The sequence below is a fragment of the Desulfotomaculum defluvii genome (assembly GCF_054657375.1).
Genome location: NZ_BAAHYV010000007.1, coordinates 230,687 through 346,029, shown reverse-complemented (window position 1 = coordinate 346,029; position 115,343 = coordinate 230,687). Strand labels below are relative to the sequence as shown.

105 protein-coding genes, 1 tRNA gene, 2 riboswitches and 1 other annotated feature (2 of these 109 running past the window's edge) are annotated in these 115,343 nt (G+C 40.1%); of the genes, 24 read left to right on the top strand and 82 right to left on the bottom strand.

Annotated elements, in window-relative coordinates; genetic code table 11:
* The 10 genes from ACYQ03_RS08745 to terL form a co-directional block, all read right to left on the bottom strand.
* A protein-coding gene (locus tag ACYQ03_RS08745) for a major capsid protein (protein WP_459909273.1) crosses the window boundary here: on the bottom strand, positions 1-553 show its 5' portion. Its footprint begins 431 nt before the window's first position; only the first 553 of its 984 coding nucleotides appear in the window; the start codon lies at positions 551-553; its stop codon lies off the left edge, out of view.
* 21 nt (positions 554-574) lie between these two features.
* A complete protein-coding gene (locus ACYQ03_RS08740; RefSeq protein WP_459909271.1) occupies positions 575-1,153 on the bottom strand; it encodes a DUF4355 domain-containing protein in 579 nt (192 codons plus the stop codon).
* Between the two features lie 94 nt (positions 1,154-1,247).
* Positions 1,248-1,406, bottom strand: coding sequence for a hypothetical protein (locus tag ACYQ03_RS08735; protein WP_459909269.1), 159 nt, complete (start codon positions 1,404-1,406; stop codon positions 1,248-1,250).
* A 166-nt stretch (positions 1,407-1,572) separates the two neighbouring features.
* Positions 1,573-2,604, bottom strand: coding sequence for a phage portal protein (locus tag ACYQ03_RS08730; RefSeq protein ID WP_459909267.1), 1,032 nt, complete (start codon positions 2,602-2,604; stop codon positions 1,573-1,575).
* A gap of 48 nt (positions 2,605-2,652) precedes the next feature.
* The gene (istB, locus tag ACYQ03_RS08725) at positions 2,653-3,426 is read right to left on the bottom strand and encodes an IS21-like element helper ATPase IstB (RefSeq protein ID WP_459909266.1); all 774 of its coding nucleotides are present in this window, start codon (positions 3,424-3,426) and stop codon (positions 2,653-2,655) included.
* On the bottom strand, positions 3,423-4,892 hold the full coding sequence (istA, locus tag ACYQ03_RS08720; RefSeq protein WP_459909265.1) for an IS21 family transposase: 1,470 nt from the start codon (positions 4,890-4,892) through the stop codon (positions 3,423-3,425). The genes istB (ACYQ03_RS08725) and istA (ACYQ03_RS08720) overlap by 4 nt, the downstream gene beginning before the upstream one ends.
* A gap of 107 nt (positions 4,893-4,999) precedes the next feature.
* Positions 5,000-5,293, bottom strand: coding sequence for a phage portal protein (locus ACYQ03_RS08715; RefSeq protein WP_459909263.1), 294 nt, complete (start codon positions 5,291-5,293; stop codon positions 5,000-5,002).
* An 82-nt stretch (positions 5,294-5,375) separates the two neighbouring features.
* Positions 5,376-6,071, bottom strand: coding sequence for a hypothetical protein (locus tag ACYQ03_RS08710; protein WP_459909262.1), 696 nt, complete (start codon positions 6,069-6,071; stop codon positions 5,376-5,378).
* 78 nt (positions 6,072-6,149) lie between these two features.
* Positions 6,150-7,007, bottom strand: a complete 858-nt coding sequence (locus tag ACYQ03_RS08705; protein ID WP_459909260.1) for a hypothetical protein — start codon at positions 7,005-7,007, stop codon at positions 6,150-6,152.
* A 28-nt stretch (positions 7,008-7,035) separates the two neighbouring features.
* Entirely contained in the window at positions 7,036-8,241 is a 1,206-nt protein-coding gene (terL, locus tag ACYQ03_RS08700) for a phage terminase large subunit (protein WP_459910781.1), read from the bottom strand.
* Positions 8,242-8,452: 211 nt separating this feature from the next.
* On the opposite strand from terL, the gene ACYQ03_RS08695 reads away from it, so the two are divergent.
* Positions 8,453-9,781: an IS3 family transposase gene (locus ACYQ03_RS08695; protein WP_459906721.1), complete on the top strand. Its 1,329-nt coding sequence runs from the start codon at positions 8,453-8,455 to the stop codon at positions 9,779-9,781.
* Between the two features lie 72 nt (positions 9,782-9,853).
* Here ACYQ03_RS08695 and ACYQ03_RS08690 read toward each other — a convergent pair whose 3' ends face one another.
* From ACYQ03_RS08690 to ACYQ03_RS08675, 4 genes are all read right to left on the bottom strand, one after another.
* Positions 9,854-10,666, bottom strand: a complete 813-nt coding sequence (locus ACYQ03_RS08690; protein WP_459909258.1) for a virulence-related protein — start codon at positions 10,664-10,666, stop codon at positions 9,854-9,856.
* 101 nt (positions 10,667-10,767) lie between these two features.
* Entirely contained in the window at positions 10,768-11,451 is a 684-nt protein-coding gene (locus ACYQ03_RS08685; protein WP_459909256.1) for a class I SAM-dependent methyltransferase, read from the bottom strand.
* Positions 11,452-11,551: 100 nt separating this feature from the next.
* Positions 11,552-12,535: a DNA-methyltransferase gene (locus tag ACYQ03_RS08680; protein WP_459909254.1), complete on the bottom strand. Its 984-nt coding sequence runs from the start codon at positions 12,533-12,535 to the stop codon at positions 11,552-11,554.
* A gap of 46 nt (positions 12,536-12,581) precedes the next feature.
* Positions 12,582-12,794: a ParB N-terminal domain-containing protein gene (locus ACYQ03_RS08675; RefSeq protein ID WP_459909252.1), complete on the bottom strand. Its 213-nt coding sequence runs from the start codon at positions 12,792-12,794 to the stop codon at positions 12,582-12,584.
* Positions 12,795-12,998: 204 nt separating this feature from the next.
* On the opposite strand from ACYQ03_RS08675, the gene ACYQ03_RS08670 reads away from it, so the two are divergent.
* Positions 12,999-14,251 (top strand): IS3 family transposase gene (locus ACYQ03_RS08670; RefSeq protein ID WP_459908225.1). Its coding sequence is split into 2 segments (ribosomal slippage): positions 12,999-13,365 and positions 13,365-14,251, totalling 1,254 coding nucleotides; the frame shifts between segments, so codons are not numbered across the junction.
* A gap of 233 nt (positions 14,252-14,484) precedes the next feature.
* On the opposite strand, the gene istB (ACYQ03_RS08665) is transcribed toward ACYQ03_RS08670, so the two are convergent.
* The 6 genes from istB (ACYQ03_RS08665) to ACYQ03_RS08640 form a co-directional block, all read right to left on the bottom strand.
* Positions 14,485-15,231: an IS21-like element helper ATPase IstB gene (gene istB, locus ACYQ03_RS08665; protein WP_459906873.1), complete on the bottom strand. Its 747-nt coding sequence runs from the start codon at positions 15,229-15,231 to the stop codon at positions 14,485-14,487.
* Positions 15,231-16,778, bottom strand: coding sequence for an IS21 family transposase (gene istA, locus ACYQ03_RS08660; RefSeq protein WP_459906871.1), 1,548 nt, complete (start codon positions 16,776-16,778; stop codon positions 15,231-15,233). Before istA (ACYQ03_RS08660) ends, istB (ACYQ03_RS08665) begins: the two co-directional genes overlap by 1 nt.
* Before the next feature lie 400 nt (positions 16,779-17,178).
* Complete coding sequence (locus ACYQ03_RS08655; RefSeq protein ID WP_459909250.1) at positions 17,179-17,496, bottom strand: hypothetical protein; 318 nt, start codon at positions 17,494-17,496, stop codon at positions 17,179-17,181.
* Positions 17,497-17,558: 62 nt separating this feature from the next.
* Positions 17,559-17,762 (bottom strand): hypothetical protein, encoded by a 204-nt coding sequence (locus ACYQ03_RS08650; protein WP_459909248.1) that lies wholly within the window; start codon positions 17,760-17,762, stop codon positions 17,559-17,561.
* Positions 17,763-18,013: 251 nt separating this feature from the next.
* On the bottom strand, positions 18,014-20,149 hold the full coding sequence (locus tag ACYQ03_RS08645; RefSeq protein WP_459909246.1) for an AIPR family protein: 2,136 nt from the start codon (positions 20,147-20,149) through the stop codon (positions 18,014-18,016).
* Between the two features lie 288 nt (positions 20,150-20,437).
* Entirely contained in the window at positions 20,438-21,634 is a 1,197-nt protein-coding gene (locus tag ACYQ03_RS08640) for a hypothetical protein (protein WP_459909245.1), read from the bottom strand.
* A 241-nt stretch (positions 21,635-21,875) separates the two neighbouring features.
* On the opposite strand from ACYQ03_RS08640, the gene istA (ACYQ03_RS08635) reads away from it, so the two are divergent.
* A complete protein-coding gene (gene istA, locus ACYQ03_RS08635) occupies positions 21,876-23,333 on the top strand; it encodes an IS21 family transposase (RefSeq protein ID WP_459908595.1) in 1,458 nt (485 codons plus the stop codon).
* Entirely contained in the window at positions 23,330-24,112 is a 783-nt protein-coding gene (gene istB / locus ACYQ03_RS08630) for an IS21-like element helper ATPase IstB (protein WP_459908593.1), read from the top strand. The genes istA (ACYQ03_RS08635) and istB (ACYQ03_RS08630) overlap by 4 nt, the downstream gene beginning before the upstream one ends.
* A 335-nt stretch (positions 24,113-24,447) precedes the next feature.
* Here the strand turns inward: istB (ACYQ03_RS08630) and ACYQ03_RS08625 are convergent, their stop codons facing one another.
* Positions 24,448-25,533 carry a hypothetical protein gene (locus ACYQ03_RS08625; RefSeq protein WP_459909243.1) on the bottom strand — a complete coding sequence of 362 codons (1,086 nt, stop codon included), beginning with the start codon at positions 25,531-25,533 and terminating at the stop codon, positions 24,448-24,450.
* A gap of 274 nt (positions 25,534-25,807) precedes the next feature.
* Entirely contained in the window at positions 25,808-27,178 is a 1,371-nt protein-coding gene (rlmD, locus tag ACYQ03_RS08620) for a 23S rRNA (uracil(1939)-C(5))-methyltransferase RlmD (RefSeq protein WP_459909241.1), read from the bottom strand.
* 92 nt (positions 27,179-27,270) lie between these two features.
* On the opposite strand from rlmD, the gene ACYQ03_RS08615 reads away from it, so the two are divergent.
* Entirely contained in the window at positions 27,271-27,864 is a 594-nt protein-coding gene (locus ACYQ03_RS08615) for a hypothetical protein (protein WP_459909240.1), read from the top strand.
* 530 nt (positions 27,865-28,394) lie between these two features.
* Here ACYQ03_RS08615 and ACYQ03_RS08610 read toward each other — a convergent pair.
* The 12 genes from ACYQ03_RS08610 to ACYQ03_RS08555 all read right to left on the bottom strand — a co-directional run bounded on the left by ACYQ03_RS08610 (position 28,395) and on the right by ACYQ03_RS08555 (position 42,278).
* Complete coding sequence (locus ACYQ03_RS08610) at positions 28,395-29,975, bottom strand: methyl-accepting chemotaxis protein (RefSeq protein WP_459909239.1); 1,581 nt, start codon at positions 29,973-29,975, stop codon at positions 28,395-28,397.
* Positions 29,976-30,088: 113 nt separating this feature from the next.
* Positions 30,089-31,372: a molybdopterin-guanine dinucleotide biosynthesis protein B gene (gene mobB / locus ACYQ03_RS08605; protein ID WP_459909238.1), complete on the bottom strand. Its 1,284-nt coding sequence runs from the start codon at positions 31,370-31,372 to the stop codon at positions 30,089-30,091.
* Positions 31,359-31,790, bottom strand: coding sequence for an MOSC domain-containing protein (locus tag ACYQ03_RS08600; RefSeq protein WP_459909236.1), 432 nt, complete (start codon positions 31,788-31,790; stop codon positions 31,359-31,361). The genes mobB and ACYQ03_RS08600 overlap by 14 nt, the downstream gene beginning before the upstream one ends.
* The gene (moaC, locus tag ACYQ03_RS08595) at positions 31,778-32,272 is read right to left on the bottom strand and encodes a cyclic pyranopterin monophosphate synthase MoaC (protein WP_459909234.1); all 495 of its coding nucleotides are present in this window, start codon (positions 32,270-32,272) and stop codon (positions 31,778-31,780) included. The genes ACYQ03_RS08600 and moaC overlap by 13 nt, the downstream gene beginning before the upstream one ends.
* A gap of 6 nt (positions 32,273-32,278) precedes the next feature.
* A complete protein-coding gene (moaA, locus tag ACYQ03_RS08590; RefSeq protein WP_459909232.1) occupies positions 32,279-33,256 on the bottom strand; it encodes a GTP 3',8-cyclase MoaA in 978 nt (325 codons plus the stop codon).
* Positions 33,257-33,576: 320 nt separating this feature from the next.
* Positions 33,577-33,813 (bottom strand): MoaD/ThiS family protein, encoded by a 237-nt coding sequence (locus ACYQ03_RS08585; RefSeq protein ID WP_459909231.1) that lies wholly within the window; start codon positions 33,811-33,813, stop codon positions 33,577-33,579.
* Positions 33,814-33,888: 75 nt separating this feature from the next.
* Positions 33,889-34,176 carry a MoaD/ThiS family protein gene (locus ACYQ03_RS08580; protein ID WP_459909230.1) on the bottom strand — a complete coding sequence of 96 codons (288 nt, stop codon included), beginning with the start codon at positions 34,174-34,176 and terminating at the stop codon, positions 33,889-33,891.
* Between the two features lie 151 nt (positions 34,177-34,327).
* On the bottom strand, positions 34,328-36,055 hold the full coding sequence (locus tag ACYQ03_RS08575; RefSeq protein ID WP_459909229.1) for an aldehyde ferredoxin oxidoreductase family protein: 1,728 nt from the start codon (positions 36,053-36,055) through the stop codon (positions 34,328-34,330).
* A gap of 461 nt (positions 36,056-36,516) precedes the next feature.
* Positions 36,517-38,052 (bottom strand): sigma-54-dependent transcriptional regulator, encoded by a 1,536-nt coding sequence (locus ACYQ03_RS08570; protein ID WP_459909227.1) that lies wholly within the window; start codon positions 38,050-38,052, stop codon positions 36,517-36,519.
* Positions 38,052-39,725, bottom strand: a complete 1,674-nt coding sequence (locus tag ACYQ03_RS08565) for a GAF domain-containing sensor histidine kinase (RefSeq protein ID WP_459909225.1) — start codon at positions 39,723-39,725, stop codon at positions 38,052-38,054. The genes ACYQ03_RS08570 and ACYQ03_RS08565 overlap by 1 nt, the downstream gene beginning before the upstream one ends.
* 11 nt (positions 39,726-39,736) lie before the next feature.
* Positions 39,737-40,903: an iron-containing alcohol dehydrogenase gene (locus tag ACYQ03_RS08560; RefSeq protein ID WP_459909223.1), complete on the bottom strand. Its 1,167-nt coding sequence runs from the start codon at positions 40,901-40,903 to the stop codon at positions 39,737-39,739.
* Between the two features lie 208 nt (positions 40,904-41,111).
* Entirely contained in the window at positions 41,112-42,278 is a 1,167-nt protein-coding gene (locus ACYQ03_RS08555) for an iron-containing alcohol dehydrogenase (RefSeq protein WP_459909222.1), read from the bottom strand.
* Between the two features lie 465 nt (positions 42,279-42,743).
* Here ACYQ03_RS08555 and ACYQ03_RS08550 point away from each other — a divergent pair, with 465 nt between their 5' ends.
* The 5 genes from ACYQ03_RS08550 (at position 42,744) to ACYQ03_RS08530 (ending at position 48,083) form a co-directional block, all read left to right on the top strand.
* Positions 42,744-43,940: a CapA family protein gene (locus ACYQ03_RS08550; protein ID WP_459909220.1), complete on the top strand. Its 1,197-nt coding sequence runs from the start codon at positions 42,744-42,746 to the stop codon at positions 43,938-43,940.
* An 87-nt stretch (positions 43,941-44,027) separates the two neighbouring features.
* Positions 44,028-45,425 carry a sensor domain-containing diguanylate cyclase gene (locus ACYQ03_RS08545; protein ID WP_459909218.1) on the top strand — a complete coding sequence of 466 codons (1,398 nt, stop codon included), beginning with the start codon at positions 44,028-44,030 and terminating at the stop codon, positions 45,423-45,425.
* Between the two features lie 72 nt (positions 45,426-45,497).
* Positions 45,498-46,316, top strand: a complete 819-nt coding sequence (locus ACYQ03_RS08540) for a carbon-nitrogen hydrolase family protein (RefSeq protein WP_459909216.1) — start codon at positions 45,498-45,500, stop codon at positions 46,314-46,316.
* A gap of 36 nt (positions 46,317-46,352) precedes the next feature.
* Positions 46,353-47,090, top strand: coding sequence for an N-acetylmuramoyl-L-alanine amidase family protein (locus tag ACYQ03_RS08535; protein ID WP_459909215.1), 738 nt, complete (start codon positions 46,353-46,355; stop codon positions 47,088-47,090).
* 93 nt (positions 47,091-47,183) lie between these two features.
* A complete protein-coding gene (locus ACYQ03_RS08530) occupies positions 47,184-48,083 on the top strand; it encodes a selenium metabolism-associated LysR family transcriptional regulator (RefSeq protein ID WP_459909214.1) in 900 nt (299 codons plus the stop codon).
* A gap of 17 nt (positions 48,084-48,100) precedes the next feature.
* On the opposite strand, the gene ACYQ03_RS08525 is transcribed toward ACYQ03_RS08530, so the two are convergent.
* From ACYQ03_RS08525 to ACYQ03_RS08515, 3 genes are all read right to left on the bottom strand, one after another.
* Positions 48,101-48,325: a NifU family protein gene (locus ACYQ03_RS08525; RefSeq protein WP_459909213.1), complete on the bottom strand. Its 225-nt coding sequence runs from the start codon at positions 48,323-48,325 to the stop codon at positions 48,101-48,103.
* Positions 48,326-48,650: 325 nt separating this feature from the next.
* On the bottom strand, positions 48,651-49,739 hold the full coding sequence (locus tag ACYQ03_RS08520) for an anti-sigma factor family protein (RefSeq protein ID WP_459909211.1): 1,089 nt from the start codon (positions 49,737-49,739) through the stop codon (positions 48,651-48,653).
* 14 nt (positions 49,740-49,753) lie between these two features.
* The gene (locus tag ACYQ03_RS08515; protein ID WP_459909209.1) at positions 49,754-50,353 is read right to left on the bottom strand and encodes a sigma-70 family RNA polymerase sigma factor; all 600 of its coding nucleotides are present in this window, start codon (positions 50,351-50,353) and stop codon (positions 49,754-49,756) included.
* A gap of 348 nt (positions 50,354-50,701) precedes the next feature.
* Here ACYQ03_RS08515 and ACYQ03_RS08510 point away from each other — a divergent pair.
* Both ACYQ03_RS08510 and ACYQ03_RS08505 read left to right on the top strand, forming a co-directional pair.
* A tRNA-Leu gene (locus tag ACYQ03_RS08510) sits at positions 50,702-50,788 on the top strand.
* A gap of 89 nt (positions 50,789-50,877) precedes the next feature.
* Entirely contained in the window at positions 50,878-51,024 is a 147-nt protein-coding gene (locus tag ACYQ03_RS08505; RefSeq protein ID WP_459909208.1) for a hypothetical protein, read from the top strand.
* 96 nt (positions 51,025-51,120) lie between these two features.
* Here ACYQ03_RS08505 and ACYQ03_RS08500 read toward each other — a convergent pair whose 3' ends face one another.
* From ACYQ03_RS08500 to cshA, 3 genes are all read right to left on the bottom strand, one after another.
* Entirely contained in the window at positions 51,121-51,279 is a 159-nt protein-coding gene (locus tag ACYQ03_RS08500; protein WP_459909207.1) for a hypothetical protein, read from the bottom strand.
* Between the two features lie 253 nt (positions 51,280-51,532).
* The gene (locus ACYQ03_RS08495) at positions 51,533-53,230 is read right to left on the bottom strand and encodes a ribonuclease J (RefSeq protein ID WP_459909206.1); all 1,698 of its coding nucleotides are present in this window, start codon (positions 53,228-53,230) and stop codon (positions 51,533-51,535) included.
* Between the two features lie 119 nt (positions 53,231-53,349).
* On the bottom strand, positions 53,350-54,798 hold the full coding sequence (gene cshA / locus ACYQ03_RS08490) for a degradosome RNA helicase CshA (protein ID WP_459909204.1): 1,449 nt from the start codon (positions 54,796-54,798) through the stop codon (positions 53,350-53,352).
* Between the two features lie 204 nt (positions 54,799-55,002).
* On the opposite strand from cshA, the gene ACYQ03_RS08485 reads away from it, so the two are divergent.
* Positions 55,003-55,473 (top strand): HAD family hydrolase, encoded by a 471-nt coding sequence (locus tag ACYQ03_RS08485; RefSeq protein ID WP_459909202.1) that lies wholly within the window; start codon positions 55,003-55,005, stop codon positions 55,471-55,473.
* 455 nt (positions 55,474-55,928) lie between these two features.
* Here ACYQ03_RS08485 and ACYQ03_RS08480 read toward each other — a convergent pair whose 3' ends face one another.
* Positions 55,929-56,483: a YqaA family protein gene (locus ACYQ03_RS08480; protein ID WP_459909201.1), complete on the bottom strand. Its 555-nt coding sequence runs from the start codon at positions 56,481-56,483 to the stop codon at positions 55,929-55,931.
* Between the two features lie 239 nt (positions 56,484-56,722).
* A riboswitch (molybdenum cofactor riboswitch) is annotated at positions 56,723-56,842 on the top strand.
* Between the two features lie 183 nt (positions 56,843-57,025).
* Between ACYQ03_RS08480 and ACYQ03_RS08475 the strand changes: the two genes are divergently transcribed.
* Complete coding sequence (locus ACYQ03_RS08475; protein ID WP_459910780.1) at positions 57,026-57,847, top strand: ABC transporter substrate-binding protein; 822 nt, start codon at positions 57,026-57,028, stop codon at positions 57,845-57,847.
* Positions 57,848-57,941: 94 nt separating this feature from the next.
* On the opposite strand, the gene ACYQ03_RS08470 is transcribed toward ACYQ03_RS08475, so the two are convergent.
* Positions 57,942-59,192: a two-component system sensor histidine kinase NtrB gene (locus ACYQ03_RS08470; protein ID WP_459909200.1), complete on the bottom strand. Its 1,251-nt coding sequence runs from the start codon at positions 59,190-59,192 to the stop codon at positions 57,942-57,944.
* Positions 59,193-59,490: 298 nt separating this feature from the next.
* Positions 59,491-61,221: a [Fe-Fe] hydrogenase large subunit C-terminal domain-containing protein gene (locus ACYQ03_RS08465; RefSeq protein ID WP_459909199.1), complete on the bottom strand. Its 1,731-nt coding sequence runs from the start codon at positions 61,219-61,221 to the stop codon at positions 59,491-59,493.
* A gap of 309 nt (positions 61,222-61,530) precedes the next feature.
* Between ACYQ03_RS08465 and ACYQ03_RS08460 the strand changes: the two genes are divergently transcribed.
* Together ACYQ03_RS08460 and corA are read left to right on the top strand one after the other, a co-directional pair.
* The gene (locus ACYQ03_RS08460; RefSeq protein WP_459909198.1) at positions 61,531-62,235 is read left to right on the top strand and encodes a hypothetical protein; all 705 of its coding nucleotides are present in this window, start codon (positions 61,531-61,533) and stop codon (positions 62,233-62,235) included.
* 163 nt (positions 62,236-62,398) lie between these two features.
* A riboswitch (M-box (ykoK) riboswitch) is annotated at positions 62,399-62,570 on the top strand.
* A 180-nt stretch (positions 62,571-62,750) separates the two neighbouring features.
* Positions 62,751-63,719: a magnesium/cobalt transporter CorA gene (corA, locus tag ACYQ03_RS08455; protein ID WP_459909196.1), complete on the top strand. Its 969-nt coding sequence runs from the start codon at positions 62,751-62,753 to the stop codon at positions 63,717-63,719.
* Positions 63,720-63,844: 125 nt separating this feature from the next.
* Here corA and ACYQ03_RS08450 read toward each other — a convergent pair whose 3' ends face one another.
* A complete protein-coding gene (locus ACYQ03_RS08450) occupies positions 63,845-65,005 on the bottom strand; it encodes an anti-sigma-I factor RsgI family protein (RefSeq protein WP_459909194.1) in 1,161 nt (386 codons plus the stop codon).
* Positions 64,998-65,744: an RNA polymerase sigma-I factor gene (gene sigI, locus ACYQ03_RS08445; RefSeq protein ID WP_459909192.1), complete on the bottom strand. Its 747-nt coding sequence runs from the start codon at positions 65,742-65,744 to the stop codon at positions 64,998-65,000. The genes ACYQ03_RS08450 and sigI overlap by 8 nt, the downstream gene beginning before the upstream one ends.
* Before the next feature lie 313 nt (positions 65,745-66,057).
* On the opposite strand from sigI, the gene ACYQ03_RS08440 reads away from it, so the two are divergent.
* Positions 66,058-66,291: an SWIM zinc finger family protein gene (locus ACYQ03_RS08440; RefSeq protein WP_459909191.1), complete on the top strand. Its 234-nt coding sequence runs from the start codon at positions 66,058-66,060 to the stop codon at positions 66,289-66,291.
* A 41-nt stretch (positions 66,292-66,332) separates the two neighbouring features.
* On the opposite strand, the gene ACYQ03_RS08435 is transcribed toward ACYQ03_RS08440, so the two are convergent.
* From ACYQ03_RS08435 to ACYQ03_RS08350, 18 genes are all read right to left on the bottom strand, one after another.
* On the bottom strand, positions 66,333-67,256 hold the full coding sequence (locus tag ACYQ03_RS08435; protein ID WP_459909190.1) for an SGNH/GDSL hydrolase family protein: 924 nt from the start codon (positions 67,254-67,256) through the stop codon (positions 66,333-66,335).
* Positions 67,257-67,361: 105 nt separating this feature from the next.
* Positions 67,362-67,961, bottom strand: coding sequence for a DedA family protein (locus ACYQ03_RS08430; RefSeq protein ID WP_459909188.1), 600 nt, complete (start codon positions 67,959-67,961; stop codon positions 67,362-67,364).
* A 50-nt stretch (positions 67,962-68,011) separates the two neighbouring features.
* Entirely contained in the window at positions 68,012-68,938 is a 927-nt protein-coding gene (locus tag ACYQ03_RS08425) for a DMT family transporter (RefSeq protein WP_459909187.1), read from the bottom strand.
* Between the two features lie 265 nt (positions 68,939-69,203).
* Positions 69,204-70,955: a pyruvate kinase gene (gene pyk / locus ACYQ03_RS08420; protein ID WP_459909185.1), complete on the bottom strand. Its 1,752-nt coding sequence runs from the start codon at positions 70,953-70,955 to the stop codon at positions 69,204-69,206.
* A gap of 40 nt (positions 70,956-70,995) precedes the next feature.
* The gene (pfkA, locus tag ACYQ03_RS08415) at positions 70,996-71,958 is read right to left on the bottom strand and encodes a 6-phosphofructokinase (RefSeq protein ID WP_459909184.1); all 963 of its coding nucleotides are present in this window, start codon (positions 71,956-71,958) and stop codon (positions 70,996-70,998) included.
* A gap of 85 nt (positions 71,959-72,043) precedes the next feature.
* A complete protein-coding gene (locus tag ACYQ03_RS08410; protein ID WP_459909182.1) occupies positions 72,044-72,988 on the bottom strand; it encodes an acetyl-CoA carboxylase carboxyltransferase subunit alpha in 945 nt (314 codons plus the stop codon).
* Positions 72,989-72,998: 10 nt separating this feature from the next.
* Positions 72,999-73,865, bottom strand: coding sequence for an acetyl-CoA carboxylase, carboxyltransferase subunit beta (gene accD / locus ACYQ03_RS08405; RefSeq protein ID WP_459909180.1), 867 nt, complete (start codon positions 73,863-73,865; stop codon positions 72,999-73,001).
* A 28-nt stretch (positions 73,866-73,893) separates the two neighbouring features.
* The gene (locus ACYQ03_RS08400) at positions 73,894-74,085 is read right to left on the bottom strand and encodes a glutamate decarboxylase (protein WP_459909179.1); all 192 of its coding nucleotides are present in this window, start codon (positions 74,083-74,085) and stop codon (positions 73,894-73,896) included.
* Positions 74,086-74,251: 166 nt separating this feature from the next.
* On the bottom strand, positions 74,252-74,479 hold the full coding sequence (gene mtrB / locus ACYQ03_RS08395) for a trp RNA-binding attenuation protein MtrB (protein WP_459909178.1): 228 nt from the start codon (positions 74,477-74,479) through the stop codon (positions 74,252-74,254).
* Positions 74,480-74,568: 89 nt separating this feature from the next.
* Complete coding sequence (locus ACYQ03_RS08390) at positions 74,569-75,258, bottom strand: TrkA C-terminal domain-containing protein (protein ID WP_459909176.1); 690 nt, start codon at positions 75,256-75,258, stop codon at positions 74,569-74,571.
* Between the two features lie 204 nt (positions 75,259-75,462).
* A complete protein-coding gene (locus ACYQ03_RS08385) occupies positions 75,463-79,110 on the bottom strand; it encodes a DNA polymerase III subunit alpha (protein ID WP_459909175.1) in 3,648 nt (1,215 codons plus the stop codon).
* A gap of 231 nt (positions 79,111-79,341) precedes the next feature.
* On the bottom strand, positions 79,342-80,031 hold the full coding sequence (locus tag ACYQ03_RS08380) for a DUF2225 domain-containing protein (RefSeq protein ID WP_459909174.1): 690 nt from the start codon (positions 80,029-80,031) through the stop codon (positions 79,342-79,344).
* A 170-nt stretch (positions 80,032-80,201) separates the two neighbouring features.
* Positions 80,202-81,005, bottom strand: coding sequence for a C40 family peptidase (locus tag ACYQ03_RS08375; protein WP_459909172.1), 804 nt, complete (start codon positions 81,003-81,005; stop codon positions 80,202-80,204).
* 43 nt (positions 81,006-81,048) lie between these two features.
* Positions 81,049-81,360 carry a putative quinol monooxygenase gene (locus tag ACYQ03_RS08370; RefSeq protein ID WP_459909170.1) on the bottom strand — a complete coding sequence of 104 codons (312 nt, stop codon included), beginning with the start codon at positions 81,358-81,360 and terminating at the stop codon, positions 81,049-81,051.
* Between the two features lie 11 nt (positions 81,361-81,371).
* Positions 81,372-82,499, bottom strand: a complete 1,128-nt coding sequence (gene bshA / locus ACYQ03_RS08365; RefSeq protein ID WP_459909169.1) for an N-acetyl-alpha-D-glucosaminyl L-malate synthase BshA — start codon at positions 82,497-82,499, stop codon at positions 81,372-81,374.
* 2 nt (positions 82,500-82,501) lie between these two features.
* Entirely contained in the window at positions 82,502-83,218 is a 717-nt protein-coding gene (bshB1, locus tag ACYQ03_RS08360; RefSeq protein WP_459909168.1) for a bacillithiol biosynthesis deacetylase BshB1, read from the bottom strand.
* A gap of 181 nt (positions 83,219-83,399) precedes the next feature.
* Positions 83,400-85,013 carry a glycoside hydrolase family 57 protein gene (locus ACYQ03_RS08355; RefSeq protein WP_459909166.1) on the bottom strand — a complete coding sequence of 538 codons (1,614 nt, stop codon included), beginning with the start codon at positions 85,011-85,013 and terminating at the stop codon, positions 83,400-83,402.
* A 17-nt stretch (positions 85,014-85,030) separates the two neighbouring features.
* Complete coding sequence (locus ACYQ03_RS08350) at positions 85,031-85,771, bottom strand: DUF4912 domain-containing protein (protein WP_459909164.1); 741 nt, start codon at positions 85,769-85,771, stop codon at positions 85,031-85,033.
* A gap of 179 nt (positions 85,772-85,950) precedes the next feature.
* On the opposite strand from ACYQ03_RS08350, the gene ACYQ03_RS08345 reads away from it, so the two are divergent.
* Positions 85,951-86,628, top strand: a complete 678-nt coding sequence (locus ACYQ03_RS08345; RefSeq protein WP_459909163.1) for a CPBP family intramembrane glutamic endopeptidase — start codon at positions 85,951-85,953, stop codon at positions 86,626-86,628.
* 135 nt (positions 86,629-86,763) lie between these two features.
* On the opposite strand, the gene ACYQ03_RS08340 is transcribed toward ACYQ03_RS08345, so the two are convergent.
* Together ACYQ03_RS08340 and ACYQ03_RS08335 are read right to left on the bottom strand one after the other, a co-directional pair.
* The gene (locus ACYQ03_RS08340) at positions 86,764-87,363 is read right to left on the bottom strand and encodes a LysO family transporter (RefSeq protein ID WP_459909162.1); all 600 of its coding nucleotides are present in this window, start codon (positions 87,361-87,363) and stop codon (positions 86,764-86,766) included.
* A gap of 24 nt (positions 87,364-87,387) precedes the next feature.
* Positions 87,388-87,711 carry a LysO family transporter gene (locus ACYQ03_RS08335; protein WP_459909160.1) on the bottom strand — a complete coding sequence of 108 codons (324 nt, stop codon included), beginning with the start codon at positions 87,709-87,711 and terminating at the stop codon, positions 87,388-87,390.
* Positions 87,712-87,796: 85 nt separating this feature from the next.
* Between ACYQ03_RS08335 and ACYQ03_RS08330 the strand changes: the two genes are divergently transcribed.
* Genes ACYQ03_RS08330 through trmL form a run of 3 tightly spaced genes read left to right on the top strand, consistent with a single transcriptional unit; the run spans position 87,797 to position 89,305 of the window.
* Positions 87,797-88,219 carry a CoA-binding protein gene (locus ACYQ03_RS08330; protein ID WP_459909159.1) on the top strand — a complete coding sequence of 141 codons (423 nt, stop codon included), beginning with the start codon at positions 87,797-87,799 and terminating at the stop codon, positions 88,217-88,219.
* Positions 88,209-88,862 (top strand): endonuclease III, encoded by a 654-nt coding sequence (nth, locus tag ACYQ03_RS08325; RefSeq protein ID WP_459909157.1) that lies wholly within the window; start codon positions 88,209-88,211, stop codon positions 88,860-88,862. Before ACYQ03_RS08330 ends, nth begins: the two co-directional genes overlap by 11 nt.
* The gene (trmL, locus tag ACYQ03_RS08320; protein ID WP_459909156.1) at positions 88,847-89,305 is read left to right on the top strand and encodes a tRNA (uridine(34)/cytosine(34)/5-carboxymethylaminomethyluridine(34)-2'-O)-methyltransferase TrmL; all 459 of its coding nucleotides are present in this window, start codon (positions 88,847-88,849) and stop codon (positions 89,303-89,305) included. Before nth ends, trmL begins: the two co-directional genes overlap by 16 nt.
* Before the next feature lie 233 nt (positions 89,306-89,538).
* Here trmL and ACYQ03_RS08315 read toward each other — a convergent pair whose 3' ends face one another.
* The 10 genes from ACYQ03_RS08315 to gatC form a co-directional block, all read right to left on the bottom strand.
* On the bottom strand, positions 89,539-90,741 hold the full coding sequence (locus ACYQ03_RS08315; RefSeq protein WP_459909154.1) for an alanyl-tRNA editing protein: 1,203 nt from the start codon (positions 90,739-90,741) through the stop codon (positions 89,539-89,541).
* A 200-nt stretch (positions 90,742-90,941) separates the two neighbouring features.
* Positions 90,942-93,410, bottom strand: a complete 2,469-nt coding sequence (locus ACYQ03_RS08310) for a sugar phosphate nucleotidyltransferase (protein WP_459909152.1) — start codon at positions 93,408-93,410, stop codon at positions 90,942-90,944.
* A 76-nt stretch (positions 93,411-93,486) separates the two neighbouring features.
* Entirely contained in the window at positions 93,487-94,719 is a 1,233-nt protein-coding gene (locus tag ACYQ03_RS08305) for a glycosyltransferase family 4 protein (protein ID WP_459909151.1), read from the bottom strand.
* 198 nt (positions 94,720-94,917) lie between these two features.
* The gene (locus ACYQ03_RS08300) at positions 94,918-95,307 is read right to left on the bottom strand and encodes a carbohydrate-binding protein (protein ID WP_459909149.1); all 390 of its coding nucleotides are present in this window, start codon (positions 95,305-95,307) and stop codon (positions 94,918-94,920) included.
* A gap of 219 nt (positions 95,308-95,526) precedes the next feature.
* Complete coding sequence (locus tag ACYQ03_RS08295) at positions 95,527-96,027, bottom strand: 3-isopropylmalate dehydratase small subunit (RefSeq protein WP_459909148.1); 501 nt, start codon at positions 96,025-96,027, stop codon at positions 95,527-95,529.
* A gap of 9 nt (positions 96,028-96,036) precedes the next feature.
* Positions 96,037-97,293, bottom strand: a complete 1,257-nt coding sequence (locus tag ACYQ03_RS08290; RefSeq protein ID WP_459909146.1) for a 3-isopropylmalate dehydratase large subunit — start codon at positions 97,291-97,293, stop codon at positions 96,037-96,039.
* Position 97,294: 1 nt separating this feature from the next.
* Positions 97,295-98,428, bottom strand: a complete 1,134-nt coding sequence (gene nifV, locus ACYQ03_RS08285) for a homocitrate synthase (RefSeq protein ID WP_459909144.1) — start codon at positions 98,426-98,428, stop codon at positions 97,295-97,297.
* A 318-nt stretch (positions 98,429-98,746) separates the two neighbouring features.
* Complete coding sequence (gene gatB / locus ACYQ03_RS08280; protein WP_459909143.1) at positions 98,747-100,186, bottom strand: Asp-tRNA(Asn)/Glu-tRNA(Gln) amidotransferase subunit GatB; 1,440 nt, start codon at positions 100,184-100,186, stop codon at positions 98,747-98,749.
* Complete coding sequence (gene gatA / locus ACYQ03_RS08275) at positions 100,173-101,654, bottom strand: Asp-tRNA(Asn)/Glu-tRNA(Gln) amidotransferase subunit GatA (RefSeq protein ID WP_459909141.1); 1,482 nt, start codon at positions 101,652-101,654, stop codon at positions 100,173-100,175. Before gatA ends, gatB begins: the two co-directional genes overlap by 14 nt.
* An 18-nt stretch (positions 101,655-101,672) precedes the next feature.
* Complete coding sequence (gatC, locus tag ACYQ03_RS08270; RefSeq protein WP_459909140.1) at positions 101,673-101,954, bottom strand: Asp-tRNA(Asn)/Glu-tRNA(Gln) amidotransferase subunit GatC; 282 nt, start codon at positions 101,952-101,954, stop codon at positions 101,673-101,675.
* 176 nt (positions 101,955-102,130) lie between these two features.
* Between gatC and ACYQ03_RS08265 the strand changes: the two genes are divergently transcribed.
* Positions 102,131-102,592 carry a RidA family protein gene (locus tag ACYQ03_RS08265; protein WP_459909139.1) on the top strand — a complete coding sequence of 154 codons (462 nt, stop codon included), beginning with the start codon at positions 102,131-102,133 and terminating at the stop codon, positions 102,590-102,592.
* Positions 102,593-102,741: 149 nt separating this feature from the next.
* Here the strand turns inward: ACYQ03_RS08265 and ACYQ03_RS08260 are convergent, their stop codons facing one another.
* Positions 102,742-104,118 carry an S-layer homology domain-containing protein gene (locus tag ACYQ03_RS08260; protein WP_459909137.1) on the bottom strand — a complete coding sequence of 459 codons (1,377 nt, stop codon included), beginning with the start codon at positions 104,116-104,118 and terminating at the stop codon, positions 102,742-102,744.
* A 5-nt stretch (positions 104,119-104,123) separates the two neighbouring features.
* Positions 104,124-105,392 carry an outer membrane protein assembly factor BamB family protein gene (locus ACYQ03_RS08255; RefSeq protein WP_459909135.1) on the bottom strand — a complete coding sequence of 423 codons (1,269 nt, stop codon included), beginning with the start codon at positions 105,390-105,392 and terminating at the stop codon, positions 104,124-104,126.
* Between the two features lie 51 nt (positions 105,393-105,443).
* Positions 105,444-105,692 (top strand) — a binding site (T-box leader).
* A gap of 205 nt (positions 105,693-105,897) precedes the next feature.
* Here ACYQ03_RS08255 and ACYQ03_RS08250 point away from each other — a divergent pair.
* Together ACYQ03_RS08250 and ACYQ03_RS08245 are read left to right on the top strand one after the other, a co-directional pair.
* On the top strand, positions 105,898-106,878 hold the full coding sequence (locus tag ACYQ03_RS08250) for an ABC transporter substrate-binding protein (protein WP_459909134.1): 981 nt from the start codon (positions 105,898-105,900) through the stop codon (positions 106,876-106,878).
* 217 nt (positions 106,879-107,095) lie between these two features.
* Positions 107,096-108,571: an aminotransferase class I/II-fold pyridoxal phosphate-dependent enzyme gene (locus tag ACYQ03_RS08245; RefSeq protein WP_459909132.1), complete on the top strand. Its 1,476-nt coding sequence runs from the start codon at positions 107,096-107,098 to the stop codon at positions 108,569-108,571.
* 68 nt (positions 108,572-108,639) lie between these two features.
* Here the strand turns inward: ACYQ03_RS08245 and ligA are convergent, their stop codons facing one another.
* The 5 genes from ligA to hisF all read right to left on the bottom strand — a co-directional run.
* Positions 108,640-110,652 carry an NAD-dependent DNA ligase LigA gene (ligA, locus tag ACYQ03_RS08240; RefSeq protein ID WP_459909130.1) on the bottom strand — a complete coding sequence of 671 codons (2,013 nt, stop codon included), beginning with the start codon at positions 110,650-110,652 and terminating at the stop codon, positions 108,640-108,642.
* 22 nt (positions 110,653-110,674) lie between these two features.
* Positions 110,675-111,553 (bottom strand): lipid II flippase Amj family protein, encoded by an 879-nt coding sequence (locus ACYQ03_RS08235; RefSeq protein WP_459909128.1) that lies wholly within the window; start codon positions 111,551-111,553, stop codon positions 110,675-110,677.
* 29 nt (positions 111,554-111,582) lie between these two features.
* The gene (gene pcrA, locus ACYQ03_RS08230; RefSeq protein WP_459909127.1) at positions 111,583-113,775 is read right to left on the bottom strand and encodes a DNA helicase PcrA; all 2,193 of its coding nucleotides are present in this window, start codon (positions 113,773-113,775) and stop codon (positions 111,583-111,585) included.
* A gap of 505 nt (positions 113,776-114,280) precedes the next feature.
* Positions 114,281-114,961: a bifunctional phosphoribosyl-AMP cyclohydrolase/phosphoribosyl-ATP diphosphatase HisIE gene (gene hisIE / locus ACYQ03_RS08225; RefSeq protein ID WP_459909126.1), complete on the bottom strand. Its 681-nt coding sequence runs from the start codon at positions 114,959-114,961 to the stop codon at positions 114,281-114,283.
* Positions 114,962-115,155: 194 nt separating this feature from the next.
* Positions 115,156-115,343, bottom strand: the end of a protein-coding gene (hisF, locus tag ACYQ03_RS08220) for an imidazole glycerol phosphate synthase subunit HisF (RefSeq protein WP_459909125.1). 571 nt of this gene lie beyond the right edge of the window; only the last 188 of its 759 coding nucleotides appear in the window; the start codon falls outside the window, past its right edge; it ends in the stop codon at positions 115,156-115,158.

Sequence of the window (115,343 nt, the reverse complement as noted above, 5' to 3'; positions counted from 1 at the left end):
GGTTAGAAAGAAACTCATCCAATAAATCTAGGAACTCTTTATAATTTGTATCTACCGCTGCCGAAGTTGACAAATCAATCAATGCATTAGTATTAAACTCTGTGCTTGATCCAGTGATTGCTTTATTTAATCCATCAAAGGAATTAGCATCCACAGCAGAATCTCCGTTAATAATTGTGTCATGGAATAATGCCCTGGCTGCTTTTACTTTTTGCTGTACTTGAAGATTCACTTCGTCAATTAATCCACCTGTACTGGCAATTACCCTATCAATCTGAAAGGAACCACCAAAGGGTTTTAATTCTACAGTGTATCTGTCCTTGGTTACTTCTTGAGCAGTATATTCACTATTTATTGCTCTGAATGCCGCTGTTGGTTGAGTAATAAGCCGGGTATATCCATATGTAAGAGTGGCACCGTTAGTTCCAGGAGTTACCGCATCATCAAAAATAATATTGTCCAATATGTATGAACTCTTTCTGAATTCATCAATCACCCCTGCTTGAATTGCATCCTGTGTATTTAATTTGGCTTGTTCTAATGTTACTGACATAATATCATTCTCCTCTCAAATTTATTTATTTTGGTTTGCGTAGTAATCTTTTAAAGCATCATTTAAATCTTTAGGTTGTGTATTGCCATTATTGTTGGGTGGAGTATAGCCATCCACCTTAAGCCTTTCTTCTACCGCAGCCTGTACAGAAGAACCGAATACTCCTTCAAATTTGCTGATATTAGACAAGGTTGTTTCTTCATCTGCTGTAATAAATAAATCAACCAGCTTATTAATAGGAAGTTTCTTTTCAGAAGCTATGGTCAAAGCCTTATTTTTCAGTATTTCACGTTGTTTTTCTAGCTCCATCTTTTCAATTTTGGCGTTTAGTTCTCTAAGCTGTTTTTTTTCCTCGGTTTCTTCGGGATATAGCTCCTTGATCTTCTTATCAATTTCTTTTTGTAAATGGTTGTCTTGCCATGTTCTTAAGCCCTTATCTAAGTGCTTATCCTTTTCACTATCCAGCCACCGTTTGCCATCCTCGTTTTCTGTTAAATACTTCTGCACCCCTTCAACACTTATCAAGCCCTGAAGATATGCCTGTAATTCACCATTTCCTTTGTTTTCCTCGATATACTTTTTCACTTCTTCTAATGTCATAATAGACTTCTCCTTTCATTTGCCCCTCTGACTCACTGAACCAGAAACGCTATAAATTAAATTTGAGCAGTTTAATGTCTTACTCAGGACAGGATTATCTTCGTTCATACTTTGGGCAGATTACTTTAATACATCTGAAAGATTGCTTGCATTGATGCTTACATCTGGCACATTTTGGATGATATTGAATTTCTCCGGCATCGGTTAGCCAAAAACCCATATTCTGTTTTATAGAATCATTAATTCTTGCCACACAAATTCCACCTCCAATCCCCTATAAAAACGGGCAAATTAATTGCATAAAAAAATGCCCCTTAGCCCTTAATTTCCAAGGGGTAAGAGACATTTCTACAATTTTGCGAATTTGCCGTATAAGCTACTCAAATTTGTTGGGTGGTATAATGTGACCTAACCAAATTTTAGACCACTATTTCACCCAGATTTTTTGAGTTATTTATTTCTGAATTATCGCTGATTCCAGCCTTAAATTTCTGTACCTCTAATTTGGGATTTTCTACAAATGGCAGCAAGGCCAGTAAGGTTTCCTGAGAACAAACTTCCTTCAATTTAACAATCACATCTGCCAAGCCAACTAAATCAGTTGGCAAATTTCTAGTAAACTTAACTGCAATATCTCGGTAATCATAGGTCTTTCCTTCTTTTTTGGACAAAAAAATAAAGAGGTTCTTTAGCCTCTGTTTGATTACCTTTTCCATTATTGCTTCTTTCATTGATACTCTATTTTCCAAGTCCAAAAGTTTATTTCTTAATGCCAATGATGAGGTATTGGATGCCCAATTTTCATTGAAATTCACTTCATCCATAAGGTCATATATTTTTCTTTCAATATTATCTAACTCATTCTTTACAAAGGAATCATTAATTTCCTTGGTGAGCCAATACACCTTGGCCTGATTAGGGACTTGGATAATACCCATACTCTTCATGTTGGCTAAATCCTCTGGTTCAAGTTTGGCATTTTCTATGACAAGATAGGCATTCCGGTGATCAGCAATTTCATTTACTAAGTCTGAGTTTAAGGCATTATAGGCATCAAACAGAGATATTACATCCTGAAAGCCACTTTTCCTTTCTGTATTGGCAAGGCAAGTAATTACCGGCACCCTGCCAAATATGTGATTATGCTTGCCAATGAAATTGAGTTTAGTTTTGCCAGTGCCTAATTCATAATGAAGGATTTCTGTATCAGAATAAACATCAAGGTACTTTTTATCATCAAACTTTTTAGTAAACTGGTGTAAGGCCAGTACCACATTCCTTTCGACTGTTCCATCTTCCAGAACAAATGCATCCAGATGGGTTAGTATAGTTGCCGAAAATTCTCCGTCATTATTGATATAGTTTAATTCATAGGCTTCTCCATAGATTTCTGATTGCTTCCGCAAATTGATATTATGTTCTTTGTCCCAATGGCTAGTAATGTCAATCAAAAAGTTGACCACCGTGACAACCAAAAAATTGACCACCCTCGAGGCGGTTTATTGATTTAAATCTGGGTCTAGTTTTTCCTTGCTCTCTTTAAATCGGTAAGACTCACCCACAAACGGAAGTACATGGGCATGGTGCGTTAACCGATCTAGGAGAGCGATTGTTAGTGCATTATCCCCAAACACCTCCTCCCAACGTGAAAAATCTAAGTTTGTAGTTATGACCAGGCTTCCCTGTTCATAACGCTCAGAGCAGAATTGGAAGAGAAGGGGGCTACCGGTACCAAGGTTTATGTAGCCAAGCTCATCTAAAATAACAAGGTCATATTTATTCCAGATCTTAAGGTACCTCGGGAGGCGATACTCACTCTCTGCCTTTAAAAGTTCTTGAATAAGGTCATAAACCTTTATGAATCTTACCCTGTATCCCAGCTGAATAGCTGTAATCCCAATGGCTGTGGCAATGTGCGACTTACCAGTGCCAGATTGGCCTATGCAAATGACATTTTCTCGTTCTTTGATGAATTTGCATTCTGCCAAGGAGATAACCTTTGTCTTAGGAAGTTTAGGAATACTGGTGAAATCAAAGCTTTCCAGAGTTTTAATTTCACTAAATTTAGCTTGTTTCAGTCTTGTAGATAATCTTTTTTGAACCCGTATTTCAACTTCCTTAGCTAGACAAGCAGCTAAAAATGAAGTGGGTGTCTGGTTTTGTTCCATGGCATCCCGGGCCAGTTCTCGGAAAGAAGCTTTTAACCCTGGAAGCTTAAGTTGCTTGCAGTAGATATCCACCATGGCCTCCCGTGGATCTAAATGCTCACTCATGTTGTGGCACCCCCTATGAGGTAATTAAACTTAGAGGGGCTGTCAACGGGAATGTCCAGGTTGGGAAGTGTATTGGTGGCGACCCCTTTGACTGTATGTTTTATTCTTAATCCTTTAGATATCAACAACTGTCGTATGTGCTCAAGCCCTATGTAGCCTGATTTTAGACTATCTTCTACGGCAGTTAATACATCTTTGAAATTATACTCCATGTTTAGGAGAAGAATTTTAGCATATTCCCGATATCCTTCCGGAGAACGTTTACACAACATAACCCTTAGTTTTTGGTAAACTTCAGGAAGCTTTCTAACTACCAGGGCATTCTTGGCAGCCCTTGGCTTCCGTGCAATTACAGGTAGATAGTGTTCCAGTTCCATGACTTTTTCGCCACGTTTATAGGAACGGTTATGAATAGCTACTAATTTGTTACTGTCATAGACTTCTAGCTTATCCACAAATGCTTCTACCCGGAGTCTTTTGTGTCCACAATCCATGGGAACTGAGTAATAATTGCGTTCAAACTGGAACAGAAGTAAACTGTTAGCCTTAACTACGTTGGTTTTACAACATCTAAAAGGACTTGCTGGCAAAGGTCTTAATTCCAGGCGTTCCAATTCCCAATTTTTAGCGTTAGTTTGGCGTTGTTTTTCACACCAGCTTATTAATTTCTGATTTAGTTCTTCAAGGGAATTAACCCGTGGTAAGGGAACCATGGCATTACGCCTTACATATTTAACAAGGTTCTCTACGGTACCCTTCTGGTTAGCCCTACTAGGGGTGCAAAACTCACTGTCAAATAGGTAATGGGCTCTTAGGCTAGATAACATGGTGTGTTCAACCCTATATGGCCCTTTTAAAATCTTAGTAACTGCTGTCTTTGGGTTATCATACACAATGGTCTCGGGTACTCCACCTAGCCACTCAAAGGCAAGTCTATGACCTTCTAGAAATGCTTCTAATTTTTCAGTAGGAGAGGCCCAAACAAATGGAACTAAACTAGCTTTAAGTCTTAGACAGAAAAGGCAAACCTCGGTTAAGCGATCATTGATGTAGACCTTTGCTCTGCCCCAGTCTACCTGGGCTTGCTCACCCCAATCAGCTGTAAGTGGAACGAACACCTCTTTAGTTGTATTTCTTTCTAACTGGATGAAACGTCTTACCGATGATTCGCTGCCAGTAAAGTCAAACTCTTCGCAGAGTCGGTTAAAAATACGTCTGGCAGTATGCCGTTGTTTAGGAGGCTGGGTTTTATCGAATTCTAGCCATTCCCTAATGATATTTTTGTATGGGTCCATAACTGGACAAGGCTTGTTTTGGGATAGGTTGTATTTTGGTATGTCTGAGCTTTGAAGAGCTTTACGGACGGTCTGCCGTGCAACGTTAAGGTTACGGCTGATTTTACGTATTGACCAACCTTCAATAAAGTGCTTTTTTCTGATATACTCTATATCGACCATCTTGAGCATGTCCTTTCCTCCTGTATGTTGTTGTCTCGTCAACTTCAATCATACAGGATAGGGCTCTCGGGGTGGTCAATTTTTTTATTATCACTGGCCACCAAGGTGGTCAACTATTATGTTAGCACTACTAAATGGCTCATGTTCCTATCAATTTTATCTATGATTTCAGTATCATCTGTCTTGGAAACATAGTTCACTGGTTTGCCGAGCAAATAACCCGTTTCATTGTCCACGAATTTCCTTGGATAGTTAAATACTAACTTCATATTGCTTCTGCTATCCTGCATTTGATAGTTCTTGAGAATTGAATGCTTGCCTTCGTAGTAGTCTTTATATTGTTGCTTTGTTAGGGAGTTTTTGTTTAGTTCGTTAAGACATTCCTGTATGAGATTTTCGGTAATTTCCAAGTTACCACTTCCTTTCTAAAAATGGGCATAAAAATAACCCATACCTTAATAGGTACAGGCTATAAAAATATCACTAATGTAATTACTTAAATAACTCCAAACTTTCAATTACATTTGATCTAAATAGGGAGAAAGTTTTACCGTCTTTACCATATTGCCTGAAATGCCTACACCCTATAACTTTCCCTTTGCTTCCATCATTATATATGACTTCACCCAGTAATTTATTTTTTTCAATGTCAACTATGCTTAATTGTTTATTGATAACTGGAAGATTTGATTTTAGCTCAAGTTTAGATAACCTGTTAAAATATTTCACTGTTTTTTTACCATAAAGAATTATTAGCTTTGGTTGCATTCTATTAAGCAGAAACAGAAAATTTTTCATTCCTTTAGTCTTGATTTCCTTAGGTATTGGTCTTAGTTCATCAACAGACTTCGTTGGGTACGTAATAATATCTGTTTCAACAACTGAAAAACCGGTATTTTCGTTAATCCAATCAACAAAAGAATTAATACCCACTCTTGTCTTTGAGAATTCAGGTTTATTGTTATTAATGCGTTTTTGTTTATAGTAGTTTATAAAATTCTCATAACTCATTACTAACCTTACATAATCATCTAAGGTCATCTCATTTGAGCTGATCGGAGTAGCTGGATTTATCCCTACTAAAAATATGTTAGCTTTTTCAATACTGCCCTTACAAATAAACGGCCTATGGTATGCATAACCTGTAGACGATATACACATCTCCTTAAACTCATCATAACTAATCATTTATTTATCTCCCGTCATCCATATACTACAAGTATCCGTTATATAATCAAACTTAATTTATTTGTAGAAATCTGAGTTTTAAAATATTTCTTCAATCTTTCCGTTTGCATTTACAAACAAGGCAGTTACCCCAGTTTTTTCTTTTGCTAACCTGGGCAACTTACTCCACAAATTTCTATATTGTTTCATGTTTGGAAGAGCTATACTATATTTTGCTTTAGTATCATTCATCCTTTGTAGTATTTCACCTAATATCGCAAGAAAATAGTTTACTCGCATTGCATCCCTAGAACCGCATCCTTTAACTTCAATAATCCAACGATCCTTATCTTTATAAGCATCTATGTCAATTCCATGAATTTTGCCCATTGCTAGTTGGGTCTTCCAACCCTTAGATTCTAAGTGATCTTTAAGAATATCTTTAATATTATCCTCTTGTAATTCCCCGGTGGCATCCACTTCATTTTGATAATCTTTATTTGTTGAAATACTTCCATAGCCTAATGAATGATTATCGTCTGTGTAAATCGCCTTTGAATAATCTTTAGAAAACCATTCAAATAATTCACCAAATGTTACCCCTTGATTGGTTTCCTCTACAACAAAAACCTGGGTATCTAGCCTTAATAGATTTTCTGGATATTCTCTATAATTATTAAATTCACCAATCTTTGTTAATTTTCTTTGGCTTTCTACCGCTCTCAGATAATTATAACTACTATTTGAATGATCTCCGTTGCACCATTGATTAACTCTTGCTGACTGAACTGTTCCAGTACATAATTTCTGTGCAATTCTCTGAATATCTGATTGTCTTAAAAGAACCTCATTTAACTGGTTTTTCAAAACTATTTCATTGTAAGTTAATATAAGTGCAGCTAACCAAACAGCACCAAAAACATTATCCGTTATTTTTTCTTTTATAATTATACTCATCTATATCATTCGCCTTTCATAAATGATATCAAAACAATAAACTCCTATCATAAAACTTCAAACTCTTAACCCCTTCAACCAACTGAACAGCCCCATATAAACTGTCTGGGGCATCATCAAACTTAGCTGACTTGTTATAATCCTTTACCTGATTATTATACCTAATATTGGAAGAATTGAATAGGATATGTCCTTTCTTAATCTCAGGCTCCAGAGATATAATTCTTTCATGTTTCTGGCCTTTGCTTATTACCTCGTCAACAGGGGTATAAATTTTATTTGCCCAGAGCGACTCTTCAAATTTTTGCTTCATGTAACTTTGGGCTTGAGTAGTTTCAAAGCCAATTTTGCCAATGGGATATTGCTGTAATTTTTCAATGGCAACTTGGAATAAATCATCTGGTAGCAATTTATAAATACTGCCATCAATAACATATTTTTGCTTTGTCTTTGTGTGCTTAGCTAAAACTGTCAAAGCTGAATAGTCATTTCGCTTTCCTGCTTTTATTGCCGGATCAATATAGAGAACAATTTCCATATCCTCAAAGTCAGGAAGCCTGTCCCAATATTGAATATCCTGAAAAATATAATCATCAGTGCTACGTGGATCATTTTGCATTTCCTTGTAGAAGGATTTGTCTCCCATTGCTTGCTTCTTGCACATTAAATAATAGTAATCCAGATACTCTGACCAAAGTATTTCTGTGCCTTCCAGCATTTCTTCCTCATGGGCATAAAAAAAGGACTTGGCAGTTTCTATCCTATCCAAGTCCTGGAGATTATTATATTTTGATTCCCATTCACTCCAAAGGTCATCTCTTTCGGCAAAACTGATTACTGCTGATTTTTTAATACTTCTTACTCCAGGAATTTTTCCCTTCAGTAATTCAGCCATTATATCCTCTTCGTGCAAAACGGTGCCACAGATTAATATATTTGTATCCCTGGTTCCTATAGGAATTACAACATCTGTAAATGTATTCTTAACTTGCTCACGTTTGGCATCAGATTTAGCAGTATCATCTTTGAGTAGGTCATCTAATAAAACAAGTTGTGGCCTATGCTGCTTGAAGTGGATTCCTCTAAGGGAACCGTCTATTCCGCGAATCATTATGCAAGCATCTAGTCCACCCCTGCCCCTTATCCAAATTTCATTGTTATTCCAGCGGTTTCCTTTGTAGATACCGAAGTCTTCTATTAACAATGGATTGTTTTCTAATTCATCTTTAATCATATCCAAGAATGGTAATGCAATCTGCTCCGTTGCCGATATAATCAGGGTAAACTGGGATTTATTATAAAGTGTTGAATACAGCGGAAATAAAAAAGAGTTGATTGTGCTTTTGCCATGTAAAATGGACCCTATGGAATGAACACTTGAAAAAAAGTGTTTTACCCATAGGGTTCTTTTTTTGTACAATCATAGCAACAGGAGGAAGGATAAAGTGAGCAAAATTATATTTTCATCCGATGACATCAAAAAACTGGAGACAAACCCCTATGTTGCTAAGGTTTCTGAACGTTCCATCACATACACCAATGATTTTAAGCGTTTGTTCATTGACCAATACTTGAAGGGTAAGTTGCCTCGAGCTATATTTACGGATGCTGGATTCGATATTGATATTATTGGAGTAAAACGATATGAGCAGGCTGCTTACAGATGGATTAGGTCCTATAATGAAGATGGAATCTTAGGACTAAGAGATACTCGTACAGAAAATTCCGGTCGTCCACGGATTAATGAACTTTCACAAGAAGAAATTATTACCCGCCAGGAGGCAAAGATAAAGTTACTCGAGGAGCAAATAGAACTGCTAAAAAAGTTAGACAAAATCGAAAGGAGGATGGTAAACACAGGAAAAAGTCTCGCAACAAGTGATATATTTCAGTTAATTAGCGACACCATTTCAAAATATAAAATGAAGGGTATGGTATCGTATTTCTGTGATATGTTGGGGGTTTCACGGTCTGGGTATTACAATTACTTGTCGTCTGAAGAAACTCGACAGTTACAGGAAGAAAAAGACCTCCATGCAAGGGATATGATTCTTAACGCCTATTACAAGCATGGATACAAGAAAGGCTCACGTTCAATAAAAATGGTATTAGAACAGGAATTCGAATTGGTGTTTAATAGAAAACGGATACAAAGAATCATGCGTAAATATGATATTAAATGTCCAATCAGGAAGGCTAATCCTTACCGACGGATGGCAAAAGCCACAAAAGAACATAGGGTAGTTCCCAATCTTTTAAATAGACAATTCAAACAGCGTATTCCTGGAAAGGTACTTCTAACTGATATTACATATCTTCCATTTGGTGTATCTAAAATGGCCTATTTATCAACAATTAAAGATGCTTCTACAAATGAAATTCTTTCTTATCATGTATCTGAGCGCATCACCTTAGATATTGCCACAAAAACCATTGAAAACTTGATAAATCATAACAGTGAACTACTGCATTCTGAAGCATTTGTTCATTCCGATCAAGGATGCCATTATACCAGTCCAACGTTCCAGAGGCTTCTCAAGAAATATGGTTTAGGCCAATCTATGTCTAGGCGTGGCAACTGTTGGGACAACGCTCCACAAGAATCCTTCTTTGGTCACATGAAGGATGAAATTGATTATCGAACCTGTAATACGTTTCAAGAAGTAGAAAAACTAATTGACCACTATATCAATTACTATAACAACCATAGATATCAATGGGGATTAAAAAAGCTGGCCCCTGTACAATACAGGAACCAGCTTTTAGCAGCCTAATGCTCTTTTTTAAACTGTCCTTGACATAGGGTCCACTTTAATCGAAGCCCCTTGCTCTAATCCTTATATATTTTATTTACTAGCTACTACAATATCTTCCAATTTATTTGTATCACTTAATCCCTCCGGCTCAGCAATAACCTCACTCACCTTCTCCGGCTTCTTCCCACTTCTAAATGCTGAATTACCTTCCAACCTCTCCAATAATATCTTCCTTGCATCCTTATATTCATTACCAACCATGCCAAGCCTAATTAAAAATACTCTAAAGGTAAACTTATCGTTATCAGTATCCTTGGCTTTAGCTGAAGCATGTTTTAGAGCCTTAGCTTGCAGATTCAATAATGCTACAAACTGGGTATAAGCCGTTACCTTTTCGGCACTCAATTCGCCTTCGAAAAATTTAAAGGTAATGGTGCCATTGTTAAAATCATATTTAATCCCTGGGCAACGATCTTCTCCAATACCCCCTATGGCTGTTTTAAAATCCTCCAAGGTTTCCATTTTGGCTTCATTAATACCTGTGCAAAAATCATCTTCAACAATATTTACTGTAAGCCCTAATGATTTCTTTATAAGTGCCTGTTTACTGTAAATCATATTAACCAGATTCCTCAATGTAATTCCGGTATGCCCTTCCATCGGAACTGATACTTCAAAAGTTGTAGTTTCTGTAGGCTCTATAATTTCCTGCTCATTCCCCGAATTCAGTAACGATTCAAGTTCCACTTCATTTCCTTCAGAAGTTGTAATCTTTCCTGATCGGTCAACTGTGTAAGTTTCCACTGCTGTTTCAATTTCATAAGCAAAACTTGGCACTCCCAGGTACTTTGGCTCTACCCCAAAATGGTCTCCTAATAATTTGATAATTTCCTTTCTCTCCATAATAAAAACCCTCCATTCTTGAATTGATGTACCATCACATTAATCACTCTGTGTGGACATTAAATCAAGTTAAATGAAGAGATTAGATAATTTAATGATGATTATTTCCTTCCAAACAGGACTACAAAATTGAAATATTTGTAAATGCAGTCTACGTCTAAAAATCCTACTTCTTTTAGCCAGCAAACCTGATCTTCTAATGTAGACATTTTATCTAATTTTGTCCTTTCATAACCCGAAAGGATTTCTTCTTTTGATAAACCGCTGTTCTCAACTTTATGTTTCCAATCTCTTTTGTACAAGGATTCAATAAAGGAAGTTCCGCCAAGAACCTGATCTGCATTTATAAAAACCCCATTTTCATTTAAGATTGAATAAATATTATTATATAGCTGCTTTTTCTCTTCCTCTGTTAAATGATGTATTGAAAGTGAAGAAACAATCACATCATATTTTTGATTAAATTGATGTTTGGTATAGTCATCAATTATATAAGTAACATTGGGTTTATCTTTAAACCTTTCTTTTGCTACTTCTAGCATTTTCTCTGAGATATCAATTAATGTTAAGTTTGCATTCGGATATTTCTCTGAGATATAAAAAGATAATAATCCTGTTCCTGCTCCAATGTCTAATATATTAGGACTTTCAGAATTGGATTCGGCAATAGATACTGCAATTGAATAAAAATCTTCAAAACATGGTATAAATTTTTTCCTTTGGTTATCATATTGATTAGCATTTTCATTAAATTTAGCCTTTACATCACTGAATTTACTATCCATAGAACACCTCTTCAACTTTTTCCTAATAATAACAGGAACAAATTTAATATTCAATCTGATTAAAAGAATATCATTTAAAATTAGTCAAACTTTCCAATAACTACTGCTCCTGCTTTAAATCCGAGTACCTAATCCTTTCCCCACCCCTTAAAACAAAAACATCGGCATCACTGCCGACTTTATCAATGTACCTGTTTACAATAACATCACAATATTTTGGATCAAGTTCCACCGTGTAACAAATCCTCTCCGTCTCCTGGCAAGCGATCAATGTGCTACCACTACCGCCAAAGCTATCGAGAACCAAGTCACCTATTCTACTAGAATTCTTTATTGGATAGCAAATAAGGGGTACTGGCTTCATTGTTGGATGAAATTCATTTCTGAAAGGTCGATCAAACTTCCATAGAGTAGTTTGCTTTCTATCGCTATTCCAATAATGGCTACCAGTAGGTTTCCAACCAACTAGCACAGGTTCATGCTGCCAATGATAATCTTGTCTGCCCATGACCATAGCCTGTTTTGCCCAAATACAGCATTGGGATAATTTGAAACCTGAATCTATCATTGCCTTTCTAAAATTCAATCCTTCTGAATCAGCATGAAAGACATAAATGCTGGCTCCATCCTGAGCTACCTCATACATTCTGGAATAGGCATCAAAAAGGAAATCATAAAAGCTTTCATTGTCCATTTTATCATTTTCAATTTTCAAGGCATCTTTTGTCTTGCCAACATAGTCCACATTATATGGAGGGTCAGTGACAATTAAACTAGCTTTTTTCCCATCCATTAAAATAGCCATATCATTTTTATCCGTACTATCTCCGCACATTAGCCTGTGCTTCCCAAGTAACCAAATATCACCCTTTTGAGTAATTGGATCGTCTGGTAGTTCTGGTTCAAAATCATCATCCTCGGAGCTATCATTTTCTTCTTTTGGCAAATATTCATCCCAAAGTTTTTCTTCTTCGGAAAAATCAAAGCCGGTAAATTCTATATTGTAATCTTCTTCCTTTAAGTCACTAAGCAATTTTGCCAATGATTCAAAGTCCCACTCACCGGAAATTTTATTTAAAGCCACATTCAATGCTTTTTCCTTGGTTTTATCAATATCAATGACAATGCAATCAACCAGTATAGCCTAACTCCTTCAAGACCTTAGCCCTTTGATGGCCTCCGCAGATCGTCATATCACTATTTACAATTATCGGCTCAATATAGCCAAATTCAGTTATGCTTTTCTTTATCTTATCAAATTCAGCATCTCCAGGCTTTAAGTCCTTCCTTGGATTATATTCAGCAGGAATTAAATCTGATATATTTAACTTTTTAAACTCCATATAAATTCTCCTTTCAAAAAAAATAAGAGGTACCGAATTGGTATCTCTTCATCTATATTATCTAATTTTAAAATTACCCTTTGTCTAGTGAATATTATGATGGCTTAGAGCCACTAGTCCGATTGTTGAGAGCCACTATGTGAACTGAACCCCAATAGTTGGACACCATGATATAATCATTTTGTAGACGAAAGGAGTCCAAAGATGGGGATAAAGGGCCGTAAACTAAAACAGTATTCAGGGGATTTTAAGGTTAGTGCTGTTGAAGAAGTGCTTATCAATCATATGGGTCTACGAGAGACAGCTCGAAAATATGGTGTAACCCATAAGATGATTCAAACTTGGATGCGTTTGTATCTTGAAAAAGGTAAGAAGTCGCTTTACAGAGATATATCTAAACATAATGACCAGCTAGTTAGTGAAATTCCACCTCCACAAGACTCAGATCCTAAAGATATAGCTATATTAAGAAAATCAAAGAATTCCAAGGTTGACGAGTCTTCATTGCCTGATGAAGTCAAAAGAGAACTCAACAGGCTAAGAATGGAGAACGAATATCTAAAAAAGTTAAACGCCTTAGTCCGGAAAAAGGAAAAGTCACAGCCAAAGATAAAGCTCAAATAGTACACGAGCTAAGGCATAAATACAAAGTTACTGAGCTTATTAAAATAGCAGATATTCCAAGAAGCACTTATTATTATTGCACGAAAAACCAATGTAAACCGGATAAGTATGCAACGGTTCGGCCGTTAATAGTGCAGATCTTCAATGAAAATAAGGGTCGTTACGGTCACCGTAGAATAACTGCTGAGTTAAAAAAGAAAGGTATAACTATCAACCATAAAACTGTACTCAAGCTAATGAATGAATTAAATCTGCATTGTTTCGTACGAATAAAAAAATACAACTCGTACCGAGGTAATGTCGGAAAAGTTGCCCCCAACCTATTAAACCGAGAATTTGAAGCAACAAAACCCAATGAAAAGTGGGTTACCGATGTTACAGAGTTTCATCTCTATGGCCAGAAGCTATATCTATCCCCCATATTAGATCTCTATAATGGGGAAATTATCAGCTATGATATTTCTTACCATCCACGATTTCATCAAGTTATGACGATGTTAAACCGGGCTTTTGAAAGAATTCCCGATGGTACTGAACTAATCCTACACTCGGATCAAGGATGGCAATATCGCATGGCAGCTTACCAAGAAGCCTTAAAGAAAAAAGGAATCCGCCAGAGCATGTCACGCAAGGCTACCTGCCTAGATAATGCCGTAATGGAAAACTTCTTTGGCCACCTTAAATCTGAGTTACTTTATAACCAGGAATTTAATTCTGTAGAACACTTTGTCCAGGAACTCCATGCGTACCTAGACTACTATAATTCCAAAAGAATAAAGAAAAAACTTAATTACATGAGTCCGATAGAATACAGATTGCAGAAAACGGCTTAATGATGATGATTTTCCTTGGGAACTTGTTTTGTGTATAGAAGACTTATCCTCCAATTAAGGGGCCTCTTTTGGCATACTTAAATAACTGGAACAGTCAGTAAACCTGTTTGAGTTTAAACATAAATCTGTCTAACTTTTGGGGTACAGTTCAATGTGCATCAAATAGAGCCACGATGTTCATATGGGAGAGCCACCCCCATTTGGTGACGATGGCTCCCGCATTAATTGGTTAACTACTTATCTTTTAGCCCGTGTCGTTCACGCATCGAGATCTTACCATCAATAAATATGGAATACGAATCATGAACTATACGATCAAGAATGGCATCTGCCAGGGTATCTTCGCCAATCTTTTGGTGCCAGCCACCAGGTGCGAATTGTGAACAAAAGATGGTTGAGCCATTCCCATGCCTTGCCTCGATGATCTCAAGAAGATCACGTGCTTCGGCCCCCTTCAGTGGTACTAGAAGCCATTCGTCAAGGATGAGCAGGCTTACGTTTTTGTACTGTTTCATGGTCTTTTTAAATACGCCTTCTCCTCTAGCCACGACCAACTCATCGAGCAAATCTGGGAGACGGACATATTTAACGGTATAGTAATTACGGCAGGCGGCTACGCCTAATGCACAAGCAAGATATGACTTGCCATTACCAGATGCACCCATGACAATGACATTATGCTTGTCCTGAATATAATTACAGGTAGATAACCTAGTTAACTGGGCCTTATCAAGCTTTCTGTCGGCATGATATTCAATATCCTCGATGCAAGCGTTGGGAAACCTGAAATCAGCCTTCTTAATTAATCTCGCTAGTTTATTGTTCTTCCGTCTAGACCACTCCAAGTCCACAATAAGGCCAAAACGTTCCTCAAAGCTTAGCTCCTGGTAGGAATTATCCTTTAGCTGTTCCCTAAAGGAATCAGCCATTGCAGTCAAACGCATTTCATTTAATTTTGATACAGTAGTCTCGTTAATCATTACTGTTCACCCCCGTAGTATCCTGAACCTCTAGTAAAACCAAAGTTTGCTGTGGATTCATTACTAGGTGGGGTGGGATCTTCTTCTGTAGCAACTTTATCCTGACCCGTTTTCAGGATTGTTTGAACGCTCTTGTAACTGGGCTGTGGTGTATAAGTAAGAGCCTTTTTACAGGCAGCCTCTACACGGGTGACAGAATATTTATCCGCTAGTTTTAGCAGTGCCATGCAGGACTTATAGCCTTGTTGCTCTACCTTGTGTGCAGATAAGATCGCCCTAATGGTTGTAGCGGCATTAGGACCAACCCCTTCTGCCCAGGAAATAAACCTTTCAGCGTTCCAAGAGGTATAGTTTTTATGGTCGTCTGGCATATGGTCTACGATGGTACTATATTGTCCTACCCGCCCATGAAGCTTTACATGAGAAGCAATGCGGTGGTTGTTGAAGAAAACTTCTACTACATTTCTGGTTATGCGAACGTCGACTTTATGCTTGATATATTCATAGGGCACGGAATAATGCATTTTGTCCACAGATATGTGATAATTGAACTGCACAGTGGCTGTCTTCCAGATAGCTAATTCGTATGGGGTTGCAGGCAGTGGCATAAGAGCTGATTTCTCCTCTTCAAGAAATACGCTCAGCCTGCTCCCTGGTTTTTTCTGAAATGGCCTGATATTAAATTCAGCCAGCTTTTCTTGAATTGCATGATTCAACTCTCTTAAAGAGAAAAACTTCTGATTCCGTAAGGATGCTATGATCCATGTGGATATGTTACCCACAACACCTTCGGCATTTGGCTTATCTTTGGGCTTGCGAACACGGGCGGGGATAACCGCAGTACCGTAATACTCAGCCATTTCATGGTAAGTCTTGTTAATGGTAGGCGTATACCAAGAAGACTTTTCCACACCTGTTTTTAGGTTGTCAGGAACAAGAATTCTGGTCGCACCACCAAAGAAATTGTAGGCATTCACATGGGCTGCAATCCAGCATTCCTGATTCTGAGATAGAAATGCTTCTACATAGGCATACTGGCTGCAGGATAAAACCCCGACGAAAACATACGCTTTAATTGTTTCGCCCGTAATTCGGTCAACAATCTGGGCTGTTTGTCCAGCCCAATCCACTTCAAGTTGCTCCCCTGGCTTACGATCAATATGCATAGTGGCCTTTGTGGTATTGGCATATTTGCGATAATACCTGCAAAACTGGCTATACATGAGGGGAATCTCATTACTTAGCCTACACTGCTCACAATACTCATTCCACAAAAGGCTTAACGTCACTCCGCTCTTTGCCATCTCCCTGTGGATATACTCACAATCTGGAATTTTCCTCGAAGTGGGTAGGGCCTTTTCGGGAAACATTAAATCCTGAAGCTCGCTGTCCGATAGGTCTTTTTCAAACGGCCAGGATATTCCACATTCATCTGCTCGTTGAATAACAGCTGATGCGGTGTTACGTGAGCATTGGCAACTTGCTGCTATGCCACGCTGACTGATGCCTTGGCTATGGAGCCGAAGGATTTCACGGTACTTGATCATTTGCTGATCCTCCTAGATGTTATTTACACTGAAGAAGTGCAAATTCCATTATAGGGGGATTAAGAGGGCAGTGGCTCTCTTGAGTACCATGATGGCTCTATTTCATGCACATGGTGGCTCTCACAAATCGGAACGGTGGCTCTATCTCGTCATATTATTCAGGCAATCGTGAGAAAGCTATCTGTTAGCGTTATTTCATTTTCTTCTAGGTTTTCAGAGGATATTACCCCATCTGAAATACATGACCTTCCGAAGCTATACATTTTGATTTGTTTGGCCTTCATATGTGTTGACCCCCATATATTAAAAGAACTGAAAGGTTGCCTTCAGTTCAAGAACTTTCTTCGTGGATTACTCTCCCTTTCTTATTAAGACATAATCAGGTAGCCTTATCCCCATATTAACCTCTGTATTCACTTATTTGCTTAAATACCTCTACTTTGATTTTATTATCAATGTCTCGATTTCTAAATTTAGATTCATCAAGGTCTTTTGCACGTTGTATTATATGGGGAATGAAGTTGTTTTTATATATAGACAACAGATGTTGACCGATAGGGCTCATTTTAAAGCCATGGGCACCATCTAAGACTTCCAATACTAAGTATTCAATGTTTATATCTTCCTTGCTTTTTATTGATGCATTTAAAAGTAGACTACTAATAATTGAGTATAAATTTTTATTAATCCACCAATTAAGCATATCAAATTCATTCATTTCAATAACTCCCCGCATTCTTTGTGCCTATATAACCAAGGTAATTACAATAATATAGTGTTTTATTTAAATAATCCTTGCCAGTCAGATGGTTCACCTTTATCAATTTTCTTGATTAGTTTAATAAATTCCCCTCTGATATTTTTTGCAATGGTGCTTGCTTTAGCTTCACCAGTGCCTCTCTCATAGTAGCGTTCATTTATAAGCTCATCTAATTTATCAATAATGTATCGCACTTCAAATTCATATTCTTTTATTACTCCCATAGGACAGAACTCCTTCCAATTCTTTTGAACGTCTTCTCTCAAAGCAACTAATTCTTTGCATTAACAGTAATTTACAATTTACTTTTGTTTTTCATAATATCACATTCTTATTGTTTAATTTGTCGAATATAGAAGTTTGGTTCTGGATTTTATAACGAGTCAAATCAGAATTGATCATAAATACCCTAAAAAACTGAGGAAATATTCCCAGTCATATTATTTAATTAGTTAATCAAATACACACAAGAATATTATATTGAGTTACGAATATACCCATATATGCCTTGACCAGCGACAATATTACCACCCCAAGTTTTCATTAATCCATTTTTCATTGCGTACTTATGTAAATCTTCCAATCCCTTAATAATACGTTGCCTTGTATCTTTTTGATATAAAAACCTAGAACGATTAGTTGAGGATAAATACGAATCTTTCCATGCTCCACTTAACATCTCATTTACTATGTGTGTAAAAATAAACCAACTTACGCATAAAATATCATCAGAATTAAAATCTTCATCTTCAACTCTTCTTCTAATCTCTTTCAAATCAAAGGTTTCTTTTAAATATGCAAAAGATCCATTTTTGAGAAACCTATGCCCTATAATATGCAAGTCTGCCCTTAAAGCCTGATAGAGCATATATCCTAGTATTTCTACAAATAAGAATGACATACCAGATAATGCTAAACCCAATAAATAGTCATTATCTTTTAGTAATTCAGATGTGATTTCTTCGCTTGACATTTTAGTACTATATAAGTCTAGCCTTTTGCATGTTCTTTCTTTAAGCTCCCTTTGTGCAGGAGTAACACTGCGAGCAAATTGTCTTGCTAAAAATGATATTAGTAAGAGTGATTCACTTGGTGCCTCACTATTACTGAACTCCTTAGTTTTGTCGAATTTATAATCACACTCAGCACCATGCTTTAATGTCCTTTGTAGAAAACATATTTCGTAATAATCATTATTCTCAAATAATTGAGATTTCTGGTGTACAGCGATATCTGAAAAACCTATAAATGAAATCCATGTTTGAGCAACTTCCTCGTTATCAACTTTTTTAACTTTTGTTCTGGCGTCTTCCGGTTTTACTTTAAAATGAGACACTTTTCTATTTGATAATGTTCTCCATCGAGAAGGGTATGATTCAAATGCTTCCCAAGCTCCTTGCTTCCTTTCAAAAAACCATCCGATCTCAGCAAATAACTTCTCATAATAAATCTGTTCAGGACTGTTCGAAATTAAATTTCTAGCCTGCATTGGATTTTGAGTATTGGTAGCTTGTACCACCTTAGATATGTCTTTTACAACACTCTCCCTTAGTAAACGTACTAATATGAAGCACTTCTTTTCAAAATCCTTCTTATCTTGGTCTGATAACCCATAATAAGCCTCTGTTACAGAAACAACGGTTTGTAGACCATTTACAATTCCAGGTTCCAATATTTTAAATGAGTTTCTATTTGAAGAAGGGTTTGAAAAAGATGAACAAATAATTGTAACTCCATTATTAAGATACCTAAAATCTCTTCGAGATGATTGATGTTTTACTGAATCTTGTATTGATTGATTAACCTTAGACTTAGTTATATTGCACCTGACATTAGGTTCAAATATTTGATAACCATATTCCCTGTATGAGTTAACTAAGTCAATAGCAGGGCAATAGAAAACAGCACTATTAGTACCCTTAAGCCATTCCCCTTTATCTGGATGCAGTTCCATCCAATCTTTTTTATGCCCCTCTATATTAACCCAGTCCCTATTTTCTTTTCTCCATTTTTCAGTAATTATGTCTTTCACTGTAATTAGTTTAACAGTAAACTGGATAGGTACTTCATTAAAATTAGTAGGAACAGTGATTGACTTAGAAAATCCATCAAATTCATCTTTAGCAGCAACAGTCAATCCTTCACCTACTAGTATTAAATATAAATTTACAGTAATTGGACTTATTTCTTCTAGTGATAATTTTCTTGAGCTTACAGCATGATCCCATCGTTGACGAAAGTATTTAAGTTTTTTATTTTTAATTAACATGTCACTGCCGTGAATAAGAAAATTCTTAACTCTAACTAAATCTGATACTCCTTCATGCCCAAAAAGTTCTTTACTAATCTCTCCTATTTCCGTTAAATTGTGTGTTTTAATCTGAAAAATATCAAACGCTGTGGTTGAAGCAAACCAAAAATCTATACCACGATCACCTGCCCCATCAACAAACATACTTTCTTCCAGTTCATATCCCAACCATTTCGCAACTACTCTATTGAACGCTTGCTCAATCGTATTAATATCAGGGTTATTTAATTCATCAAGTACTGCAGATACAAAATTTGTTCTCAAATTACTTTCATGCACATTTATTTCGTTTAGAGTCATAATTAACTCCCCCCACTTTTACTCTTGCACAATTGATCGCTGATTCATTAGTCTCATTAGGCTGCTAGTTACTTAAAGATATACTTGAACATCAATAACTTTTTATATGTTTGTTAAATACTTCCTTTATTATAGACCATTTATTGAGTAATGGTAATAATAAAAGCACCTACCCCCAGGTATGTGCTTATGATTTAGAATAGATCAGATACTAATTAACTTCTGCGGAATCGATACGTTGTATTTGGTCTCAATCCATTCCCTTATTGATTACTAAAGAAAGGTAGTTTAGTGTAATAATCCCAACAATTCATTTTCTAATTTAGCTGCTAAATTGGGTAAATGTCTATTTGAGATACTTAAACAACATTGTTCTCTCTGATGACTATTAAGTAAAAGATTATTTATAAATTCTTCCTTTTCACAGACGTCTTCAATTGTGTTTTGAAATCGTATATATGCCTCACCTTTATAAAAAGCAACTCGCTTGATAGGATTTAGTTTTAATATATTTAACAAGCCTTGGTCGGCAGACCCAAATGAATGTGCATAAAATATGTTTTCATAATTTGTAAGTGAGTTTCTTATAGCCATTTCAGTTCCAATATTTCTAAGGTGCATTAAATCCCATGTCATATTTTTAAGATCGCCAATTAAATCACTTGAATTCGGTTGGACAAATCTAAAAAAATGTTCAACCGATTGATCGTTTTTCAAGAATAAACAACAAAGGACAAATTCGTATTCTAAATAACAATATAATTCGTTGTTAATAAATTCGACTAACATAGAAACCTTGTTAGTATAAGATTTTTTGTTAAATAATTTGATTAAACAAGTTTTGCATAACAAACAATAAATAACTAGATATCTATCAAATATTTCTGAGTCGGAATTTATTTTAAATTCATGCCAAGCTTTATCGGCTAAAATATAATCTTCAGAAGAAGGCTTTGAAAAGTTTTGTTCGTTTAACTGTTCTTTAGTCAATCTATCAAACATAAAAAAAGCAAGAATGGTCTGGTAGACCCTTATTGTATCAGATATTTTATTATTATATTTAGATTCCATCATGTAAGGCAAAATGGTAGTTTGAATAGCATTTTCTTTTATATATAAGAGAAATTTATAAAATTCATTATCAATAGCAGGTTTTTTTGAATTAATCAACTTGTTGATAAGACTGGCTATGTTAGAATCAAAGTTAATACAGTGTGCCAATTTAATTTGACTGTTTTCATTGTTATTTTTTAAATCTTCTAAGACACAATCATTTAGTACAATCATTTTTTTATAATTAGACAATCCAATGATTCGATATATCCCAAATGTTTTTTCTTCAAAGTAATTTTCAAAAGCAGTATTATTTGCATCAAAAAGGGCATACGTACAATTTTTTAATTTGCTATTTTTATATGCTGTAATCGGGTTTTGCGAAAAAAGAACGTTTCTTATTGAATCTTTTTCCTGTCTTTGTATAACCATAAAAGTCTCCTCATTGTATGCAAACGCATATTAATTATTTTCCATTAAATTAGTAACCCAATAAGAGTGCATCAATTGTTAATGGCCATGATAAAATCCTCATAAATGGACACGAAAAACCGACACTAATGGACATTCCAAAAATGTAAAATGCCCGTTACCTCGAATATCTCTGTTATCGCCAAACAACCGAGATATGAAAGAGAGGTAACGAGCAATAATGACTGGAGTGTGGGAAATCGTGAAAATTGTTGAATGTCGTGAAGCTGGACTTAACAAAACAGCAACGGCCAAAAAACTATCAATACATCGGGAAACAGTAGCTAAGTATTGGGATACTAATGATCCCAGCCAAGTCAAAACAGGCTTCAACAGGCCCTCAAAGTTAGACCCATACAAAGAGTATATCATAAACCGGTTACAGAAGTGGCCAGAATTATCAGCACAGAGAATCTTTGAAGAGATTCAAGTAAAAGGCTACCCTGGTTCGGAACGTAATGTTCGTCGTTATGTGGCAACAGTGCGGCCTAAAAAGGTTCGGGAATTTAAGCCATATGAAACAATGCCTGGCGAGCAGGCCCAAATTGATTGGGGTCATTGTGGTGAAATCATAGAAAATGGCCATCGTAAAAAACTCTATGTATTTGTTTTTTGCCTTGGCTGGTCTAGAGTTCGTTATGTCGAATTTATTACATCCCTAAATATGGCCGTTTTTAACGGTTGCCTTCATCGGGCACTGCAGTACGTAGTAGGGGTTCCCGGCACTATACTTTTTGATAATGCCAAAACAGTAGTATCTGAACGGGTTGGAACAATAGTCAAATTCAATGAAAATCTACTTCAGTTGGCTCTAAAATATGGATTTACACCAAAGGCCTGTTGGGTAAGTGACCCTGAGACTAAGGGCAAGGTAGAATCTAATGTTAAATATGTTAAACGTGGCTTCTTCTATGCTAGGGAATTTAATGGCCTGAGGAACTTAAATGATCAGGCTCAAACTTGGTTGAATACCATTGCTAATAAAAAAGTTCATGGAACCACGGGTTGTGTTCCCATGGAGCAATTGGTAGAAGAACAAGCTTATCTAAAACCCATTCCTAATATAGATACACCACTCCCAGTATATGAATCCCGTAAGGCCACCAAAACAAGCTTAATTTCGATTGATAATAACAAATACTCAGTACCTTCCTTTTTATCCCGGAAAACGGTAAATTACCAGCGTTATGAAGATCATATTGAAATCATTCACCAGAATAAAGTTATTGCAAAACATAGATTGAACCAGGGTAAAGGAAAGACTGTTATGGACGATGCCCATTACCCGGAACATAACAAGCAAAAAGCCCCAAGAAAATGTGCCTTACAAACTGAATTTGAGGCACTGGCGCTTGAAGCAGCCGCCTATTTACAAGGATTAAGTCGTTATCAACCGGGGCACCTAAGGAGGCAAATGGAAGAAATTATTCAACTAAGCAAGCAATATGATTCTGAGGCCATTAACCAAGCTATGAAAAGATCTTTATCCTTTAATGCCTTTGGCTACTCAACACTAAAACGAATTCTTAAAAAACAAGCGTTAGATCCTAAAAGTTTGCCTGATGCACCGGATAAGAAAAGGAAAAAGGAGCTTGACACATCTTATCAGGTGGATGTTGAAAAACGTGATATGAACTATTACGGGGGTGTGGTTTCATGATACGCAAAATGGCCGTAGTAGACCGATCTACACTGGATCAGAAATTAAAACGCTTAAAGCTTGGACATATCCGGGAAATTCTAAATGACGCTAACGAACTAGCTATGGAGGAGGAACCTAGTTATGTTGATTTTCTAGGGTACCTGATCAATTGTGAAATTGAGATGAGGGAAGAAACTCAAAAATCCAAAAGAATGAAAAAGGCAAGATTTCCACAAATCAAAACGCTGGACCAATTTGATTTTTCTTATCAAACATCAATTAATCAACAAAGTTTATATGATTTGGCAGAATTAGGCTTCATTGAGGCTAAGGAGAACATTATTTTTCTTGGGCCAAGTGGGGTCGGTAAATCACATTTATCCACAGCTTTAGGGGTGGCCGCAGTAACAGCAGGTTACACTGTCCGGTTCTATACTTTTACCGAACTTGTAGATGAGTTATACTCAGCCTTGGTAGATGGAGGACTCAGTAGAAGAATTGATTCCATACTCAAAAATGACCTCATTATTTTAGATGAACTTGGGTATGTTTCCATGGATGAAACGGCATCGGATCATATCTTTCAGTTTGTTGCCCAAGCCTATGAAAAAAGATCCCTAATATTAACCAGTAATCTAAATTTTGCGGAATGGGGAACCCTGTTTTCAAATACAAGTACAGCCGCCGCTGTTTTGGACAGGCTGTTACACCATGCCCATGTTTTTAATCTTAAAGGAGACAGTTACCGGATAAGGAACCGATTAATACCCCCGAGCAAAGATGAACCATCGGAATAGTTATAAGCCATTTTAATGTCCATAGTTGACGGTTTTTGATGGCCAAAAGTGTGGATTTTCAAATGGCCATTGACAATCAATTTGCCTTGGTGATGGATTTAGTCCATACGTATCCTTGATATGGCTTTGTAGTGTATACATTCTTATTGCAAAATCCAGATAGCAATTATCAAATTTATTATATTTTACCCTTGCCTTCTCCCTATGCTTACGAGCACTAAATATGCAAATTATACAATTCAAGAATCTACATTCTTAATAAAAAAGCATCCACCTCCCGGCAGTTGCTCTCTTGTAATAATGAATTCGTTTTTTAGTATCTCGTTAAACATAGTCTACCAGCTATTTTTTCTCGCAGTTATCTCCTGCATTAGAATCATACTACGAATTAGGTTATAGATTTTTTGAGGTATATGCATTACTGATATACTGTCTGATTGCCTGTATTCTTTAAATAAATGCATTATTTCATCAGGTATAACTTTTTCCGGGGATAGTTCAGTAATTAATGTTATTAGTTTATTTTCCATATCTTTGCTTAGACTAACGTTGTCAGTTTCCGTAGCATACCATCTAGACAATATTTTTCCGATATTAAATACTACTAACTCTCTACCCCCTAAACCATATTCAATTACTTCAATACGTGATTCAATTGAAGTGGCTAAATTTTCTACTGGCAGCCACCCTTTTGGTCGGTCTTCCTTTCCCGTAACAAAAGGTATCACATATTCTCTAAATTCTTTAATAATTTTTAAAAGTTCTTCTAATTTTTCCGTCTTCAATAGTACTATGGCACAAGCTTCAATGTTAAGTGCAATGGATTCAATTTGCATTGGGTCTTCCTGTACCATTTGACCTATTTCGCCAAAAATTAAATCCATATAATGTTTTAGATTTAGCCCTAAATAAGTTATATCAATCAGACTTAATAATCGTTCTCCTGAGATTTTATCATTATTAGGTATAGATAATTGTGGATAATGCTTTTTAAACTCAGATTCATTAATAATTAATTCTTGAATTAGATCCTGCCAAAATAGTATCCCAACTGGAAATTTCCCCTCAGAAACTCTCTGTTTAGAAAAAAGCCTAATATCTTTTTGCAGTTTTGCATCTGCAGGGGATGTAGTAGCAATATAATAAACAGCTAATTCGGGAACAAAGGTTTCGGCTTTTGTTATTTCTTCATTAACTAGATTAATATCAATATTTAAATTAGTAAGTTTACATTGTACTCCAACAAACTGTCCTAAGTCATCATCGCCATATACATCAACACCAGCCTGTGGTTGCCCTTGCCTTCCATGTCGAGTTAAGTTTGGACTACTCCATTTTATTTTTAAACAACTAAGGCATATATCTTCAAATTCATCCCAACTTTTAGGAATTGGTATTACCATACTTGAAAGTGTTGGCAAAGGAAGCACCCCTTTATATTTATGTATCCCTAATGCGGATAAATTAGATATTATTGAATACATCATGCATTTTTAATAGGTGATATTAGGATATAAATACAATGTTTTCTATTTATTTTTCTCCAATGTTTAGGATATTCCTTTAATAAACAAATCTTAACGCTAATAGATTTATCATTAAACAAAAAGTACCTACCCCGCAGTAAGTATTTTTTTGTATTCCCAACTTGATAAATGTTCATCTACCTAAATACCAAGCCACAAGCCCAAACCCCTACCTTCTTTCTATCCTTAACACGCATTCCACATGCCCCGTCCAGGGGAACATGTCCACTGGTTGAACCTGCATGGTCTGATAGCCCAGCTTATCCAGTGCCCCCAGGTCTCGGGCTAGGGTTGCGGGGTCGCAGGATACATAAACAATCCTAGGTACCTTGGCCTCACTGATGGCTGTTAATACTTCCCTTTCACAGCCCTTTCTGGGTGGGTCTAAAACCACCACCTGTGGTTTTATTTCCTTAGCAAGACTGGGTAATAATTTTTCTACAGCTCCCTGAAAAAATTTTACATTGGTAAGCCCATTTAATTGGGCATTTTCTTTAGCATCTTTCACTGATGCAGAAACGATTTCCATACCTACAACTTCACCAGCATAGCGAGCTAAATAGAGGGCAATCGTACCAATGCCGCAGTATGCATCGATGACCCTCTCATGTCCTTGCAATTGAGCAAATTCCATAGCTTTACGATATAATACTTCGGTCTGCAGAGGGTTAATCTGATAAAAGGAATTGGCAGAAATATTAAATCTCAGACCGTTTAATACATCCATGATATATCCTTTTCCGTAAAGTACTTCATTCTTCTGACCCAGCACAATACGCCCGGGATTACTATTGATGTTGCGAACCACTGAAGCAATTTTCGGCTGCCGGGTAGCTAAAGCCTGGGAGAATGACTTCGCTGTGAGCCATTTTTCCGGTGAGGTTATAAGTACAACCATACACTGCCCGGTATAAAATCCCCGACGAATCATGACATGCCTGAGTAGTCCTTTTTTCTCCCCCCAGTGATATGGTGTTAAGTTATATTCATTAATCAATTCTTCTAATATTACAATAATTTGATTGATCTCTTCCTGTACCAACAGACAGGATTGACTTGCTAATCCTGCAACCAGCTCATAGCTACCCTCTGCATAAAAGCCCAATTTTACCTTACCTTTTGTTTCTTTTACCTGCAGATGAACTTTATTACGGTAGTGCCAAGGGTTTTTCATACCTAGTGTTGGTAATACTGTTACCCCACTTAAACCACCAATTTTCTGTAGAGCACTTTCAACAACAGATCTTTTATGGGCCAGTTGCTCCTGATAATCTAAATGTTGAAGCTGGCAGCCGCCGCAATTCTGATAAGATTCACAGGTAGGCACTATGCGGGCTTCCGCTTGTTTTAATATTCTAACCAAAGTCCCTCTTACAAAGGACTTTTTTACTTGATTTATCCTAACCCGTACCTTCTCACCTATCAGAGCGCCCGGCACAAATATAGCTAGGTTTTGATACCTACCAACACCTTCACCAAAATGACCCAATCCATGGATTTCCACTTCTACTTCATCACCGACGGTTAAATTTGTTATCAAAAGTCTACACCTCTTGTTGATATCATGTAACCTTTTCTATTAATCTCCATAATATATTAGCAAAGGAATAATTTACCTTTGGGGTGGCTACTATGGCTCAGTATAAATTGGTTAGAAAAAAACGTCAACTACATGTTCCTGATCCATGTCATTGCTACCAGAATGACCATGTTGACCTGGTAGTCGAAGGTGCTGGAATTCGTTTGTGTCGTCTATCCAGCCTTAGTGTTCCCGCAGAGGTATCAGCTTATATTCCTAGGGTGGAAATCCGGCACCGAACCTATCAAAATGGTGAACTGGTAAGCGAAGATGAACGCATATACAATAGTATAACAGTGGTTCACGCTCCCAGACACCCACCGGAAAACCTTAACGGCTCCATCCCTCATAAAGGACCTTTCCCAAAGTGGCCTGGTGGCTACAACGATCCATCCTCTGAACTGGGTTCTGAGCAACCTCCAGTTCCAGGAGAGCAGCCAACGCCACCAGAGGTCCCGGTGGCCCCGGGTCCAGACCAACCGGGAGCATCTTATCCACCTGATATTCCTTCACAACCGGAGCCCCACCCCCCGCCGGTATCTCCTCAAAGGAAAAAGACTCCTCCCCTTTCTTCCTTACCTAGAATATTACCTCCGGGGGGCCGCGGGCCATTTATTACCATTAATAAGAGACCCTTCGGCAATTAAGGGTAACAACTTATTGAAATTAAAGAAGTCCCATTGGGATTTCTCTTTTTGTATAGTCACTATATCTTAATTTCACTTAATTAAAACCACTAACACTAATAGTCTAGAATTGATATTTATAGATTATTTAAAAAAGTAATACTATTTTAAATAATGGTTTTTTAGTTGTCGCCCTTGCGACAACCCCCTAGCTATGCTAACCTGTATTAAGGGAGTAAAATCATCGGGGGTGGTTATATGTCCGGGAAAGTGAAAAATAGTGCTAGCCTTTTTCGGTTATACGACCTGGTCTTTTTACAAAAAATTCGTGATAATAAACCTAGCAAAGAAAAACCAAAAAAACAGCTTATTGATAGCAAGAAATAATCAATATTGTATTAACAAAAGTACATTGTTTACTATTATAATACAATTATTATTTTACCCAGGCTAATGGACCTGGGTTTCTTTGTTTGTAAATAATTAACCCCAGGCAACACATAAAATATACTCCTTATGAAGATATTTTAAACTGTAACCTGGGGTATATATTATCTTTTAAATTGACCAACCAAATCCCTTAACTCATCAGATAATATGTTTAAGGAATTAGCAGTATTTGTAACTTCCTCCATAGCAGCAGTTTGTTCTTCGGTGGACGCTGCAACGTTTTGAATACCTGCAGACATTTGCTGTGTAGCTGAGGCAATGTGATGAATCTCTGAAGTTAACCTCTGCACAGAAATTATTATTTCTTGGAATGTATGGCTTACATCCTGAATCACCGCACTACCAGTTGTCACTTCTTGATTATCCTTATCAATTTTCTCCACAGCCAGTTGGGTTTCATTCTGTATGTCCTTGATTAATCTGGCAATATCTTTGGTAGCTGCGGCAGATTTCTCTGCTAATTTTCTGACCTCTTCTGCCACCACTGCAAAACCCCGTCCCTGTTCTCCTGCCCTAGCAGCCTCTATGGCAGCATTTAAAGCCAGTAGATTAGTTTGATCAGCAATACCTGTAATAATATTGACAATATTACCAATTTCCAAGGTCTTTTGGCTTAATTGATAAACAACCTGTGATACTTGACTGGTTGAATTAGTAATGGACTGGATTTGATAATTTACTTTATTTAGCCCTTCATTTCCTGCATTGGCATACTTGGCTGTGGTTTCTGATACTAAAGAAACCTCCTGCACATTGCTACTCAACTGTTCCACCGTTGCTGCTATTTCATTCATGGTAGTGGCAGTTTCCGTAGTACCGGCAGCGGTTTGCTGGGCTTGTTCATTAAGTCCTGTGGAAACAGCAGCTAAATTGTTGGCAGTTTCGGTCAGGTGGTTCAAAATATTATTAATGTTATTCTTCATTGTGTTAAAAGCCTGTGCCAGATGACCTATTTCATCTTCTCTGCGAATTTTTATATCCCCTATAGCCATATCCCCTTGGGCTAATTTGTTTGCACTTTCCTCAATCTCACTAAGTGGTACATTTATACTGCGGGCAATGTATAATACTGCCGCAATACTCAAACCTATTGCTAGCAGTATTGCCATAGTTAGCATGAGAATTGATTGATGACGGAGCTCGTTCCCTTCATCACTGGCCTTAACACTATTCTCCTGATTATATTTGACAATCTCTCTGGAGGAAACCATAGCAGCATCATAAAAAGTTAAGGACTCACCTTTGATAACTTTCAATGCTTCTTCTTTCTGACCACTGCGGCTTAATTCCAAAAGTTTATTACTGGTATCTATGTAGTTTTTTAGTTCAGATTTTAAAACAGTATATAAATTACGATCCTGATTACTGGCAATGGATTTTTCATAGGCAGCTAAGTTTTCGTTGATTGCCCTTTGGTTTTTCGCTATACTTTCTTCCATTTCTTTCATTTCGTTAACATTTTTAGCAAGGATATGTCTGAATTCACTGGCCCGGATATCTGAAATCATGGCATTAATTTCCTCAGCATGCTGAATTCCAGCCAACCAGTAATCGACTATTTCCTGTGATTTACTGTTAATTTTACTCATGATAAAACTTGCATACAAACCAAGACAGATAATTAGCCCAATTAATAAGCCATAAGAAACAAAGAGCCTCATCCTGACGGTCATTTTATTCATTGTTACTTCCCCCTAGCTGCAAATATAATTAGTCCTACTTATATAATTCGACATTTTTCTTGTTTTCTTTATATCAAAAACCTGGCCTTAGCCAGGTTTTCTCCGTAGAATTTTTATATTAATTGACCGCACTCAGGACAGTTTAGATCTCTTTTAACCTCTACATCCACAAAGGACATAGATAGTGCATCCATAGTAAGCATTCGCCCCACCAACAGGTCTTCTTTTCCTAGCAAGAACTTTACTGCCTCAGTGGCCTGGATAGAACCGATGATACCAGCCACCGATCCGAGAATACCTACCTCTGCGGTGCCTTTTACAGAACCCTTGGTGGGTTGCTGCCGAAAAATACAGCGAAAACAAGGTCCCTTGCCAGGCAAAATTGTCATTGCCTGACCTACCATCGAAAGAACACCACCATAAATAAAAGGTTTTTCCTTAGTAATGCAAGCCTTGTTTAAAACATAGCGGCTTTCTAGATTGTCTGTGGCATCCACCACGATATCATATTGATCCAGTAGTTCCAAAATATTTTCATCGTTGATACGGTAGGGATAAGTTATTATCTCCGTATCGGGATTGATCCAAGACAACTTTTCTCGGGCAGATTCTACCTTTAAACGTCCAATATCCGGGGTGGAGTGGACAATTTGTCTCTGCAGATTTGAATAATCGACCACATCTGCATCGGCTAAACCCAATCGACCGATGCCAGCAGCAGCCAAATAATAGATCACTGGGGAACCTAGACCACCAGTTCCTACCACTAGCACCGAAGAGTTTAGTAATTTAAGCTGCCCCTCTTCTCCCACCCCCGGCAGCATAATATTGCGGTTATAGCGCTCTTTCTGTTGAGCAGAAAGAGATGAGGGTGCAGTCTTTTTCTTAAGTTGTAGGAACTTGTTCTCTATAAGCTTGGCCACACCAGTGATATCATTTAGGTCAAAAAGAGGTATATCTAAATCTAAAGGTAAATCACTGATCACTGCTAACAGTTCCTCGGTGGGTAACACCAGTCCATTGGCAACCTCAGCCCGTGCCAATTCAATCTTTGGTTGGGAACCCCTTTTATAACCTTCAACAATAACTAAATCCAGCCCGGAAAAGTAGTGAAGTATTTCTGCTAAGGACATTTCTTGATCTAGATTCTTTATCAGCCCAAAACCAGTGGGTGTAGACAAGGCTACCATTTCAGCTCCGGCTTGTCTATGCCGCCAGGTATCTTTTCCTTCTATATCTAGTTCAAAGGTACCCCGGTGGTGCTTTACAGTACCTACCCTGTATCCTCTATTCTTTAACTGATGCAAGAGTTTTTCCAAAAAGGTAGTCTTGCCAGAGTTTGAACTACCCACCAGTGAAATAACAGGTGGCACATTTTTGGTATCACTGAATTTCAATGGTATCCCCTACCTTTACGGTACCTCCTTGAAGAACTCTAATAAAAATGCCTTCCTTAGGCATAACACAATCGCCTGCCTGATGATAAATGGCACAGCGAGTATGGCACTCTTTACCAATTTGCGTTACCTCACCTAGGGCATTTTCACCAATCTTTAATTTAGTTCCAATGGGTAATGATACTAGATCAATATCTTCAGTGGTTAAGTTTTCTGCAAAGTCCCCTGGTCCTACCTTTAAGCCCATTTGACGCATTTTTTCAATGCTTTCCAATGCCAATAAGCTAACCTGTCGATGCCATTCTCCAACATGTGCATCACCTTCGATGCCATGCTCAACTACCAGCATAGCTTCCCCGACGTTTTTCTTCCTCATGCCCTTTTTAGGGCTGGTGCAAACAGCTACTACTTTTCCCATTGTTGTTCTCCCTCCCGAATGAAGTCACCGCTTTTGCCACCACTTTTACTGACTAGGCGAATGTTTTGGATAACCATCCCTTTGTCCACGGCTTTGCACATATCATAAATGGTAAGTGCTGCCACACTTACTGCAGTAAGGGCTTCCATTTCTACACCTGTTTTACCACCAGTCTTCACAATACCCCGGATTTCCACCCGATTCGGAGGTGCTATTTTAAAGTCAATATTAACGCCTGTAATCATAATTGGATGGGCCATCGGAATTAAACCAGGTGTGCTTTTGGCTGCCATGATCCCAGCAACTCTAGCTACACCAAGGACATCTCCCTTGGCCATGCCACCCTGTTGTATTAATTTCAGAGTAGCCGGTGCCATGGAAACTTCCCCTCTTACCTCGGCCAGTCGCTGGGTTTCAGCTTTTTCGGTTATATCAACCATACGGGCATTTCCACTGGCATCAAAATGTGTGAGCTCTGACACGGTGCTTTATCCTCCAATCTGACTCATAACTCGTTGGTCTGTCCAACCCTCTTCCATATGGTGTTGGCTGGGTTTATATCGAATTGCCTTGGCAATAAGTCTTGCTAATTCTTGCCTATCGGCACCCTCCCTTAAGGGAGTTTTTAAATCAAATTCTTGTTGACCATAAAGACATGGGCGTAACTGCCCATTGGCAGTAAGTCGCAGCCGATTACAACCAGCGCAGAAATGTTCACTTATGGCAGTAATAAAACCAATGGTTCCCTTAGCCCCAGGTAGGCGGTAATATTTGGCTGGACCGCTTCCAGTCACCTTTACCTCAGTTTCCAGAGGGGCAAATTCTTGCTGTATACGCATTAAAACCTCATCAGCTGAGATAAAGTTGTCAACTGCCCAAGGATTGCACTCCCCTATAGGCATTAATTCAATAAAACGAACATGGATGGGCATATCTTTAGTAAGTCGGGCAAAATCTACAAATTCATGGTCATTGACACCCCGTACAGCCACAACATTTAATTTTACCGGATAAAGCTCCAAGGCCAAGGCTTTTTCAATACCATGCCAAACATCATCATAATTGCCGATCCGAGTGATATTTCTGAAGGTATCTGGGTTTAGGCTGTCCAAACTAAAGTTAACGCGATTTAATCCGGCCTGCTTTAAATCCTCTGCCATATCTGCAAAGAGTACACCGTTGGTGGTCAGAGAAATATCATCAATCCTTGGATTGGCTGAAATCTTTTTAAATAAGTCTACAATATTTTTTCTCACCAGGGGCTCTCCACCAGTGATGCGGACTTTTCGAATTCCAATATCGGAGGCAGCATCCACCACCCGGGCAAATTCCTCTAAACTTAGTATTTCCTGATGGGGGGTATTTTTCACCCCTTCTGGAGGCATACAGTAAACGCAGCGCAAGTTACAGCGGTCTGTTACGGAAATGCGCAGATAATTTATGTTTCTATTATATTTGTCAATCATTTCGTCCGCCCCCTATTAATCCAAACTATGCCACTTACTTGCTAATTAAATAAGTTTACTTAAAGGCATCTTGCTTTTAAATTTCCTAAAAAGATCTTCTGTTGGTAATTGGTGGTACTTTTTATTGAATCAAGGGGTAACCATTGTAACTATCAAACCACTGTTATTTCAGGTTTTTACCCTAAGACTTCCTCCGTGTTACAATTTTATATTTATTAAATCCATAATTATTAAATTATGGTCCAAAAGGGTATGCTTTCTTATACATAACGAACCTCTAAGCAGGGGTAGAAGTGTGTCTTACTCCTACCCATAAAAATTTAACCCCCGCCAACTGGTGGAAAAAGTGCTACCCGATCACCATCTTGCAAGATTGTGTCAAGGGTTTTGTGCAAGCCATTGATTAATATACTAAAAACTTCTTCCTCAGGGATATTAAGTTGTTTAACGATATCCCGAGCAGTAGTACTTTCATCAATATTTACAAGAATCTTTTCACCGTAACGAGTTCCTGTATGTTTTTCCAAGCCAGTATATGCCCTTATTTCAATCTGCATGCTTGGTCACCTCTTATTGTGATTATATCACATGTTCTTCGCAAAATATTGCCAATGCAATGACAATAATATAACCTAGGTTTCTTTCTTTTGAATAATACCAAGAAATACACGATAGGGTCCTGGAGTCCCCGGAGGTAAAAGTGCAACTCTATCTCCCGAAGAAATAGCATGGGATAAACCTTCTACCACACCGTTAATAAATACTGCTTCAACCTGTTTTTTGTCAATGCTTAATTTATCTATTATATCATAGCCAGTAATAGTATTACCTTCAAACTCAACTATGGTTGGAAATGGATGCCCTTTATCCAACAAAATCTTTTGCAAAGGCCCAAAAGCCCTTAATTCGATTTTCCCCATTTCACTCCCCCCTTAGACTATTATATAAAAGAATTATAAGAGATAAAAATATTTTAATTCTAACCTAAGGCATGTTGAAAACTCAACTTTCCGTTATGCTAATTAAAAGGAGCTAGGTATTAGCCCAGCTCCTTTTAGCAAGTTCGGCAGATTAGAAGTTAAATACCTCGTCAACCTCTTCTTCAGTGAAATCCCATGTTGTGTTGTGAGGAGGGCATTCTTCTTTGAAGAATTCTGGCAAACGGTCATCGGCTTTGGTAAAACCAGCCAGCTCGTTAAATTTACGTTCAGCACGTAGTACAGTTTTACCCAATTCTGTAACGTCATCTGCGGTCAAAGTTAAACCGTATTGAGCGTTAAGCATATCGATGATAGCCTGGAATGCATCTGGATTATCTAAAATGCAGAAGGCTACAAACAAGCAAAGGCCAGTACTATCAACAGCCGCAGTGGCGATTTGCAAGTTACGAGAGAGTTCTACCTGACCACCCTTGGCGAGGGGATCTACGAAACCACCGACTTTAAGGATGTTGGTAGCAACCGCATACCCTGCAGTGTGGTCCGCACCCATGGGAGTTGTGGCATAGGTTAAGCCAACGCCCTTAACCGCACGGGGATCATAAGCAGGAATTGCTTGTTTCTTAACAACGGGAACCCTAGCTACGCCGAAGGCTTGACCAGTAAAGGCAGCACCGCTACCGATAATACGGCCTAGAGGAGTTCCTTGGCCAATTTGTTTGATCAGATCGATTGAAGCTGCAGCATCTCCCCAAGGAATAATACCAGCTTCCATTGCTACACCTACAGTTACGGAAGTTTCAATACTGTCGATACCAATATCATCCATCAGACGGTCACACTCAGCAATGGCATCCAGATTATCAATGCAAGCATTGGCACCAAGAGCCCAAATGGTCTCATATTCAAAACCGCTGGTAAGATATTTACCTTCTTTATCATGATAATGTTGGGAGCAGCGAATAACACAACCAGCATGACAACCGTGAGATACTTTACCGCCACGGGCTTCAATAGTGGCACTCATGGTCTCACCACTGATGTTGTTAGCCCATTCGTTGCGACCGGCACGGAAGTTTTTGGTAGGCAGGCCACCAGCTTCATTCAGAATATTCACCAGTACGTTGGTACCAAAACCAGGTAAGCCTTGACCTGTAACTGGATGATCCATTAGTCCTTTAGCAAAGCGCTTAGCTGCAGCTTTAAAAGATTCAGGATCTGCAATAGGTACACCTTGGGCACCGGCGTCATCGATAACGATGGCCTTTACTTTTTTGGAGCCCATAACAGCACCTAAACCACCCCGACCAGCACTGCGGATATTGCCTTCGGGGTCTTTCACAGAAATGTTGGCAGAAGTTAGTTTCATTTCACCAGCGGGACCAATGATCATTACACCAACTTTTGCACCATATTTTTCACTTAAAACGCGGATTGCTTCGTAGTTGCCTTTGCCAATAATTTCTGCTGGAGCTTCTTCAACAAAAGCACCGTTTACTGTTACTTTAATTACATAGAATTTATCATCTTCAGGCATTCCTTCAACTACTACACCTGCAATACCCATTTTAGCTAACTTCTGAGCTGCGGTACCACCAGAGTTACTTTCTTTAATACCGCCAGTTAAGGGACTCTTACTTCCTACGGACAAACGACCAGAGTTTGCACAGTTGGTTCCACCCAATAAACCCGGGGCAAAAATCAGTTTGTTGTTGGGTCCTAGGGGATGACACTTGGGTTCTACTTCATCCAGTACAAAACTTGAAGTTAGGGCGCGGCCAGCCAAACCAATATACTTCTGAGGAAGTTCTTCAATTTTGGCTTCTTTGGTTGTCATGTTGACACGGAAAAGTTTGGTCATAATAAATATACCCCCCTGCTGGTATTTTTTGACATTCTGATGAATATAAAAAGGGATGCCCTAGGGCACCCCTTCCTTTGCACAATGGCAGGCACGACAATTACTCATCGCACCCCGTTTACTAATTCCCGGTGGGAGATTAATAAATCGGAAGCGTAAAATAGACTATAGATTTAAAATGCCAATTTTAAATTAAATCTGAATTTTTCTTATAGTTTGTTAGTTCGCCATCAAACTATTAATTCCTTCTTTCTTTTTTCTTTTTTTAAAAAAAATACTCTAGCCTAACTATTCTCAATTCGAACTAACGCAAAATACATACCAACTGCAGAACTGTAAAAAATGGGTAAAACGTCCTATTTTAGTACAGAGAATTGTTTCGCATAAGATCATTTGTGTCATAACAAAACACAAAAAACGACAGGGATTTCATTATGCAAGTACCCTGTCGTTTTTTGTCCTTAACTAATGATGTTTATATTATATTCTTTAGCCTTACGATACAGTGTATTGCGGCCAATACCTAAAGCTCTAGCACTCATGCTGACATTACCATTAAAAAAATCTAATGTTTCTTCAATAGCCCTGGCTTCTATCTCGTTAATTGACAAAGGAAACACTGTGGTAATACCTTTTTTTCCCATGGTACGATGTATAGCCCGGTAAAGAGTGTCAATCTTTCGATAAAGATCTACTAAAGTCTCCTCGTCCAGTTGATCTAAATCTTCATAGTTAGTATTTAAAATATCAGTTGTTACTTTATCTCCTTGCTTAGATAGATCCAATTTAACATTGTGATCTTGATTAAAAAATTTACCGTTTATTTTTCCAGATAAATGTTCGGGCAGAACAACTAGACTATCACATAAAGCTAGGGCTTGTTCAACCGAATTGGCCAATTCCCGGATATTACCAGGCCAGTGATAGTTCATCATCGCTTCGATGCAGGATGGTGAAAAGGTTGGAACAGGACCATCATTTTTTTCCCAAAAGCGATTTACAAAATGTTCGATAAGTTGAGGAATATCTTCCTTTCTCTCCCTTAAAGGTGGAAGAACTAAGCGAATTACATCTAAACGATAAAACAAATCCTCTCGGAATTGCTTTTGACTGACAGCCTCTTCTAAATCTACGTTTGTTGCTGCAATAATCCTCACATTGGTTTTGACGGGTTTTTCACCGCCTACTCTTAGAAATTCACCCGTTTCTAAAACCCGCAATAGTTTAACTTGAATGGCTAAGCTTGCTTCCCCTATTTCATCTAAAAAGAGGGTTCCGTTGTTGGCTAATTCAAAGATCCCTTTACGTTGTACGCTAGCTCCGGTGAAGGAACCTCTTTCATGACCAAAAAGTTCACTTTCCAGCAAATTCTCTGGAAGGGCACCGCAGTTGATAGCTAGAAAAGGTCTCTCGCTCCGCTGACTTGCAGCATGTACGAAACTAGCTAAGACTTCCTTACCAGTACCAGTTTCACCATGTATTAATACGTTAATATCCTTTGCCGCAATTCTTTCTGCAATGGACATTAGTTTTATCATCTGAGGTGTTCTGCCTACCTGAAAACCAATTTTCTCAGCGACTTGGCTCCAGCTATAGGAATCATTACCAGTTTGCTCAACCGTTTTCCCAAAGTGTATTGCCTTTTCAATTAACTTTTCTATCAAAGCAATGTCATCAAAGGGCTTTTCTATATAGTCAAAGGCACCATATTGTATGGCTTTTACTGCAGTTCGAGTGGTACTATAACCAGTCATAATAACAACTTCACATTGGGGTTGGACATTTTTAATATGCTGTAGAAGACTAAGGCCATCGGCATCAGGCAGCTTCATATCCACCATGGCTACGTCGTAATTTTCTTTAGCTATCAACTGATGGGCTTGGGCGCCTGAAGACGCAACACCAATCCGATAACCCTTAGACCCTAAGAGTCTGCTAAAAAAAGTCCCTACAGATTGCTCATCATCAATGATTAAGATACCAGGGTGATTCTTCATTAGGCCTCACCTCCTGTTTGCTTTAAAGGCAGCATAAATTTAAAAGTACTGCCTTCCCCTAGCTGACTCTCGACCTTAATGGTTCCCCCATGAGATTGGGCAATTCCTAAACTAACAGAAAGTCCCAGGCCAGTTCCTTTACTTGTTTCTTTACTGGTAAAGAAGGGGTTAAAAATTTTATTTAAACCTTCCGGCCCAATACCACATCCATTATCACGCACTATAAGAACAACCCATTCCATATCCTGATCAATTTCTACTGAAGTAGAAATCCAGATATTCTTTTCGCCTGTGTTTTCCTCCAATGCATCCCTAGCATTAAGCAGCAGATTAATCAAAACCTGTTGAAGTTGGTGCCCATTTGCTAGAATACAGGGAGTATCATAGTCTAGGTTTTGGATAATATTGATATTGTTACGATTTATTTGATAATGAATTAAGCTTAATACCTTTTCCACCTGTTGATTAATGTCAGTTTCAACCAAATTAAAATTACCTTGGCGGGAGTAGGAAAGTAGGTTTTGAATTATTTTCTTACAACGCATACCACAGCTAATTATATCATCTAACCATTCCGAACGATGGTCTGCTTTCCCCATATCTCTCTGCATCATTTGTGCAGTACCAATGATCACTGTCATGGGGCTATTAAGCTCGTGGGCGACACCTGCAGCCATCTCCCCAATTGCAGCCAGTTTTGCCGAATGCATTAACTGAGCTTCCATTTTTTCTTTTTCTGTAACATCCTTAACATGTAATATAACAGAATAGATTTCTCCATTTGTCTCTGTCATAGGGTAGTAAAAAGTGTCAAAAATAGCCCCCTCATTCTGAATTTGACGATAAGCACCCCGGCCTGTTTGATAAACCTCTTCAAGGGGACAGTTTTCACAGGGAGCATCCCTATGCCAGATAACACGGAAACATTTCAAATCATTCCGAGGATATTCAGGTAGGCCTAAAAACTTTTCATTCTGCAAATTATGTCTTAATACCTTATAATTTTTATCTATAAGAAAGATCGGGTCTGTTACTGCCTTAAAGGTTGCTTCCCATTCTTGCTTACCTTTGGAAATTTCTTTATACAAACGGGCATTCTCAATGCAAATAGCTAACTGATCTGCCATTTGTTCGATAAATTTCAGCTCAGATATACCGTAGGCCGATGCTTGTTTATCACCTACAATGAGAGCCCCAATCACTTGACTTCTTACCATCAATGGAACAATGGCTACAGACTTTAGTCCCAAACTTCCCACAGGATCATTTCCATTTACCAATGGACTAAATTCCTCTTGGTTACTATCCATATTAATCAGAAGACGTTCACACTGACTATAGGATTGCCAAAGCACAGAAGTGACTAAAATAGGTAGTCCGACACAGTCACTAACTGGTGTAGCAGCAGTCATAATAAGTTCATCATTTTCAGACAGGGCCAATCCTAAAAAACAGCATGGAACTGCCTGTGGGAGTTTATTATAAACCCGCTCTACTATATCAGCTAGAGACATATCTATGTTAATATCCTTAATTAACTGATGTAGAATTTCTAATCTATTGATCTGAATTTTTATTTGCTCATTGGATCGTTGCACTTCTAAATAATAATTTAATTTAGAAGAATTAACCCCTGTTAGATTTTGTATTACAGTTAATTTATCTTCAAACATAGTTACCTCCCTTAAAGGGCTCTACGGTATAAAGCTTCTATTTGCTCTGAACAACAATCCCTGGGATTGGTTACCAAGCATGTATCCTTTAGGGCATTGGCACTTAGTTTTGGTATATACTCTTCTTTCATACCCACCTGAGCTAATTTATTGGGTATACCTATATCTCGGAACAATTTACGTACAGCACAGATACCCTTATCTGCTGCTTTCCATTTATCAAAACCATCAGTTTGTACTCCCATGGCCTTGGCAATATTGGCAAACTTTTCACCACAGGAAATCAAATTAAATTCCATTACATATGGCAAAAGGATACCATTTGTTTCTCCATGGTGCAAGTCCAGCAGCCCGTCCACTTGATGAGTCATAGCGTGGGTGGCACCCAAAATGGCGTTGGAAAAAGCCAAGCCTGCCTGAAGACTTGCCATTGCCATGGCAGATTTAGCCTCAAGATTAGTTTTACTGGCAACTGATTCCCTAAGATTCAAAGAGATTAAACGAATGGCAGACAGGGCGTGAACATCCGTAAGGGGCGTTGCTGCCAGAGAAACATAGGCCTCAATAGCATGGCTCAATGCATCCACACCAGTGGCTGCGGTCAGTCTAGCACTTTTTGATTGCAATAAAACGGGATCCACAATGGCAATATCTGGCACCAATGATTTAGAGATAATGGCCATCTTAGATTTTCTTTCCCTATCTACAATCATGGAAAATTGTGAAACCTCTGAACCAGCCCCACCAGTACTGGCAACTATGACCATTGGAGGCAAGGGGCTGGTTATCTTATTTACACCCTCATAATCCTTTATTTGACCACCGTTGGTGGCTAAAATGGCAATGGCCTTTGCTACATCAATGGGACTACCTCCACCCACAGCGATAATACCATCACATTCGCTATTTAAATAGTGTTTGACCCCATTGGCAACTTCAGAATCCTTAGGGTTGGTAGTTACATCACACCAAATTTCAGTACCAATACCTACTTCTTGTATAAAACTTAAGGCTTTATTTACCCAACCAGTTTCCATCACACCATGATCACTAACCAAAAAAGCCTTCTTTATACCTAAACGGGCTGCACTTTCACCCACCTGACTTAAGGCCCCTAGTCCAAAAATTACTTCTGGTGCCACAAATTTACTTATTTGAAGCAAACCGTTTTTCAGCATGGGCAAAACACCCCCATTAGCTTTTAGTCATTAGCCTTTAGCCTTTAACTTTTATGCTAATAGCTAATGACTAATGGCTAATGACTATTATATAAACATTGTACATGTTCAGTTGCATCCCTGCAAACAAAAAATCAGGTGGACAATATATCCACCTGATAAACTATATTAATGGGGCTTAGATGGCATTGTTAATGGCAAGTTACTACTACAGAGCAGCTTTGAAAATACCAATGATATCTTTTAGAGTGGCTTTTCTGGGGTTAGTGAAGCTGCAAGCATCTTTCATAGCATTAGTAGCCATGATCTCGAGATCTTCTTCCTTAACGCCCAGCTCAGTTAAGCCGGAAGGAATTCCTACGTCGGCAGACAATTTTTGGATAGCAGACAGGGCCTTGTCGGCAGCTTCGCGAACAGACAGACCTTCTACATTTTCACCCATTGCAACTGCAATATCAACAAAACGTTCGGGAGAAGCGATCAGGTTAAAAGCTTCTACATGGGGTAACAGAATCGCATTGCATACGCCGTGAGGTAGATTATAGAAACCACCTAGTTGGTGAGCCATAGCGTGAACATAACCTAGGGAAGCGTTATTAAAGGCCATACCAGCGAGGAACTCAGCATAAGCCATTTTGTCACGGGCTTCCATATTTTCACCGTTTGCAACGGCAGCACGCAGATTCTGGGAAATCAACTTCATAGCCATTAAAGCCGCAGAGTCAGTCACAGGAGTAGCTGCGGTGGAAACATAAGCCTCAACAGCGTGGGTCAAAGCATCCATACCAGTGGCAGCTGTCAGTGCTGGGGGCATACCTACCATTAATAAGGGGTCATTAATAGCAACGTTGGGTGTGCAGCGCCAGTCAACAATTGCCATTTTTACATGGTTGCTAGTATTGGTAATAATGCAGAAACGAGTCATTTCAGAAGCGGTACCAGCGGTGGTGTTCACTGCTATAAAAGGTGGCATTGCCTTGGTGCTCTTGTTAATTCCTTCATAGTCACGGATGTGGCCACCATTAGTAGCAACGATACCAATACCCTTAGCACAGTCGTGGGAACTACCACCACCAAGAGATAGGATCATATCAGCACCGCACTCTTGATAAACTTTCAGACCATCATGAACATTCACATCGGTTGGGTTTGGTTCTGCGCCAGCATAAATAGCCACCTTGGTACCTTGAGCTTCTAACAGTGCTTTAATATCTTCAGCCATTCCACCGGGACGTCCTAGGAAAGCATCGGTAACAATCAAAACATTGGAGCCGCCCATAACTTTTACTTGATCAGGAATTTCCTTGTGAGCTCCTACACCCATGAGGTTAACTGTAGGGATAAAATAACCAAATACTTGTTCTCCAACTGCCATAATTGTGACTCCTCCTTAATGTGTTTATGTTAGGGGTATTTTCCCCTTTTTTCTTTAGCTGACTACTTATATAGCAATTCGCATGCCAAACCATTCAGTATTGAACAAATTTTCATGCAATAGAGTAAATTGGGACTTTTCACCCTATGTTGTATAGTCAGAAAGGCCTGACAACACTTGTTTTCGACTCAGTTCTACTTTTTCATATGTCTGAAAATTTGATATATTGCCACAGGCTTGAATTGTTTGATAATAAGGCCGTTTAAAGCAGTGATCTAAAACGATACATCTAACTCGTTGCATTATAGAACATTATTCCTATTCCGAACAGTTCACTCTCCGAACGACCCGTAAGTATCATCTTGTAACAAAAAAACAGAAAATACAGTAAAACATGAGAAGGAATAAAATGCCTATTGATGAAAATATTAAAAAGCTGCTAAAAAATAATAGGATGTGATTCTTGTGACCTATTGGATAAAGTTTTTTGGATTATCTTTAGCTTTATTGATAATCCTACTGGGTTGTGGACCTAACAACACTCCATCAACTTCCCCCAATACATCGCCAAAGATTCCTTCACCTGTACCTCAAAGCATTACAATTACAGCAGTGGGCGATTTCCTCATGCATATGCCTGTGATTAAATCTGCCCAGCTAGATGACGGTTCCTACGATTTTAAGCCGATTTTTACCGAAGTAAAGACACTTTTAAGTTCCGCTGATCTTACTATCGCCAACTTAGAAACACGATTAGCAGGAAAAGAAATGGGTTACTCTGGTTATCCAGTGTTTAACTGCCCAGAGGAATTGGCACTGAATATGAAAGAGTTGGGCATTGATGTAGTTGCAACAGCTAACAATCATAGTTTGGATCGTGGCTGGGTGGGAATTACCAAAACACTGGATCACTTAGAGTCAGCAGGTCTCCAGGTTCTAGGGACCTACCGCAATGCTGAAGATGCCCAAAGGGTCTTTATCACAAAGATTAAAGGAATTAATATAGGCATTATGAATTATACAGAAAATACAAACGGTATTCCCCTGCCCGAGGGACGAGAGTACGCAGTTAACTTACTCCAATCTGATAAAATTCTCAAGGATATTGGGCAACTTAGGTCTTCCGGAGCAGATATTATCATAGCCTACCTCCACTTTGGCACTGAATACCAACGACAACCTAATGAATACCAAAGAAAAGTTGCGGAAGAACTTTTCGTGCAAGGGGTAGATATTATTTTAGGTGACCATGTCCATGTTATTCAACCAATGGATCTTAATTATCACTCCAATGCTAGTCAGGATGAAAGAAAATTTGTTGCTTATTCTTTAGGAAATTTCATTTCCAATCAGAGCTGGCGTTACTCAAATTGTGGTCTAATTGCTAATATGGAGCTGGTAAAGGAATCGGAAAAAGTAACCCTTAAGAAGGTTGATTATGTGCCTGTATGGGTAGACACCTATCAATCAAATGGCCAAAAAAAATACCGGGTACTGCCGGTACAAAAAGCCATTAAAGATTTTGAAACAAAAAAGGATCCTCTACTAACCGAATTGGATTATAAAACCATGCAACAGGTCTGGCAAGATACCACCACCCTGATTACAGATGCGTGCCCGGCTATTTCCCCGAGGAACATTAATGAAGCAAGTAAAATATAGTAATATTAGCCTTACACAAAAGTAGACTGTAACATCCCTCTCATAATTACATAATATGGAAAAACTTTAATTAAGAGGGGTGATCCAATGTCTTTATCCAACCACACATTAGATAATCTACGCATGGCTAATTTAAAATTAAAGATTATTTTGATTGCTTTGGTCTGTTTTTCCTTATATTTCTGCGTTACTGTACTGGGCTTTAATCAAATTTACACCTCTCAAGTATTCTTACCACTTCATACTAACATTGAATTCTTCTGTGTCTTTGTTGCCCTTTGCACCTTTACAGTAACTTGGTATTCTTACTTAAACAACTGTTCCATTTACAGTTATTTTATAGGGCTGGGACTTTTAGCTGTGGGTCTCATAGATTTGTTTCATTTTTATTCCTACGAAGGAATGCCTCATATCTTTGCCGAAGCCTGCGCCAACCATGCAACATTGTATCATGTTATCGGTAGATTGCTAATGTCCATTATTTTTTTAGTTAGTGTTTTTTTATACAGAAAAGAATTTTGTTTCATTAAAACCCGTTGTCGGTTTTATTTTTTGGCAATAACCCTTGCTCTAGTTTTTTTAGTACTTATCACCGTGTCAATGAACTCCCCAATTTATCCTGTAATGTACGAACCAGGTATCGGTCTTACACAGGCTAAGATATTTTGTGAATACCTCATCATCACCATATTTGCTGCATCGATAATAGGCTATTCATTTTTATACCGAAAACATATGGATGTATATTTACAGCTTATAATCAGCACATTGATCATTTCACTCTTTAGTGAGTTATGTTTTATCTCATACGAAAATGTATATGACACTTCAAACCTTTTAGGCCATATCTTTCGTTTTGCCTCCTATGTACTAATTTACGTAGCCATCTTCTTAAATAACGTAAAAAAACCCTATATACAATTAGAAGCTGCCCGAGCGGCCTTAGAAAATGCCAACAACTCCTTAGAGGAGAACGTTCAAGAAAGAACCCGCGATCTGCAGGCAGCCAATGAGCGGTTGGCAAGGGCTGCTACCCATGATTACCTTACAGGTGCCATTAATCGGATGGAATTTGCTAATCTTTTTAATCAGTTAACAAAAGATGAAGGAAGCATTCATTCCGTTATTGCCCTTGACTTTGATTCTTTCAAAAAAATAAATGACACTTACGGCCATGCTATAGGAGACAAATGTTTAAAAACCTTTGTCCAGGCAGCTAAGAGTGTTATTCGCCCAACAGACACGGTGGCCCGTTTCGGTGGTGACGAGTTTATGCTGCTTCTCCCTCATACTCCAAGGGAAGGGGCTAAGGTTGTGGGAGAAAAAATTCGAGCACACTTGTCCAAAGTTGCCGACCCTCCCTTTACCATTTCAATGGGCATAGCTGAGTGGCCTAAGGATGGACGTAAAGAGAAGGATTTATTAACCTATGCTGATGAGTCACTCTACACCGCAAAAGAGAAGGGAAAAAACCAGATTGTATAGTAATATTTAAGGGCCAGCCAATACCTGCTGGCTCTTAGTATAAATTTTATAGTAATGTGAGGTTATGAAAAAATGCCCTCAACCTTCCGATTAGGTCTTTGCCAAATTAAAGTCGATACCCTTAAAGAAAAAAATTTATTATTGGCACAACAAGCTGTACAGGAAGCTGCTTCAAAGGGCTGCCAAATAGTAGCTCTTCCTGAAATGTTTAACTGTCCCTATGGCAACGAATTCTTTCCAAGTTATGCAGAACAATTTCCACATGGCGCAACGTTACAAGCCCTATCCTCTTTAGCAAAAGAACACAAAATTTATCTAGTAGGTGGCTCCATCCCTGAAAAAGATCAGGGCAGTCTATATAACACCTGTTTTATTTTTGGGCCGGAGGGCCAAATACTAGCCCGACACAGAAAAATACACCTCTTTGATATAGATATACCTGGTGGGATCACCTTTAAAGAATCAGATACTCTTTCCCCCGGCAACAGCATAACAGTTTTTGATACGCCCTTTTGTCGTGTCGGTGTTGCGATCTGTTATGACATACGTTTTCCAGAACTGGTGCGTTCAGTGGCCCTGAAGGGCGCTCAGTTATTGTTGTTACCTGGGGCATTCAACATGACCACAGGTCCAGCTCATTGGGAATTAACCATGCGGGCCAGGGCTTTGGATAATCAAATTTACGTAGCTGCTATATCACCAGCAAGAGATGAAAAAGCTGATTATGTGGCCTTTGGTCACTCCTTGGTTACCACCCCTTGGGGGGATGTTTTGGTTCAGGCTGATGAAAAACCTACAATCCTAACCGCTGACATAGACCTAAATTTCCTGACCCAAATCCGTCAACAACTGCCCTTATTAAAACACCGCAGGGAACAGGTTTATTTTTAAAAATGCATTGACAAAAATTGAAGTGAGGTGAAGAAAATGCCCAGAAAAATTATTGTTTTGGACCCGGGGCATGGCGGGCAAGATCCTGGTGCTGTCGGTAATGGACTACTTGAAAAGGATCTTACTCTGCAGATGGGGAAAAAAATTGCTCAAAGGTTGAGTATCTATGATATCACAGTAAGATTAACCCGAGAAAATGACACCTTTCTCTCACTGAATCAAAGAGCCGACTTTGCGAATAACCTTAAAGCCGATTACTTTTTATCAATCCATGTTAATGCTGGCGGTGGAACTGGTTTCGAAAGTTTCATTTATAATGGTGGTGTAAGTTACACTACCATTAGCCTCCGCTCAGTGTTACACAATACATTAATGAGTTTTTTGCGCAATTATAATGTTATTGACAGAGGTAAAAAAAGTGCTAATTTTGCTGTCATAAGAGAAACAAATATGCCGGCAGCCTTAATTGAAAACCTATTCATTGATTCAGAAAAGGATGCAGCTCTATTAAAAAACACAGAATTTATCACTGATCTATGTGAAAATATAGCCCATGGACTGGTAAAAGGCCTTAACTTAACCCAGATAATACCCACCCCAACTCCCCCACCAATTCCTAAACCTACCCAATCTCCTACTATTTGGGACCCCCAAGGAGAAATACAACAATTAATTGATGCAGGTGTTCTTGCTAATAATCACCCAGCTGACAAACCAATAACCTGGGGTGAATTCGCAACTGTCATGAATAGAGTATTAAAAATAGTTAAATAAAAAAGGCATAAATATAATTGATAGCAAATATAATTATTAATTATAATGTTAAAGGTATGAAAATAAATGGTATAATACTTTTGGTGATTATAAATGAACCTATCAACTTTACAAACCTTTATTGTAGTTGCAGAAAAAAAGAATTTATCATTGGCAGCCCAGGAAATCCACATTACTCAACCCGCCATTAGTAAACAGCTCAGTGTGCTGGAGTCTTATTTTGATACTGTTTTGGTGGAGCGAAAAGGAAGAGGGGTCAATCTCACACCAGCTGGTGAGGTATTTTACCGACATGCCCGGGAAATGTTAGAGCTAATGAACAAGGCAGAACGTGAACTCCGACAGATGTCCGGGGAAATTCGGGGTCGTCTGATTATATGGGCCAGTACCATACCCGGTCACTATATCTTACCTCCCATTATTGGCACCTTTAAGAAGGAATACCCCGATGTGCAAACTGTGCTGCAGATTGGCGATTCCAAGGAAGCCATCCGTAAATTATTGGAAGAGTCTGCCCACTTAGCCGCTGTGGGAAAGTTACCCAATAACAAACGCCTTGAGGGGATAAAATTTTTTGCCGATGAACTGATGGTCATAGTACCAATAGGTCACCCCTTGGCGGAATTGAACGAGGTAACCATTGAAAGACTGGCAAAAGAACCCTTAGTATGGCGGGAAATAGGATCGGGAACCCGATCAGTGGTAGAATCATTCTTGGCCGAAGGCGGTCTTTCTCCTGATAAATTAAATATTGCACTAGAGCTGGGCAGCACTGGTGCCATTGTAACAGCCGTTGAGGCAGGAGCAGGGATTTCTATTGTGTCTCGTTGGGCAATCCTCAAGGAACTGGCCCTTAATAAAATTTCCTCACTTAAAATTAAAGACTTACCGATGCAACGTGATCTTTACTTAGCATATCCCCGCCGCAAAAACAAAAGCCCTATGGTGGAAGCATTTATTAAATATGCCCTAAAACAAAATCCCCCTGCCTAGTGCAAGGGGATTTACTGCTATACAGATACAACTTCTTTTACTTCAGGAACAACTTGCTTGAGCGACCGCTCAATCCCATTTTTCAGGGTATAGGTTGCTCCGGGTCAACCACCACAGGCACCTTTTAGCTTAACACTTACAACACCAGTAGCTTCATTTACATCTACTAGCTCAACATCCCCGCCATCTCTTTGCAAAAAAGGACGTACTTTTTCAAGGGCCTCTTTAACCTTTTCACGCATATCTGTTTCACCCCCTTGTTTGCTGACATGTTTTAAATATCTCCATATTGGCTGATCTTTATGATTAATTAAAAACCATTTGCAAATGACCAACACTACATAACTTGTCCTTCTTTTTACCTAGCCGCCCTCCAGGATCAGGTCATTTCATCACAAAATTATTGTAAACTATTTTAATGTCATTTTACAAGAAATATTTGATTATATTTCCATTGTTTGCTTTACAAAATTAATTTTTTAGCTAAGTTGATCCTACCAGTCAGAAAATCCAAGTTTTAATACACAAAAACCGGAAAAAATTTTTTCCGGTTTGGTTTAGCATAGCTTACATTATAATTAGTGTTATTAAACTATAGGTACTTCGTTCTTCTATTTGTTTGATCACATTAATCTGTTCTATTAAGTCATTATTAATCTGCTCCAACTGTTGTGATAACATGTCATTGGGATTCTCAGTTAACTGCTGCTCCAATTCAGCTTGTTTTTGCTTCAGTATTATTAAGCATTCAGTGGCTTCTTTGTGTTGAGTACTCAAATCTTTTTCCAAAGGTAGAAAAGTTACAACTGCACCGACCTTTTGTAAAGAACTGCATATGGTACCATAGGAATTCCTTGCCACTTTAATTTCTAAAGTACCACCTTCATTGCTTCCAGCGTAAGTAGAATATATCAATGCTCCATTACTTTGCACAATCTGACTGATTACTTTTAAGGATTCTTCAACTTGATCAACATCCAATTTCAAAGTAGCACTGCTTGCAACTAACCCCTCACTGGGCCTAGGAACAAAACTCTCCACTTGTTTAATCACCGGATTTTGAGTGACCGGCTTAACAGGCACAGAAGTCACGGGTTTATTACTGACGGCAGTGTCTTTCCCTTTTTCCTCAGAATTCTCAATAATAGGGGAAGAAACACCTGTATCAGGTTTTTGATCCTTTTCCGATACAGGTTTATCGGTCTGCTGTGTCTTGTTTGTTTTGGTTATTTGAGGTTCTTGCTCTGTTATTATTATTTCTTTGTCATTGATTACTACAGGTAATATAGTATTACCCTCTTTTTGCCATAGAGAACTAATACCCAAGGTCATAACCATTACAGCAGCCACTGCAGCAGAACGATACCAATTACTCTTGGCAATACTTCTAACGTTAGATAGCCAGCCCTTTTGTTGTATTTGTTTTTTAGCGATCTCTATATCATCGATTTTTGCCATTAATTTTGCGTGGAAATCAACTGGTGGGGTCATTTCAGGAAGTTCCTGCAGTAATAGCATAGCTATCTTGAGTTCTTCGTACTCTGCTTTACATTTAGGACAGGAAGCCAAATGAACCCGAACTTCAGTACATTCGTCGGAATTAAGTACCTTATCCAAGTAAGGAGATAGCATATTTAAGGCATCCTTACATTGCACGGAACATCCCTCCTTTACTTAGCTAGACGTTTAGGTTGGGATATAAGTTCCATTTTCTTACTGATCTTTTCTTTTAATGCCTGCCTTGCACGGCTTAGCCGTGATTTTACTGTTCCTAGGGAACATCCGAGGATCTCAGCTATTTCTTCGTAGGCTAACTCTTGAATCTCACGCATAACCAATATTTCACGGTAGTCATCAGATAAGGTATTTAAGCAACTTTGAATCATTGCTTGTGTTTCGCTACGATCTAGCATTTCTTCAGGACCAGGATCATTACTACGAATCTCATATGTATTATTGTTGTTTTCATTCGAATTATCATCCAATGATACTGTTGGTCTGCGTTGCCTTTTACGTAGCTCGTCACGACAGACATTTACGGTGATATGATAGATCCAGGTGCTAAAACTAGAATCACCCCTGAAATTTGGCAATGCCTGATAGATTTTAATAAAAGCATCCTGAGCCAAATCTGAGGCATCTGCATGATTACCCATCAATCTGTAGGCAATGGTGTAAACTTTATTTTCATATAAACGAACGAGGTGTTCAAATGCTTCTCTATCACCTTTTTTGCTGCGTTCCACAAGTAATTGATCTTCCAGGGGCAAGGGTCCCCCTCCTCTTTTTGAAAGGTTTATTAATCTCTTCCAAATTATTTATAAGCATACACAAAGTTTCCAGTTAGCTAACTAAATGATAAAAACTTTATCTGCAGTTATCTTTCTACGTTAAACAGTTTAATCCTTTAGCTAAAATAAACCAACATTGGCACTTACTCTCTAATTAAATTCTTGGCTTATAAAAAGCAAATAACTCACTTATAATTTAGACTGGAGATCAGTTCTTTTTGTAACAAATATTTTTCATTTCTTGTTGCCATAATAGCAGAAAATATTTTTTTTTGCACTTGAATTTTTGGTTTTGGTCTCGTATAATTAAAAAGCAGTCAATTTTATGCCGAAGTGGCGGAACTGGCAGACGCACTGGACTCAAAATCCAGCGATGGCAACATCGTGCGGGTTCGACTCCCGCCTTCGGCACCATATAAAGGGTATCAGCTTGGTTAAGCTGATACCCTTTACTTATTGATAAATAAATTAATCTGCATGCAAACAGAAAATCTTGAAATAATATGCTTAACCTTAAAAGAAGGGAGGCTATTACTATCAAGGAGAAGTCTAAGGTAAAAGAGGAAGAAAAACGTGAGGCTGAACCTAGTTTTCGCCGTGATAATCAAATTAGAATTGAGCCTCTAGATGATAATGCAGGGGCAACTTAAGATTAGAAGATTTATGGTATGTATTGCTAGCATTAACTAAAGACTGTGCAGCAGGGTTACCCCCGTTGCACAGTAGCATTAATTTATAGAGCCTTCTTAATCCATTGAATAAAGAACTTTATATGCATGTTTTTCTATTTCTTTCGTTAAGTCCTTGGCAAAATCTGAATTTGTTTTTTTTCGGATTAACCGTGAGAAACCAATAATAATGTAAAGCGAATCAATTAGGTCAGGATTTATATCCTTGGTCTTCATAAAATCCCTCCTAAACTTTTTCTAGATTATACCAAATGATGTTAAGGTGTAGTGACGAATATAATTATTTTCAGAAAATTTTAATTATTTTGTAATTATTTAATTGCTGTACCCAGATAAATCTCGCTAAAGCCCCAAAAATTCCACCCATATAATATATAGAGATTTATAAATAGTCATCCTCATTGTTATTAAGCCAAAAGAAAAAACCACCTTTAGGGCGGTTTTTCGTGGATTAGTAGACCACATCTTGCTAGTCCATTTTCGTACTAGCAATGCTTTTATCCACTTCCATGATAATAGGCAAGATCATCGGTCGACGCCGGGTTTTTTCGAATAAAAACTTACCTAAATGAGATTTTATCTCTTGCTTAATATACGACCAACCACAGTTCCCCTTGCTAGTACACTTTTCCAGGGCACTAACCACTTTCAAGCGGGCTTCTTCCATTAATACCTCTGCCTCCCTAACATAAACAAAGCCCCGAGATACTATATCTGGTCCAGTCAATACCTGATGAGTCTGCTTATCCATGGTCAGCACAACAATTAATATACCCTCCTTGGCCATATCCCGACGATCCCGCAACACTATATTCCCTACGTCACCGACCCCAAGACCATCCACCAAAACCCTACCTGCAGGGACGCGTCCCGTTATTCTACCATTTTGGCTGGTAAAGGAAAAGACTTGGCCAATTTCTCCTACGAAAATATTCTCCTCGGGGATACCTAGCTGTTGCGCCAATTCCGCATGTTTCTTTAGCATCCTATATTCCCCGTGAACGGGAATGAAGTATTTGGGGCGTAGAAGGTTTAGCATTAATTTTAATTCCTCTTGGCTAGGGTGTCCAGATACATGAATATCTGAACTACCTTCGTAAATAACCTTAGCCTTTAGCTTAAAAAGTTGGTCAATGATCCGGGAAACCAGTTTCTCGTTACCTGGTATGGGAGTTGCAGAAATAATTACAGTATCCCCAGGGAGTACTTCAACCTGGCGGTGTTCACCAAAGGCCATCCTAGTTAAAGCAGACATGGGTTCACCCTGGCTTCCAGTGGTAAGAATAACCACCTGATTATTAGGAAGTCTGTCCACTTCATCTAATTCAATCAACATCCCCTCAGGAATGTTTAAGTAACCCAATTCATCGGCCACCGCCAACACATTAACCATACTACGACCGGCAACAGCTACCTGACGACCGTATTTATGGGCTGTTAAAATAGCCTGCTGTAGCCTATGAATATTTGAAGCAAAAGTAGCGATAATAATTCTCTCTTCTGCTGCCAGGAAATACTCATCGAAGGACCTACCCACCAAATGCTCTGATAAGGTATAACCTTCTCGCTCTACATTGGTACTATCAGACATTAGCAACAGCACACCTTGCTCCCCTAGGGTGGCAAATCTATGCAAATCAATTATATCCCCATCAACCGGGGTATGGTCTATCTTAAAATCTCCGGTATGCACTACAGTTCCCAAAGACGTGTGTATAGCAATAGCCATCGCATCTGGAATACTATGAGTAACCCGAATAAATTCTACCTGAAAGGGTCCAATTTCCACCATATCCCGGGGTTTTACGGGTCTTAGGTCTATATCCCTTTCCATATGATGTTCCTTTAATTTGCGTTCTACCAAACCCAGGGCAAGTCGAGAACCATACACTGGGACTTTGATTTGCTTCAGGAAATATGGTAGCCCTCCAATATGATCTTCATGACCATGGGTTAGCAGCACTGCCTGAACTTTTTCCTGGTTATCAACCAAATAGGTGTAGTCTGGCAGTACGAAATCGATGCCCATCATTTCCTCTTCAGGAAAGGCCAAACCACAATCAATAAGCAGAATATGGTCACCATATTTAACTGCTGTCATGTTCTTACCAATTTCACCAAGTCCCCCAAGGGGAATGACTTGTACCTCAGAATCTTTAGCCAACATTACTCCTCCCTAAATTCATTCCTATTATTTAATTGCCGCTCAGTCTAACTTTTCTCAATTATACTTCACCAATTTCACTAATGGCAATTTATTATGGATAAGGAGGTGACTATATTAACTTAGACAGTAGCCCTTTTCTTACTTCGCCTATTGCCCTTATTATCCCATTTTTTTCTAGTATCTGTTTTTACCCAGTTATCTTTAGGAAAGTTTTTCATACGAGGTTTAAATGGCTGTACTTTTTTCGTTCTCAATGGTCGTTCTTCTGTTAATTCCACAGGCGTACGGTCTGGTTCCTTTGTAATCATTTTTAAAGCAGCAGCCACAAGGGTTACTGAATCTTGGTCCGTTAACAAATCCTCTGCTAATATGCGATAAGATTCAACCCCCCCTTCATCAACAATTTGCAGTAATTTTTCTACCGCCACCCTTTTTTGTCCTTCAATGGCTTGCTTAATGGAAGGTATCGGTCGACGACTGATTTTGTGTTTAGTTATGTTCTCGATAAGTCTTAGAAGATTAATCTCCCTAGGAGTCACAAAACTTATTGCTTCACCTTTTTTACCCGCACGCCCTGTTCGCCCGATGCGATGAACATAACTCTCCGGATCCTGGGGAAGATCAAAATTATAGACATGGGTTACCCCACTGATATCCAACCCTCTTGCTGCCACATCTGTTGCCACTAAGATATCGATTACGCCATCCTTAAATTGACGTAATACACTCTCTCGTTTTGACTGAGTAAGATCACCATGAATACCCTCGGCGGCATAACCTCGTTTATTTAAGGCTTCGTAAAGTTCATCAACCCGGCGTTTTGTTCGACCAAAGACAATGGCTAACTCCGGAGATTGTACATCTAAAAGGGTACAGAGCACTTCAAATTTCTGCCTTTCCTGCACCTCCAAATAACTTTGGTCAATACTGGGAACGGTAACTTCTTTGGCTTTCACCGTAATAAATTCAGGGTTCTTTAAGAAACGCTGGGCCAAATTTTGAATAGGTTTTGAAATAGTAGCAGAAAAAAGCAGACTTTGACGTTCCTCCGGAATATGACGTAGTATTTCTTCAATATCTTCAATAAAACCCATATTTAACATTTCATCAGCTTCATCTAAAACTACAATTTGGATCTCTTGCAAACGGATGGTTTTTCTGTTCAAATGATCCATAAGACGGCCTGGAGTTCCTACAATTATATGGGGTTTCTTCTTAAGCGCCCTAATTTGGCGGTTAATATCCTGTCCCCCATAGATAGGGAGTGTACGTACCCCTTTAACTTGGCCGATTCTATTTAACTCTTCTGCCACTTGAACGGCCAATTCGCGGGTGGGAGTAATTACAATTCCCTGAATCTTTTCAGAGTGTTGTGCCGTCCTTTCCACCATCGGTATGCCAAAGGCTGCGGTCTTTCCGGTACCAGTGTGAGCCTGTCCAATTAGATCCTTTCCTTGTAGAGCAACGGGAATTGATTTTTCCTGAATTGGAGTTGCTTCTTCAAACCCCATAATCTTTAATGATTCACCAACAGATTTGCTTAGGCCGAATTCATAAAAACTTTTCAAAAATAACACTCCTTAGTTTTAAAAACTATTAATATATAAAATGATCAAATAACATTAGCAATATTCATTAGTATTCTTAATCCGACCAAAATAATAGGAAGTTTTCTGGCAGGAACTATAGAAGAAATTGAGAATGATTTTAGTTACACATAATTATTCTTGACTCAAAGGATATCTATAATACTATTTTTAGGGAGGCTTCATATGATTTCTGTAAACATACCCGGACTGGGAAACATTCAAATTAAATTTTTGGTTTTGGACTATAACGGGACCATAGCCTTTGATGGTATTCTGTTGGACGGGGTATTGGAGAATCTTAATAACCTAGCCAAACAGATAAAGGTATACATTATTACTGCAGATACCTTTGGTGAAGCTGTAGCTCAGTGTAAGGATCTGGAGGGTGAAATAATTATATTAAAAAACGAGCTAGGGGCTGAAGAAAAAGAAGCCTTTGTGACCTCTCTGGGTGCAGAGCATGTTGTTGCCATTGGCAACGGGGTTAATGATGGTTTAATGCTCAAAAAAGCAGCCATTGGTATTGCAGTTATTGGTCATGAGGGGGCTTCTGTAAAAACCCTAAACGTAGCCGATATCGTAATAAAGGATATCAATGAAGGTTTGGGACTGCTAAGCAATACCAAAAGATTAAAAGCAACCCTTAGGGGATAATAACAGGCGGCCTGATCCGCCTGTTATTTTATAAAGAATTGTTATATTTTTGGATGAAAACTATATTATGAAAATAATCTTTACCGTCAGCCTTTAGCTTTAGGTGCCTTAGGGTATAGGACCCATGGCTCGTTTATTTTCATCATTGTTTTGTAATACAAAAATATTCAGCACTGTATTATAATATTTTTTCATACTTTTTATTACTTAATTTGTAGTAAAATAATGTTGGGGAGAACGGGGGTGGTCCCCCCTGTGGGCTGCAAACCCATGAGCCAGTCTGCGGTCCAGATTGGAGTCCGGTTCAATTCCGACTTCTCCCCTCCATTAAATCCATAGAAATAAAGCTCTAACATCAAAAATCCTGCATTTTTTTCAGGATTTTTATTGTTTTCTTATGCCTGTTGGTAAAAAGAAAACATTCAGACCTGAGACAAGAAAAACTCTGGGTTATTTTATTTACTATATCTTTTGTATAACCAGACCACAACTGCAATCACAACGCAAATACCGATAGTGATTAATCCAAAATAGTTTTCCAACAAACTTATAGCTTTTTCCCCAATGGCAATAATCACCAGTGCCTCAATAAAGAATCTTGCCGCTCTACTTACGGCTGAAGCAAAGATAAAAGTCACTTTGTTGATACGGAATACACCAGCCGAGATGGTAAAGATTTTATAGGGAAAGGGTGAAAAGCCTGCTATGGCAACAGCCCAACCACCATAACGCCGAAATAACCTTTGGATTTTCTGAATTTGCTCCTGTGAAACCCATCTTTCCAACAAAGGTCTGCCAGCATATGAGCCAATCAAATAGCCAAACATTCCCCCAAAAACCGAAGCCACAGAAACGATGGTGGCTAACCACAGTGCTTGCTCCGGGTTGGCCAGAGCCATTGGGATCAACATAACATCGGGCGGTATTGGAAAAAATGAAGACTCTATAAATGACAAAAAACCTAGCCCAACACTACCGTAATTATCAAAAAAATCCAATATATCGTCCATTATTCACCAACCACAGATTCTATTTTGAGTTCTCTCACTAACAATTAGACCCTTAAAGCAACCTTGTCCAGTACAAAGTTGTTTTAAAGGGCCTATTCATTATCTTACCGATGGAGCCATCCACTGTCAATAGTGTACTATCCCCGCCCCACGCCAATAGATTCCATAAATTATTAATCCTTAAGAGGATTTTTTTTCTTTCCGTAGAATAAGTAAATAATATAATTGTTAGGCATAGAAACTAAATAGTGCTCCGAGCTTATGAACCTAAGAATATTTTTCATGGTTCATAAGCCGTTAGGGTTTGTCTGGAAACGGGCAGGCCTCCCGGTGTGGAAAGGAGGATTTAAATTATTCAGGGCGGTTAAACCGTGTACTGTTCTTCCATACCAGTACGCGGTTTTTTTATGTTTAATGGGAGGTGAAACATCAAACAATAATACTTCTATATAACAACTGAATTTTTTTAAATTACATTATTGGAGGTTTTACCATTGACAAAACGATCAACAAAATTACTCCCTCTACTATTAACAATAATAATGCTAGTGTTTGCCGGCTGTGCCCAACAACAAGCACCCCAAGAAGAGGCCAAGCAGAACACCCCTCAACCAGCAGTAAAAGATGTTATATTAGCCACTACCACCAGTACCCAAGACAGTGGCCTGCTGGATATACTGAAGCCCGAATTTGAAAAGAAAACTGGCTATAATCTAAAAATTATTGCCGTGGGCACTGGTGCTGCCCTGCAAATGGGCGAAAAGGGTGAAGCAGATGTACTACTGACCCACGCTGCCAAATCCGAACAACCACTAGTAGATAACGGAGTGGCCATCAACTATAGCCTGGTTATGCACAACGACTTTATCATTGTCGGACCTGAAAGTGATCCGGCGGGTATTAAAAATGCAAAAACAACCGTTGAAGCAATTAAAATGATCTCAGAGAAGAATGCTATCTTTGTATCCAGGGGCGATGATTCCGGTACTCACAAAAAGGAACTGAGTCTTTGGCAAGAAGCAAAAATAGAACCCAAAGGTCAGACATGGTATCAAGAATCCGGTACCGGTATGGGGGCAACTCTAAATATTGCCTCTGAAAAGCAAGGTTACACTCTAACAGACAGGGCAACCTATCTTGCTCAAAAGGACAATGTGAAATTAGCCATTCTCTTACAGGGAGACAAGTCCTTATTAAATATCTACCACGTTATGAATGTAAACCCAGAGAAGTTTGATAAGGTAAATGCTGAGGGCGGAAAAGCCTTTGTAGACTTTATGGTGGCTAAAGAGACCCAAGAAATAATTGCTAAATTTGGTCAAGACCAATATGGTGAACCCTTATTCTTTGCAGATGCTGAATAAACAATACCCCCTACTGCATGTTGCATGTAGGGGGTATTATTTATTATCAAGATACCTTCATACCTATCACTACTGAGTAAGCTAAATTAGGGATTTAGCATACCTCTGCACTAAACACTTCATCATAGGGAAACTTGATGATAAAAACTGTACCTTGGGGACCTGTTTTTACATCTACTGAAGCATTGTGCCTCTCGGCTATACTATAACAAATTGCCAGTCCCAAACCAGTGCCACTATCCTTTGTGGTATAAAAGGGTGTTCCCAGTTTTTCCATGATTTCCGGCTTTATACCTTCCCCTTCATCACGAAACATTAGGATAACGTGAGGCTGGCGAAAGTATGTACGGATTGTAATACTTCCACCGCTTTGCATGGCTTCCAAACCATTTCTGGTTATATTAAGTAGAACCTGTATAATTTCATTCTCATCCAGTGGTAAGTCTGGTACCGTATCAAGAACTGCGTATACTTGTTTTTCTTCCTTAATGGCCTGGGCTTGCATTAATGGCAAGACCTTGGTGATGATAGAATTAAGGTTATGCTTCTCAACTTTTTCAGGTTTATTTCTAGCCAATGTGAGAAATTCTGTTATGATGGAGTTTGCCCGATCCAACTCTTCAATCATAAGTGCAAATTGATCTTTGAAGTTCTCACAACTTTCTTTTTTCGTTTGAAACAGCTGTAGAAAACCTCTTACTGTAGTTAAAGGATTGCGAATTTCATGTCCAATTCCTGCTGCCACCTGGCCAATCAGATTGAAACGCTCAAGTTTCTTGATTTCCTTTTCCATCTGTTTTGCTTCTGTAATATCTCTATAAGATAACAACATACATTGTTCTCTGGACACATTTACTACCACACCAGAACCCTGGAGGATTATCTCTTTTCCTGAGCTGGTACGTAATCTGGCTTCCCTATCATAATATTCGCTCTCTTTGGATAATTCTGTAAAAAATTCATTCCGTTGTTCCATATCGATCCACATATTAAAATCAGTAAAAGAGCGTCCAATGATCTCCTTACGAGAGATACCAAAAACTTGTTCTACACTATTGTTTACATCAATTAATAAATAATCATTTAGTCTAACAATAGCTTGTATATTGGGATTGGCATGAAATACTTTACAAAATCTTTCTTCTAACAACCTAAGAGATTCCTGTGCCATTATTAGTTGCTTATTTTTGTATAGAAGAAAAACAGTAAAGATAATACCGAAGATGCTACTTAATAAAACTGTCCAAACTAATCCCTTATTAATTTTATAGAATCCCTCCAGATCATTTATGCCTAGGTGCCTTTCCATTTCATCATTTACTACCTTAATCTTATTATCCGACATACTGGGTTCCCCATGACATGGATACGGAGAAAAGAATATGCTAATAATCAAGGAACAAAATAATATGCTTAGTAATAATCTTTTTTTCATCATTGGTATCCTCAGCTCCAAAATTGCCCTACATATCTTTCCTCAAAATAGCTAAGAATTAAACTTATACGTTATACTGAAATTTTCCTTCGAAGAAAAAAGGTAATTATTGTCGAATGCTTCATCTAATCAAATTCTAAGCTTTTACATCAATTGAACCCATACTTACCCATAAACAAAAACAGCCCTCAACAAGAGCTGTTTTTGTTTATTCATAGTTTCTACCAATGTTGGCCATGGCTGAACCAATACTAAGAAGTTGATCATAGGTAGAGACAATTTGTTCCAAGGAGCTTGTTACAATCTTTATGGCTTTTTCCTGCTCCAGTATCATTGCACTATCTTCCCGTATACTGGTTAAGACGTTGGCAATATCCGCAAGGGCGATAGTGGCTTGCTCGGATTGTATCTTTGTTTCTGCCGCAATCTTCTTTATTATCTCTAAATCGCTACTAATATCATTAGCATTAGCATCTCCATAATCCTGACAGGTGGGACATTGATACTGAGATGCAATATTTAAAACCTTTTTGGCTAATTCCATTGTATCCTTAGCAGTGTTATTGGTTTCCTTAATTAAAGCTTCCAAGTATTGATTTCGAACATTCATCTTGGAGGTTGTTCCTTTAAGGGTCAAGGTAGAAAAGTTAATAGACTCCATAGATAACATCAGCTGATTACTCATTTCCATCAGACTAGAGGTCAAGGCTGGAACCTGCCGCAGAAGAAAGGGCAGACACATTTCCTTTTCAGCCATACCCTGTAAACAGGCAACAGCTTTTTCCCAGCAAGTATCGTAACCACAAGCACTACAATTAATAAGATCCCTAGAACTTACTTTTCCAGTTTCTTTAAGAGTTTGCCAAACTTGCTCATCGGTAAAAGTCTGTTTAATTACTGGTCTTGCTTGGAAAGTCCTTTTGAAATTCAGTTTCTCTTGTACCTCAATAATTTTTTTATTGAAGGAATAGTTGTTGTTTTGGTTAACGGTTTTGGAAATTTGATGGGCTCTTACCACATAAGGTTTTTCACTGACCATTCCAGGTCCCATTACACACCCTTCACATACAAGCATATCAACGAATTTAGGTGTAAACTCTCCTTTGTCGATGGACTTTAATACCTCTATGCAACGAAGAGCTCCTTCTATCACTACAATTTCCATACTGGAAACATCCTCTTCAATGCCCGATGTTTTCAAAAGGCCACCGCTGATGGGAAAAGTCCTTGCAATATCAGGTTTTGGGTTTTCCCAGGGTTCTTCAGTAAGTTGCTGCCAGTCAATTTCTTCCTGTGTATACCACTGGTTAAGTTGTTTAAAGGTAATTACCGCATCTACATAACTTCCTGTATTAACATCAATAGACTCGTATTTTTTAGATAGGCAGGGACCAATAAATACAACCTTGTAATTTGGATAAACAGCTTTAACAATTTTGGCCTGAATCAACATCGGTGAATCGATGGGAGATAGATTTTCAATCAAATTGGGAAAATGCTTCTCAACCAATTGAACAACAGCTGGACAAGGGGTTGAAATAAGTGTTTTTTCAGTCTCCTTTAAGAGTTTAGTTTGTTCCTTTGCACATATTCCTGCTCCATAGGCCACTTCCTGAACACTTGAGAAACCGACTGTTTTAAGGGAGGCTACCAGTTTACCCGCCGATACATCAAAGGATGCTGCATAGGAAGGGGCAACAATGGCAGCCACAGGCTGCTCCTCTGCTATCCATTTTTGAATAAGAGGTGTGTCATCCTGTACCTGTTTGGCACCAATGGAACAAGCTAAAACACACTGACCACACCCAAGACATCCATCCTCAATAATTTCCGGGAGACCCCTGTTGATTGAAATTGTCTTTACAGGGCACGCTCTAACACAGGCATAACATTTTCGGCAATTTTCGTGATCAGTCTTTATTAAAACGATAATGATCACCCCCGGAATAATAATGTATACAGTATTTTAACATTATGTTAATTACCTCTCAAGAAAAACAAACTAGATGAATTCAATTTAAATACATTTTTATATTTTATGCAATTATAATGCCACTAGACCAAGCTAACCCCATGAGATAGATTTACTATACATATTACAATCAAACTTGGTATTTCTATTTTGTATTTTGCTTTTGTGTTCCCCTTTAATGTTCCTTTTGGGAACAGATGTATAACTTTTTGACAGAAGCCATTATATGATTAGAAAATGATATAATTAATTGTATATCATTTAGGAGGTTGCACATTGGCACTTTATTTAGATATTGATATTGATTACTTTGTTTACCCGATTTTAAAAGAAGCTGTATCAAATCAGCGCCCTAACTTGGGAAGAAATTATAAACTTGATGATCCTAATCAACTAATATCTATTATAAATGACAAGGCTATTAGTTTAGGTGAAAAACGGTATCTATTCACAAATCACATGCAAAGCCACCTAAGGTGGTGGTTAAATGGCAAAACTAACAATACAGTAATTCATATTGATGCCCATAGTGATTTATACGGCCATAATCATCCTGATTTATCAAAATTGAAAATGCTTGGCTGTCAAAATTTTTTGTGGCACTCCATTCGAGAAAGTTTAGTTTCCGAAATTTATTGGGTCTTTCCAGATAATGCTGTGGATTTATCAAAAGAGAACCTTTTAAAAGATATGTTTACTGAGAAACAGTTAAAAAATTACTATTTTATGGACAATATTCTGAACGTAGAATTAATCTGTATATTACCTGGAAATCACCCCAAAACCATACTTTATCATTTGCTAAAGGCAGAAGATTTACCTATATTTGACAAAACAGTGGAAATTACTACTGTGGCGACCTCCCCGGAGTTTATACCCCCTATGGCCGATTCCCTAGTAGGCATTGTTGGTGAATGGCTTAAGATAAGTTCTATCACAATCGAGAATATTTTAGAACAACATAAAAAGATGAACCTCTAATAGCTAAAACAAAAGATATTTATGACTAGAATACGTTAGGAAAAGAAAATCGTAGCTAAACCGATATAATAAATATTTATTCCTAAAAACAAGTCAAAACGGCTATAATTTTCCCTAAGTAGTTGACACAATAACTACTATGTCCTATAGTTAATTAAGCAAATATTTTCTTCGTTAGGTGAGGCTTCTACATAGACAGATGCCACTACCCGGAAATGTCGAGAGACTCTAACGGGTTAACAGGTACTACCGGCTTAAGGTTTTACCTAATGTGGCTGGGACAATTTATTGCCCTAGCTATGTACGTGCTAAAACTTGTACGAGTGGGGAAGGCTATGGCACCCTTAAGGGGGTTCTATTTACCTTCTGTTTTGTACTGAAGGTTTTTTTATTTCCAATAGGAGGTGGTAAGGATGGATGACCCATATCCCAAGATAATAACTCTAAAGTATTTTTTCGTTCTTACCATATTAGTATTTTTGGGGTAAGATACATCTTCTATTGGGGGTGAATCTATGATCAAGACCTACATGTATGATCATGGCACCGATAAAATGCGTCATGATATTAGTTTGGATAACCTGCACCCGTTTTTGGCCAACAAGAAGAACTTTTTATGGGTGGATCTATACAACTTCTCGGAAGAAGAAATTAAATACGTTGCAAATGCCTTTGATTTCCACGAACTGACCATTGAAGACTGCATGCATTACAGCCCAAGGGCAAAGCTTGATAAATATGACGATTATTATTTCCTAATGATGCATGCCATTCGCTATAACGAAGAACGAGACGAAGAGATTATGTTAGTTCAGCTAAACATCTTTTTAGGTGAAAATTATGTTGTAACGGTTCATAAAAACACCTTGCCAAGCCTAGGACGTATGGCAAAGATCTGTCATTTTGACTGTCAACTGTCTAATAAGGGAAGAGATTTCTTCCTTTACTCAATTATCGATGGACTGGTGGATGAATACTTCCCTGTTCTGGATCGGATTGGTGATCGTATTGAGGACTTGGAAGATGAAATTTACGAAAAGCCTAGCAGAGAAACCACCGATGAGTTCCTTGCTTTAAAAAGAACTATATTAACAATGCGTAGGGCTATTACACCCCAGCGACGCATTTTTTATAGTATTAGCAGCAGTTCCTTTACTGTTAGCGAAGATAATCAGCCCTACTACCTCGACCTAAAGGACCATTTGGAACGGATTTCCGATACCATTGATGGTTATAAGGATTTAACCGATGGTGCCTTGGCCACCTATTCATCCATCATTAGTGCACGAACTAACGAAACAATGAGAGTCTTAACAGTGATATCAACAATTTTCATGCCTTTAACCTTTGTAACCGGTTTCTTTGGTATGAACGTTCCTTTGCCAGATCAGAATTCTTTATGGTCTACCGTAAGCATCACTTTAGGACTTATTCTAGTATCCCTATGGATGATTGTTCTCTTCCGCCAAAAGAAATGGATGTAAATGTAAAACACCTCTGCCAATTGTATGGCGGAGGTGTTATTTATGAGGGCCATAGCTCCTAGCACACGACCTGTTACCAAGTCTTCCTTGGGCTGATGGCTAAGTCAATTATATTAGTCGACTTTTCATTCTTTAGTTTTCGAGTTCCCTTTAGTTTGACCTTTGTCCTTATCTTTATCCTTAGCTTCTGTCTGCTGCCCCTGGGATTGTTGCTTGTTTAATTGGGGCTTTTGCATTTTTTCTTGGTCTATATTACTATCTATATGGCTTTGGCGACGGTCGTCCCGTCGCTTATCACCATCATCTTCCTTTATTTGATCTACATCTTTTTCATCATCGTCATTATCTCCATCATCATCCTGTGAATTGATTCCCTTATTGGCAGGATGGCTTGGTATCACTCTCCAATTTGCTGGGGATTTATCTTTCTTTAATTGTCCTGGTGGTAGGCTTTTGTTGGGTTTTTCTTCCAGAGTAGGATTTTCTTTATCTTGGAATACCTGTGGTTCTGGGCTTTCCTTAACTTCAAATTCAACTTTTGCCTTGGTTCTTGGATGAGGTAGATATTGTTGAATTTCAATCCCTTTTTCCTTTTCCAGTTCTCCCAAGCCCTTGGTCTTTAATTCTTCCACACTAATTCCATTGCCCTTCTGGGTACTGCCCTGGTATATTAAAAAGCGACCTACCGAAAGACCCTTCTCTTCAGCTAATCGATGTTGTTGTTCGGTAGCTTTCTCTATAACCACTTTAATCGGAGCGGGCAATTCTGCCACTGATACTTGAACCGTTGTTTCTAGTTTAACCTGGTCTACTACAGTATGGTTTTTGCTGAAAGGAATGACAGTGGCCAGGACGACATTATTATTTGTATTTAGATAATTGCATTTAACTGCCTCTTCCACCAATACTTCTACTGCCTGGTAAATTTCCCTATCTTTTATACTAACTTTTTCCAACAATTCCTTCCCATCTTCATTCAGGCCCTTAGCTTTAATAACATTTCCAGATTCATTTACAGCCAATTCTACACTGGGGTTTATATCCAATGCTACATAAGCAGCAGCAGGGCTAATAAAAAGCTTACTCCAAATACCAATAAGCATTACGATCAAAAGAGAGGCCACAGCCATGCCCTGAATTAGGGAGGGAAATTTTAGACCAGGGGTTTCTTGACCCAGTATATTACCCTTACCAGTAAGCAGCACCCTCATAAACTGTCCGTCTGATGTCATAAGTGTACCAATGGGTCCCTTCTTATGAACTAAAATCCCCTTAACCTTACTCATTTGTTGCTTCCCTCCTTTCTTCTGACCAACCAGTTAATTTTAAATATGAATACAGGTAGATAAATCGGTCTCTGTGGTGTAACAAAAGTGCCATTGCAATTATGTAGCGCCGTGCTTTCTCGATAGTTTTTCGATGCAGACCTGAAACCAAAGCTAGTTCTTTAACAGGCAAACGTCCAGTACGAAGTAAATGCTCTATAAGTAAATCTTTTTCCACAAGGATATTAGCCACTGAAATTAGACTCTCTCTGGAATCCCTATGTTTTGGTGAAGCATCAACTAGTTCATTGACACTGATACCGTATTTAGATAGTTCCCTTTGAAATTCTAGAACTTCCTCTTGACGTTCTTGCATTTCTGCCTCGCGCATATATATTTCCCAAGCCTGGGCAGTTTCATTGTGTACTGATACATTTTCAGTCACTTGATACTCTAAAGGCTGATGTCTATGACGAGACTCCTTGCGAAAATAATCATATAGTCGACTCTTTATAACTAACCTTGCAAAACCTAGAAAAGGAATTTTTTTCTCTTCTTCAAACCGATCAATGGCTTCGTTAAAAGCCATAAAACCAACGCTTAATTCGTCATCCCTACCCCATTCAAGGGAACGACTACAATATTTTACACAGACGTTTTGAATAAAAGGTTTTGCAAATGCTAATAAATCTTCCCTGGCCTTATTATCGCCATGTCTAGCCTGGTTCAGGTACAGTGCCGTATAATGTTCTAACGTCAAAATTGGTCACTCCTCCTGACCCAACTACTCCCCTCAATTATCCTTTTGTTTGATATTATAGATTACGATCCGGGTAATCTTTTTAAGTGGGTACAAGAAGAAGTTGGGTAATAAATAAAAAAACCTCTGCCTACTCTAAATTTGCAGAAGTTGTTCATTAACTATTTTACACTTGGTTGTAGGAATTAAGCAATAAAAATAAATGTATCCATAGATTCCAATTTATGTTATTTTATTTTATAAGAAATAAAAGGATTTACAAATTACTTTGCATAAATATATTATAGAACATACATGGAAAGGTGGATTTAACTTGAATAACGGTCAGGTTAAGGTTAAACTTTTTGAGCCCTATGCCATTGGAAATTTAGTGGTTTATGTAACAGGCCCAGATAGTGGCTCTGTGATAGAGGCTGACTGCAGATGGGAATTGACCACCACTGTGAATAGCTGTGACTGCTGTACCTTTCGTTGGCGCTCTCATCAAGACAATTCTTTTAAATGTCGTCACATTTTAGCCCTACGTCAAGTACTAGGTTTGGAATAATATGAATTTTAAATCCCGGAGAAAATACTCCGGGATCTTCGTTATAGATGCAACCTACCTGCCAGTTGTTGGATAGCTGCCTCGCCAAGGATACTGTAACCCTCGTGGGTAGGATGGCCACCATCTAACAGATATCGGGGATCCCCTTGATCCTTGCTGGTAAGTAATAGTGGCGTGTAAAAATCCAAAGTAAAGATTTCCTTTTCCCTGGCATATTGGTAAATCCACTGACGAATCTGGCTTAAATTTTCATGATAGTCCTCGGCATCCCGACGGGTACCTTCATAAGATTGTAATAATTGTTCAATGTTTAATGGAGATGGTGATACTAATATGGGACAAATGCCCTGATGCAGTACACCTTCGACTACTTGTTGGATATTATGCCGAACCCTTTGCAATGGAACCTGCTGCCAGCTATCATTGTGTCCCCCAGCAAAGATTAAATAGGACGGTTTTTCAGTAATTACGTCTATCTGAAGTCGAGATAGCATCTGTCCAGTGGTCTCTCCGTTGATCCCTCGGTTTAGCATTTGATAGCCTGTTTTGTGGACCACTTTAGTCACCCAGGAAAAATCCGGTCCATCGGGGTAGCCATAGGTAATGCTATCGCCTAAACAAACAATTTTTTTTCGATTAATAATCTCCCGAAACGCTTGTACCCCTTCCATATCTGGCAGTACAAAGGTCAGTTCTTTTAAGTCAGTATGCAACGACATGTACTTCCTAGCCTCAGAAACCATTAGGTGTGCAATTTCCTCTACTAAAATTTCTGGCCCCCTGGTATTTACTACCGGCAGCATTAGGGTTTTTAAACCTTGTTCTACGGCTGATTTTAGGGCTTTAGATAGAACAGCCCTAATTTCCTGTTTAATGTTATCTTTTTTAGCAGCCTGCAGAACCTGATCAGGTTTAGGATAATATTGGCTAAGTAGTTGCAAATCTCCCTGAACTACACTAATCATTGCCCTTGCTCCGCCTCCCCAATTTACTAATAACTAGACTATTACAAACACTTTTACGAACTTCATTCCGAGCCAAAACCCGTCCTACTGATAAAATTAAATTATTTAAATTCTATTACGCTGCATATTTGGTAGATAATGTTTCAGTAAATAAGCTCCCACTAGAACTACTCCTAGCACCCAGAAATATTTAACCCCCGGGATATCTATAATCCTAGACCAGTTATGACCCAAGATTGCTCCTCCAACCAAAAAGGCCGTTAACCATATAACTGCATGAATGACATCATAGAATAGAAATTTAATTAATGGAATACCACTAATTCCTGCAATGTAAGGGGTTAAGTTGCCAACTGTTGGTATAAAACGTCCTCCGATAATAAAACCAGGAGCAGATTTGTTTAAGAGCTCCTGGGCTTTAGCAAACCTTTCTGGTGTAAGTTGCAGGTACCTTCCCCATTTGTTGAGGAAGGGTTCCCCTACAAAATGTCCCAGCATAAAAGCAGTAACTGAGCCTAATATGTAAGCTGTTAGGGACACAAGCCAAGCCACAAAAATATTGAATTCTCCTTGACGGCATAAAAAACCAGTCAAAGCAACTAACACACTACCTGGAAAAGGAAGTCCTAGAGCTTCTAGATAAACTCCTGCAAATAAACCAGTTAAACCTAGGCTGCTTAAAAGGTCTAAGATTTGATCTGTCACTTCCTTCCCTCCTCAGTTTATTATGGCTGTTCCCCCCCTTTAATATTTGTCTAATCTATGGTGGTAAACTTAGACTTTACTTTAGTTATCTTAAATTGATTGGTAAGATATACCCCTGCCATAACCATACAACCACCAAAGATTGTCATGAGGGATATCTTTTCATGCAGTATTAGCACACCGGTTAACGAAGCAAATAACGGATTTAAGTAAGTATATACAGACGTACGCACTGCACCAATTATCTCAACACCCGAATACCATATATAATAGGCGTACACAGAACAAAATATCGCTAGATATAGGGCAGCTATTACAGATGACCAGGATAATTCCATAATCTGTTTGGCCAAGGTTTCAGGGGCAAATACCCCAGGCAGCACTGCCAAAGGCAACAGAAGAAGTGTACCAAAAATATGAATATAGGCCATAGCTACGATAGGACTGTATTTGATTAAAATCTTTTTTCCATAAAGGGTAAATCCGGCCCAAACAATGGCATTTGATAATAGCATTAAATCTCCTTTAATAGTTTTAGCTTGGAGAAGTCCTGCCAAATCCCCCCCGGAAATTACCAATGATACTCCACTAAAGGCCAGTGCTATTCCCCAGATCATTGTTTTATTTATCTTTTCAACATGGAGTATTACACTAAAAATACCAACTATGATAGGGCTGGTGGCAATTATTAAAGCGGAATTAATGGTGGTTGTATATTGTAACCCTGTAAATTGAATATAAAAATAAGATGTTATCCCCATAAAACCTAAAATGAGGAAAGCTGGTAAATCTTTAGTTTCTATTTTTCGATCCGGACGTCGCAAGAGGATGACTGCGAAAATAAATGAGGCAATGATAAAACGCAATAAGACGAGATTTAATGGGTATAGCTCAGTCATACCGATCTTTGCAGCAGCAAAGGAAGTTCCCCAAAAAAACGAAACACTGATAAGTAAAATATGTATATATCGTTGCATTTAAATTCTCCAATTAGTTAGATTAAGCTGCCATCCTTAGACCTATTGCTAGGAACCTTAATGTTTACTTTGAATGCCAGTAAAAATCCAGAACTTATGACGAAAAGGTGACAGATATATGAATAATAAAAACCTCCAACTAAAGACCCCTGAGGAAAACATGTAGAAAAGCTGAAGTCTAAGGCTGATGCTGAGGCTAGGTAAATTTAAAATGAAGCATACCACCTCCACGGTGATATGCTTCATATGCAAAACATGTTGCAAACTATAATACCCTGGCAATACCACCATAAACCAGTCCTCGCTGGCTATCCACAGTAATTATTTCATCATCAGGTAAAACACTGGTTGCATTAGCCATACCGACAATCACAGGTATGCCAAATTCCAAACCTACAATGGCTGCATGGGATGTGAGGCCGCCTTCCTCAGTAATAATAGCCTTTGCCCTCTGCATAGCTGATACAAAATCTCGATCGGTGGCTATTGTAACCAGAATGTCTCCAGGCTGTACCTTTTCCTCTGCTTCCTGGGGCGTACGACAAATTCTCACCTTACCGGTGGCTGCCTTCTGGCCAATACCTGTACCTTGAGCCAATAAAGTGCCTACGGTATGTACTTTCATCATATTGGTGGTGCCGTGGACACCTACTGGTACACCAGCAGTAATGACTATTAGATCTCCTGCTGCAATGTGTCCGGAGGCTAGAGCAGCATCCACCGAGATATTAATCATTTCATCAGTACCATGCACATCTTCAATGAGCAGTGGTACCACACCCCAAACCAGGGCCAATTTCCTTAAAACACCAGATCTAGGTGTCACAGCTATCACTGGTACTTTGGGTCGGTACTTGGCAATCATCCTGGCAGTATGACCACTGGCAGTGGCAGTGACAATGGCACTAACACCTAAATCTCTGGCAACGGTACATACAGCATGACTAATGCCATCAGTAACTGTCCTTTGTAGAGCTGCACCCCTAATTTCAAGGAGATCGTCAAAATTTACCGCAAGTTCTGCCCGCTGAGCAATACGGGCCATGGTTTCTACAGCTTGAACAGGATATTTACCAGCAGCTGTCTCACCAGAAAGCATAATTGCATCACTACCATCAAATATAGCATTAGCCACATCACTGGCCTCTGCCCTGGTCGGCCTAGGGTTTTGTGTCATAGACTCCAACATTTGTGTAGCTGTTATGACCGGTTTTCCTGCTTTGTTACACATTTCAATCATGGTTTTTTGCAGTACAGGTACTTCTTCGGCGGGAATTTCAACTCCCAAGTCTCCTCTGGCCACCATAATTCCATCTGCTACATTGATGATATCGGCCAGATTATCTACACCCTCACGACTTTCAATCTTGGCAATAATATCAACATCGGCACCATTTTCCTCGATGATCTGACGTATTGCCAGAACATCCCCTGGCTTACGAATAAAAGATGCTGCTATAAAATCTACCCTCTGCTCCAACCCAAAACAGATATCAGCAATGTCTTTTTCAGTAATTGAAGGAAGGTTTACCGTGACCCCAGGTAGGTTGACACCCTTTTGATTGGACAACTGGCCGCCATTAATAACTTTACAGTGAACGTCGCTACCTTCAACCTCCTCTACGACCATCTCAATGATACCGTCTGCCACTGCTATTCTACTACCGGGCTTTACATCATTAGGCAAATCCAAGTAAGTGACAGAAACAATGGTATTGTCCCCGGAGACTTCCCTTGTGGTTAAGGTAAAGGGCTGGCCCTGTTGTAAAATGACCGGAGGGTTGGCAAATTTTTTTAAACGAATCTCAGGCCCCTTGGTATCAAGCATAATAGCAATATTTTTACCAACTTCACGGGCTGCCTGACGTATGGAGTCTATTCTTTTAGCATGATCTTCATGGGTACCGTGAGAAAAATTTAATCTTGCTACATTCATACCAGCAAGCATCATTTTTTTCAAAGTTTCAATATTTTCACTGGCAGGACCGATGGTACATACAATCTTAGTACGTCTCATCATTAACCTCCTCGCAATAGAATCTTGACAGTCCCAGTTTCTAGATTGATAGTATCCGGGCAAGATCATACATATCTTTATTTATGGTGACAGGTTTTCCAATGACATCATTTAAGTCTGTAGCTAAAATTTCACCAGCCTTGATACCTACCATTTTATTAGTTTCTCCAGCCATCAATAATTCTACTGCTTTGGCACCCAATCTAGACGCCAGAATACGATCGAAGGATGTAGGAGTACCACCCCTCTGCAAGTGTCCAAGAATGGTTACTTTGGTGTCAAAACCAATCTTTTGTTTGATTTCCTTCCCAATATCAAGTCCACTGGCAGCCCCTTCGGCAACTAGAATAATCGAATGTAGTTTACCTCTTTTAATACCACTGAGAAGTTTCTGACAAATATCATCAATATTAAATGGAATCTCAGGAATTATTATACTTTCAGCCCCACCAGCCAGGCCGGCTGCTAAAGCGATATTACCTGAATTTCTTCCCATCACTTCAATGACAAAGGTACGCTCATGGGAAGTGGCTGTATCTCTAATCTTATTTATAGCATCAACCACATTATTAACCGCTGTATCAAAACCAATGGTATAATCGGTACCTGAGATATCATTGTCAATGGTACCAGGAACTCCAATGATGGGTAGACCATATTCTTGATGTAATAGTCGAGCTCCTGTAAAGGAACCGTCACCGCCAATAACTACCAACCCCTGAATGCCAAAACGCTGTACATTTTCCATTACTTGAGCTCGGCCTTCCTTGGTCATAAATCGTTCTGAGCGGGCAGTATGTAAAACTGTACCTCCGCGACCGATAATATCTGCCACTGAACCAAGATTCATGGGACCCATATCAGCATCAATAAAACCGCTATAGCCCCGACGAATACCAATTATTTCAAGACCGTGGTAAATGGCCTTACGAACCACCGCACGTATACAAGAATTCATGCCTGATGCATCTCCGCCACTGGTTAAGACACCTATTCTTTGCATGCCACACCCCTCCTAAGTCCCAATATACACCTATAGCCTGCCGCAAAACGGCAGGCTTATGCTTATTTATAAAAATATATCTTTATTATCCGGTTTGTCCCATGGTGCGAAATTTTCTATAACGTGATTCGACTAATTCTTCCTGAGTTTTCTTTATTAATTCCTTTAAATTGTGCTCCAAAGACTTATCAACAATCTGATAGGTTGCCGTTAAGTCGCTGTGGGCACCACCCAAGGGTTCTGGAAGAATCTCATCAATAATACCCATCCTTAACAGATCCTGGGCAGTGATATTTAATGCTTCGGCCGCTTCTTTAGCCTTTGTACCGTCCTTCCAAAGGATACTGGCAGCAGCCTCTGGCGAACTTACAGAAAAAATGGTATGTTCCTGCATAAGTATTTTATTGGCCACACCCAAGGCCAATGCTCCCCCACTACCACCTTCTCCAATGACCACAGATATTATCGGAATTCTTAAAGCAGCCATTACCATTAGATTCTTGGCAATGGCTTCCCCTTGACCTCTTTCTTCTGCCCCCATACCACAGTAGGCACCTGCGGTATCAATAAAGCAGATAATCGGGCGAGAAAATTTTTCTGCTTGCTTCATTAATCGTAAGGCCTTGCGAAAGCCTTCTGGATGAGACATGCCAAAATTTCGTTGGACATTTTCTTTGGTATCATGACCCTTTAAGTGTCCTATGACCGTTACTGGAATGCCCTTATAACGGGCAATGCCACCGATTACAGCAGGATCATCACCATAAAGACGGTCACCATGCATCTCTAGAAAATCGTTAAAAAGAGCATTTATATAATCCCGAGAATTGGGACGAGCAGCATGCCTGGCTATTTGCACCTTTTGCCATGGGTCAAGATTGCTGTATATTTTTTCCTTCATATCTCTAGACTTTTTCTCAAGCAGGATAATTTCTTCTGAAAAATCAATGCCCTTTTCATTAGTAAATCTTTTAAGTTCTTCAATCTTGGCCTCTAACTCCAGTAAAGGCCTTTCAAAATCTAATGCCATACGGCCTCCTTTAATTCGTCCTATGAAGTGTAAGAATGTTAGCCAAGGTTTCTTTTAGCTGCGGACGATTCACAATCATATCCACCAGACCATGCTGGCGCATAAATTCGGCCCGTTGAAAACCCTCCGGCAATTTTTGGCGAATTGTTTGCTCTATAACCCTAGGACCAGTAAACCCAATTAATGCTCCTGGTTCTGCCAAAATAATATCTCCTAGGGAAGCAAAACTAGCTGTTACCCCACCAGTTGTAGGATCCGTAAGAACAGAGACATATAATAAACCTGCTTCATCCAATTTTGCCAGGGCTGCAGAGGTCTTTGCCATCTGCATCAGGGACAAAATCCCTTCCTGCATCCTAGCACCACCGGAGGAAGAAAACAAAATCACGGGCAAGTTTTTCTTAATGGCAGTTTCAATGGCCCTTGCAATCTTTTCGCCCACTACGGACCCCATACTTCCCATAATAAAATTGGCATCCATAACTCCAATGACAACTGGATTACCTCCGATAGTCCCTTCTCCTGTTACTACAGCCTCTTTCAAACCCGTGTTTTCTTGAGCAGTCTGCAGTTTTCCCTCGTAATCAGGGAAATTTAATGGATTTATTGTAGTTAACTCATTGTCAAATTCTTGAAAGGAACCCTCATCCAGTGTCATCCGAATACGTTCTTTAGCATTTAAACGAAAGTGAAAATTGCACTTATGACAAACTTTAAAGTTCTTATCTAACTCCTTGGTATAAAGAATTTCATTACATCGTTGACATTTAACCCATAGGCCTTCGGGAATATCTCGTCTTTCGTTTTCTTCAGTTCGTTCTTTTTTCTCGGGACGTACAGTCACATATTTAGGCTTACGAAATATTTCTAGGACCAAGACTCACCTCTCCCTTAGTTCCCTGTTGTTATATAGTATTTATAATTTCCAATGCCTCATCCAGCTCAGATTCTGGTACTAAGACTTCTACAGATCCATTATCATTGCCGCTCGGCAGTCCGATATTGCGTAATTTGACCAGTAGCCCCTCTCGTAGCAATGCCTGTTGTAACTTCTCAGCTTGTTTACGATTGGGCGCAATATAAACGACTGTCCACACTTATTAATGGCCCCCTTGAATATCATAATAGAATATCCATGGATATTCGTATAGTTGTTTCTATTAAACACACGGTTATTCCTCTTTTTTTGTGCTACAAAAATAAGTATATCCAGAGTTCTATCTCTGGATACTGTTTTCAAATACTAGTATAGCTTACCTCCTATTAGTCGTCTGTTCGAATCTTACCGTGCTTTGTCATAACTTCTGCTCGACCACGTATTTTAATAGCCGAAGTATGTTCAGTAAACTGGGCAATCATAACTTCACCTTTATCCAGTTTTTCCGAATGATGAAACTTTGTGACTCCACCTCTTGTTAATCCAATCAGGGTTACACCATTTTCCAGAGCTTTAACCACTATATATTCACCCGTAACTATATTATCAGACATGAGCATTCACCCCAACTAATTTCCTCTTTTTTACAATTGAACTTATCATATCATACCTAAAATTAAATGACAAGCACAGTAAACTGTGATTAAGCTTTACTAATTATATCTTCTCTTTTGCAATCCCAACACAACAGGAGATAAATATTTTTTAGTTTTCCATAGATAATCAACTTATCGCCTTCCAGTAGAATTTGATTACCTCGGGGAGAATGCAAAAACTCTCCTTTTCTATCAATCGCCAAAATAAAAAGTTCTTGATCCCTAATCTTACTTTCTACTATGCGTTTACCTACCAAAGGGTTATTCCTTTCCAAAACAACCTCCGCTACCCCGTACTCCCTGTCTAGATGTAGTACTTCCTCCACTGTTTTTTTCTGCAATGACCTGTGACGAGAAAGTTGTTTTTCAATTCCTTTATCCAGTCTAATCCTTATGCGTCGACTGGAAGCAATGCTTACAGCCAGCAGCAGTATCATAATGGCCGTACCTGCCTGAATCAATGTCAAAGGGTGACGCATCAGTTCAATTAAGGCAGTGACTATGGTGGCAGTTCCCAAATAACCTAATATCATCAATACCATAATCAAACGTCTTCGGACATGGTGTTTTACCACTTGTTCTGACTCAGACGTTGTGTAACCCACTGTTACCAGGGCAGAAAGGGCTTGGAAACGGGCAATATGCAAATCCATCCCTGTCATTTTAAGGGCTATTGCTGATATTTCCACAATAATAAAAAGGACGAGTATAAAAGACACCAAGAAAACCAGGTTCATTTTATAACCTCCTCTTTTTTGTAATGAGAAGATTATATCAGTAGGACAAGGTCTGACACAAGCTAGCCATCAGCCATCAGCTTTTTTTGCATTTCTACTTTGGGTCACCCTAAGGCCTTGGGCTTTTTGGGCAATGGTTCAGGGGATACGCACAAGTAAAAAAACCCTTAAAACAATACATGAAAAAAGGCTGACGGCTGAGGGCTAAATATCCAGTAAACTTTCCGGTACAGGATAAGTGTCAGGATCAAAGGACCCAGAGTAGTTCCTGACTACCCCATCTGTAGCTTTTGAGTTTTGTTTTGGTATTGCTAACGGTGACCGGGCACCTACGTTATACCTGTTGGCCGTTTCCCTAAGGTTCCTGTTGTCTCTGGCAACGGCCACAGGAACTATACTAGGGTTAGTCACACGAAGTATAATATTTTCTTCTTTTAAAAGTCGCTGTAAAGACAGCTTTAGCTCAGTGCCTAAAGAAACTCCTTTCTCCCATTGTACTTTATGCCTGTTTTCTGGATAAAAGAAAAAGACTGGCGTATTTCCAGGGTAGGCTGCTAGCAATTCCCCCAATTCCTTGGGTTGTCCACCTGGGTCTGCTATCCTTAACCATAACTCACAAGCAATCTTTTCTAAGGGTTGTATTTCTTCAAGCAGAACTTTTGTCTCTTCACCGTTATTACTAACCCTTCCCTTTAGCAAAAGCGGATCCCGCACATCTAATATGCTTAAATTTCGACGATATACTTCTGGGAAAACAACAACTTCACAACTCCCTGTTAAATCCTCAATGGTAATAAAGGCCATGGGATCTCCCTTACGGGATGTAATCCGTTTAATAGTAGAGATAATTCCTGTCAATAAAAGGGGCTGGCCATCTGGAAGTTCCCCCAGTTGAACTACCCGCTCTACCTCCAACTGATCCAATAGCCAGCTGTATTCGGCTAAAGGATGACCAGAAATATACAGACCTAGGGCCTCCTTTTCCATTTCCAGTTGTTGGCGTGCCGTTAATCTAGGAACCGCGGGCAACTTTATTTCCATCACTTGGGCAGGATTTTCTGCCATCAGGTCAAATAGGCTTACCTGTCCCCTCTCCCTATCCCGTTGGGAACGGGCAGCATGCTCCAGCCCCACCTCCAACCCAGCAATTAATTGAGATCTATAGCCAAAGGCATCAAGGGCTCCTGCCCTGATTAAGCTTTCCAATACTCGTCGGTTGGCAATGCGGGTGTCTAAACGCCCACAAAAATCAAAAAAGTTGCTAAAAGGCCCTTCCTTTTGGCGCACCCTGATAATTTCTTGAACTGCTCCCCAACCAACATTTTTTACCGCTGCCAAACCAAAACGGATGGCTCCATTGGTAGCAGTAAAATTTTCTCGGCTAAGATTAATATGGGGTGGTAACACCTGTATACCCATACGACGACATTCTTCGATATACAAAACCACTTTATCAGTATTATCCCGCACCGAGGTCAGTAAGGCAGCCATGTATTCTACTGGGTAGTTAGCCTTCAAATATGCTGTCTGGTAAGAAACAAGGGCATAGGCAGCAGAGTGAGATTTGTTAAAACCGTAACCAGCAAAGTACTCCATCAGGTCAAACATTTTTTCTGCTAGCTGCCGGTCATAGCCCCTGGCCACTGCTCCGGGAATGGGGTATTTTAATGGTTTTCCCTTCTCATCCACTGTGCTACCGTTTACAAACCAATCTCGGTGCATAGCCATAATCTTTCCTATCTTTTTGCCCATAGCCTTACGTAATGAATCTGCCTGACCCAAGGAGTACCCAGCCATAACTCTGGCTACCAGCATAACCTGTTCTTGATAAAGGATAACGCCGTAGGTTTCTTTTAAAATGGGCTCTAAATTACTATGAAAATAATCTACTTTGGTTTGCCCGTGTTTCCGCTGAATAAAATCCTCTACCATACCGCTGCCTAGGGGCCCTGGACGATAAAGGGCCACCAAAGCAACAATATCCTCAAAGGCATTGGGCTTAAGCTCTTTAAGAATATTGCGCATACCACTGCTTTCCAATTGGAATACGCCAATGCCTTCACCTCGGGTTAACATATCAAAGGTGACTTGATCATCTAAGGGAATTGCATTTATATCAAGTCTAATTCCTTTAATTTGCTCAATCAGATCCACAGCTTCGGCAATAACAGTCAAATTTCGCAGACCCAACAAGTCCATCTTAAGTAACCCCAGTTCCTCCACCGTAGTCATAGGGAATTGGGTAGTCACTAAACCGTCCGAGGTTTTGTTTAGAGGTAAATACTCAACCAAGGGTTCCTTGGAGATCACCACTCCGGCTGCGTGGGTGGAAGCATGTCGGGGCATTCCCTCTAATTCTACTGCAGTATCAATCAATCGTTTAACTTCTGGATCTTGATCATAGGCTGCCTTTAAATCTGGTGAATTGGCTAAGGCTTTGGCAATGGTAATATTAAGTTCCATTGGCACAAGTTTGGCTACTCGATCTACCTCACCATAGGGTATATCCAAAGCACGCCCGACATCCCGAATTGCTGCCCGAGCAGCCATGGTCCCAAAGGTAATTATTTGAGCTACCCGATCTGTACCATATTTTTGTACGATATAGTCAATGACTTCCCCCCGTCGTTCATAGTCAAAGTCAATATCTATATCAGGCATGGAGATACGCTCAGGGTTCAAAAAACGTTCAAATAATAGGCTATATTTCAGGGGGTCAATATTGGTGATTCCCAATGCGTAAGATACAATGCTACCGGCCGCGGAACCCCGCCCTGGGCCCACAGCAATACCCTTCTCCTTTGCATAATGGATGAAATCCCAAACAATCAAAAAATACTCATCATACCCCATTTGGCTAATAACACTTAATTCATAGTCTAGTCGCTCCTGAACCTGTCCACTACAATGTCCGTATCTTTTGTTAACACCTTCCAGACACTTTTCCCGCAAGTACTGAGCGCTACTAAATCCTTCGGGCACGGTAAAATAAGGTAAGTGATACGTGCCAAATTCCAAATTCACATTACAACGCTCAGCAATCCGTACTGTATTACTTAAAGCCTCCGGTATCTCCGCAAAGAGAAGGTTCATTTCATAGGGGCTTTTCAGGTACATTTCCTGGCTATCGAATTTCATACGTCCAGGTGTATTGATGCTTTTACCAGTCTGGATGCAAAGTAAAACATCTTGTATGTCTGCATGTTCTCTCTTAAGATAATGGACGTCGTTGGTTGCCACCAGCGGGATCTGTAATTCTTTGGCAATTTTGATTAATTCCCGGTTGACAACCTTTTGTTGCTGGTAACCGTGATCCTGCAACTCCAAAAAGAAATTATTTTTACCAAAGATCTCAGAATATTCTTTAGCCACTTGGCGAGCCTTTTCCGGTTGGCTGCCGAGAATTTTATCGGCAACTTCCCCAGCCAAACAACCACTAAGGGCAATGAGACCTTTGCTATAGCTTCTCATAAGTTCCTTATCTACCCTGGGTTTATAATAAAAGCCCTCAGTATAGCCAAGGGATACTAGTTTTAATAAATTTTTATAACCTTCCTGGTTTTCAGCCAAAAGCACCAAGTGGGCTGGCTGATCATCCAGTTTGGGAGTCCGGTCGATTCTGCGTCGTGGTGCCACATAAACTTCACAACCTAGGATGGGTTTAACTCCTTCTTTATGACAGGCCTTATAAAAGTCCACCGTTCCAAACATACAGCCATGATCAGTAATGGCCAGGGCATCCATACCATTTTCCTTAGCCTGCTTAGCTACCTGACTAATTCGCGTTGCTCCATCTAAAAGGCTGTATTCACTATGTAAGTGTAAGTGAACAAAGGGCGTATCCTTCACCACCGTAACCCCCTTATTTTTCCGTGTTTATTATGATGGAGGTATGTATAGTTTACACTCAATCTTACATCCACATTTATTTTAACATGCCTCACAATAAAATGTTCTTTGTAAATATTCGACTTACATTCTTTGAGCTTATTGCTTATTTTGATAAAAATACCCCACTTACATATCTAAAATATATATGTAAGCAGGGTAATTCTTATCGTCTATGCAATTATCTTTGAGGGCTTACCCCTTCCGCTTAATTTCTTCCCGAATAGTTTGCCAACGAGTTCGAGCCATCCTGCTAAAAATTGGGTAACTGTTGGCTGAAGGATGGATAGTAACAGAATGAAACCATTTGACAGCCTCACTAAAGTCACCACTGCGGTAAGACAAATCACCGATTAAATATAACATGCGTAATTCCTTTTTTTCGTCTGGGGAAGCCTCTCTTTCGTAAGCCCGTTTCATAAACTCTAATGCCCTAAGCAAGGCTTGGTCTTCATTTTTTTTGTCTCCTTTATAACGATAAAGCCAGCCCAATCTAAGGTATAAAGAACCCTTCTCAGAGTCCTTGGCATTTCTTAACTCCTGACAGACAATGACCTTATTAAAAGCCTTGATGGCTTGCTCTAGGGTTCTTATTCCGCCGTATTGGGCTCCGTCATTTTGCCACTTTGTTAGGAAGTTATTGATAATACTTTTTTCGTTATCTACAAGTGGTTTGCTTGTCTCCTTGGTGAAAGCAAAACCACAATGGCGACAGACCCTAGCATCATAATAAATCGGATTTATGCCTGTGTAATAGGCACAAAAATCAGTATCTTGCTTGTCTACTATTATATATTTGCTTTTAACTTCAGGATGTTTAAATTCTTGTCCACAATTCGGGCAAATAACTTTGGCCAAGAAAATCATTTCTTCATTAAGTTGCATACAATTCGCTCCCAATAATGAGATGATACCTTATTATATCAAATAACTAACCAATTGAGAAATTTTGTTATTATAAATTAATTTACACCATTGGTCATTAGCCTTTAGCTTTAGAGACTTTACTGTTAGTAATTTATTTTAGATTTGAACTAATAGCTAAAGGCTAATGGCTAAGTGATATATCTTTTAGCACCTAAAAATCTCCCCCTAAAATAGTGGTCATCAAAGGATGTAATTGTTACACCCTCCTTACTACGGGCATTGATAAATAAACCATCCCCTTGGTAAATACCCACATGGGAAGGTCCTGGATCGATGGTGGAAAAAAACACAAGGTCTCCCTCCTCCAAATCTTCTCTTTTCACTGGTTTGCCCACTTTAAACTGATCCTGACAATCTCTGGGTAGTTGGTACCCATTGATAAAATACGCCATATAGGTGAGACCTGAACAATCCACTCCCCGAATAGTCATTCCCCCCCAAAGGTAAGGGGCCCCGGAAAAAAGGCCAGCAGCCGAAATTATCCCTTTTTTTTGTCCACGTCCACCATATGGCATCATACTAGTTGCATCCTCAGACACAAATGCATACTTTTTATCAGGTAACACAACTTTCAGTCTTTGGTTTTCTTCCCCCACAACTGGTAATATACTTCCCATAAATAATGTACAAAAACTTTCATAAGTGCTAAAGGGTTTATGGCTTAACATAGTAGTAGGTTTGATAACCTGTATGACATCAGCATACTGGTTCCATTGGGACAAACAGAAGCAATCTACCTTGGCCCATCCGGGAGAACCATCGTGAGTTTGTATGTGAAGCCAATCTCCTTCAACACCCATTACAAGGGCTGGCCATCCCATCAACTGCTGAGTAACCAAGGGAACCCCTTCTTCGGGATGTTCCAAGACATCCGCCACCGCCACCGATGTAATAACTGTGGTTCCCACTTCAACCTCTCTAAGATCGGTCATAGAATCATCCCTCTGCCCTTTTACTTAAACAATATTCAGCTATTTATTTTGTTATGCTTTCAACAACATAATTTCCAAAGTCAGGTTGACCGTCCACCAATTGCATAAGTTGTAGGAATCCTGCGGTTGCTCCCGGGTCACTGCTTAATTTGACCATTGCTGCTTGTTGTGCTTCTTCATTCTCCCATATAGAGATAACCACAAACTTATTACTATTACCTTTAGATCTGGCCACATATCCATGTACCAGACCAGGTAGTTGTTGAAAAAGTTTCATGTGCTCATCAATAACTTCCTTAAGCTTATCGCCTTGTCCTTCCCTTGCTTCTAACATGCCAAATGTGATTACTTGCAAAGTGATCCCTCCTATAGATCTGTTTTTTGTTGTAAGACTAACTGGTAAATACCTTCATATTTTTCCACCCAATAATCCACATTAAACTTGGAAATTGCATGTTGCCTAGCATTATTCGATAGTTTTTGTCTAAAATTCCTATTTTCCAATAGCATAAGCGTATACTTTACCATTTCTTCCACATTTCCCACCTCTGTGAGAAAGCCCACTTGACCGTGCTCCACAACCTCAGGTATACCCCCCGCTCGGGAAGCCACCACAGGAACACCGCAGGCTAAAGCTTCCAGTGCTACTAAACCGAAACTCTCACAACTGGAGGGAAACAACAGGACATCAGCCAATGCCAAAACCGGCGCCACATTATCCACCTGACCAAGAAACAGGATTTCTCTGGTTAAATCCAAACTTTGAGCTAATTTCTGAGCAACAGGCATATCCGGTCCATCGCCGATAAGGACCAAACGAGTCTTTCTTTTTTGCCTCACTTGATTAAACACCTGGATAACATCTAGTACCCTTTTTAGGGGTCGAAAATTAGATATATGAATTAAGATCGCTTCATTTTCATCGGCAATAAGGTGACGTTCCATCCCTAGGGAAGGTCGAAAGACATTTGTATCTACAAAATTATAGAGAACTGGTAGTTCCCTAGTGTAATGAAAGGTTTTGCTAGTCTGTTCAAACAAATAATTAGACACAACAGTAACCAAGTTACTTACTTCCAGGCTATAGCGAGTTGTTTCATAAAATTCCTCATGTGCCCCTACCAGTGAAGTATCGGTTCCATGCAGGGTGGTAATAACCGGAATGTCTTTGCCAACAATCTGCCTTGCTAGATGAGCTCCCAGAGAGTGGGGCACTGCATAATGGGCATGCAGTAGATCTAATTGATATCCTCTTAATACTTCTACAGTTTTATTGACCTGACTAATAAAATAGGGAGGAACCGCAAAGAGGGGATGATGAAAGGCACCCACCTCATGGATAAAAATATTTCTTTGGTAATTTCTTAGACGAAAGGGATGACCTACGGTAATAAAATGGATTTGGTGCCCCCTACTGGCTAAACTCTTACCCAGTTCTGCAGCCACCACACCACTACCCCCATAGGTAGCATGGCATAGTATGCCAATCTTCATCCTCACACCCCCATGAAGTAAGTAGGGTTCTTCACTGCTAAAGGTGCCGTTGTAATAAAACCTTCACCGTAAGTACATCCTGTTATGGCACCATAAAAACGGTCCCGACTCTCAACAATGGCAAGCATACTGCCAGGACCAGTGTTCAAAAACGTTTCTGACTGCTGCAGGCTTTCTCCAAACTGCGTTTGATGAGCCATAATGGCAGCCCTTTTTTTCTCATAAAATTCACTAACATCCACAACAAATTGCGGCTCCACTGATCTAGACAAAAAATAATGCCAGATGTATTTGGCACGATGTGCCGATAAATGGTGAGAAAACCTTTTCAATCCTGCATCAAAGTTTGCTTCCTTGACTAATCTGGCAGCATTTACATGATCTGGATGACGATCCTCCCAATATGGACAAAGAATTAATTGTGGCCTGCTTTCACGTATTACTTCCACCAAGGCCTGAATGTTTTTTTTTATCAAGCTAACATCCCGGTCCGGCAGGCCCAAACATTTGCGCCATGCTACCCCCAATATTTGGGCAGCCCTTTGGGCTTCCAAGCGGCGCTCCTCTGTAGTTCCATTAGTTGACATTTCACCTGCTGTAAGATCAACAACTCCTACCTTAAGCCCTTGGTTAATAAATTTTGCCACCAGACCCCCTGTTCCTACCTCAATGTCATCTGGGTGTGCACCAACGGCTAAAACGTCAATTTTAATAATCACCAACTCCTTATGCCTAAGTTATTCGTTAATTGGTGAAAAATTCCTTGTACTGAAAAAGATATACAAAACAGCCCCTGGGAGGTGCGACAGCGGGGACGGTTCTCGCTGTCGCAAAAATTCCAAATAAAGAATGCGACAGCGAGAACCGTCCCCGCTGTCGCACTTTTATCCCGGTTAAAGTTTAGCAGACTGCGATATGCTGTCCCTGATTTCTGCTGCGCCAGGAACGGTAATCTATATCCGGGAAGATGTTATTTTGCCATTCCAGGTGAGATACAAAGCCATCATCGATCCTACAGTATTTAATTTCATTGTAAAGCCGTAAAAAGTTTGACAAATGCTGTTTCGTTCTCCGGATGGCATAAGAAACCATTGTACCAGTGGAAATAATAAAGGCCCAATCACTGCTTTGTGCTAATAATAGCTCTCTGGCAGCCTGGTTTAAAGCCCTACTCAGGTTGCCATCTGACTGAGGAAACATATTTGCTAATTCGGTCATTCGATCTGCTGCCATGTGAAGGTGCCTATAAATCCAATGATTTTTTTCATTTAACCAAACTTGATTATAACCGGCATTGCCCCAAGTGGAGGAACAAGGTATGGTTACCTGATTAACCTTATATTGTCTTAAGTAATCTGACGGGGTGATCAGTTTTATGGTTGGGTGGTTGGCCGCTTTTCTAATTAGAAACTCAAGCCAATTGGGACCTTCAAACCACCAGTGTCCAAATAGTTCTGCATCATAGGGTGCCACAATAATGGGCTGTCGTTCCATTAATGAGGAAAGATGATCAACTTGCTTCTCCCGATTAAAAAGAAAGTTCCCTGCATGGATTTCTGCTTTCTTCATTGCCCAGTCAGGGTAATAGGCTTGCTTATCAGCAAGATCCACCTTGCCTGTGATACGATGGTACTTGAGGCCAGTGTGGGTTCGAATACCATCCGGGTGAATATAATCTTTTATATAGTCAAAGTCGAGATCATAACCAATATCTCGATAAAATTCACGGTAATCTGCATCACCGGGATATCCCTCGTCAGCACTCCAAACTTGTTTGGAACTCTCAATATCCCTAGCAAAGGCTGCAACCCCGGTGGGGCAATAGATTGGAGCAAAGTTACCAAAACGGGGACGGTGATAGGCATATAATAGACCATGGCTATCGGTAAAAAAATATTTTATCCCATACTCCTTTAAATGCTCATCAACACCTGGACAATAGCCGCATTCCGGTAACCATATTCCTTCCGGTGCCCGTCTCAGATGTTTTATATGTAAATTAACAGCAGTTTCAATTTGGGCCCTGACGGCTTCTCTATTTGTCATCATTATGGGTAAGAAGCCATGGGTGGCTGCACAGGTGGTGATTTCTAGGTGCCCCCTGTCTTGCAGCCTTTTAAAGGCATTGACCATATTGCCATTGTTTTCATGGACAAAAATATCATAGGCCCGTCCAAAGCGTTCTTTATACATTAATGCTGCATCATGAAAAGGAGTACCATAAGTTCGGGACTCTTCCCTTTGAGAAAGTTCTATTAGTTTTTTAAGGTGTTTAATATAACGTTCTTGTAATAGTGGATCTATAAACATAGACAACAGGGTTGGTGAGATGGAAAAGGTTAAGCGAAAGGGTATATTATCACCGGAAAGCCTGTTAAATACTTCAACCATGGGAATATACGTTTCAGTTAAAGCTTCATAAAACCAATTTTCTTCTAGATACTTCTCACTTTCCGGGTGTCTTACATAGGGTAAATGTGCGTGTAACACTATTGACAGGTAACCTTTGGTCATGGATAACCCCCCTTTGTCTAATTATTTTGTTCTTGGGAACTACCACCTAGGGATTCCATTCCCATTCCTGCCAGCATGGACGAGCTAAACCCATAGGGGATGCGTCCATTATTCATCCCTTTGTAAATTCCCTGATAAATCCCATCAATCCACATCCACTCTGCATCCATCCGTTCAGAAATAGATGCTCGCGGAGTTGTCACAGGATTGGAAGTCAGCAATTTAATATATCTACCATCAGACAATACACGTCCTAACTCTAGGAAAAAGCTGTGTTCCGGTTGACCAACTTCCACAAACCAGTTATCAGCAAAGGGATCTATAGTAATCTCTCGAAAAAAATATCTCTTGTTTTCTTCTTTAGAGGATTTTGTTACATCATAAACTTTTAATACTTGATGGGAGGAATTCCAGGCCTTCTCACCATACAGTTGAAAAAATTCTCTTTTTATCTCATCGTTTACTTCCCAGTAGACATATAGCCAATTTGGATCTCGGGCCACCGCCACCAGACGATTTACTCCATAGTGATGGGGTATAAATGGTTCTTCTTCAACTTCAACCTGAAACTCTGATTTAGTATGAATTATTTGAGGAACATCTGGGGAAATCTCCTTTGCAAACTCTTCTTCCTGGGTTCTTTTCGGTAACTCAGGTTTTTTCATTTCCCCGGTAGTTTTGTTGGCATGAGGTAACAAGAAAAAAACCAGTGCAGCCAATGCTAGGAGTACGAGGAGCAAAATCCAAATACTATCCATTTTGTTTACCCTCCTTGGCAAAATATTACATATATTCTTTATACTAAAAAGACCGGAATGAGGAAAATTAAACTTAGATAACGACTTTACATAGTATTACCCAGCAAAAATGCCTTTATAATTTTTCGCTACTGGTTATAAATGCCTAGTATTGATAAAGATTCTTAACGGAGGTATTTATGTTAAACAAAAATAAATTTATAAGCTTTTGGGGTATATCCGATGTAATATGGGTATTTGTTTTACGTTTAGTTATCGTCTATTTCCTAGCTAGAGTAGTATTACCCTTTGTTCCTGGAATTTCTCCCCGGTTGGTAGAAATTTTCGATCGTGCAATTTTGCTAGGTTTAACCCTTTATTTTGTAACAAGAAAAAGTAGTATTGATAAACTGGGGCTACATTTTAAACATTTGGAGAGACAGCTTTTTTACGGAGTTATTGGGGGGGCATTCCTTTTTGCTTTAGCCGAAGGCACACAGCGGGCTCTGGTTGCTTTTCTAGCTGCAGATATCGGTACTAATCCTTTAGTTAAGGCTACGGCTGCTGCCAAAGAACCTATGGATTTAATATGGCCACTCCTTATTGCCGGGATTCTTGTACCCTTTACAGAAGAGGTCTATTATCGAGGCATGGCCTTTCGAGCCTTTGCCAACCGCTGGGGTTGGCTATTAGGAATAATCATCAGTTCAGTATTCTTTTCTTTAGCCCATTTAAGCGGCATTTGGTTTATACAAATCACCGCAGTGGGAGCCGGGTTGGCAGCAATTTATTACATCACCGGCTCCCTATTACCCGGTATCATTGCACATGGGCTAGTGAACAGTGCTAGGCTGATCATGGTATACCTTGGTAGCTGAGGAAAGGATGGTGATATATTTGGAAAAACTAGAAACACACCTTACGGTGTGTTATTATCTCTAGGAGAGATGTATTTAGCCATCAGCTACCCACTTGCCTGTAGCATTTTCAACAAGGGTTTGTACCAACTAAAATCAAGTGAGATTAATAAAGAAGGGCACTAATATAGGGACTAGTGCAGAAAGTATGGAACCGTTAATAAATGCAATCACAGCCATATCTGAGTCGGTGGCTTTGGTAACTAAGGGTAAAGTGGTATCCATGGTGGTTGCTCCGCCGGGAGCCACAGTAGATAGTCTACCAATATATCGAGCCACCAATGGTACCGTAATAAAACTTAATAATTCCCTCGTTACATTGGTGATGAAGGCTAAGGTTCCAGTTTCTACATTATAAATCTCTGATAATAAAACACCCGATAAGGTGTACCACCCAAAGCCTGCACCAATGGCGGAGGATTCATTAAAGGGAAGCCCGATCAAAAGACCTGTGATGGAAGCACCTGCTATACTTCCCACAGCTACTAATATGGGTAACAATAGAACACGCCAGCCCATGTTCCATAGTTTCTCCCAGACCTCTTTCTGGCGACCGAGGTCAACACCAATGGCAAAAAGCAACAGGTAAAGTGCAGTTGTGGTAATCTTATCCATGTGTTGTATATAATGTTCAGGTATTACCCAATGTCCTAGAGCTATGCCCAGCATAACAGCAACCAATATGATCCAGGTCATGGTGTCACTCACTTTCTATTGTGCTTATTTAGATAAACCGGTGTTTTTATTTGCCTTTTCCTTACCCTGGCTTAACTGGTGATTAATATGGTTTTCAGCAAGACGGACAAAAAAAACACTACCTATTATACTTCCTATGGCCAATAGCAGTGCCTGATATCCTAGCTGATTTAAGTTTGCTATTAGTTTATCATTGGCACCCAACTGGGCACCCATTGCCAGAAGCATGATAATCAGACAAAGGGTTGTAAATTTGCCAATTGTCTTTGAACTAAGGGATAGTATATTTAAGTGTCCCACCATTACACCTAGGGCCACCGCAATTAATATTGGAGTCAGTTTGATCACTCCCTGCCCAAATTTTACAAACAATATTACTTTAGCATGATTCTAAAAACCTGGTCAATAATTAGTCTAAAGGAGGAAAGTATTTATGTACAATAACCCCAGTGATGAAAAAATCAAAGAACTATTAGCCAGTTGTAAAACCATCGCCGTAGTCGGTCTCTCGGACAAGCCTCATCGCGATAGCTACAAAGTGGCCCAATACATGCAACAGCATGGTTACCGTATCATACCTGTACATCCAAGAATTAAAGAAGTTCTGGGGGAAAAAGCATATAAAACCTTAGCGGATATTCCCGACCAAGTGGACATAGTCAATGTGTTCAGAAAGAGCGAAGAAACCCCCCAGGTGGTGGAGGAAGCCATCCCCATAAAACCAAAGACTATTTGGCTGCAATTAGGCATCTCTAATGATGAGGCTGCAAAGCTGGCCACCGATGTAGGTATAGAATTTATTCAGAATATGTGCATTAAGGTTGAACATGCAAGGCTTTTTGTTGATGGAAGATAGGGTTGAGCAAATCCTTGATCGTCTTGCACAGACTTACCCCAATGCTAGTACAGATCTGAAATATCGCACACCCTTTGAATTGCTGGTGGCGGTGATCTTATCGGCACAAAGCACTGATGCACAGGTAAACAAAATTACAGAAAAACTATTTGAGAAATATAATACTCCTGAGTCCATTGCTTCCTTAACACCAGATGTACTGGCAGAACATATTAAGGGTTGTGGTCTCTTTCGTAATAAAAGTAAATTTCTTGTTCAAACAAGTCGGATTCTATTGGAAAATTATAATGGAGAAATCCCAAAAAATCGAGTAGAATTAGAGAAATTGCCCGGTGTGGGCAGAAAAACTGCAAATGTTGTTTTAGGAGTCGCTTTCGGACAAAATACTTTTCCCGTGGATACACATGTTCACCGTTTAGCCCATCGCCTTGGTCTAGCATCTGGCAAAACACCTGAACAAGTGGAGAAGGAATTATGTGAGAAGATACCACCGGAATTGTGGCAACCCTGCCACCACTGGCTGATCCAACACGGCAGAAAGATTTGCGATGCTCGCAAACCCCGTTGTTCCCAATGCTCATTAGTAGATCTTTGTCCTGGGGCCCCTGAGAAAGATGAGGAGATTTCATGCACATCGTTTTAGTTGAACCTGAGATTCCAGCTAATACCGGTAATATTGCCCGTACTTGCTCCGTCACTGGAGCTAGTCTGCATCTGGTAGAACCTTTAGGTTTTTCTACGGATGATCGTTATTTAAAAAGAGCTGGCTTAGACTACTGGCATCTACTGGATTTACACTATCATAAAAATTTTGCAAACCTAAGGCAGCAATACCCTGATGGTTGCTTCTGGTATTTTACTACTAAGGGCGGCAAACCCTACCATCAGGTAACCTTTGGGGAAAATGACTTTCTTGTTTTTGGTAAGGAAACTGCCGGTCTGCCGAAGGAACTATTGGCAGCAAACCCTGATAATTGCTTAAGAATACCTATGTTGGGAGAAGTACGTTCTTTAAACCTCTCTAACGCAGTGGCCATAGCCGTTTATGAAGGCCTGAGACAGCATAACTTTCCAAATATGACCTAATGCCGCCTAATTGGCGGCATTATTAGCTTTCAACCCTCAACCTTCAGCTCTTAAGGTTTTGCTTCTAGATGTTTGCAACTAGCTTTATCTCATAAAAATTCGGTGATTGATCTTTCTATAATAGTCACAGGGGGATTCTTCACACAAATGTCAGAACAGCTACCCGGAAAAACATGCTATTATAAGTGCTAAAGGCCAGCCTTAATTCCCTCATAAAAGCTGACGGCTGAGGGCTAAAACTGGCTTATTACTCTCTCCTTTACCTGTTCCAATGGCAATTCCTGAGCTTTGCCCTGAACAAAATCTGCGCTACCGCCACCTTTACCCTTGATGATCGGCCATAGTTCAGCAACTAGGCTTTTCATCGAGGTTTTTACACCTTGGCTTCTGGCCAACACAACAGAATAAGGCCCGGTTTCACCCATCAGTACAGCCACTCGGTCAGGTTGCTCACACCAGCAGGCAGCTATGCCGCGCAACATCTCCATATCCGCTTCGGGAAAGTGATGAACCAAAATGTTCAAATCATTTAAGAAAATTGCCCTTTGGGTAAGTTCTTCAGCTAGATATCGATACTTAAGTCCTAGTAATTCCTTACGTTCCTTCTGTAGCTTCTTCAATTCCAAGTCTCTCTTTTCCAATCGTCCAATGGCTTCACTGCCGGATGCACCAATAACCTTCTCTAATTGTTGTAAATTATCTTGGATTTTCCACATCCAGTTGATGGTTCTTTCACCGCAAATAAAGAATACCCTAATATGGCCCCGAATTTTTTCTGTTTTTAATATTTTGCAAGGCCCTACCTCACTTGTAAACCTGGGATGAGTACCACAACAAGCATTCTCATCAATACCCGGTATTATAACTAACCTTACCTCTTTTTGATCCTCAGGAATTTTAGCTATCAATTCTTGGCTAAGATCCTCTCTTTGTTTATATTCTGATTGAACAGGGATATTCTGCATAACTATTTTGTTAACTTCAAGTTCTACCTCCAGTAGAACATTGGTGGGGATATCTTCCACTGACAAATCTATGGTAGATGTCTCCTTTCCTAAATGAAAACCCACTGTATTCCAATGGTAATTACGTTCAAAAACTGCTGACAATATGTGTTGGCCATGATGCTGCTGCATATGATCCCGACGAAGTTCTGCATCCACAGTCATTAAGACTTCAGCACCTAAAACAGGCTTTATCTCCCCTGCAATCCAATGGACAATCCCTTCAAGTCTTTGCTCCACCTGTAAAACTTCATGGGAAGTGCGACGGGATTCACAAACAAGAGTTCCCCGATCCGAGGGTTGACCTCCACCTTCTGGATAAAAGATAGTCTCCTCAAATAAAATTCCTGTCTTTCCTCCCTCTTCAATAAACCCTTTAACACAGGTTCTATATTGAAGTAGATAGGGATCTACTTGGTAGATTCCACTCAAAGTATCATCTCCTTTGGTTGTGAACTATTGAACATACCCTTCGACGCGGTTTTCTTAAATTCCTTGTTATAGTATTGTCTACTTTTTTACATTTACAGTGCGACACCGGGGACGGTTCTCCCTGTCGCAAATTTTTTGCGACAGCGGAGAACCGTCCCCGGTGTCGCACTTTTGGGGAGAAGGAAAAACCTAGCCCTTGGCTAGGTTGAGGTGATTTGTCTTATCTTATGGGTGTAGAAATGGGTTAGTTCCTCTGCAATTTCCATTGATTCCCCTTCGCTAAAAATTCTGCATAGGGGTTCTTCTGGGTCCGGCAGTACAAGGGCCCAACCATTATGATGGTAGACTTTGACGCCATCCAAAAGTTCCATTTCATTGGTTTGCTCTTCAATTAATCTCCTTATTACTCTTCCCTTAGCTTCCCAGGGGACCTCCACTTCCTTTTGATTTAAGTAAAAGCTTGGTATTTCTTTAATTAATTCTTCTAGAGCAATACCTTCCCGGGCACAAAACTCAAGTATCTTTAGCAAGGCTAAAAGCGCATCAAAGTTCATTAGATAATTTTGAGCTGTCTCATTATTTAGTATTTGCTGATTAATAATCTTATTAATAAAGTCCTGCTGCGAGGTTTTTGTGCGAACAACACTTCCTTTGTATCGATCAGCCAGTACCTCAATGGCTTTAGGAGCTGTTACCGGTACAATAACTGGTCCGGCATGTTCCTTTAATATTATAAGGGAAATTAGGGCTGTTAGCATCTCATCACTGATAACATTACCCTGGCCATCTAGCAAAATTAATCTATCACCGTTGGGATCAATAACAGCCCCGGCGGCTCTACCCTTATTCTGCACTGCAACGGCCAAATCTTGAAGGTACTCCCGGTACCAAAACCAATCACGAGGCTCTGGTGAAGATTTGCCTGCTTCCAGATTTTCCAAAGTAATACCCAGTGAAGACAGTGTCCCTGATACAATTGGTTCTAAGCTATCGGTATCGTATAATAATACCACATGTTGGCCGATTTCCTTAAATGCTTCGGTATTAATACCACCAAGCAAATACTCTATGTAAGAGTTTGCCACATTGGACACGGTTGTTATGGGAAGAATTCTTTGTACTTCAACCCTACGCACATCTTCCCTAGCCAGGGTGTTTTCAATCTTCCGTTCCTGGGTTCTGGCTATATTGCCGCCTTTTTCATTGGTAAAAAGCAGGTTAATCTTGTCTGTCCTTTGGGAACTAACATGAATATGAACCCCTGCTATGCACTGGCTACTTTGTACGGCATACCGATGCATGGGTGTAGTTCCTTCATTAAAGTCAATAACTTCAATTCCTGTAGACACTAAACCACAGGCCAAAGCATCTTTTATCATGCGGGAGGCTGGAAAACGATCACAGGAAACACCGATCTTAGCTGCCACCGGCATATTACTGCCAAAGGCTGCACCCACTCGACTGGCAAACTCAGGTGTAATATCGATATTAGTTACCCCAGTGATTCCCTCAATGCCAAAAAGGCTTTTTGGCTTAGCCGTACCCCAAACAAGACTGCTTTCTACAGTTGCTCCTGCCTCCACTACCTTATCAGGCCAAAGCTTAACATCCGGCTTTAGTAAGGCCCTTTCTTTTATGATTGAGCCACTGCCAATTACTGCACCTTCGTATATAGAGGCATTGGAGTTTACTTTGACACCGCTCCCCAGTACAGCCCCACGAAGAGCTGAACGATTGCCAAGATAAACATTATCCCATAGTACACTTCGTTTGAGAGTGGCTTGTTCGCCCATAAGACAATTATTACCTATGACAGAATAGGCATCCAATAAAGCACCTGAACCAATCTTGCAATTATTCCCAATCAGTACAGGACCTTTAATTTTAGCTCCAGACTGAATTTGCGCGTTTTCTCCTACCCAAATCCCCGGTGCCAATTGTTCACCTGGAATATTAATAGAAACCTTACCGGTCAAACAATCTTGATGTGCCTGAACATATTGTTGTAAATTGCCGATGTCACACCAATAGCCTGATAGAGAAACACCAAATAAAGGCTGTTTTTCTTTTAATAAAATCGGAAATAAATCTTTACTAAAGTCAAATTTTTGTCCAGGTTCAAAATATTCTAGAACTTCCGGTTCTAAAATATATATACCTGTATTGACTGTGTCACTGAAAACTTCGCCCCAGCCTGGTTTTTCCAAAAATTGTTTAATTCTGGCCTCTTTGTCTGTAATGACTACGCCATATTCCAACGGAATATCCACTGGCGTTAAAACCAATGTAGCAATGGCACCTTTTTTACGGTGAAACTCGATGGCTTTACTTAGATCCAAATCAGTTAGGGCATCCCCGCTGATGACTACAAAGGTTTCATCCAGAAATGCTTGGGCATTTTTAACACTACCAGCTGTCCCCAGCGGCACTTCCTCCACATAATATCTCATAAAGACATCAAAATCTGCCCCATTACCAAAGTAACCTCTAATGGCCTCGGGCAAATACTGCAGGGTTACTCCAATTTCATCTATGCCATGATTTTTTAATAACTGTAATATATGTTCCATCATCGGGCGATTACATACCGGCATCATAGGTTTGGGCAATCCACATGTTAACGGTCTTAATCTGGTACCTTCACCACCCGCCATAATAATAGCCTTCAAAGAAACCCCTCCATAGTCTTTTTAGAAATCGTTTTTTATTCTTGCTTTTTGAGTGATATTATTCCCACTATAGGCGTTAGTGTCTAACCACGTTACCATATAATTTGGGCTTGTCCAGACCCTTCCAGGCTGCCCTTTGATCTGCTTCTATAACCTTCTGATATACCTTTAATGTTTGCTGGGCAATGGTTGACCAATTGTATTTCTCCAGAACATCACGGTAAGCCCTAGTTTTCATTTGTTGAGCAGAGTTGCTATCGAATAAACAATGCAAAATACTATCTGACAATGAATTGGCATTACCGGTATAAGACTTCATACCATTAATTCCGTGTTGGATAATTTCGTCTAACCCACCATTGTCAGAAACAACCACAGTAGTTTGAGCTGCCATTGCTTCTAAGGCCACAATACCAAAGGGTTCATAGAGACTTGGAAAAACAGCTACATCGGCATAATGATATAAACTATTGCGGGTCAGATCGTCCACATAGCCAGTAAAATAAACTTTATTTAACACCCCTATTTCTGCGGCTAGATTTTTTAAATCCTGTTCAAAGGGACCTTTACCAGCTATGACAAACTTTGTATTGGGGTGATATTTTATTATTTTAGGAATAGCCCTAAGCAATACTTGGACTCCCTTTTCCGGTACCAATCTTCCTACATAATAAACAATTTTCTCATGGGGGCTAGCAAATTTTTCTCTTTTAACAGGACTTTGATTATTGTATTGAAAATTTTTAGGTTCAACACCATTGGGTATGATGGTCAATTTATCTGCTGGAAGTTGAAAAATATGAGACAATTGCCCCTGCATGTAGTGACTGCAGCATATTACATGCCAGGATTCGTATGTTAACCACCATTCGATATCACTAATGTGTCTTTGAATATCATTATGTAACCCATTATTACGTCCCCACTCAGTGGCATGGATGGTTGAAACCAAGGGAATTCTGTAGGAATGTTTGCACACCTTTGCGGCATAGGCCACTAACCAATCATGGGCATGGATAATATCCACCGGACCCAATTCTTGAAACAAAGAAGCAGCTTTTTCAATCATGGCCATATTTAACTGCATAACCCAGGTAACAAAGTCCGTAGAAGATACTTTAAATGGATTTACCCGATGGATATGTACTCCCTGTACCCGTTCATAACTAGGTGTATCAGGATTACCCCGGGTTATTAGATGGAGCTCAATTTGCTGTTGTGCCATAGCCAAGGTTAAGTCATAAACATGCTGAGCTAACCCTCCCACGCTTAAGGGCGGGTATTCCCAGGAAAAAACAACTACCCTCAATTTTTCACACACCCCTCAGACAATTGATAGTAGCTAGTATTTACCATGTTGCTGATTTTTATGAAACTGCAAGAAGAAACTTGGCCTTGGGCCTTGGGCTTTCTGTGCATGTTTTGCTTAAGGGTCTTTAACTAATGGCCCATTGCACAAGTCTCATGGCCATTAAAGAATCCTACCGGATAGCCGGTAGGATTTTTTTTAATGACCATTCATTGTACCATCATGAACCTGGAACACCCAGTCCTTACCGGAATTGTTATCCCAGTTCATTGCATTATCATGGAAACAAAAACTAAACTGAGTGTGGTTATCAGGCATGGACATAGTTTTAACAAACCCATAACCAGTCTTTGCCATTCTGTAATCTTGCACGGTAGACCAATTTTCACTGTTCCCAAAACCACAATGCAGGTAAACCTCCTGGGCCCCATCTTTGGCTAAAAGACCATCGTAAAATACTAATATATCTTGTCCGGCAGTAATGGGTGTGGGATCCACTACCACACCTTGGGGGAATTGCGCTTCATGCATTTCCTTTAACCGATAGGCTCCCATTGTCGGTTCACCAAAATTCGTTCTATTGGACATAAATGCACCTCCTCATTTACATTAGGGATCATCTTTATTATCTGAAAACCCGTCAATCTTTATTGGAGGTAAATATTATGACTTTGGGTATAAGCAACCAATTTTTTAAAATACAAAAAACCACCCTTAGCAAGGTGGTTTTTGTTTAATCTTTATTAAGTAGCTATTAACTTTAGTCTTCGACTAAAGGCTAACGGCTAGTAGCTAATGGCTAATAAACTACTCAAAGTTAAAGCCGCCATATTTACGGAAGTGGGGTGCTAATCCTCCGTCATTTAGGATTTTGATCATAACCTGTGGTAATGGTTTCACCGCAATTTCAATATCTTTGGTCCGATTAACGATGGTACCATTTGCCAGATCTACATCCAGTACATCACCTGGGTCGATTAAATCAGTATCACATTCCAATACCGGCAAACCAGTATTAATGGCATTACGGTAAAAAATACGGGCAAAGGATTTTGCCAAAACAGCACTAATATTGGCATGTTTAATGGCCAGAGGAGCTTGTTCCCGAGAAGAACCGCAACCAAAGTTACTACCAGCAACAATAAAATCGCCAGCAGTAACCTTATTGTAAAAGTCGGGATCTAAATCTTCCATAACATGCTTGGCCAACTCATTCATATCTAAGGTTTTAAACTTATATTTACCTGAAATAATATAGTCAGTATTGACATCGTTACCAAACTTATGGCCTTTTCCTTGAAATTTCATTGGCTTCACCTACTTTACAAAGTCTCTGGGATCGCTAATGACACCAGTTAGTGCCGAAACCGCCACCGTTGCCGGAGAAGCCAGATAAATTTCGGCATTGCTGTTACCCATCCGTCCCTTGAAGTTACGGTTTGCCGTAGAAATAACAGTTTCTCCATCCGAAGGAACACCATTGTGGGTACCTACACAGGGACCACAACCAGGTGTTACTACGGCAGCCCCGGCTTCTACCAACCGTTGAATAACCCCTTCTTCCATAGCTTCTAAATAGATTTTACGGGAAGCCGGTGCGACAATAAATCTAACGTCTGGGTTTATCCTTTTGCCGGCCAATATTGATGCAGCAATACGCAAATCCTCTAATCGACCATTGGTACAAGTTCCTAAAACAGCCTGTTGAATTGGTTTGCCCTTAACCTCGGATAAGGGTGATACGTTATCCACTCGATGGGGCTTAGCAACTTGGGGCTCCAAGTTGGAAACATCAAACTCAAGGACTTTATAGTATTTGGCATCAGGGTCTGCAGAAACCGCTGTAAACTCTCTATCGGTATGCCTTTGTAACCAATTAAAGGTCTTTTCATCTGCCTCCATTAGGCCTGCCTTGGCTCCCATTTCAATAGCCATATTGGCAACTGTAAAGCGTCCTTCCATGGATAACGCTGCAATGGCTTCACCGGTATACTCCGCAGCCATGTAAGTGCAGCCATCGGCAGTTACTTGACCGATTAAGTAGAGAATTAGGTCTTTGGCATAGACTCCCTGGGGAAGTACACCATTGCAAACAAACTTAATAGTTTCCGGAACCTTGAACCACATTTTGCCAGAAATCAAACCACCAGCCAAATCCGTGGACCCAACTCCTGTAGAAAAAGCATTTAAAGCACCATAGGTACATGTATGACTATCCGCACCAATAACCAGACTACCCGGACCAACCTTACCACTTTCGGGAATTAACTGGTGACAAACACCTTCGCCGATATCATAAATGCGGCAGCCCTTTTGCTTAGCAAATTGCCGCATAATCGTATGCAGTGCAGAAACTCCTTCTAGGGGGCTGGGAGAACTGTGATCAATGACCAAAGCAACTTTCTCTGGATCAAAGAGTTCTTTACCATCCATATTTTCATAGGCCCGAATAGCCAGAGGAGAAGTACCGTCCTGACCCATGACGAAGTCAACCTGGGCTACCACGATATCATTGGCCTGGCAATCTTGACCACTGTGGGAAGACAAAATTTTCTCGATGATTGTTTTGCCCAAATTAATCCCTCTTTCCAAAGTGATCTTCGTAAATATAAACTAATTCCTTATCAAACAAGGTCCGCTTTAGAGATACTGCGGCAGATCGTATTTTAGGTAATAATTCCTCAGCTTCTTCCTTAGATAAGTCAATGCCATACTCGGCAAACTTCATTCTTAAAGAGGCACTGCCTGAATGCTTGCCGATAACAATTTGACGTTCCAATCCCACCTCTTCTGGTTGGAAAGCCTCATAGGTTTTGGGATTTTTAATGGCACCATCAGCATGAATACCAGACTCATGGGCAAACATATTCGATCCCACAATGGCCTTGCTGCAGTGAAGTTCACGACCAGAGGCCATTGCCACATACTCTGCCACTTCGCGGAACATCTCAGTTTTAAAGTTTAAGTCGATATCATAAAGATGTTTCAGTGCCATTACCACTTCTTCCAAGGGTGAGTTGCCAGCTCTTTCACCTAAGCCAGTAATAGTTACACCCACCCAGTTAGCACCTGCCTTGACACCGGCAAAGGCATTTGCAGTGGCCATGCCAAAATCATTATGGGTGTGCATCTCAACCTCAATATCCACAGCTTCTTTTAATTTTCTTATTTTATCATAACAGGTAAAGGGCTCTAAAATACCCACGGTATCACAATAACGAAGTCGGTCTGCACCAGCTTGTTTAGCAGCCTTAGCAAACTCAATTAAAAAGTTCATATCACTACGTGAAGCATCCTCTGCATTTACAGAAACATATACTCCTTCTTTTTTGGCAAATTCAGTGGCACGAACCATATGCTCGAGAACCCATTCACGGCTGGTTTTTAACTTATGCTTAATGTGAATATCAGATGTTGAGATCGAGATAGCCAAAGCATCAACACCGCAGGCCAAAGAATCTTCAATATCCTTTATCACTGGACGGTTCCACCCCATAATGCTGGCCTTTAAACCTAACTTGCAGATCTGTTTAATAGCCTCTTGTTCGTCCCCACCCATGGTTGGTATGCCAGCTTCAATCTGATCAACACCAAGCTCATCAAGATATTTCGCTATGCGAACTTTTTCCCTGTTTGCAAACACTACGCCAGCGGTTTGTTCACCATCACGCAGTGTAGTATCAACAATCCAAATTTTTCTGTTTTCCATAGAAACACCTCCAGTTACAAGTAAAACTATGTTGTTAATCTTATCATAAATGACGCTCCTATGGGTATTCAGAAGTGTCATTTATACTGTATACATTTATTTTTTCTATATAGAGCAAAAATTTGCTAGTTTTTTTGATTTTCTCTAAAATACTTCCATTTTTATGTGCTTAATATGTTTCGTTATTTAGGCAGTTTAATTGAACAACTTTTAATATACGTCTAGATAATTAAACAATTATTAAAGGTAGTACAGATATGCAAAAAGATTGTTACCAAAGTGATCGGCAACAATCTTTTTGCTAGTTTAATTCTAATGTTATGATAGTTTTTCCTGAAGCATTTTATTAACCATTTCTGGATTTGCTTTACCCTTGGTGGCTCTCATAACTTGTCCCACCAAGAAACCAATGGCTTGTTTTTTCCCAGCATGATAATCTTGCACAGATTTTGGATTAGCAGCAATAACTTGTTCCACGATAGATGCAATGGCACCTTCGTCAGAAATTTGCACCAGACCTTTTTCCTTCACTATGGTTTCTGGTTCCTTACCTGATACAAACATTTCTTCAAATACAGTTTTGGCAATTTTACCACTAATGGTTCCTTTGTCAATGAGCTTTAACATTTCAGCCAATTGAGCTGGTTTTATTTTGCATGCAGTTATATCCAGACCAGCTGCATTCAAAAGACGACTTAGTTCTCCCATTAGCCAGTTGCTAATTGCCTTTGGGTTATTATAATGTTCTATTGCCTCTTCAAAGTAGTCAGATATCTCCTTAGTTAAGGTAAGGATAGAGGCATCATATTCTGGCAAACCATATTCTTGAATATAACGTGCCCGACGTTGGTCAGGTAGTTCCGGCAGGGATTCACGGATAAAGTCAATCCACTGGTTGTCCAGCACTAGGGGCACCAGGTCTGGGTCAGGGAAATAACGGTAGTCGTGGGCCTGTTCTTTACTGCGCATGGAAACCGTCATACCTCTGGCTTCATCCCAGGTGCGGGTTTCCTGAATAACCTTACCTCCAGACTCTAACACACCAATTTGTCTCTCCACTTCAAAGTCCAGAGCCCTCTGAAGTGCCCGAAAGGAGTTGAGGTTTTTAATTTCGGCCTTGGTCCCGAATTCCTTTTGACCCACTGGACGAACAGACACGTTGACATCACAGCGCAGGCTACCCTCTTCCATCCGGCAGTCGGAAACACCAGTGTACTGGATAATAGCCTTCAGTTTTTCCACATAGGACCGAGCTTCCTCGGAAGATCTCATATCTGGTTCAGATACTATCTCAATTAAAGGTACCCCTGTACGGTTATAATCCACCAGAGAGTACGGTGTCGTCACAATATTACCCTGGTGCACTAATTTTCCTGCATCCTCTTCCATATGTAAACGGGTAATACCAATACGCTTTTCCTGGCCATCCACCTTAATATCCAAGTAGCCATGCTCCGCTATGGGCAGGTCGTACTGGGAAATCTGATAGTTTTTTGGTAGGTCAGGGTAATAGTAGTTCTTGCGATCAAATTTAGAAAAGTTAGCAACTTTACAATTTAGAGCCAAGGAAGCCCGAACCGCATATTCCACAACTTTTTTATTGAGAACAGGTAGAGTACCGGGAAGCCCTAAACATACCGGACAGGCATGATGGTTTGGATCGCCACCAAATTCGGTGGTGGAGTTACAAAAAATCTTGGTATTGGTTTTTAGTTCAACGTGTACCTCAATCCCTATGACAGTTTCATACTGTTTCAACTGCTCCACCCCCTATGGCTGGCCGAAGCCTTGTAATATCTGTATTTTGCTCCAAGGTATAGGCAATTCTTAGTAAGGTTCCTTCAGCAAAGGCTTTACCCATTAATTGCAGCCCCACCGGCAAATTATTGGCTAAACCGCAGGGTAGGGAAAGGGCCGGAATACCAGCCAAGTTAACTGGTATGGTACAAACATCTTGTAAATACATTTGAATCGGGTCATCGACCATCTCACCAATTTTAAAGGCCGTTGTGGGAGATGTGGGTGATAGTAAAGCATCATATTTTTCAAAGGCTTGATCAAAGTCTTGTTTGATCAAGGTGCGAACCTTCAGGGCTTTTAGATAGTATGCATCATAATAGCCAGCAGAAAGGGAATAGGTTCCCAACATAATCCGACGTTTTACTTCATCGCCAAATCCTTCACTACGGCTGCGCTTAAACATGTCTACCAAATCCCGGGCGTCTGGCACTCGGTGCCCGTAGCGTACCCCATCGTAGCGGGCCAGATTAGAGCTAGCTTCCGCCGTGGCAATTAAATAATAGGCAGGCATGGCGTAATCAGTATGGGGCATGCTGGTTTCTTCCACCACTGCACCCAATTCTGTGAGCTTTTTGATTGCTGCATTAATTTTTTCCTTTACTTGTGGGTCAATGCCATCTGCCATGTATTCCCGGGGCACACCAATTTTCATACCCTTAATATCGTTGATGAGAAACTGGGTGTAATCCGGCTGTTTGATATTAGCAGATGTGCTATCCATGGGATCATGACCACAAATCACATTGAGTACTTGGGCCATGTCTGTGACATCCCTGGTGAAGGGACCTATTTGATCCAGTGAAGAAGCATAGGCCACCAGCCCATAACGAGAAACTCCGCCATAGGTGGGTTTCATACCTACTACGCCGCAAAATGACGCAGGCTGGCGAATAGAACCACCTGTGTCAGAACCCAGAGATACAATTGCCTCCCCCGCTGCCACAGCTGAGGCTGAGCCGCCGCTGGAACCGCCGGGAACCCGATTTATATCCCAGGGATTGTGGGTTAAGTGAAAACCAGAGTTTTCAGTAGATGAGCCCATGGCAAATTCATCCATGTTGGTTTTACCCACCATTACTAAATCTGCAGCCTGTACCTTTTCCACGGTGGTCGCTGAGTATGGGGGGATGAAGTTTTGCAATATCTTGGATGCACAGGTGGTCCGAACACCCTCTGTACACATGTTATCTTTAATGGCAATGGGAATCCCTGCCAAGGGGCCAATGGTCTCTCCGGCAGCGATTTTTTCATCCACCTGTCGGGCCTTGGCTTCGGCCTGATCACGGGTCAAAGTAAGGTAAGACTTTACTTTATCTTCAACATGCTCAATGCGATTATAAACTGCTCTGGTAATATCCAATGCAGAGATTTCTTTTTTTAATAGCATCTGATGCAGTTGGTGGGCAGTGAGTTGAAAGAGCTCCAATACTCTCCCTCCTTTTCTCTAGACAATTTTCGGTACTTTAAAGAAATTTTCTTCCCTATCTGGGGCATTGGAGAGGGCTTTTTCGGGATCAATATGCTTGCCAACCTTGTCTTCACGAAAAACATTTTGAATAGGGAGAACGTGAGCTGTCGGTGGCACATCATCGGTATTGAGTTCCTGTAATGCCTTTGCTGCTTCAAGGATTTTATTTAATTGCTGGGTGTACAGCTCTTTTTCTTCTTCCTTTAATTCCAAACGGGCCAACAAAGCCACATGTTCAACGTCTTGCTTACTAATCAATCCAGTACACCTTCCTTTGCTCAAAACTGTCAATATTATACCAAAGTTTGCTAATATGGCGCAACTTAAGCAAAATTTCGAATATTTTTTTACAAGAATTGATAGGTATTCTTCTTAGCTTCAGGTGAAACCATAATTTAAGAATTTATATTGCCTTTTTTAAAGGAGGAAAAGTCATGCACGAGACAAAAGTTATTAGCACCGATAAAGCACCAGCTGCCATTGGTCCTTATTCCCAAGCCATTACCTTTGGACCATTTATTTTCACTTCTGGCCAAATCCCCTTTGACCCTGCAACCGGCAATCTAGTTGCTGGGGATATTCAGGATCAAACCCGTCGCAGCCTGGAAAACATCAAAGCCATTTTAGAGTCTGCTGGTGCCCGTATGGATCAAGTGGTCAAAACCACAGTGTTCGTCAAAGATATGAATGATTTTGATAAGATTAATCAGATCTACGGTGAATATTTCCCCAATCCTTCACCGGCCCGCTCTCTGGTCCAAGTGGCCCGGCTACCAAGGGATGTAGGTGTTGAAATTGAGGTAATTGCCGCACCGGGACATAGTCATGGTCATGGTCATGGTCATGGTCACGGTCAAACCCAACAAAGCGGTGGTTGTGGTTGCGGCGGACATTAAGCAGGGTTACAAATGCGACAGCGGGGACGGTTCTCCGCTGTCGCACTTTTTTTGATTTAGATCTTTGCGACAGCGGAGAACCGTCCCCGCTGTCGCACTTTTTTTGATTTAGATCTTTGCGACAGCGGAGAACCGTCCCCGCTGTCGCATTAATCCACCCGCTCCAGTACCTGAATCTCCAATACTCTTTCGTAAAAGGGCTCACCTATATAGAATATTTTTACCTTATCCTTCTCATCGGGGTCTCCGGTATCTTTTCCTTCTTTATCAACGATGCGTCCGGCATCCCAGCCGTAAAAGTGATCTGGTACATATTTTTTACTGCTACCACTACCCTTCTCCACCAGATACAGAGCACGTCCGATGCGATCAATTTCACTACTAATATTTTTTATATCCAAGATGGTTAAAGACTTTACTGTACCCCCGGAGGTGAGGCCCAGTTTTAAAAATTGTCCTGGTTTTAGCTTTGTCAGCAAATCCTTGCTGGTTTTGCTTTTGGCTTTTTCATCACTGATTTCTGCATCCCAGGCCACCGGATAGTCCACTTCCTCATTCAATAAATCCTTCACGGTGATAAACACTGGTTCCCCTACGGCCTGGCGCAGATAACTGGCATAAACCTCCCTTTGGACTGGTGAGAAATTTCTACGTTCAATCAGTTCTACATAGGCTAATTTTCTTTTACTGTCTAAGATGCCCTCTAACCGGTAGTTGAGACACTGCTGTAACTCCATGGGGTGTCCCTGCCAGTAAACTTTGCAATTAGTATTAGCTACTATCTTTTGCGTACCCTTAAGAGAGTTTAGCTGGACACTTAATCCATTTTTACCCTCGGCAACACCAGCAATCCAGCCACTAACCTTTCTTTTGGCATCAACGAAAAGCCAGCCTTGATCATAAAGCTTGCCCTGAATAGCAGCAAACTCACCCCGGGTCACTGAGTCATTTATTCTAAAGGTAGCATCGGGGTAACCAGACATGATCTTTAACTGGCTTAGGGCCTGTACTGCTGGCAGATAGTCTGATGGTATATTCATACTATCTTTAAAAACTATATTTTCTCCAGGCGCTTCAAGATACAACGCTTTTGCTAACAAATATGCCAATTCCCCCCGACTGATTGGTTTATCATGTTGGAACTTATTTAGCATCGCAGGGGAGAGAAAGTTTTGTTGCACCGCAAAATCAACATAATTTTGTTGAGCTGGGACCCTATAGGCACTGACGCTGTTTTTAGCTCTTTTTATTTTTTTAATCTGGGCTGTATAACCAGCACCATCTAAGACGCTGGTAATAGCTTCGAGACAATTAACTGGTTGATTGGGTCGAAAAGTGCTATCTTCAAAACCAGCCAACAAACCTATGGCTGTAATTTTTTCAATGGCAGATTTGGCCCAATGCTTTTGAATATCTTTATAATCAACCGTTGCAGGTTGCGACCCTAGGGCCCAAATTGCCGTGGGTTGTAGAAATAATAACGTTAATGAAATTAGTATAGATACACCCCTTATGTAGTTCCTCAAGCTTCTCACCCCTTAAATACATCCACAAATCGATACATCGTTCCCTTATCTGTGTAAATGAAGATACTGCCGTCTGGTAATATCCTCGGCGCCCGAGTAATGGTATCCTTTTCGTCTTTACCAGTATCAATCATCTTGCCACCACCTTTGGCTAATGTTTGTCCAGTGATTCTGTCAATTTCTTTATCCCACAATAAACGTCCGGCAAAACTAACACAAAAAATTCGTCCATCTCCACTGCCTGCATAGATACGTTCTTTCGTTGCATCCACCGCAACACCAGAAGAGACATTAAGTAGGGGCTGACCCCACTGTAACTTACCGTTCTGGCTATTTAGACAATATAGTTCACCTTTACCACAAAAGAAAAGTAAGCCATTATTGGATAAGGTGATATCCGTTAAATTTTCTGTCTTGATGGAATAGGACCAAAGTTCTTCGCCATTTTCCAAGTCATAACACCATATTTTTGCCGATGCATTTCGCTCTAGTGAAGCCGGATTGGTCACGGCATAAAGTTCTCCCCTGGTCCCAAATTGCATTTTTATATCCTTGATCTCACCCAGACTCTTCTGCCAAAGCTTTTCACCCTCTCTATCGATGGCCTGTAGGCTAAAACTACCTTCTTGATCCCCCATACAAACATAAACACCGTTATCATTGGCAAGGGCAGCAACTATATTTTTTTCATCGGAAAAACGCCAGCGATAATTTTTCAGCGGTTCCAGGGCATAAAGACCCTCGGCAAGTCCCAGAAATACTAGACCCTGGGGTCCTACCGAAACTACTCCGCTGCTTTTTGTTCCCTTGGGCTTAGGCAGCAAGCGATAAAGCCAAGTAACACTACCATTGGGCCTCATTTGTTGAATTCCGTCACTTCCGGTGACATAAATGGTCTGGTTCTTTACTATAAGCTGTTCTGTAATTTTTCCTCCAACATCCATCTTTCTTTCCCAAAGCTTAGTACCTCGGTTCCAGTCATAGCAGATAATTTTATTACCAACTGGTGTGTATAGAAGACCATTATCAGTAATGGTAACATCTGCTGATAATTTACCAGCTTTCTCCACCATCCATTTCACTTCCCCATAGGGATAAAATCTGCCTGCAGCCTCTGCATTACCGATAAACAAGAAAAGGATTAAAGTAATAAATATTACCCGTTTAAATAGCATTCTGGCATCACCCCATTCCTTCATTTCTTGCCCTAAGGTATTATGTCCTTCCTCCTTGGCAATATTTTCCCCATTTTTAGTGGCTATCCTTTCGCTCAAAAAACATTGACTAAGAAAATGACCTGTGTTAGTTTATTAATTAACAATAGGTTATCAACAATGATGGAGGAAAGTAGGTCATTCCCAACCTTCCAGGGAGAAGAAGTCGAGACTGGAAGCTTCTTTAAGGTATGGTTGATTGAAGTTCCCTCCTGAGTTGCTACACTGAACTAATGAATTAGGTGTAGCCGGGGATTCCTGCCGTTAAAAGGGAAAAGGTATCGGACTGTAGGTCCCGTATCGGTAAAGCGGCTTTTGCAATTAGGGTGGTACCGCGAAATCAAGCATTTCGTCCCTTCGAGGATGAAATGCTTTTTTATTACCGGGGGTTTATTTTCCTGTACCTACAAGATGGGCTATTTGGCCAATTTGGGTGGTACCGCGGAGTAACTCTCCGTCCCTTTCTGGGACGGAGAGTTTTTTATTTGGCTGGAAAGGGGTGGTTGTCTTCAAATTTTTACCTAATTTTCAGAGATCTATTAAATTATTCTTGGAGGTAGAAAAAATGAAAAAGCTATTATTATCTGTAATGTTGTTGCTTATTTTAGGACTAACTGGCTGTGGGAATGAAACTTCCAATTCAGAGGATACTGCGAAGGTAAAGCTGGGGATTATTCAAATCGTTGAACACCCCTCATTAGATGCAGCCAGACAGGGGTTTTTAGACTTTCTTAAGGAGCAGGGTTACGTGGACGGTGAAAAGCTGGCTGTGGATTATCAAAATGCTCAAGGTGATCAAGGATCCCTACAAACCATTGCCCGCAAGTTTGTACAGGATCGCAGTAATCTAGTGCTGGCCATTGCTACCCCCTCTGCCATGATGATGGCAAATGAAAGCAGTGATATCCCCATTTTAATTACCGCAGTTACCGATCCCGTAAGTGCTAAGCTGGTGAAAAACTTAGAAAAGCCAGACACAAACGTAACCGGAACCACAGACATGAATCCGGTAAAGGATCAATTAAAGCTAATCAAAGAGATTGTCCCCAACGCAAAAAACGTCGGGATTATTTATAACTCCAGTGAAATAAATTCCAAAATTCAAGTGGATGTGGCTGACCAGGCCGCCCCTGAATTGGGTTTGCAATTAAGAAAAGTTACTGTGACTGCCAGTAGCGAAGTTATGCAGGCGGCTCAGTCATTAGTTAACAAGGTAGATGCAATTTATTTGCCCACTGACAACATGGTCATCTCCTCCGTAGCCGCCGTACTGAAAGTGGCGGAAGAAAACAAACTTCCCGTAATAACTGGGGAAGTCAGTTCCGTTGAAAATGGTGCCCTAGCTACCATTGGCATCGACTACTACCAGTTGGGCCGTACCACTGGCGAAATGGCCTTGCGTATCATTAATGGTGAAAAACCCCAAGAAATGGCTATTCAAGGGCAAACAGGAACAGATTTAGTGTTAAACCTACAGGCAGCAGAAAGAATGGGTGTAACTATTCCAAAAGAGGTACAGGCCAAAGCAAAGAGACTAATTGAATAGAAGTTTAAAAATACCACACTTTTTTCACATAGATGCACAAAGGCGGCACATCTAAAAGCAGGCTTTTTGTGCCGCTAATCTCTCTTTATCCTCCATGTTAAACAACTTTTTATCCTTAATCTAATACTACATCTTTAATACTTATTGCATTATTTTTATTAACAAGTTACACTTTTAAAGTTGTTTTTAAATATTTAACTATAGGGGGAATAAGGAGATGATAACTTTACAAAAAACCCCTATCATTGCTGCACTAAAAAAATATGCTGATGATAGGACAATTCGATTTCACATGCCCGGCCATAAGGGTGGCCAAATTCCACACAATGAGGCTATATCTTTTCTGGGTAGCCAAGCCTTCTTTGCGGATGTGACTAATGTTCCTGGTATGGATGACTTGCATCAGCCTCACGGTGTCATTGGAGAGGCACAGAATTTGGCTGCACTAACCTTTGGTGCTGACCAAACATACTTTCTAATCAACGGTAGTTCATGCGGTCTCCAAGCATTGGTGATGTCTGCCTGTAATCCCGGTGATAAGATTTTAGTTCCTAGGAATATCCACCGCTCCATTCTAAGCGGTATTATTTTAAGTGGGGCTGTGCCAGTATTTTTCTTGCCAGAGTATGATAGTGACTACGGGATTCCTTTGGGCACATCACCGGAGGCTATTGAAAATTGCCTCCAGACTCACCCCGATGCCCGAGCTGTTTTAATAGTATACCCTACCTATCAAGGTATTGCTTCAGACTTAGAAACCATTGCCAAAATCGTGCATCAGTATGATATTCCCCTGTTAGTGGATGAGGCCCATGGCCCACACTTTGGCTTCCATGAAGATTTACCTAAAACTGCACTGGAAGCTGGGGCAGATGCCTCGGTACACGGTACCCATAAAATGCTATCATCCTTTACCCAGGCTTCTATGCTGCATATCAAAGGCAATCGTATTAACAGGCAAAGACTGGAAGCAACCCTTAAAATTTTGCAAAGTACCAGTACCTCTTACCTGCTGTTAGCCTCCCTAGATGGAGCAAGGGCACAAATGGACAATCATGGTAGGGAATTCGTGCAGCAAGCACTTGAGACTTCCCTGTTTCTGCGAAATGAACTGAAAAAGATAAATGGGTATCAAATTCTTGGAGAAGAGCTACTTGGCAGGGCGGGCGTATTTAACATAGATCAAACGAAGATAAACATCGGTATTACTAATCTTCAGATTAGCGGCCTTTGGGCGGAACAATGGCTAAGGCAAAATCACCATATTCAGGTGGAGATGGCAGATATTTTTAACTTGCTGCTGCTGGTTACCGCTGGTAATTCACAAAGTGATGCCAATAGCCTATTACAAGGGCTTAAAGAAATGTGCAACTATATTGAGCTTCATCCAGAGGTTACAGAATCCTATTCTACAATAAAGGGGATCAATCCCTTTCCATATATTCCGGAACTGGCAATGTCCCCCAGGGAAGCCTTTTTAGGTTCCCCTTCTTCTCTCTCTCTGGGGCAGGCCTTAGGACATATCAGCGCTGAGGTGATTACCTGTTACCCACCGGGTATCCCTGTGATTTGCCCGGGAGAAAGGTTTACCCCAGAAATCATTCAATATCTCTCGGTAATGAAGGAATTGGGCATTCATTTTCAGGGCTGTTACGATACTAGCTTGGAAACAGTTTTAATAATAAAGGAATAAACCAATATAATAATTCATATTTCTACACAAAGACTCCGGGCCACCTAGTCCCGGAGTCTTTAAGCAGATTATTTACTTTCTAATAGCTTGACAAAATCTTCCTCACTTAAAACAGGTATACCCAACTGCAGAGCCTTGTCATGTTTGGAACCAGGGTTTTCTCCCACCACCACATAGTTAGTTTTCTTGCTGACACTGCCAGAGACTTTGCCGCCCCGTTCCTCAATGGCCTTCTGAGCATCTTGTCGGGAAAAACCCTCCAGGGTACCAGTTACCACAAAGGTTTTACCGGCAAGAGTTTGTTCGGTTACTGCTACCTCTTCAACCCTTTCTGACACATTTACACCGGCCTCAGCTAAACGTCTAATTAATCTCTGGTTTTCTGGACGGGAGAAATATTCCACTACACTTTCAGCAATACGAGGACCGATTTCAGGAATAACGGTCAAATCTTCTACTTTTGCTTGCAGCAAAGCGTTAAGGGAACCAAACCTCTTGGCCAGAATCTTGGCTGCCCTTTCACCTACATGGCGAATACCAAGGCCAAATAGAAGCTGACCCAAAGAATTATTTTTACTGGCTTCGATGGACTCCAGCAGCTTCTGGGAAGACCGAGCACCCATCCGCTCTTGACGGATTAAATCTTCATATTTCAGGTTATAAAGATCTGCCGGGTCCTTGACCAGGCCCCCCTTGATCAGTTGATTGACAATACCTTCCCCCAGTCCCAGGATATCCATTGCATTACGGGATACAAAATGAATAATCCTCTCCCGGGATTTGGCCGGACAGTTTTCATTGGTACAACGGTGAGCTGCTTCTCCCTCCAGGCGAACCACCGAAGCACCGCATTCAGGGCAGGCGGTAGGCAGGTAATAGGGTACTTCGTCACCTGTGCGCTGTTCCGGGTAGATCTGGACTATTTCTGGGATAATATCACCGGCCTTTTGCACTAGGGCTTTATCCCCAATACGAATATCTTTTTGGCGAATGATATCCTCATTATGTAGGGTGGCCTTACTGACGGTGGTCCCTGCCAACTGTACTGGCTCCAAAATGGCTGTAGGGGTTAGTACACCGGTACGCCCCACCCGAATAATAATCTTTTTGATGGTACTTACTGCTTGCTCAGCAGGAAATTTATAGGCAATGGCCCAGCGAGGACTTTTCATGGTGGTACCCAGCCGTTGTTGCTGATTTAAAGAATTAACCTTAATTACCATGCCATCAATAGCATAGGGTAAATCGTAGCGTTTATCCTGCCACTGTTGGATAAAGTCCATCACTTCATCTATATTGCTACATACTTTATAGACCGGATTAACCCGTAAACCCAGTTCCTTTAACCAATCTAAGCCACTGGCGTGACTCTCGGGACTGGTTCCTTCCAGATAACCCATGGCATACATAAACACACTAAGATGGCGAGAAGCAGTAATTTTGGGATCCAATTGCCTTAGGCTTCCTGCCGCTGCATTGCGAGGGTTGGCAAAGAGCTGTTCACCGGCTTCCTCCCGGACTTCATTTAGCCGTACAAAGGAATCCTTGGGCATGTAAGCCTCCCCCCGGACCTCCAGAAAGGGAACATGTTGCTGCAGCCTCAAGGGGATAGCTTTAATGGTCTTGAGATTGACAGTAATATCTTCACCTACTTCACCATCTCCCCGGGTGGCACCCCGTACTAAAACTCCGTTCTCATACCAGAGGGAGATGGCTAGACCGTCAATTTTCAACTCAACTACATATGTCACTTCTTCACCAGGTAGATTGGTTCGAACACGTCGATCAAATTCCCTTAAGTCCCCTTCCCCAAAGGCATTAGCTAAGCTTAGCATGGCTATCTTATGGGGTACAGAGGAAAACCCCCTTTGTACCTGGCCCCCAACCCGTTGGGTGGGTGAATCTGGCGTTATAAGCTCAGGGTGGCTCTCTTCAAGCTGTGATAATTCTTGCAGTAATTGATCGTATTGGGCATCGGTAATGGTTGGTTGATCTAACACATAGTACTGATAATTATGTTGGTTTATCTGCCAGCGCAATTCTTCTACCCGATCCTTTATTTGCTGGTCTTGCTCTGCCACATACTTCACCCCATATCTTATATTAAAAGCCTCCCTTGGCGATGACCTCTGCAACGTATTTAATGACATAGGCCGCTGGGACAAAAAACAATTGTGCCAAGAGGGTTCCCAGCAAACGTGTAACCGCCAGATAAAAGGACATTTGCTGTACATCTTGTTCCGGCCGCTCTTCTCGTAAAGCTTGGTCAGTAATCCCTGCGGCGGTGGGATCTACTACTGTAGCGAATAAAATGGTAGCAATACCATTGATAATGCCAGAAAGCAGTGTTGCTGTGGCACGGAATTCAGGAAACAGTGCCCCGGCATAAAGTGAAGAAAGAACCGATGTAGTATAAACACCAGTTACGATAATGTTTAGTACTAAAAACTTTCTTGGTATAGTCAGTTTTTCACACATGGCCCGACGAAAATACTGGCTACTGGGTATATTGAAGGTTGCCCGTGCCATTTTGGCAGCTTTTCTTGGCGAAAATAACACCAGACCTATCATTTTAGGAACCGATTTCACTTGATCAAAAAGATCAATGCCCCGGGTAAAGACAGTCACAAAGGTGGGTATAAAGATACCGCCAATTAGTGTCCCCAGGGTTGCCCCTAAAATTACAGTACGAATTTGAATATCTAAAACTCCTAATTCCTGTTGATAGACAGTATTTTGCAGCAAATTCGCCCCAGCCCCAGCAGCCTCTTGCCCCCGGACAATGGCATGTTCAATAATTGATGATAACAGAGGTGCCTGTAACATGTTGGCAGTCTGGGCGATTAAAAAGATGACGTTAAATAGTGAATAGGCAGTGGCCAGCCGTTTGGTAATAACCCCGGCTGGTCTCACTGCATAGATCAAGGTATTGATTAAATGGATTACGGCAGTTAAAACCACCACTGCAATTAAGCGGTCCATATTTTTCCTCCGCCACTATTGTTTCCACATTAGATCTTTTCTAGTGGTGCAAACTGGGCAATAAGAGTTTTGAGACCCAGTTCCGGGAAGGCCACCGTTAGTTCGGCATTGCCCCCATCTCCCTTTACCTTTACAATAACTCCATCGCCCCACTTGGCATGATGTACTTTGTCTCCCAGTTGAAAACTCTTAGGGGTTGTAGAAGACGAAGTGTTGGTTACTGGTGTAGCAGTTTTATTGAGTAACCCTGGCTTATTTAGTTGACCTGAACCTACACCTAAAGATTTTCTCACTGGTGATTGACCAACGGTCAGTTCTATGGGTAATTCCTCTAAAAAACGAGATTTGGCATTCATGTTGGTTCTACCAAAGAGGGTTCTTTCCCAGCAATGGGTAATATAGAGTTCTTCCTCAGCCCGGGTAATACCTACATAGGCTAAACGACGTTCCTCTTCTAGCTCTCCTTCATCATAAAGGGCCCGGCTGTGGGGAAACACGCCTTCCTCCATGCCAGTTAAAAAGACCACCGGATACTCCAAACCTTTGGCACTATGCAGGGTCATTAGGGTAATTTGATCGCTTTCCGGATCGTGTCGATCTAAATCTGTGACCAAAGAAATGGTGGCAAGAAAATCTGCTAATCCAGCAGCTTCTTCTCCCTGTTGTTTATCAAATTCTTTAGTAACTGAAAGGAATTCTTGTAGGTTTTCCAACCTGGTTTTGGCTTCTACAGTATTTTCCAACTCCAGTTCAGCCTTATAACCTGTTCGATTCAGTACTTCTTCGGTAATTTCTGTTACTGAGAGGAATTCGGCCTGTTTCTTGAGAGTGGCAATGATATCAGCCAGTTCCCGGCATTGCTTACGGGCTTTACCAGGAACACCGGGGATGTCATCCACTAAAGCCAAAGCCATTAGTACTGTGAGATCCCTTGCTTCAGCAAAATTAGTTAGTTTTTCGAGGGAGGCAGCCCCTACACCCCGTTTCGGTACATTAATAATCCGTAGCAAGCTTTGACTATCCACAGGGTTAACAATGACCCGTAAGTAGGATAGGAGATCTTTAATTTCTTTACGATCATAGAACTTTAAGCCACCAAAGATACTATAGGGAATTCCCTGACGCAGGAAGACTTCTTCAAAAACACGAGATTGGGCATGGGTTCGGTAGAGAATTACCATATCCCGGTACTTTCTGTTATGAGAAAAGTGCAAGTCTTTGATCCGATCGGCAATATACATAGCTTCATACCGCTCGTTCTCTGCCCGAAAAATGTGAAGGAGATTTCCCGCTCCTTTGGCAGTCCAGAGTTTCATGTCCTTGGCTTCGATATTGTTTTTAATTAACGCATTGGCTGCTTGCAAAATATTGCCGGTGGAGCGATAGTTCTGCTCCAACTTGACCACTTTAGCCTCCGGGTAACCCCGTTCAAAATCTAGGATATTGTTAATATCCGCTCCCCGCCATTTATAAATGGATTGGTTAGGATCACCCACCACACAGATGTTACGGTGGCTTTCTGCCAACAGATTGACCAATACATATTGGGTATGGTTGGTATCCTGGTATTCATCCACCAGTATGTATTGAAATTTATTTTGATAATAGGCCAAGACCTCCGGATGCTCCTTAAACAACCTAACAGTTAGCATAATCAAATCATCAAAATCCAAGGCATTGTTTTTAAAAAGCTTTTCTTGATATAAGCGGTAAACTTTCGCTGCAACTTGTTCAAAATATTCATAGGCCCCACGGTCAAACTGTTCTGGGCTTTGCAGTTTGTTTTTAGCACCGGAAATAGCCGATAGCATGGCCCGCGGTTGAAAGCGTTTTTCATCAATATCCAGTTCCCTTAGGCATTCTTTGACCACAGTTTGTTGATCCGCATCATCATAAATGGAAAAGTTTGAACCGTAACCCATAACATCAATTTCTCTTCTCAAGATACGCAGACAAGCACTATGGAAGGTGGTAACCCAAAGGTCCTTGGCAGCTTGGGGTACTAAATTCTCCACCCTGGCTCTCATTTCGCTGGCAGCTTTATTGGTAAAAGTAATGGCTAAAATGTTGTAGGGTCTTACCCCTTGACCTAAAATCTGAGCAATCCGGTGGGTTAGCACCCTGGTTTTCCCAGAACCGGCCCCTGCCAGAACCAACAAGGGCCCTTCGGTATGTTGAACCGCCTCTGCCTGGGCGGGATTAAGGCTAGCTAAAATATTCATCTTTTCCTCCAACTGGTATAAGTATTGCCATCAGCCTTCAGCTTTTTAGAGCTTTGGGAAGGGCCTTGGGCTTTTTATGCATGTTTTGATTATGGGGCTTTTGGCTGGCCCAAGGTCCACTGCATTTACATCGGTGGTTTTATGACTGATGTTATGTCAAGTTTAATAAGAAAACACTGTACATTATATCAACATTGTTATTCGAAAGAAAGTGTCGATTACCTTCTATCATCTTTGCACAAAATTTTGGATTAAAAAAAAAGCACCATCTACGGTGTGGTGCGGTGCTGCCATTTTAGCTTTTAGTCTTTAGCTGTTAGTAATATATGTGGAGGGATTTCTCCCCTCACTAGATGCTGCACATTGATTAACGTTCTCTGTTTAAAACGTATGGAACGACCTCTGATTCGTTCCATACGTTTTAAAATCCCATGGCTCATGGCCCAAGTCCTAATAAGCTAAAAGCCAAAAGCTAATGGCTAACAGCTAATAACTAACAGCTAACCTACTTCCTTCTTTTCGCCAACTCCCGATAGATTTCTGCAGTACTGACCCCTTGATTAGCTAGTAGTACCAGCAGATGGTAGATCAAGTCCGCTGCTTCGTAGGTAAGTTCCTCCCGGCTGTTTTTAGCCCCGATGATGACCTCCGCAGATTCTTCACCAATCTTTTTACAAATCTTGTCTACACCCTTATCAAAAAGGTAGGTGGTATAGGAGCCTTCCGGACGTTCTTCTTTGCGACTTAGGATCACTTGATATAACTGCTCAATTATTTGCGGGCCAGCATGGCCAACTTCGCTTCCGTAAACAGTAGCAGGGTCAAATTTCTTCTCCCCTTGTACTGTTACTGTTCCATCCTGGTTGACCTTGTTATGGAAACAAGATCGATAACCCTCATGGCAGGCAGCTTCCCCCACTTGCTCCGCCAATACCAGCAGGGTATCGGCATCACAGTCATAGTATAGCTCCTTTACCCTCTGTACATGGCCGGAGGTTTCACCCTTCTTCCACATCTTCTGACGGCTACGACTATAGAACCAGGTTTCTCCACAATGCAGGGTTTTTTCCACCGCTTCCCGGTTCATCCAAGCCATCATTAAAACTTCCCTGGTATGTACATCCTGTACAATAGCTGGCAGCAGTCCCGCTTCATTATATTTGAGATTCTCAAGGTTGAACTTCATTGTTATCACTCACTTCTATCAAGAATAGCCATCCGCCTTCAGCCCTCAGCCTTCAGCTTTAAAACCAGTGGTGTGTCAAAAGCCGATAGCATCAATCGAAAATCTCCATTTGAATAAAGTTTTCTAAAAAGACTGAAAAAAAATATCTTGCCCAAAGAATCAACTCTAAAAAGCTGATGACTGATGGCTGTTTATTAAAGTCTCACCGGAATACCCCGTTCCATTAAATACCTTTTTGTCTGCTCTATGGTATATTCACCAAAGTGGAAAATCGAGGCAGCCAAGGCTGCATCGGCCATGCCTTCAGTTAAGCCCTGGGCTATGTGTTCCAGATTGCCTACGCCGCCAGAAGCAATGACAGGAATTTTAACGTGCTTGGCTA

Coding starts and splice junctions, on each gene's coding strand:
- ACYQ03_RS08470 (WP_459909200.1), bottom strand. CDS start 59,192: ATGTCGGATAATAAGATTAAGGTAGTAAATGATGAAATGGAAAGGCAC.
- ACYQ03_RS08500 (WP_459909207.1), bottom strand. CDS start 51,279: ATGAAGACCAAGGATATAAATCCTGACCTAATTGATTCGCTTTACATT.
- ACYQ03_RS08450 (WP_459909194.1), bottom strand. CDS start 65,005: ATGAGTAAGGTTAAGGGGATTTTAGTTCATAAGAAGGGACCCATTGGT.
- ACYQ03_RS08645 (WP_459909246.1), bottom strand. CDS start 20,149: ATGACTCTAAACGAAATAAATGTGCATGAAAGTAATTTGAGAACAAAT.
- ACYQ03_RS08545 (WP_459909218.1), top strand. CDS start 44,028: ATGTCTTTATCCAACCACACATTAGATAATCTACGCATGGCTAATTTA.
- ACYQ03_RS08530 (WP_459909214.1), top strand. CDS start 47,184: ATGAACCTATCAACTTTACAAACCTTTATTGTAGTTGCAGAAAAAAAG.
- ACYQ03_RS08580 (WP_459909230.1), bottom strand. CDS start 34,176: ATGGGGAAAATCGAATTAAGGGCTTTTGGGCCTTTGCAAAAGATTTTG.
- nth (WP_459909157.1), top strand. CDS start 88,209: ATGGAAGATAGGGTTGAGCAAATCCTTGATCGTCTTGCACAGACTTAC.
- ACYQ03_RS08375 (WP_459909172.1), bottom strand. CDS start 81,005: ATGACCGATCTTAGAGAGGTTGAAGTGGGAACCACAGTTATTACATCG.
- ACYQ03_RS08475 (WP_459910780.1), top strand. CDS start 57,026: ATGCTAGTGTTTGCCGGCTGTGCCCAACAACAAGCACCCCAAGAAGAG.
- ACYQ03_RS08390 (WP_459909176.1), bottom strand. CDS start 75,258: ATGAACCTGGTTTTCTTGGTGTCTTTTATACTCGTCCTTTTTATTATT.
- ACYQ03_RS08610 (WP_459909239.1), bottom strand. CDS start 29,975: ATGAATAAAATGACCGTCAGGATGAGGCTCTTTGTTTCTTATGGCTTA.
- istB (WP_459909266.1), bottom strand. CDS start 3,426: ATGAGTGAGCATTTAGATCCACGGGAGGCCATGGTGGATATCTACTGC.
- istA (WP_459909265.1), bottom strand. CDS start 4,892: ATGCTCAAGATGGTCGATATAGAGTATATCAGAAAAAAGCACTTTATT.
- ACYQ03_RS08740 (WP_459909271.1), bottom strand. CDS start 1,153: ATGACATTAGAAGAAGTGAAAAAGTATATCGAGGAAAACAAAGGAAAT.
- ACYQ03_RS08535 (WP_459909215.1), top strand. CDS start 46,353: ATGCCCAGAAAAATTATTGTTTTGGACCCGGGGCATGGCGGGCAAGAT.
- pyk (WP_459909185.1), bottom strand. CDS start 70,955: ATGAGACGTACTAAGATTGTATGTACCATCGGTCCTGCCAGTGAAAAT.
- ACYQ03_RS08250 (WP_459909134.1), top strand. CDS start 105,898: ATGAAAAAGCTATTATTATCTGTAATGTTGTTGCTTATTTTAGGACTA.
- ACYQ03_RS08235 (WP_459909128.1), bottom strand. CDS start 111,553: ATGGACCGCTTAATTGCAGTGGTGGTTTTAACTGCCGTAATCCATTTA.
- mtrB (WP_459909178.1), bottom strand. CDS start 74,479: ATGTCTGATAATATAGTTACGGGTGAATATATAGTGGTTAAAGCTCTG.
- corA (WP_459909196.1), top strand. CDS start 62,751: ATGATCAAGACCTACATGTATGATCATGGCACCGATAAAATGCGTCAT.
- ACYQ03_RS08410 (WP_459909182.1), bottom strand. CDS start 72,988: ATGGCATTAGATTTTGAAAGGCCTTTACTGGAGTTAGAGGCCAAGATT.
- ACYQ03_RS08300 (WP_459909149.1), bottom strand. CDS start 95,307: ATGTCCAATAGAACGAATTTTGGTGAACCGACAATGGGAGCCTATCGG.
- ACYQ03_RS08355 (WP_459909166.1), bottom strand. CDS start 85,013: ATGACCAAAGGTTACCTGTCAATAGTGTTACACGCACATTTACCCTAT.
- ACYQ03_RS08555 (WP_459909222.1), bottom strand. CDS start 42,278: ATGGCAGTTGGAGAACAAGTATTTGGTTATTTTATCCCTACAGTTAAC.
- pcrA (WP_459909127.1), bottom strand. CDS start 113,775: ATGAATATTTTAGCTAGCCTTAATCCCGCCCAGGCAGAGGCGGTTCAA.
- ACYQ03_RS08425 (WP_459909187.1), bottom strand. CDS start 68,938: ATGCAACGATATATACATATTTTACTTATCAGTGTTTCGTTTTTTTGG.
- ACYQ03_RS08560 (WP_459909223.1), bottom strand. CDS start 40,903: ATGCTGAAAAACGGTTTGCTTCAAATAAGTAAATTTGTGGCACCAGAA.
- ACYQ03_RS08435 (WP_459909190.1), bottom strand. CDS start 67,256: ATGATTAGTGTAGTTCAGGGAGATTTGCAACTACTTAGCCAATATTAT.
- ACYQ03_RS08540 (WP_459909216.1), top strand. CDS start 45,498: ATGCCCTCAACCTTCCGATTAGGTCTTTGCCAAATTAAAGTCGATACC.
- ACYQ03_RS08505 (WP_459909208.1), top strand. CDS start 50,878: ATGCTTAACCTTAAAAGAAGGGAGGCTATTACTATCAAGGAGAAGTCT.
- ACYQ03_RS08380 (WP_459909174.1), bottom strand. CDS start 80,031: ATGCAACTTAATGAAGAAATGATTTTCTTGGCCAAAGTTATTTGCCCG.
- ACYQ03_RS08600 (WP_459909236.1), bottom strand. CDS start 31,790: ATGGGAAAAGTAGTAGCTGTTTGCACCAGCCCTAAAAAGGGCATGAGG.
- ACYQ03_RS08480 (WP_459909201.1), bottom strand. CDS start 56,483: ATGGACGATATATTGGATTTTTTTGATAATTACGGTAGTGTTGGGCTA.
- ACYQ03_RS08640 (WP_459909245.1), bottom strand. CDS start 21,634: ATGGTTATACAAAGACAGGAAAAAGATTCAATAAGAAACGTTCTTTTT.
- ACYQ03_RS08245 (WP_459909132.1), top strand. CDS start 107,096: ATGATAACTTTACAAAAAACCCCTATCATTGCTGCACTAAAAAAATAT.
- ACYQ03_RS08345 (WP_459909163.1), top strand. CDS start 85,951: ATGTTAAACAAAAATAAATTTATAAGCTTTTGGGGTATATCCGATGTA.
- bshA (WP_459909169.1), bottom strand. CDS start 82,499: ATGAAGATTGGCATACTATGCCATGCTACCTATGGGGGTAGTGGTGTG.
- ACYQ03_RS08615 (WP_459909240.1), top strand. CDS start 27,271: ATGGCTCAGTATAAATTGGTTAGAAAAAAACGTCAACTACATGTTCCT.
- ACYQ03_RS08495 (WP_459909206.1), bottom strand. CDS start 53,230: ATGTTGGCTAAAGATTCTGAGGTACAAGTCATTCCCCTTGGGGGACTT.
- ACYQ03_RS08575 (WP_459909229.1), bottom strand. CDS start 36,055: ATGACCAAACTTTTCCGTGTCAACATGACAACCAAAGAAGCCAAAATT.
- ACYQ03_RS08340 (WP_459909162.1), bottom strand. CDS start 87,363: ATGACCTGGATCATATTGGTTGCTGTTATGCTGGGCATAGCTCTAGGA.
- terL (WP_459910781.1), bottom strand. CDS start 8,241: ATGATTAAAGATGAATTAGAAAACAATCCATTGTTAATAGAAGACTTC.
- ACYQ03_RS08650 (WP_459909248.1), bottom strand. CDS start 17,762: ATGGGAGTAATAAAAGAATATGAATTTGAAGTGCGATACATTATTGAT.
- ACYQ03_RS08685 (WP_459909256.1), bottom strand. CDS start 11,451: ATGGATAGTAAATTCAGTGATGTAAAGGCTAAATTTAATGAAAATGCT.
- ACYQ03_RS08265 (WP_459909139.1), top strand. CDS start 102,131: ATGCACGAGACAAAAGTTATTAGCACCGATAAAGCACCAGCTGCCATT.
- istB (WP_459908593.1), top strand. CDS start 23,330: ATGATACGCAAAATGGCCGTAGTAGACCGATCTACACTGGATCAGAAA.
- ACYQ03_RS08565 (WP_459909225.1), bottom strand. CDS start 39,725: ATGTTTGAAGATAAATTAACTGTAATACAAAATCTAACAGGGGTTAAT.
- istB (WP_459906873.1), bottom strand. CDS start 15,231: ATGATTAACGAGACTACTGTATCAAAATTAAATGAAATGCGTTTGACT.
- ACYQ03_RS08675 (WP_459909252.1), bottom strand. CDS start 12,794: ATGGAGTTTAAAAAGTTAAATATATCAGATTTAATTCCTGCTGAATAT.
- istA (WP_459906871.1), bottom strand. CDS start 16,778: ATGATCAAGTACCGTGAAATCCTTCGGCTCCATAGCCAAGGCATCAGT.
- trmL (WP_459909156.1), top strand. CDS start 88,847: ATGCACATCGTTTTAGTTGAACCTGAGATTCCAGCTAATACCGGTAAT.
- ACYQ03_RS08690 (WP_459909258.1), bottom strand. CDS start 10,666: ATGGAGAGAAAGGAAATTATCAAATTATTAGGAGACCATTTTGGGGTA.
- ACYQ03_RS08295 (WP_459909148.1), bottom strand. CDS start 96,027: ATGAAATTTCAAGGAAAAGGCCATAAGTTTGGTAACGATGTCAATACT.
- nifV (WP_459909144.1), bottom strand. CDS start 98,428: ATGGAAAACAGAAAAATTTGGATTGTTGATACTACACTGCGTGATGGT.
- ACYQ03_RS08570 (WP_459909227.1), bottom strand. CDS start 38,052: ATGAAGAATCACCCTGGTATCTTAATCATTGATGATGAGCAATCTGTA.
- ACYQ03_RS08485 (WP_459909202.1), top strand. CDS start 55,003: ATGATTTCTGTAAACATACCCGGACTGGGAAACATTCAAATTAAATTT.
- ACYQ03_RS08655 (WP_459909250.1), bottom strand. CDS start 17,496: ATGAATGAATTTGATATGCTTAATTGGTGGATTAATAAAAATTTATAC.
- ACYQ03_RS08350 (WP_459909164.1), bottom strand. CDS start 85,771: ATGGATAGTATTTGGATTTTGCTCCTCGTACTCCTAGCATTGGCTGCA.
- hisIE (WP_459909126.1), bottom strand. CDS start 114,961: ATGAAGTTCAACCTTGAGAATCTCAAATATAATGAAGCGGGACTGCTG.
- ACYQ03_RS08585 (WP_459909231.1), bottom strand. CDS start 33,813: ATGCAGATTGAAATAAGGGCATATACTGGCTTGGAAAAACATACAGGA.
- ACYQ03_RS08710 (WP_459909262.1), bottom strand. CDS start 6,071: ATGATTAGTTATGATGAGTTTAAGGAGATGTGTATATCGTCTACAGGT.
- pfkA (WP_459909184.1), bottom strand. CDS start 71,958: ATGCAAAGAATAGGTGTCTTAACCAGTGGCGGAGATGCATCAGGCATG.
- ACYQ03_RS08705 (WP_459909260.1), bottom strand. CDS start 7,007: ATGAGTATAATTATAAAAGAAAAAATAACGGATAATGTTTTTGGTGCT.
- ACYQ03_RS08330 (WP_459909159.1), top strand. CDS start 87,797: ATGTACAATAACCCCAGTGATGAAAAAATCAAAGAACTATTAGCCAGT.
- moaA (WP_459909232.1), bottom strand. CDS start 33,256: ATGATTGACAAATATAATAGAAACATAAATTATCTGCGCATTTCCGTA.